This window comes from Aquisalimonas sp. APHAB1-3, assembly GCF_048323695.1.
Taxonomy (GTDB): domain Bacteria; phylum Pseudomonadota; class Gammaproteobacteria; order Nitrococcales; family Aquisalimonadaceae; genus Aquisalimonas.
In genome coordinates this window covers 112496-223944 of the sequence record NZ_JBLWFT010000004.1, presented here as the reverse complement: position 1 = coordinate 223944, position 111449 = coordinate 112496, and the positions used below count along the sequence as shown (strand labels likewise).

The 111449-nt window shown below is 67.1% G+C and carries 109 protein-coding genes, 2 tRNA genes and 1 riboswitch (2 of these 112 running past the window's edge); of the genes, 42 read left to right on the top strand and 69 right to left on the bottom strand.

Annotated features, from left to right (window positions below; translation table 11 throughout):
• Both ACNSTU_RS09290 and ACNSTU_RS09285 read left to right on the top strand, forming a co-directional pair.
• Positions 1-133: the final stretch of a complex I NDUFA9 subunit family protein gene (locus ACNSTU_RS09290; RefSeq protein ID WP_366213439.1), read on the top strand. The gene continues 827 nt to the left of window position 1, outside the view; 133 of the gene's 960 nt are visible here — the last part of the coding sequence; its start codon lies off the left edge, out of view; the stop codon is at positions 131-133.
• 3 nt (positions 134-136) lie between these two features.
• Positions 137-1354 carry a multifunctional CCA addition/repair protein gene (locus ACNSTU_RS09285; RefSeq protein WP_418212282.1) on the top strand — a complete coding sequence of 406 codons (1218 nt, stop codon included), beginning with the start codon at positions 137-139 and terminating at the stop codon, positions 1352-1354.
• On the opposite strand, the gene ACNSTU_RS09280 is transcribed toward ACNSTU_RS09285, so the two are convergent.
• From ACNSTU_RS09280 to folB, 4 genes are read right to left on the bottom strand one after another with little or no spacing between them, the layout of a single operon-like run.
• Entirely contained in the window at positions 1351-2430 is a 1080-nt protein-coding gene (locus ACNSTU_RS09280; protein ID WP_290631728.1) for an adenylate/guanylate cyclase domain-containing protein, read from the bottom strand. The two genes, ACNSTU_RS09285 and ACNSTU_RS09280, sit on opposite strands and share 4 nt — an antisense overlap.
• 55 nt (positions 2431-2485) lie before the next feature.
• Positions 2486-3700: a class I SAM-dependent methyltransferase gene (locus ACNSTU_RS09275; RefSeq protein ID WP_418212281.1), complete on the bottom strand. Its 1215-nt coding sequence runs from the start codon at positions 3698-3700 to the stop codon at positions 2486-2488.
• A complete protein-coding gene (folK, locus tag ACNSTU_RS09270) occupies positions 3700-4197 on the bottom strand; it encodes a 2-amino-4-hydroxy-6-hydroxymethyldihydropteridine diphosphokinase (protein WP_290631724.1) in 498 nt (165 codons plus the stop codon). The genes ACNSTU_RS09275 and folK overlap by 1 nt, the downstream gene beginning before the upstream one ends.
• A gap of 12 nt (positions 4198-4209) precedes the next feature.
• The gene (gene folB / locus ACNSTU_RS09265) at positions 4210-4575 is read right to left on the bottom strand and encodes a dihydroneopterin aldolase (protein ID WP_290631722.1); all 366 of its coding nucleotides are present in this window, start codon (positions 4573-4575) and stop codon (positions 4210-4212) included.
• Positions 4576-4700: 125 nt separating this feature from the next.
• Between folB and plsY the strand changes: the two genes are divergently transcribed.
• A complete protein-coding gene (gene plsY / locus ACNSTU_RS09260; RefSeq protein ID WP_290631720.1) occupies positions 4701-5294 on the top strand; it encodes a glycerol-3-phosphate 1-O-acyltransferase PlsY in 594 nt (197 codons plus the stop codon).
• Between the two features lie 4 nt (positions 5295-5298).
• Here plsY and tsaD read toward each other — a convergent pair whose 3' ends face one another.
• Positions 5299-6321, bottom strand: a complete 1023-nt coding sequence (gene tsaD / locus ACNSTU_RS09255; protein ID WP_418212280.1) for a tRNA (adenosine(37)-N6)-threonylcarbamoyltransferase complex transferase subunit TsaD — start codon at positions 6319-6321, stop codon at positions 5299-5301.
• 178 nt (positions 6322-6499) lie between these two features.
• Between tsaD and rpsU the strand changes: the two genes are divergently transcribed.
• The 6 genes from rpsU (at position 6500) to ACNSTU_RS09225 (ending at position 11799) form a co-directional block, all read left to right on the top strand.
• The gene (gene rpsU / locus ACNSTU_RS09250; RefSeq protein ID WP_091645667.1) at positions 6500-6715 is read left to right on the top strand and encodes a 30S ribosomal protein S21; all 216 of its coding nucleotides are present in this window, start codon (positions 6500-6502) and stop codon (positions 6713-6715) included.
• A gap of 21 nt (positions 6716-6736) precedes the next feature.
• A complete protein-coding gene (locus tag ACNSTU_RS09245; RefSeq protein ID WP_418212279.1) occupies positions 6737-7192 on the top strand; it encodes a GatB/YqeY domain-containing protein in 456 nt (151 codons plus the stop codon).
• 114 nt (positions 7193-7306) lie between these two features.
• Positions 7307-9064 carry a DNA primase gene (gene dnaG / locus ACNSTU_RS09240; protein ID WP_290632390.1) on the top strand — a complete coding sequence of 586 codons (1758 nt, stop codon included), beginning with the start codon at positions 7307-7309 and terminating at the stop codon, positions 9062-9064.
• A 78-nt stretch (positions 9065-9142) separates the two neighbouring features.
• The gene (gene rpoD, locus ACNSTU_RS09235; RefSeq protein WP_418212278.1) at positions 9143-10966 is read left to right on the top strand and encodes an RNA polymerase sigma factor RpoD; all 1824 of its coding nucleotides are present in this window, start codon (positions 9143-9145) and stop codon (positions 10964-10966) included.
• Between the two features lie 116 nt (positions 10967-11082).
• A tRNA-Ile gene (locus ACNSTU_RS09230) sits at positions 11083-11159 on the top strand.
• Between the two features lie 121 nt (positions 11160-11280).
• Positions 11281-11799, top strand: a complete 519-nt coding sequence (locus ACNSTU_RS09225; protein ID WP_290631881.1) for a hypothetical protein — start codon at positions 11281-11283, stop codon at positions 11797-11799.
• Between the two features lie 74 nt (positions 11800-11873).
• Here the strand turns inward: ACNSTU_RS09225 and ACNSTU_RS09220 are convergent, their stop codons facing one another.
• The 7 genes from ACNSTU_RS09220 to ACNSTU_RS09190 all read right to left on the bottom strand — a co-directional run bounded on the left by ACNSTU_RS09220 (position 11874) and on the right by ACNSTU_RS09190 (position 21657).
• Positions 11874-13469, bottom strand: coding sequence for a phospholipase D family protein (locus tag ACNSTU_RS09220; protein WP_418212277.1), 1596 nt, complete (start codon positions 13467-13469; stop codon positions 11874-11876).
• Between the two features lie 9 nt (positions 13470-13478).
• Complete coding sequence (locus ACNSTU_RS09215; RefSeq protein WP_290631885.1) at positions 13479-14003, bottom strand: acyloxyacyl hydrolase; 525 nt, start codon at positions 14001-14003, stop codon at positions 13479-13481.
• A gap of 20 nt (positions 14004-14023) precedes the next feature.
• Positions 14024-15082, bottom strand: coding sequence for a UDP-3-O-(3-hydroxymyristoyl)glucosamine N-acyltransferase (lpxD, locus tag ACNSTU_RS09210; RefSeq protein WP_418212276.1), 1059 nt, complete (start codon positions 15080-15082; stop codon positions 14024-14026).
• Between the two features lie 145 nt (positions 15083-15227).
• Complete coding sequence (locus tag ACNSTU_RS09205; protein ID WP_418212275.1) at positions 15228-16676, bottom strand: efflux transporter outer membrane subunit; 1449 nt, start codon at positions 16674-16676, stop codon at positions 15228-15230.
• Positions 16669-19803, bottom strand: coding sequence for an efflux RND transporter permease subunit (locus tag ACNSTU_RS09200; protein ID WP_418212274.1), 3135 nt, complete (start codon positions 19801-19803; stop codon positions 16669-16671). The genes ACNSTU_RS09205 and ACNSTU_RS09200 overlap by 8 nt, the downstream gene beginning before the upstream one ends.
• Positions 19803-20963: an efflux RND transporter periplasmic adaptor subunit gene (locus ACNSTU_RS09195; RefSeq protein WP_418212273.1), complete on the bottom strand. Its 1161-nt coding sequence runs from the start codon at positions 20961-20963 to the stop codon at positions 19803-19805. Before ACNSTU_RS09195 ends, ACNSTU_RS09200 begins: the two co-directional genes overlap by 1 nt.
• A 58-nt stretch (positions 20964-21021) precedes the next feature.
• Positions 21022-21657, bottom strand: a complete 636-nt coding sequence (locus ACNSTU_RS09190) for a TetR/AcrR family transcriptional regulator (protein ID WP_290631030.1) — start codon at positions 21655-21657, stop codon at positions 21022-21024.
• 251 nt (positions 21658-21908) lie between these two features.
• Here ACNSTU_RS09190 and ACNSTU_RS09185 point away from each other — a divergent pair, with 251 nt between their 5' ends.
• The 4 genes from ACNSTU_RS09185 (at position 21909) to ACNSTU_RS09170 (ending at position 24418) form a co-directional block, all read left to right on the top strand.
• Positions 21909-22397, top strand: coding sequence for a DUF2721 domain-containing protein (locus ACNSTU_RS09185; RefSeq protein ID WP_290631028.1), 489 nt, complete (start codon positions 21909-21911; stop codon positions 22395-22397).
• Positions 22398-22488: 91 nt separating this feature from the next.
• On the top strand, positions 22489-22944 hold the full coding sequence (locus ACNSTU_RS09180; RefSeq protein WP_290631026.1) for an NfeD family protein: 456 nt from the start codon (positions 22489-22491) through the stop codon (positions 22942-22944).
• 52 nt (positions 22945-22996) lie between these two features.
• Positions 22997-23986 carry an SPFH domain-containing protein gene (locus ACNSTU_RS09175; RefSeq protein WP_290631024.1) on the top strand — a complete coding sequence of 330 codons (990 nt, stop codon included), beginning with the start codon at positions 22997-22999 and terminating at the stop codon, positions 23984-23986.
• A 27-nt stretch (positions 23987-24013) separates the two neighbouring features.
• A complete protein-coding gene (locus ACNSTU_RS09170; RefSeq protein WP_290631038.1) occupies positions 24014-24418 on the top strand; it encodes a PGPGW domain-containing protein in 405 nt (134 codons plus the stop codon).
• 218 nt (positions 24419-24636) lie between these two features.
• Here the strand turns inward: ACNSTU_RS09170 and ACNSTU_RS09165 are convergent, their stop codons facing one another.
• Positions 24637-25584, bottom strand: a complete 948-nt coding sequence (locus tag ACNSTU_RS09165; RefSeq protein ID WP_290631022.1) for a ring-cleaving dioxygenase — start codon at positions 25582-25584, stop codon at positions 24637-24639.
• A gap of 80 nt (positions 25585-25664) precedes the next feature.
• On the opposite strand from ACNSTU_RS09165, the gene ACNSTU_RS09160 reads away from it, so the two are divergent.
• The 9 genes from ACNSTU_RS09160 (at position 25665) to ACNSTU_RS09120 (ending at position 33901) form a co-directional block, all read left to right on the top strand.
• A complete protein-coding gene (locus ACNSTU_RS09160) occupies positions 25665-26234 on the top strand; it encodes a hypothetical protein (RefSeq protein ID WP_290631020.1) in 570 nt (189 codons plus the stop codon).
• 118 nt (positions 26235-26352) lie between these two features.
• A complete protein-coding gene (locus ACNSTU_RS09155) occupies positions 26353-27270 on the top strand; it encodes a diguanylate cyclase domain-containing protein (RefSeq protein ID WP_418212272.1) in 918 nt (305 codons plus the stop codon).
• 26 nt (positions 27271-27296) lie between these two features.
• Positions 27297-28655, top strand: a complete 1359-nt coding sequence (locus ACNSTU_RS09150; RefSeq protein WP_290631016.1) for a TrpB-like pyridoxal phosphate-dependent enzyme — start codon at positions 27297-27299, stop codon at positions 28653-28655.
• A gap of 50 nt (positions 28656-28705) precedes the next feature.
• On the top strand, positions 28706-28945 hold the full coding sequence (locus ACNSTU_RS09145) for a hypothetical protein (protein ID WP_290637517.1): 240 nt from the start codon (positions 28706-28708) through the stop codon (positions 28943-28945).
• 123 nt (positions 28946-29068) lie between these two features.
• Positions 29069-30274, top strand: a complete 1206-nt coding sequence (locus ACNSTU_RS09140) for a Na/Pi cotransporter family protein (protein WP_290631013.1) — start codon at positions 29069-29071, stop codon at positions 30272-30274.
• Positions 30275-30293: 19 nt separating this feature from the next.
• The gene (locus ACNSTU_RS09135; RefSeq protein ID WP_091645707.1) at positions 30294-30962 is read left to right on the top strand and encodes a phosphate signaling complex PhoU family protein; all 669 of its coding nucleotides are present in this window, start codon (positions 30294-30296) and stop codon (positions 30960-30962) included.
• Between the two features lie 217 nt (positions 30963-31179).
• Positions 31180-32280 carry a ferrochelatase gene (gene hemH, locus ACNSTU_RS09130; RefSeq protein WP_290637518.1) on the top strand — a complete coding sequence of 367 codons (1101 nt, stop codon included), beginning with the start codon at positions 31180-31182 and terminating at the stop codon, positions 32278-32280.
• Positions 32280-32780 (top strand): hypothetical protein, encoded by a 501-nt coding sequence (locus ACNSTU_RS09125; RefSeq protein ID WP_290631006.1) that lies wholly within the window; start codon positions 32280-32282, stop codon positions 32778-32780. Before hemH ends, ACNSTU_RS09125 begins: the two co-directional genes overlap by 1 nt.
• Positions 32777-33901 (top strand): sensor domain-containing diguanylate cyclase, encoded by a 1125-nt coding sequence (locus ACNSTU_RS09120; protein WP_290631005.1) that lies wholly within the window; start codon positions 32777-32779, stop codon positions 33899-33901. The genes ACNSTU_RS09125 and ACNSTU_RS09120 overlap by 4 nt, the downstream gene beginning before the upstream one ends.
• On the opposite strand, the gene ACNSTU_RS09115 is transcribed toward ACNSTU_RS09120, so the two are convergent.
• From ACNSTU_RS09115 to ACNSTU_RS09090, 6 genes are read right to left on the bottom strand one after another with little or no spacing between them, the layout of a single operon-like run.
• Entirely contained in the window at positions 33888-34076 is a 189-nt protein-coding gene (locus ACNSTU_RS09115; protein WP_290631003.1) for a hypothetical protein, read from the bottom strand. The genes ACNSTU_RS09120 and ACNSTU_RS09115 overlap by 14 nt on opposite strands.
• A complete protein-coding gene (locus tag ACNSTU_RS09110) occupies positions 34076-35089 on the bottom strand; it encodes an ABC transporter ATP-binding protein (RefSeq protein ID WP_290631001.1) in 1014 nt (337 codons plus the stop codon). The genes ACNSTU_RS09115 and ACNSTU_RS09110 overlap by 1 nt, the downstream gene beginning before the upstream one ends.
• Positions 35086-36072 carry an ABC transporter ATP-binding protein gene (locus ACNSTU_RS09105; protein ID WP_290630999.1) on the bottom strand — a complete coding sequence of 329 codons (987 nt, stop codon included), beginning with the start codon at positions 36070-36072 and terminating at the stop codon, positions 35086-35088. The genes ACNSTU_RS09110 and ACNSTU_RS09105 overlap by 4 nt, the downstream gene beginning before the upstream one ends.
• A gap of 2 nt (positions 36073-36074) precedes the next feature.
• Positions 36075-37406 carry an ABC transporter permease gene (locus tag ACNSTU_RS09100; protein WP_290630997.1) on the bottom strand — a complete coding sequence of 444 codons (1332 nt, stop codon included), beginning with the start codon at positions 37404-37406 and terminating at the stop codon, positions 36075-36077.
• Positions 37403-38515 carry an ABC transporter permease gene (locus tag ACNSTU_RS09095; protein WP_290631036.1) on the bottom strand — a complete coding sequence of 371 codons (1113 nt, stop codon included), beginning with the start codon at positions 38513-38515 and terminating at the stop codon, positions 37403-37405. The genes ACNSTU_RS09100 and ACNSTU_RS09095 overlap by 4 nt, the downstream gene beginning before the upstream one ends.
• A 5-nt stretch (positions 38516-38520) precedes the next feature.
• A complete protein-coding gene (locus tag ACNSTU_RS09090) occupies positions 38521-41046 on the bottom strand; it encodes an ABC transporter substrate-binding protein (protein ID WP_290630995.1) in 2526 nt (841 codons plus the stop codon).
• Between the two features lie 142 nt (positions 41047-41188).
• On the opposite strand from ACNSTU_RS09090, the gene ACNSTU_RS09085 reads away from it, so the two are divergent.
• Complete coding sequence (locus ACNSTU_RS09085; protein ID WP_290630993.1) at positions 41189-41638, top strand: Fur family transcriptional regulator; 450 nt, start codon at positions 41189-41191, stop codon at positions 41636-41638.
• A gap of 93 nt (positions 41639-41731) precedes the next feature.
• Positions 41732-42175: a ferric iron uptake transcriptional regulator gene (gene fur, locus ACNSTU_RS09080; RefSeq protein ID WP_290630991.1), complete on the top strand. Its 444-nt coding sequence runs from the start codon at positions 41732-41734 to the stop codon at positions 42173-42175.
• A gap of 71 nt (positions 42176-42246) precedes the next feature.
• Here fur and ACNSTU_RS09075 read toward each other — a convergent pair whose 3' ends face one another.
• Positions 42247-43506: a M20/M25/M40 family metallo-hydrolase gene (locus ACNSTU_RS09075; RefSeq protein WP_290630989.1), complete on the bottom strand. Its 1260-nt coding sequence runs from the start codon at positions 43504-43506 to the stop codon at positions 42247-42249.
• A 121-nt stretch (positions 43507-43627) separates the two neighbouring features.
• Here ACNSTU_RS09075 and ACNSTU_RS09070 point away from each other — a divergent pair, with 121 nt between their 5' ends.
• Entirely contained in the window at positions 43628-44533 is a 906-nt protein-coding gene (locus ACNSTU_RS09070; RefSeq protein WP_290637522.1) for a DMT family transporter, read from the top strand.
• Positions 44534-44608: 75 nt separating this feature from the next.
• Positions 44609-45976, top strand: a complete 1368-nt coding sequence (locus tag ACNSTU_RS09065) for an ethylbenzene dehydrogenase-related protein (RefSeq protein ID WP_290637524.1) — start codon at positions 44609-44611, stop codon at positions 45974-45976.
• Positions 45977-45991: 15 nt separating this feature from the next.
• On the opposite strand, the gene ACNSTU_RS09060 is transcribed toward ACNSTU_RS09065, so the two are convergent.
• The 5 genes from ACNSTU_RS09060 to ACNSTU_RS09040 form a co-directional block, all read right to left on the bottom strand.
• Positions 45992-47518 (bottom strand): flavin-containing monooxygenase, encoded by a 1527-nt coding sequence (locus tag ACNSTU_RS09060; protein ID WP_290637526.1) that lies wholly within the window; start codon positions 47516-47518, stop codon positions 45992-45994.
• Between the two features lie 114 nt (positions 47519-47632).
• A complete protein-coding gene (locus tag ACNSTU_RS09055; protein WP_290630981.1) occupies positions 47633-48400 on the bottom strand; it encodes an NAD kinase in 768 nt (255 codons plus the stop codon).
• An 81-nt stretch (positions 48401-48481) separates the two neighbouring features.
• A complete protein-coding gene (locus ACNSTU_RS09050) occupies positions 48482-49846 on the bottom strand; it encodes an MFS transporter (protein WP_290630979.1) in 1365 nt (454 codons plus the stop codon).
• A 33-nt stretch (positions 49847-49879) separates the two neighbouring features.
• Positions 49880-50935, bottom strand: a complete 1056-nt coding sequence (locus ACNSTU_RS09045) for a metal-dependent hydrolase (protein ID WP_290631034.1) — start codon at positions 50933-50935, stop codon at positions 49880-49882.
• 51 nt (positions 50936-50986) lie between these two features.
• Positions 50987-51643, bottom strand: coding sequence for a TetR/AcrR family transcriptional regulator (locus tag ACNSTU_RS09040; protein WP_290636063.1), 657 nt, complete (start codon positions 51641-51643; stop codon positions 50987-50989).
• A gap of 181 nt (positions 51644-51824) precedes the next feature.
• Between ACNSTU_RS09040 and ACNSTU_RS09035 the strand changes: the two genes are divergently transcribed.
• Complete coding sequence (locus ACNSTU_RS09035) at positions 51825-52355, top strand: YqiA/YcfP family alpha/beta fold hydrolase (RefSeq protein ID WP_290636065.1); 531 nt, start codon at positions 51825-51827, stop codon at positions 52353-52355.
• Here the strand turns inward: ACNSTU_RS09035 and ACNSTU_RS09030 are convergent.
• Positions 52342-53637, bottom strand: coding sequence for a peptidoglycan -binding protein (locus ACNSTU_RS09030; RefSeq protein WP_290636067.1), 1296 nt, complete (start codon positions 53635-53637; stop codon positions 52342-52344). The genes ACNSTU_RS09035 and ACNSTU_RS09030 overlap by 14 nt on opposite strands.
• Before the next feature lie 13 nt (positions 53638-53650).
• A complete protein-coding gene (locus ACNSTU_RS09025) occupies positions 53651-54799 on the bottom strand; it encodes a flagellar motor protein MotA (protein WP_290636069.1) in 1149 nt (382 codons plus the stop codon).
• 302 nt (positions 54800-55101) lie between these two features.
• Between ACNSTU_RS09025 and ACNSTU_RS09020 the strand changes: the two genes are divergently transcribed.
• Both ACNSTU_RS09020 and ACNSTU_RS09015 read left to right on the top strand, forming a co-directional pair.
• Positions 55102-56421: a short-chain fatty acid transporter gene (locus ACNSTU_RS09020; protein ID WP_290636071.1), complete on the top strand. Its 1320-nt coding sequence runs from the start codon at positions 55102-55104 to the stop codon at positions 56419-56421.
• 129 nt (positions 56422-56550) lie between these two features.
• The gene (locus ACNSTU_RS09015) at positions 56551-57546 is read left to right on the top strand and encodes an adenosine deaminase (protein WP_290636073.1); all 996 of its coding nucleotides are present in this window, start codon (positions 56551-56553) and stop codon (positions 57544-57546) included.
• Between the two features lie 184 nt (positions 57547-57730).
• Here the strand turns inward: ACNSTU_RS09015 and ACNSTU_RS09010 are convergent, their stop codons facing one another.
• Together ACNSTU_RS09010 and glnK are read right to left on the bottom strand one after the other, a co-directional pair.
• Positions 57731-58957 carry an ammonium transporter gene (locus tag ACNSTU_RS09010; RefSeq protein WP_290636075.1) on the bottom strand — a complete coding sequence of 409 codons (1227 nt, stop codon included), beginning with the start codon at positions 58955-58957 and terminating at the stop codon, positions 57731-57733.
• A 33-nt stretch (positions 58958-58990) separates the two neighbouring features.
• Positions 58991-59329 (bottom strand): P-II family nitrogen regulator, encoded by a 339-nt coding sequence (gene glnK, locus ACNSTU_RS09005; RefSeq protein WP_091645749.1) that lies wholly within the window; start codon positions 59327-59329, stop codon positions 58991-58993.
• A 285-nt stretch (positions 59330-59614) separates the two neighbouring features.
• Between glnK and ubiK the strand changes: the two genes are divergently transcribed.
• Both ubiK and ACNSTU_RS08995 read left to right on the top strand, forming a co-directional pair.
• The gene (gene ubiK / locus ACNSTU_RS09000) at positions 59615-59884 is read left to right on the top strand and encodes a ubiquinone biosynthesis accessory factor UbiK (protein ID WP_290636078.1); all 270 of its coding nucleotides are present in this window, start codon (positions 59615-59617) and stop codon (positions 59882-59884) included.
• A 46-nt stretch (positions 59885-59930) separates the two neighbouring features.
• Positions 59931-61454 (top strand): YifB family Mg chelatase-like AAA ATPase, encoded by a 1524-nt coding sequence (locus tag ACNSTU_RS08995; protein ID WP_290636080.1) that lies wholly within the window; start codon positions 59931-59933, stop codon positions 61452-61454.
• A gap of 27 nt (positions 61455-61481) precedes the next feature.
• Here ACNSTU_RS08995 and urtE read toward each other — a convergent pair whose 3' ends face one another.
• The 15 genes from urtE to ACNSTU_RS08920 form a co-directional block, all read right to left on the bottom strand.
• Positions 61482-62171, bottom strand: a complete 690-nt coding sequence (gene urtE / locus ACNSTU_RS08990; protein WP_290636082.1) for an urea ABC transporter ATP-binding subunit UrtE — start codon at positions 62169-62171, stop codon at positions 61482-61484.
• A gap of 159 nt (positions 62172-62330) precedes the next feature.
• The gene (gene urtD, locus ACNSTU_RS08985) at positions 62331-63182 is read right to left on the bottom strand and encodes an urea ABC transporter ATP-binding protein UrtD (protein ID WP_290636084.1); all 852 of its coding nucleotides are present in this window, start codon (positions 63180-63182) and stop codon (positions 62331-62333) included.
• Positions 63179-64282 carry an urea ABC transporter permease subunit UrtC gene (urtC, locus tag ACNSTU_RS08980; RefSeq protein WP_290636086.1) on the bottom strand — a complete coding sequence of 368 codons (1104 nt, stop codon included), beginning with the start codon at positions 64280-64282 and terminating at the stop codon, positions 63179-63181. The genes urtD and urtC overlap by 4 nt, the downstream gene beginning before the upstream one ends.
• Positions 64283-64293: 11 nt before the next feature.
• Complete coding sequence (gene urtB / locus ACNSTU_RS08975) at positions 64294-66033, bottom strand: urea ABC transporter permease subunit UrtB (RefSeq protein WP_290636088.1); 1740 nt, start codon at positions 66031-66033, stop codon at positions 64294-64296.
• Positions 66034-66173: 140 nt separating this feature from the next.
• Positions 66174-67493, bottom strand: coding sequence for an urea ABC transporter substrate-binding protein (gene urtA / locus ACNSTU_RS08970; protein ID WP_290636090.1), 1320 nt, complete (start codon positions 67491-67493; stop codon positions 66174-66176).
• A 372-nt stretch (positions 67494-67865) separates the two neighbouring features.
• Entirely contained in the window at positions 67866-68495 is a 630-nt protein-coding gene (gene ureG / locus ACNSTU_RS08965) for an urease accessory protein UreG (RefSeq protein WP_290636092.1), read from the bottom strand.
• Between the two features lie 158 nt (positions 68496-68653).
• Entirely contained in the window at positions 68654-69340 is a 687-nt protein-coding gene (locus ACNSTU_RS08960) for an urease accessory protein UreF (RefSeq protein WP_290637623.1), read from the bottom strand.
• Positions 69324-69785 carry an urease accessory protein UreE gene (ureE, locus tag ACNSTU_RS08955; protein ID WP_290636096.1) on the bottom strand — a complete coding sequence of 154 codons (462 nt, stop codon included), beginning with the start codon at positions 69783-69785 and terminating at the stop codon, positions 69324-69326. The genes ACNSTU_RS08960 and ureE overlap by 17 nt, the downstream gene beginning before the upstream one ends.
• Before the next feature lie 10 nt (positions 69786-69795).
• The gene (gene ureC, locus ACNSTU_RS08950) at positions 69796-71502 is read right to left on the bottom strand and encodes an urease subunit alpha (RefSeq protein WP_290636098.1); all 1707 of its coding nucleotides are present in this window, start codon (positions 71500-71502) and stop codon (positions 69796-69798) included.
• Positions 71499-71819, bottom strand: coding sequence for an urease subunit beta (locus tag ACNSTU_RS08945; RefSeq protein ID WP_418212271.1), 321 nt, complete (start codon positions 71817-71819; stop codon positions 71499-71501). Before ACNSTU_RS08945 ends, ureC begins: the two co-directional genes overlap by 4 nt.
• Positions 71820-71830: 11 nt before the next feature.
• Positions 71831-72133, bottom strand: coding sequence for an urease subunit gamma (gene ureA, locus ACNSTU_RS08940; protein ID WP_290636102.1), 303 nt, complete (start codon positions 72131-72133; stop codon positions 71831-71833).
• 21 nt (positions 72134-72154) lie between these two features.
• Positions 72155-72970, bottom strand: coding sequence for an urease accessory protein UreD (locus ACNSTU_RS08935; protein WP_290636104.1), 816 nt, complete (start codon positions 72968-72970; stop codon positions 72155-72157).
• A gap of 48 nt (positions 72971-73018) precedes the next feature.
• A complete protein-coding gene (locus ACNSTU_RS08930) occupies positions 73019-73594 on the bottom strand; it encodes a HupE/UreJ family protein (protein WP_418212270.1) in 576 nt (191 codons plus the stop codon).
• A 265-nt stretch (positions 73595-73859) separates the two neighbouring features.
• Positions 73860-74534 carry a TorF family putative porin gene (locus ACNSTU_RS08925; protein ID WP_418212269.1) on the bottom strand — a complete coding sequence of 225 codons (675 nt, stop codon included), beginning with the start codon at positions 74532-74534 and terminating at the stop codon, positions 73860-73862.
• A gap of 254 nt (positions 74535-74788) precedes the next feature.
• A complete protein-coding gene (locus tag ACNSTU_RS08920; RefSeq protein WP_290634974.1) occupies positions 74789-75313 on the bottom strand; it encodes a c-type cytochrome in 525 nt (174 codons plus the stop codon).
• Between the two features lie 152 nt (positions 75314-75465).
• On the opposite strand from ACNSTU_RS08920, the gene ACNSTU_RS08915 reads away from it, so the two are divergent.
• From ACNSTU_RS08915 to ACNSTU_RS08905, 3 genes are all read left to right on the top strand, one after another.
• A tRNA-Arg gene (locus ACNSTU_RS08915) sits at positions 75466-75542 on the top strand.
• Positions 75543-75871: 329 nt separating this feature from the next.
• Complete coding sequence (locus tag ACNSTU_RS08910) at positions 75872-76519, top strand: response regulator transcription factor (RefSeq protein WP_290634976.1); 648 nt, start codon at positions 75872-75874, stop codon at positions 76517-76519.
• A gap of 2 nt (positions 76520-76521) precedes the next feature.
• A complete protein-coding gene (locus ACNSTU_RS08905; RefSeq protein ID WP_290634978.1) occupies positions 76522-77928 on the top strand; it encodes an ATP-binding protein in 1407 nt (468 codons plus the stop codon).
• Here the strand turns inward: ACNSTU_RS08905 and ACNSTU_RS08900 are convergent.
• Complete coding sequence (locus ACNSTU_RS08900; protein ID WP_290634980.1) at positions 77865-79991, bottom strand: TonB-dependent receptor family protein; 2127 nt, start codon at positions 79989-79991, stop codon at positions 77865-77867. The genes ACNSTU_RS08905 and ACNSTU_RS08900 overlap by 64 nt on opposite strands.
• Before the next feature lie 156 nt (positions 79992-80147).
• On the opposite strand from ACNSTU_RS08900, the gene ACNSTU_RS08895 reads away from it, so the two are divergent.
• Positions 80148-81842 carry an acyl-CoA dehydrogenase family protein gene (locus ACNSTU_RS08895; protein WP_290634982.1) on the top strand — a complete coding sequence of 565 codons (1695 nt, stop codon included), beginning with the start codon at positions 80148-80150 and terminating at the stop codon, positions 81840-81842.
• 65 nt (positions 81843-81907) lie between these two features.
• Positions 81908-82714 (top strand): thioesterase family protein, encoded by an 807-nt coding sequence (locus tag ACNSTU_RS08890; RefSeq protein WP_290634984.1) that lies wholly within the window; start codon positions 81908-81910, stop codon positions 82712-82714.
• Between the two features lie 6 nt (positions 82715-82720).
• On the opposite strand, the gene ACNSTU_RS08885 is transcribed toward ACNSTU_RS08890, so the two are convergent.
• The 7 genes from ACNSTU_RS08885 to ACNSTU_RS08855 all read right to left on the bottom strand — a co-directional run bounded on the left by ACNSTU_RS08885 (position 82721) and on the right by ACNSTU_RS08855 (position 89209).
• On the bottom strand, positions 82721-83719 hold the full coding sequence (locus ACNSTU_RS08885) for a 2-hydroxyacid dehydrogenase (RefSeq protein ID WP_290634986.1): 999 nt from the start codon (positions 83717-83719) through the stop codon (positions 82721-82723).
• A gap of 22 nt (positions 83720-83741) precedes the next feature.
• Positions 83742-85196 carry a diguanylate cyclase gene (locus ACNSTU_RS08880; RefSeq protein WP_418212268.1) on the bottom strand — a complete coding sequence of 485 codons (1455 nt, stop codon included), beginning with the start codon at positions 85194-85196 and terminating at the stop codon, positions 83742-83744.
• A gap of 106 nt (positions 85197-85302) precedes the next feature.
• Complete coding sequence (locus tag ACNSTU_RS08875; RefSeq protein ID WP_290634990.1) at positions 85303-85767, bottom strand: c-type cytochrome; 465 nt, start codon at positions 85765-85767, stop codon at positions 85303-85305.
• A complete protein-coding gene (locus ACNSTU_RS08870) occupies positions 85768-86301 on the bottom strand; it encodes a DUF84 family protein (RefSeq protein WP_290634992.1) in 534 nt (177 codons plus the stop codon).
• A gap of 109 nt (positions 86302-86410) precedes the next feature.
• Positions 86411-87085, bottom strand: a complete 675-nt coding sequence (locus ACNSTU_RS08865; RefSeq protein ID WP_418212267.1) for a hypothetical protein — start codon at positions 87083-87085, stop codon at positions 86411-86413.
• A 304-nt stretch (positions 87086-87389) separates the two neighbouring features.
• Positions 87390-88421, bottom strand: a complete 1032-nt coding sequence (locus ACNSTU_RS08860) for a CobW family GTP-binding protein (RefSeq protein WP_290634996.1) — start codon at positions 88419-88421, stop codon at positions 87390-87392.
• Positions 88422-88498: 77 nt separating this feature from the next.
• Positions 88499-89209, bottom strand: a complete 711-nt coding sequence (locus tag ACNSTU_RS08855; protein ID WP_418212300.1) for a DUF3581 family protein — start codon at positions 89207-89209, stop codon at positions 88499-88501.
• 188 nt (positions 89210-89397) lie between these two features.
• Here ACNSTU_RS08855 and ACNSTU_RS08850 point away from each other — a divergent pair, with 188 nt between their 5' ends.
• Positions 89398-90762, top strand: coding sequence for a malonyl-CoA decarboxylase domain-containing protein (locus ACNSTU_RS08850; protein WP_290634998.1), 1365 nt, complete (start codon positions 89398-89400; stop codon positions 90760-90762).
• Between the two features lie 17 nt (positions 90763-90779).
• Here ACNSTU_RS08850 and moaA read toward each other — a convergent pair whose 3' ends face one another.
• From moaA to cbiE, 4 genes are all read right to left on the bottom strand, one after another.
• Positions 90780-91808 carry a GTP 3',8-cyclase MoaA gene (gene moaA / locus ACNSTU_RS08845; protein ID WP_290635000.1) on the bottom strand — a complete coding sequence of 343 codons (1029 nt, stop codon included), beginning with the start codon at positions 91806-91808 and terminating at the stop codon, positions 90780-90782.
• 182 nt (positions 91809-91990) lie between these two features.
• A complete protein-coding gene (gene cobM / locus ACNSTU_RS08840) occupies positions 91991-92749 on the bottom strand; it encodes a precorrin-4 C(11)-methyltransferase (protein WP_290635002.1) in 759 nt (252 codons plus the stop codon).
• On the bottom strand, positions 92746-93204 hold the full coding sequence (locus ACNSTU_RS08835; RefSeq protein ID WP_290635004.1) for a cobalamin biosynthesis protein: 459 nt from the start codon (positions 93202-93204) through the stop codon (positions 92746-92748). The genes cobM and ACNSTU_RS08835 overlap by 4 nt, the downstream gene beginning before the upstream one ends.
• Positions 93156-94379, bottom strand: coding sequence for a precorrin-6y C5,15-methyltransferase (decarboxylating) subunit CbiE (gene cbiE / locus ACNSTU_RS08830; RefSeq protein ID WP_290635006.1), 1224 nt, complete (start codon positions 94377-94379; stop codon positions 93156-93158). The genes ACNSTU_RS08835 and cbiE overlap by 49 nt, the downstream gene beginning before the upstream one ends.
• 146 nt (positions 94380-94525) lie before the next feature.
• Between cbiE and ACNSTU_RS08825 the strand changes: the two genes are divergently transcribed.
• Positions 94526-95269 (top strand): cobalt-precorrin-6A reductase, encoded by a 744-nt coding sequence (locus ACNSTU_RS08825; RefSeq protein ID WP_290635008.1) that lies wholly within the window; start codon positions 94526-94528, stop codon positions 95267-95269.
• Positions 95270-95367: 98 nt separating this feature from the next.
• On the opposite strand, the gene cobJ is transcribed toward ACNSTU_RS08825, so the two are convergent.
• From cobJ to ACNSTU_RS08790, 7 genes are read right to left on the bottom strand one after another with little or no spacing between them, the layout of a single operon-like run.
• Entirely contained in the window at positions 95368-96135 is a 768-nt protein-coding gene (cobJ, locus tag ACNSTU_RS08820; protein ID WP_290635009.1) for a precorrin-3B C(17)-methyltransferase, read from the bottom strand.
• The gene (locus ACNSTU_RS08815; RefSeq protein WP_418212266.1) at positions 96132-96878 is read right to left on the bottom strand and encodes a precorrin-2 C(20)-methyltransferase; all 747 of its coding nucleotides are present in this window, start codon (positions 96876-96878) and stop codon (positions 96132-96134) included. The genes cobJ and ACNSTU_RS08815 overlap by 4 nt, the downstream gene beginning before the upstream one ends.
• 4 nt (positions 96879-96882) lie before the next feature.
• Positions 96883-97524 (bottom strand): precorrin-8X methylmutase, encoded by a 642-nt coding sequence (locus tag ACNSTU_RS08810; protein WP_290635013.1) that lies wholly within the window; start codon positions 97522-97524, stop codon positions 96883-96885.
• Positions 97517-98908, bottom strand: a complete 1392-nt coding sequence (cobG, locus tag ACNSTU_RS08805; protein WP_290635015.1) for a precorrin-3B synthase — start codon at positions 98906-98908, stop codon at positions 97517-97519. Before cobG ends, ACNSTU_RS08810 begins: the two co-directional genes overlap by 8 nt.
• Entirely contained in the window at positions 98905-99678 is a 774-nt protein-coding gene (locus ACNSTU_RS08800; RefSeq protein WP_290635017.1) for an ABC transporter permease, read from the bottom strand. Before ACNSTU_RS08800 ends, cobG begins: the two co-directional genes overlap by 4 nt.
• The gene (locus ACNSTU_RS08795) at positions 99675-100607 is read right to left on the bottom strand and encodes an ABC transporter ATP-binding protein (RefSeq protein ID WP_290635019.1); all 933 of its coding nucleotides are present in this window, start codon (positions 100605-100607) and stop codon (positions 99675-99677) included. The genes ACNSTU_RS08800 and ACNSTU_RS08795 overlap by 4 nt, the downstream gene beginning before the upstream one ends.
• Positions 100604-101707 (bottom strand): cobalt-precorrin-5B (C(1))-methyltransferase, encoded by a 1104-nt coding sequence (locus tag ACNSTU_RS08790; RefSeq protein ID WP_290635024.1) that lies wholly within the window; start codon positions 101705-101707, stop codon positions 100604-100606. The genes ACNSTU_RS08795 and ACNSTU_RS08790 overlap by 4 nt, the downstream gene beginning before the upstream one ends.
• A gap of 145 nt (positions 101708-101852) precedes the next feature.
• A riboswitch (cobalamin riboswitch) is annotated at positions 101853-102075 on the bottom strand.
• A 102-nt stretch (positions 102076-102177) separates the two neighbouring features.
• Here ACNSTU_RS08790 and ubiG point away from each other — a divergent pair.
• Positions 102178-102942, top strand: coding sequence for a bifunctional 2-polyprenyl-6-hydroxyphenol methylase/3-demethylubiquinol 3-O-methyltransferase UbiG (ubiG, locus tag ACNSTU_RS08785; protein WP_290636698.1), 765 nt, complete (start codon positions 102178-102180; stop codon positions 102940-102942).
• Positions 102939-103709, top strand: a complete 771-nt coding sequence (locus tag ACNSTU_RS08780) for an SDR family oxidoreductase (RefSeq protein WP_290636697.1) — start codon at positions 102939-102941, stop codon at positions 103707-103709. The genes ubiG and ACNSTU_RS08780 overlap by 4 nt, the downstream gene beginning before the upstream one ends.
• Before the next feature lies 1 nt (position 103710).
• Here ACNSTU_RS08780 and ACNSTU_RS08775 read toward each other — a convergent pair whose 3' ends face one another.
• On the bottom strand, positions 103711-104001 hold the full coding sequence (locus ACNSTU_RS08775; protein WP_290636696.1) for a hypothetical protein: 291 nt from the start codon (positions 103999-104001) through the stop codon (positions 103711-103713).
• Between the two features lie 127 nt (positions 104002-104128).
• Here ACNSTU_RS08775 and ACNSTU_RS08770 point away from each other — a divergent pair, with 127 nt between their 5' ends.
• A complete protein-coding gene (locus tag ACNSTU_RS08770; RefSeq protein ID WP_418212265.1) occupies positions 104129-105370 on the top strand; it encodes an MFS transporter in 1242 nt (413 codons plus the stop codon).
• Here ACNSTU_RS08770 and ACNSTU_RS08765 read toward each other — a convergent pair whose 3' ends face one another.
• The 5 genes from ACNSTU_RS08765 to ACNSTU_RS08745 all read right to left on the bottom strand — a co-directional run bounded on the left by ACNSTU_RS08765 (position 105371) and on the right by ACNSTU_RS08745 (position 110318).
• Entirely contained in the window at positions 105371-106096 is a 726-nt protein-coding gene (locus ACNSTU_RS08765) for a sulfite exporter TauE/SafE family protein (protein WP_290634448.1), read from the bottom strand. It lies immediately after the preceding gene.
• Positions 106097-106201: 105 nt separating this feature from the next.
• On the bottom strand, positions 106202-106981 hold the full coding sequence (gene pcaD, locus ACNSTU_RS08760) for a 3-oxoadipate enol-lactonase (RefSeq protein WP_290634450.1): 780 nt from the start codon (positions 106979-106981) through the stop codon (positions 106202-106204).
• A 140-nt stretch (positions 106982-107121) separates the two neighbouring features.
• Positions 107122-107973 carry a crotonase/enoyl-CoA hydratase family protein gene (locus ACNSTU_RS08755; RefSeq protein WP_290634452.1) on the bottom strand — a complete coding sequence of 284 codons (852 nt, stop codon included), beginning with the start codon at positions 107971-107973 and terminating at the stop codon, positions 107122-107124.
• Between the two features lie 22 nt (positions 107974-107995).
• Positions 107996-109138: an acyl-CoA dehydrogenase family protein gene (locus ACNSTU_RS08750; RefSeq protein WP_290634454.1), complete on the bottom strand. Its 1143-nt coding sequence runs from the start codon at positions 109136-109138 to the stop codon at positions 107996-107998.
• A gap of 1 nt (position 109139) precedes the next feature.
• Positions 109140-110318: an acyl-CoA dehydrogenase family protein gene (locus ACNSTU_RS08745; RefSeq protein WP_290636695.1), complete on the bottom strand. Its 1179-nt coding sequence runs from the start codon at positions 110316-110318 to the stop codon at positions 109140-109142.
• A 245-nt stretch (positions 110319-110563) separates the two neighbouring features.
• Here ACNSTU_RS08745 and ACNSTU_RS08740 point away from each other — a divergent pair, with 245 nt between their 5' ends.
• A protein-coding gene (locus ACNSTU_RS08740) for a 3-(methylthio)propionyl-CoA ligase (RefSeq protein ID WP_418212264.1) crosses the window boundary here: on the top strand, positions 110564-111449 show its 5' portion. Its footprint extends 749 nt past the window's final position; the window shows 886 of its 1635 coding nt (coding positions 1-886); the start codon lies at positions 110564-110566; the stop codon falls past the right edge of the window.

The window sequence follows — 111449 nt, the reverse complement described above, 5'->3', positions numbered from 1 at the left end:
CGTCTGCGGCGTGAACAATCTGCCGGAACTGGGTATCAAGCCCACGGCCATTGACGCCGTCGTGCCCTCCTACCTGGCCAACAAGACCGAGCGGGCGCGGTACAACCAGTTCCGCCAGGCCGCCGGGCGCTGAATCGTGGCAGTGGATCCCTGCACCGCCGGCCTGGAGGTGTACCTGGTCGGCGGCGCCGTGCGGGACGCCCTGCTCGGCCGCGCCGTGGTCGAGTGCGACTGGGTGGTGGTGGGCGCGACGCCCGAGGTCATGGAGTCCCGCGGCTTCCGCCCCGTGGGCAAGGACTTCCCCGTGTTCCTGCACCCGGAAACCCACGAGGAATATGCGCTCGCCCGCACCGAGCGCAAGACCGGTCGCGGCTACCACGGCTTCAGCTTCCACGCGGCACCCGACGTGACCCTGGAAGACGATCTGGTGCGCCGGGATCTCACCGTGAACGCCATGGCCCAGCGCCCGGACGGCACACTGGTGGACCCGTTCAGCGGCCATGCCGACCTGGAGGCGCGGCTCCTCCGCCATGTCTCCGACGCGTTCCAGGAGGACCCGGTGCGCATCCTGCGCCTGGCCCGGTTCACGGCGCGTTACGCACCGCTCGGCTTTCGCCCCGCGGACGAGACCAAGTACCTGTGCCAGCGCATGGTGGCCGACGGCGAAGTGGATCATCTCGTCCCGGAGCGGGTGTGGCAGGAGCTGGACAAGACACTCACCGAACCGTGCCCATCGGCGTTTTTCCGTGTGCTCCGCGACTGCGGCGCACTGGCGCGACTAATTCCGGAGCTGGACGGCGCCTTCACGCGGGAAATCACCACCGTGGCCGGCCACAGGGTGAACGCCGGGGACCACGCCCTGGCGGCGGTGGATACCGCGGCCAAAGTGGACGGCGCGGACGGCCCGGTGAAACTGGCCCTGGTCCTCGGGGCGCTCGATCGCGACGACCTGGCCCCGGGGCACGCCCGCTCCGCGTGTCAGCGGCTGCGCACGCCCAACGCTTACCGGGCACTGACACTCACCTACGCGGCGCACCGGAACACGGCTCACGCCGCAGACGCACTGGGCGCCGAGGGCATGCTGCAGTTGCTGGAAGCGTGCGATGCGTTCCGGCGGCCGGAGCGGTTCAGCGCCTTTCTGCTGGCAGTGTCCGTGGATGCGGTCACCGCCGGGACCGCGGACACCGTGACGGACTACCCGCCGACACGCCGCCTGCAGGCCTGCCTCGACGCCACGCGGGACATCAGCGGCGGACGCTTCGCCAAAGCGGGTCTGAAGGGACCGGCCATTGCCGAAGCGGTGCAAAAGGAGCGGCTCCGCGCCATCGAGCGGCTGCCCCGCCCCGGAGATTAGCCCTCGACAGTGCCACTGCCCTCGCGCTGCGCCTCGCCCGCACTCTTGCCTTCCAGGCGATACAGGGTGATCGCCTCTTTCAGGCCGCGCACATTCGCCTCACGCGGCTCCACGCAGGCAAATTCATCGGTCTCCCGCAGCACGCTGCGTACGGCCTCGGAGACGACGATATCGCCGGGGCTGGCCCAGCCGCACAGACGCGCGGCCAGGTTCACTGTGTTGCCGATTACCGTGTAATCCAGGTGCTCGCCGGAGCCGATATTGCCGGCCACCACGGGGCCCTCGTGGATGCCGATACCGAGCGGAATCTCGAACTCGCCGCCCTGCATGGCGGCGTTGGCCTCGATCATGTCCAACGCACAGGCACAGGCGTCGTGGGCCATGGCGTCACCGTCGAACACGGCCATGATGCCGTCACCGCCGAACTTGTCCACATAGCCGCCGTGGGCGTAGACCGCCTCCACCTGGCTCCCCAGGTGCTGGCTGACGGAGGCGAACAACCGCGCCGGCGGGATTGTCTGGGCCAGCGCCGTGAAGCCACGAATGTCGGAGAAGAGGATGCAGACGTGCTGGGACTGCGGGGGCGGAAAACCGTCTTCCGGTCCGGCGTTCTGGACGATCTGGCGCAGTCGCGGGGAGACGTATCGGGCGAGGTTCGCGCGCACGCGCTCAAGCTCCTGGGCGTAATCCGCCTTCTCCAGGAGGTTCACCAGGCGCGCGCGAACCACCACCGGCTCCAGCGGCCGACGCAGGAGGTCATCACAGCCGGCGGCGAACGCCTTCTGCCATGTGGCGCGGTCGTTGGCCTCGGCGGTGAGCAGAATCGGCGACAGGTAATAGCCGGGCTCGTCACGGAGCTGGCGGCAGAGGGCGATACCCTCCGCACCGAAGCTTTCGGCATCCAGCACGAAGGCGTCAAAGGATTCTCGCCGTGCCAGTTCCAGCGCCTCGTCCGGATCCCGGGCCTGATCGAGGACAAACCCGGACGGCTCCAGGATTTCCCTGGTCGTCGGCCCGGAGTCCCCATGGTCTCCTTCCAGGACCAGTACCCGCCGTTGGGTCGCCGCTCCCACCATGATTTACGCCCTCGGCTATTCCCGGTCGGGGATTATCGCCGCTAAACGACAATCGCTAAAGCTGTTCCAGATGATTGTAGAGCGAAAACCCGGAAATCCCGGTGAATTCGCTTGTGGCCGCTGCCAGCACTCGGAACCGTTCACCCATGGCCCCGGGCAGCATCAGAGTCTTGGCCTGTTGCGCCAGTCGGGCCTGCTCGACGGGGTCGTCGCCCCTCCGGGCCTGCAGCAGTTCCGTCACCCCCGCCCCCATCAGGAAGTGCGCCTGGGTGGTGTACCCGAGGATACGCAGTCCGGCGGCGTGAGCCCCCTCGGCCACCGCCGTGAAATCCACGAACGCAGTCACGTCCTGCAACCCCGGTACAACCAGTGGATCCCAGTGTGCGCGATGTCGGTAGTAGCACACCAGCGTTCCCTGATGACGGTCTGCCCGATAATACTCGCTCCGCGGGTAGCCGTAATCAACGAGCAGCAACAGCCCCCGGCGCAGGGAATCGGCAAGGCTCGCCACGAATGCGGGCAGCTGCAGACACAGCTCCGAACAGTACCCGTCCGGTAGCGGCGCGCCCAGCTCCGCCTCAATGGCCGTGACCGCGTCAACCACCGCTGGCCGGGCCGGCTGCACGTGCCACCCGAAACCGCCGTCGTGCGTGGTGACTGCCAGCTCCTCGACGCTGTCGCCACGGCGCTGGAACCGCACCACGGGCAGTGCATCCAGTACTTCATTGCCCAGGATCACGCCGTCGATGGGCGTCTCGGGCAGAGTATCCAGCCAGTGCACCCGATCAAGCAGATGCGGCACTGCGCCGGCGATCCGCTCGTGCTGACGCTGGCGCAGGCTGGCGCTGCGCTCGAGCAGGCAGTACCGCACCGGGAGACAGCCCTGGCGATCCAGCTCGGTGAGGATGTCGGCCGCCAGCGAGCCTTCTCCGGGCCCCAGCTCGAGAATGGTGTCACCGTCCACGGCCGCAAGGGCTTCCGCGCACTGCCCCGCCAGCGTCCAGGCGAACAGCGGCGAGACGAGCGGCGCGGTGATGAAGTCGCCGGCGGCGCCGAACTTCTCCTGGCCCGCACTGTAATAACCGAGGCCGGGCTCGTAGAGCACGCTCTCCATCCAGGCATCAAAGAGTAGCGGACCGCCGTCCTCGATACGGGCACGGAGCCGTTTGGTCAGCGCCTGACTGAGCTTGAGGGCATCGGGGTCCGGAGCCGGCCAGTCCGTCGGCAGCCCGGTCTGCGGATCCATGGGCGTGGGGCGCTCTTCGTGCATCAGGCGCTCACTTCATCCAGCGCCACCGGGTGCAGCGGCTGATCGCTGGCGTCGAACGCCGCCCAGAGATCGGCATAGGTCTGCCCGAGCTCCGGATGCAACTCGTCGCCGGCAATGTCCGCCAGCGGACGCAGCACAAAGGCGTAACGCGTGATTTCGTTGCGCGGCAGCACCAGCCGGCCCGCCCGGACGCACTGGTCGCCATAGGTCAGGGCATCGAGATCCAGGGTCCGCGCGGCATAGCGTTCCGGGCCGCGGACCCGGCCATTGGCGTCCTCGATCCGACGCAGGGCATCGGCCACGGCCTCCGGCGACTCGCTGGTATCCAGCCCGACAACCAGGTTCAGGAAGTCGTCACCATCAAAGCCCACGGCAGCACTGGCGTAGACCGGCGAGATCACCATCTCGCCGAACGCCCCGCGCAGATCCTGCAACGCCTGTCGGACGTGGCGGGCGGGTTCGATATTGGAGCCGATACTCACATACACACGTACCATTGCATCCATTCCTCAGGCGCCCCCCGGCCACTCTCCACGCTCGATCGCCACCCCCACGGCACGCGCCCCGGGAACGGCTCCCGGCTTGGTGACGCGCAGCCGCAACCACGGCACGCCGAATTCGTCGCGCAGCATCATTGCGACATCCTCGGCCAGGGTCTCGACCAGGGCGTGTTCCATCTCGCGCACGTGCTGCGTGAGCTGCCGGGTAACGGCATCGTAGTCCAGGGCATCGCTGACATCGTCGGATTCCGCCGCCATGGCGGTATCCGCGGCGAGCTCCAGGTCGAGCACCAGCGTCTGCCGGACCCGGCGCTCCCAGTCGCGCACACCAATGACGGTGTCGATCCGGAGTTCATTGATGAAAACAATATCCATGCCGCTCCCCCTGGCGTCGGAACCGGCGATGATAGCGCCCCGGCCGGTGCGCGGGCCAGCCGCAGCGGATCAACGGCCTGATTCCGCGCTTGACCCACCACCGGCAAACCCATTCAATACCCGCCATGATCATCGATGTCGTGCTCATTGCCGCCGCCTATCTGTTCGGCTCCATCTCCGCGGCCATTCTCACCTGCCGCGCCATGGGGCTGCCGGACCCGCGCGGCGAGGGCTCCGGCAATCCGGGAGCAACCAACGTGCTGCGGGTGGGGAATCGCCTTGCCGCGGGCATTACGCTGGCGGGGGATTTCGTGAAGGGCACCATCCCCGTGCTCATCGGCGTGATTGCCGGGGTAGAGCCGGTCACCCTAGCGCTGATCGGTCTCGCGGCGTTTCTCGGGCATCTGTACCCGGTGTTCTTCCGTTTTGAAGGAGGCAAGGGCGTTGCCACCGGCCTCGGTGTGCTGCTGGGCTGGTCGTGGCCGGCGTTGCTGCTCACGGTCATCACGTGGCTGGCGGTCGGGGCGCTGTTCCGCTATTCCTCGCTGGCAGCACTGGTATCGTTCCTGCTGGCCCCGTTCTACCTGGCGTACTTCGACCAGCCGCAGACCGTGATGCTCGGCATGCTCGGCATCACCCTGCTCACCTACTGGCGGCACCGAGGGAATCTGCAGTCGCTGCTGAACGGCACCGAGAAGAAAATCGGCGAGAAGGACTGAACCGTCAGGCCCCGCCGGGTTCGACCAGGGCCTCCAGCGGCCAGCGCGCCGTGACGTTGAAACCACTGGTGGCGCGATCACCCCCCGCCAGCCTCAGGTAGCCCGTATACGCGATCATCGCGCCGTTGTCCGTGCACAGCGCCAGGCGTGGGTAGTGCACCGTGGCCCCTTCCGCAGCCGCCATGGCATCGAAACGCGCCCGCAGGGTGCGGTTCGCACTGACGCCACCGGCCACCACCAGCCGCCCGGTCCCGGACTGCCGCAGCGCACGGCGGCACTTGATGGCGAGCGTGTCCGCCACCGCATCCTGAAAGCCCCGGGCGATATCGGCGCGCGCCCGGGAATCGTCCCCGGCTTCCATGACCAGGTTGCGGGTGAACGTCTTGAGGCCGCTGAAGCTGAAATCCAGCCCCGGCCGGTCGGTCATGGGTCGCGGGAACCGGTACCGGTCCGGCTCGCCATCGCGGGCGAGTTGCTCGAGCTGCGGGCCACCCGGGTAGGGCAGACCCAGGAGTTTCGCCGTCTTGTCGAATGCCTCACCGGCAGCATCGTCCAGGGATTCACCGAGCAGGCGGTAACGGCCCACCCCGGCCACCTGCACCAGCATGGTGTGCCCACCGGAAACCAGCAGGGCCACAAACGGGAAGGCCGGGGGGTCGTCCTCCAGCAGCGGCGCCAGCAGATGGGCTTCCATGTGATGTACGCCGATGGCCGGCAACTGCCGCGCCCACGCCAGGCTGCGCCCCACGGCGGCCCCCACTAGCAGGGCACCCACCAGCCCGGGGCCGCGGGTGTAGGCGACACCGTCCAGGGCGTCTGCGGTGAGGCCGCTCTCGGCCAGCACCTGCTCCACCAGCGGCAACACCCGGCGCACGTGATCCCGCGATGCCAGTTCCGGCACCACGCCGCCGTACGTGGCGTGCAAATCCACCTGACTGTGGACCGCGTGCGCGCGCAGGCCCGCGTCTCCGTCATAGACGGCAACACCGGTCTCATCGCAGGAGGTCTCGATTCCCAGAACGCGCATCAGTCGCAACCCGTCAGCCAGTACGTGGCGCAGTCTACTACCGCAGCCACGGCGCCCGCGAGGGCCAACGCAACCCGTGGTTGTCTTGGCGGCAACAGCCGGATAGAATACCGCGCCCGCTGTGGAAACGATTGTTCCACTTGGATAAAGCATTCAATGAAGGAAGGTGAGTAGCTGCATGCCGATCGTCAAGGTACGGGAAAACGAGCATTTCGAGGTCGCCCTGCGCCGCTTCAAGCGCTCCTGCGAGAAAGCCGGCATCCTCTCCGAGGTGCGCCGCCGGGAGCACTACGAGAAGCCGACGCAGGTGCGTAAGCGCAAGCAGGCTGCCGCCGTCAAGCGCCACGCCAAGAAGCTTCAGCGCGAGCAGGTGCGCCGCGAGCGCATGTATTAAACGCCTGCCTGGACAAAGAGCATGAGCGATAGCGCCCTGAAGGACCGCATCCAGACTGCGGTGAAAGAGGCCATGCGATCGGGAGACCGATCCCGGCTTGGTGTATTGCGCCTGATCACCGCTGCCATGAAGCAGCACGAGGTGGATCAGCGCACCGACCTGACCGATGACGACGTGACCGCGCTGCTGAGCAAGATGGTCAAGCAGCGCCACGAGTCCATCGAGCAGTATCGCGCCGCCAACCGGGACGACCTCGCCAAGAAGGAGGAGTACGAACTCACCGTACTCCAGGAGTTCCTGCCCCAGCCGCTGACCGATGACGAGGTCGGTGAGCTGATCGATCAGGCCATCGCCGAGTCGGGCGCGGAGTCGATCCGCGACATGGGCAAGGTGATGGGGCTGCTGAAACCGCGCCTTCAGGGCCGTGCCGACATGGGCAAGGCCAGCGCGCAGCTCAAGGCACGCCTGAACGGTTGACCGCTCCGGCCGCCCGTCGGGCGACCATGCCTCCCGCGCAGCCGACCCGGTTTCTGACCGGTCTCTGCCGCGGGCATTCCACCGTCATCGAAGCCGACAGCAGGAGCGCCCGCAATGGCCGGGATTCCGGATCAGTTCATCGATGACCTTCTCGCTCGAGTGGACATCGTCGAGCTGATCAGCTCACGCCTGGCCATGAAGAAGGCCGGGGCGAACTACCACGCCCTGTGCCCGTTCCACTCCGAGAAGACCCCGTCCTTCACCGTCAGCCCCACCAAACAGTTCTACCACTGCTTCGGCTGCGGTGCCCACGGCACGGCCATCCGCTTCCTCATGGAATACGACCGGATGAGCTTCCCCGAAGCGGTGGAAACGCTGGCTCGACAGGTGGGCATGGAGCTGCCCCGGGAAGCGCGGACCGCACCCAACCCCGAAGCAACGCCGTTATACGATCTGCTGGACCGGGCCGCCCAGGCCTATCGCAACTGGCTGCGCCGCCATGCGGACAAGGACCGCGCCGTGGAGTACCTCCGTCGCCGCGGCCTGAGCGGCGACGTGGCCGCGCGCTACGGCATCGGCTTTGCACCCGCGGGATGGGACAACCTCCTGCGGGAGCTGGGCAACGAGAGGGAGCTGGTGCGCGCCGGGCTGGCAATCCGCAAAGAGGAAACCGGCAGTGTCTACGATCGGTTCCGCGACCGCATCATGTTCCCGATCCGCGACCGCCGCGGTCGCACGGTGGGCTTTGGCGGCCGCGTCCTGGATCACGGCGAACCCAAGTACCTGAACTCGCCGGAGACGCCGGTTTTCCACAAGGGGCGCGAGCTCTACGGGCTGCACGAGTGCCTCCAGGCGCAGCGCTACCCGGATCACATGCTGGTGGTCGAGGGCTACATGGACGTGGTGGCGCTGGCCCAGCAGGGGCTGCCCAACGCGGTGGCAACCCTGGGCACGGCGACCACCACGGATCAGGTGGAACGGCTGTTCCGCACCACCCGCAACGTGGTGTTCTGTTTCGACGGCGATGAAGCCGGACGCCAGGCGGCGTGGCGTGCTCTGGAGAACACCCTGCCGGCCATGCGGGACGACCGTCAGGCCCGCTTCCTGTTCCTGCCCGAAGGCGAGGACCCCGACTCCCTGGTGCGCCAGCTCGGCGCCGACGGGTTCCGCGCCCAGGTGGAGGATGCGCTGTCCTTGTCACAGTTCCTGCTCAAGGAGCTGGGCCGGGATGCCGATGTACAGACCGTGGATGGGCGTGCACGACTTCTGGAGCGCGCGGCCGCCACGGTTCGGCGCGTTCCGCCCGGCGTCTTCCGCGACCTGCTGATCGACGAAGTGGCCCGGCACGCCCGTGTGGACCGCACCCACATGGAGCGGGCGGTGGCCGGGGACGGCGCAACGCAACCGGCCGCGGAGAGCCGTCGGCCGGCGCGCAGCGCGCAGCCCCAGCGGCGCACATCCATACGCGTGGCCGTAGCGCTATTGCTGCAGCATCCGGAGCTCGCCGCCCGGGGCGGTGAGCCGGAACGGTTCCGCGACCTGCAACAGCCGGGGGCGGCCCTGTTGGGCCAACTCCTTGAATTACTGCAGGAGCAACCGCATCTTACAGCAGGAGCCATACTCGAACGGTTCCGCGATCACGCCCACGAGGAGGCGCTGGCGAAGCTGGCCGCCTGGGACCATCTGGTGCCCGAGGACGGGGTCGAAGCGGAGTTCAGGGGCGCGATGGCGCGCCTCGACGCATTGCTGGACGAGCAACGCCTGCAATACTTGAATCAACAGGCTGAAAGCGGGCGCATGACGGAGGACGAGCAGGCCGAGTGGCTTGATCTCCTGAGACGACGCAAGGGAACAACACTTGACACGGACTGACAAATAGCCAAATGGCAGCTATAATGGCCGGTTCATTTTACGACGGGCCTTACGCCAACCATCCAGGTAGCGAGTGGTATGACCCAGGATCAGCAGTCACAGATTAAACAATTGATCGCCAAAGGCAAAGACCAGGGCTTCCTGACCTATGCCGAAGTGAACGATCACCTCCCCGATGACATCGTCGATCCGGAACAGATCGAGGACATCATCGGCATGATCAACGACATGGGCATTACCGTCCATGAGGTTGCACCCGATTCCGACGAACTACTGCTGAACGATTCCGCGGTCACGACGGACGACGAAGAGGCCGCCGAAGAGGCTGCGGCCGCGCTCGCCGCCGTGGATGCCGAATTCGGCCGCACCACCGACCCGGTGCGCATGTACATGCGCGAAATGGGAACAGTTGAGCTTCTCACCCGCGAAGGCGAGATCAAGCTCGCCAAGCGCATTGAGGAAGGACTCGATCAGGTCGTCAGCGCCCTGGCCGCGTATCCCGAATCGGCCCGTTTCCTGCTCAAGGGCTTCGAGCGTGTCGAGGCCGAGGAGCAGCGTCTCAGTGACATCGTCGCCAACTTCCGCGACGGCGACGAGCCGCAGGAAGCGTCCAGCACCGAGACCACGCTGGAAGACACCAACACGGAGTCCGACGACGACGCTGACGACAACAGCACCGCCGACACCGGTCCCGATCCGGAGGTGGCGCGGGAGCTGTTCAACCGCATCCAGGAGCTCTACGACGAGACCCAGGAGGTGCTGGCCCAGGGCGACGTGGACAGCGCCAAACTGCAGCGTCAGCGCGAGGAAATGGCAGAGCTGTTCCTGCGCATCAAGTTCCCGCCACGCATTCTGGAGGCCATGGTGGACCAGCTCCGCAAGGCCGTGGAGCGTATCCGCCGCCAGGAGCGCGCGGTCATGGAGAACTGCGTGCGCAAGGCCGGCATGCAGCGCAAAGTCTTCCTGAAGTCGTTCCCCGGCCGCGAGACCGACGACCAGTGGCTCGACGAGGTCAAGGCGCGGGACGACGTGGACGGCGACCGCCTCGGGGAGGTGCAGGAGCAGGTCCGCTACGCGCAGGAACAGATGCGCGAGCTGCAGAACCTCTCCGGCCTGGACGTGGGCGAGATCAAGGAGATCAACCGCCGCATGTCCATCGGCGAGGCCAAGGCCCGTCGCGCCAAGAAGGAAATGGTCGAGGCCAACCTGCGCCTGGTGATCTCCATCGCCAAGAAGTACACCAACCGCGGCCTGCAGTTCCTGGACCTCATCCAGGAGGGCAACATCGGCCTGATGAAGGCGGTGGACAAATTCGAGTACCGGCGCGGCTACAAGTTCTCCACCTACGCCACCTGGTGGATCCGGCAGGCGATCACACGCTCCATTGCGGACCAGGCGCGCACCATCCGCATCCCGGTGCACATGATCGAGACCATCAACAAGTTGAACCGCATCTCCCGGCAGATGCTCCAGGAGATGGGCCGCGAGGCCACCCCGGAAGAGCTGGCCGAGCGCATGGAGATGCCCGAGGACAAGGTCCGCAAGGTGCTCAAGATCGCCAAGGAGCCGATCTCCATGGAGACGCCCATCGGCGACGACGAGGACAGCCACCTGGGCGACTTCATTGAGGACATCGGCGTCATGTCGCCGGTGGACTCTGCCACTCGCGAGGGCCTCAAGGAGGCCGTGCGCGGTGTGCTCGGCGGCCTGACGCCTCGCGAGGCCAAGGTGCTGCGCATGCGCTTCGGGATCGACATGAACACCGACCACACCCTCGAGGAAGTGGGCAAGCAATTCGACGTGACCCGCGAGCGCATCCGCCAGATCGAAGCCAAGGCCCTGCGCAAGCTGCGTCATCCGACCCGCTCGGAATCCCTGCGCAGCTTCCTGGACGAGCAGTAACCGTCCACCGGGCTGACGCCCGACGGGGGCCGCGCTATACTGCCGCCCTGCGGTTTTCCGCAGGGCGGTTTTTTGTGCCACAGCGCGGCACCACCGCACCGACCCGCTGCACCAAAGGGCCTGTAGCTCAGTTGGTTAGAGCAGGGGACTCATAATCCCTTGGTCGCTGGTTCGAGTCCAGCCGGGCCCACCACTCCCCCTCCCGCACCCGCATGTCGTCGCGCGGCAACGACTGCCACTGGCGGGACTCCTGTGTTTTCCTGTCGCCGCGCCTCCACGAAGGGGCTCATCAGGACAAGAAAAAGGAGTCTGCCATGCGTAAGACAATCACCGCGCTCACACTCTCGTCCGCCCTGATCGCCGCCGGTGCGGCGCAGGCCCAGACGCCTGGCCAGGGCAACTTCCACCTGTCGATCACCGACCTGTTCAGCGGGCCGCTGTCGTCGGCGAACCCGGGGGTTCAGGGAGGAATCGGCGCCCCGAGCGGCCCTACCTACAACTTCGGCTACTTCGTTACAGACGACATCATGCCGTACGGCTCGCTGATCGTCTCCAGCGGCGACGACACCAACCTGCTGCTGCGCGGCGGTTCGCGGTTCTACATGATCCCGGGCGACACCGGCAGCCTGCGCACCTTCATCGACGGCGAGCTCACCTACTGGTCCAACGGCAACGACGCGCTGGGCCTGGGCTCCCACTTCGGGCTTGAGTACTTCGTCTCCAGCAACTTCAGCGTCTCCGGCCGCGTGGGCGCCGAGTTCGTCAGCCCGGACGAGGGCGACAGCAGCATCACCATCGGCTCTGCGGGCGCCAGCGCCAACTTCTACTTCTGAGCCACAGCCATGCCGACGTCCGGCGGACCACCCATCCGCCGGGCGCCTTTCCCATGGTCGGATCGCCGGTGGCCCTACAGCTGCGACTCGATGGGCAGAAGCCGCGCCGCACCGGCTCCGAAACGCCGCCAGAACCCGGCTTTCGGGTCGCGGGTATAGCGTGTGCCGTCGCCGTCCAGCCACTGGACCCGGCCGCCGTCATCCAGCGTTACCCGGTACGCCAGCGCCGGTTCCACGGACGCGTCGTAGAGCTGCCTCAGTTCGCGGACCAGCGTCGGGTCGGCCACGAAAACCCCCATTTCGGTGTTGATGTTCGCTGAGCGGGGGTCGAGGTTGAACGAGCCGATGAAGACCTCCTCACCGTCCAGCAACTGGGCCTTGCTGTGCAGACTGGCCCGTGACGACCCGAGACCGAGCCCGCTGCCGTATTCCGACTGCACGCTGGACCAGGCGCTGGGGCGCAGTTCGTGCAAAGTGACACCCCCTTCCAGCAGGGCCTGGCGCCGCCGCGCATAGCCGCTGTGGGCAAAGGCTACGTCCGTGGCAGCCAGGGAGTTGGTGAGCACGCTCACATCGACGCCACGATCCACCAGGTCCACCAGCAGCGCCGTGCCCTCGGCTCCGGGGACGAAGTAGGGCGAGATCAGCACCAGCTCGCGCTCCAGCCCGGCGTATCGCGCCAGCAGTACCTCAATGACTCCGGGCTCAAGCGTGTCTTCGCCCAGCCCCTTGGCGGCATCGTCCACGACCAGCTCGGCGTCGCTCGTCCAGGTGTAGCCGTCCTCATCCTGCAGCGCCCGCAGGCGCTCGCCCCGTTCGCCCTGGGCGAGGCCGAGCAGAGGGTGGTCCTCTCGGTGAGTATCCATCCAGTCGTCGAGAAGCGTGCGGTGCGCCTCCAGCACCGCCGCCTCCTTCTCCACCCGCCGGATCTGCTGCACCGGGATGGCCGCCGGAGAGTTCCAGTAGCACACAAAGGCGTGATCCGCCTCCAGGGCGAGACGCCCTGCCATGGCCACGTCCAGGTCCGAGAAGTTGTAGGTCTCGCCAGCATCGAAGTATTCGTCACCGATGTTACGGCCACCGATGATGGCCAGTTGGCCGTCGGCAATCCACGCCTTGTTGTGCATGCGGTGGTTGAGATGACTGCCGCGGAAGACGAACTCCACGCCCGCACGGAGAACGCCCCAGCGAGACCGAAAGGGGTTGAAGACACGGACGGAGACGTTGGGGTGGCTGTCGAGAATGGCAAGGGAGCGGTCATCGCCACGGACGTCCATGTCATCCAGCAGCATGGAGACGTCAACGCCCCGGTCGGCTGCAGCCAGAAGCTCTGCAATCAGGGCACGGCCGGCGGCATCGTCCTGCCAGATGTAGTACTGGACATGCAGGCGTTCCTCCGCCGCACGGGCGGCGCTGAGACGCCATTCGTACGCCTCGCCGCCGAAGGCGAGCAGACGGAATCCGGTGGCACCCTCACGCGCTTCCGGCACTGAATCCAGCCACGCTCCCAGGGACGCCGAGTCCGCCGCGGGTTCCGGCGACATCCTCGGAGTTTCCGGCTCCTGGCGGATGGGCGCGCACGCCGCCAGCAGCAGCGCTGCCAGCGCCACCAGCACACCGGTGCCGCGACGCCCGCGCTCTGACCCCTGCTCCGGAACACCCCGCGCCATGTGGCAGCTCTAGAAACCGACCCGTACTTCCAGCGCCTGGATGTCGTAGCCGTCGTTGGGTGAGTAGAGCCCGGCGTTGGATGTGTGCTGGATGCGGTAACCGACGCTGACCTGATCTGCGACCCGCAGCCGGACGGCGGCGTGGGAGGTGAACTGCCAGTTCCCGCCGAACTCGCGCCCGCCCAGACGGCGCTCCGAGATGTAGGTCGGCCCGGTGCCGACACCGATACTCAAGGGCTGAGTCGGATGGGTGAGCCAGCCACCGACGCCGACGCCGCTGCTGTACATGGAATCGCCACTGACGCTGACCCGCGCTGCATTGAACTCGGTGTAACCGGCCACGTGCCAGCGGCTGCGGTCCCCGAACCGCGGCGCCAGCGCCGCCGGGCGCCAGTAGATCTCCTGGTAGTTGTAGTCTTGGCCGCCAGTGCCCGCCCCGGCGCGCACGCCGATCTCGCCGGCGGACCACGCGGAGCCGGGCACGAGCAACAGCAGAGCGGCAAGGGCCGCGCCCGCCACTGGGAGGGCCGGCATGGGGGGTCTGAATGGATGCATCAATCGTCCCTGTCAGAGTTGGTGGCGACCGCCCCGCCCTGGACTGTCTCCAGTCGTTTGACGCGGCGGAACAGATCGTCCAGCTGAGTGAAGCGCACCGTGTTGCGCCGCCACTGCCGCACCGGCTGCGCCGGTAGCGGCGAGGCGTAGGCGCCGGACTCGCGGATGGGCCCGGTCACGCCGGTCATGCCCATGAGCGTCACGCCGTCGGCGATGTCGATATGACCGGTGATGGCCGTCGAGCCGCCGATCATGCAGTCGCGGCCGATGGTGGTGCTGCCGGCCACCACCGTGTTGCCGGCGATGATGGTGCGCTCGCCGATACGCACGTTGTGGGCGATGTGCACCTGATTATCCAGCTTAACCCCATCGGCGATTACGGTGTCGTCGATTGCACCGCGGTCGATGGTGACATTGGCCCCCAGATCCACATCGTCGCCGATGATGACCCGGCCGAGCTGGGGCACCTTGTGCCACCCTTCCGCACCCGGGCCGCGCGCGAACCCGAAGCCGTCGGAGCCGACCACCACCCCCGGATGCAGCACGGCACGACGACCGAGTATACAGCGCTCGCCCACAGTGACCCGGCCGAGCAGACGACTGCCGTCGCCGATGTGCGCACCGGCACCCACGTGGCAGCCCGGCCCCACCACGACGCCACGGCCGAGGGAGGCGCCAGTGTCGACCACGGTGTGCGGGCCAACGGACACGCCCTGACCCAGCGCCGCGTCCTCTGCCACCACCGCGGTGGGGTGAACGCCGGCGTCCGGCACCGGCCGCGGATGCAGCCGCTCGGCGATACGCGCGTAAGCGAGGTAGGGGTCGGCGACCACCAGCGCCGTGGTGGGGCAGGCATCCAGATGCTCGCGGCGCAGTAGCACGGCGCCGGCATCGGTGCGCCGGAGATGGTCCAGGTAGCGCGGCGCACCGCAGAAGCCGATGGCGTGCCCATCCGCGCCCGCCAGGGTTGCGACCCGGTGGATCGGCGTGCTGCCATCGCCAACCACTTCGGCGGCAACCAGTGCTGCCAGCTCGTTGACGGTAACCCGCTGATTCATGGGGTACTCCTGGACCATGTCCGTTGACGATGCCGCCGACGAAGCCCTGCTACCGACCACACCGGTCCTCGAGCGGGGCCCTGGCCCCGCATCGCCTTGAAGATAGCTCACGTCGACGCTCCCGGCCGGATCAGGCCGTCGGTGCTCACCGGCCATCCACCTCCTGGGCGTCGAGCACATGGGCGGCGCTGCCGTCCCAGCCACCACCCATGGCCTTGAACAGGGTCGCAGTGGCGCTCAGACGGTCACGGATGGCTTCCACCTCGGTGAGCTCGGCATCCAGCAGGGCCCGCTCGGCGTCGAGCAGCTCGAACAGGCCGGTCAGCCCTTCCTGGTACTGCAGCTCGGCCATGTCGCGGGTGTCCTCGATGGCGTCGAGCTGGCGGTTCACAGCACTGATGCGGTTGCTGCTGGTGTCGTAGACGATCAGGGCGTCGCGCACCTCCCGGAAGGCGGTGGTCACGGTGATGTTGTACCGGATCTCCGCCTGCTCCCGCAGGGACTCCGCCGTGTCCACCTGCGCGCGACCGCGCCCGAAGTCGTACAGCGGCCCTCCCACGGAAGCACCGAGCCCCCAGGTTTCGGCGGGGCCGGTGAACAGATCGCCGGTGGCCGTGGCGGCAGTGCCAATCAGGGCCGACAGGCTTACCCGTGGCAGCCGGTTCGCCTCGGCCACGCCGATCTCGGCGGTGGACGCCATCAGCCCCGCCTCCGCGGCACGGATGTCCGGGCGACGGCGCAGGATGTCGGCAGGGGTATCTTCGGGCATGGCGTCCGGCAGCTCCAGCTCGCGCAGACGGCCGTCGCCGAAGTCCAGCTCCCCGAGCAGTTCGCCCGGCTCCGCTCCCACCAGCACGGCGAGCGCACTCTCCAGGGTCATCACCTGTTCCCGCAGCGGTGGCAGGCTGGCGCGGGTGGTCTCCAGCTCCGAGCGGGCCTGGCGTACGGCCAGAGCGTCGGCACTGCCCTCCTCGTAGCGGGCCTCCTCGATGTCCAGGGAGCGCTGCCGGGAACGCGCCGTCTCCTCGGTCAGGGCGAGCTGCTCCTGGGCGGCCCGCAGATTGATGTAGGTCGTGACCACGTCGGTGGCCACGTTCAGGCGCACCGCGTCGCGACTGAACGCCGACTCCAGCAGCATGCCCTCGGCGGCGTCCCGCTGACTGGCGAGCCGACCCCAGAGGTCGAGCTCGTAGCCGAGCATGCCCGATACCGAGAACAGATTGCCGGTGCCGGCCGCGCCCGGCAGCGGCATGGTGGTCTCGGGCTGGCGTTCCCGCGAGGCTTCCGCCTGGGCATCCACCGTCGGCATGCGCTCGGCGTCGGCCAGGCCGAGGCGGGCATGGGCCTCAATCACTCGCTCGGCCTGCAGGCGCACGTCCAGGTTGTCGTCAAGGGCGCGCTCCACCAGGGCATCCAGCGTCGGGTCGTCGAAGTGCGTCCACCACGCCTGCCAGTCGGCATCCTCTGCGGTATCGAACAGCTCGTGCTCCGGCCATTCATCGGGCAGATCGACCTCCGTCTGCTCGTACTCGGGGCCCACCGCGCATCCCGCGATCAGGACGATGGCCGCGGCCAGGCTCAGTAGCTTACGCATGGGCTTCCTCCTTGCGACGCTCGCGCCGTTCCTTCTGCCGTGTGGCCAGATCCTCCAGCAGTTTGTAGAACAGCGGCACGAACAGCAGCGCCAGGCTGCTGGCTGCGATCATGCCGCCCACCACCACGGTGCCGATCTCCTGGCGGCTCACGGCCCCGGCGCCAGTGGCGAACACCAGCGGCAACGTGCCGATGATGAAGGTCAACGCCGTCATCATGATGGCGCGGAAGCGCTGCCGGGCGGCGGCCAGCGCCGCGTCCAGCGACGACATCCCCTGGCTGCGGTTCTGCGCCGCGAACTCGACGATGAGAATGGCGTTCTTGGCCGCGAGCCCGATCAGCACCAGAAGACCCACCTGGAAGTAGATGTCGTTGGGGAAGCCCCGCAGGACGGAGGCCAGCGCCGCGCCGAAGACGGCAAAGGGCACGGCTGTGGCGACGGCGATGGGGAGCGTGAGCCGCTCGTACTGCGCGACCAGAATCAGGAACACCATCACCAGACCGAGAGCGAAGGCGATGCCACCCGCCGCCTCGGCCGCCTCCAGCTGATAGGCTTCGCCGGTCCACCCGAGCGTCGCGTTGGCCGCGAGCATCTCCCGCTCCAGTTCCTGCAGGGTCGCCAGCGCGTCACCGGTGGTGTAGCCGGGCGCCGGATCGGCCATGATCTTCGCGGCCGGATAGATGTTGAAGCGGTCGATGATGTCCGTGCCACGGGTCCGCTCCATGGTCACCAGCGAACTCACCGGCAGCAGGTCGCCGCTGTCGCTGCGCACGAACACCCGGCGCAGATCGTCCGGGTGGCTGCGGTACTCGCTCTGGGCCTGCATGTTCACCTGCCAGTTGCGGCCTTGCAGGGTGAAGTCGTTCACGTAGTCGGCCCCGAACGTGCTCTGCAGGGCGCCGAACACCGCGTCGATGGGCACGCCGGCCGCCCGCGCCTTCTCCCGGTCGACGTCTGCGTGGTAGCGAGGAATGTCCGTGTCCAGAGTGACATTGGCATTGGTCACCTCCGGACGCTCGTTGGCAGCGGCCACCAGCGCATCGGCCATGGCCCGGATCTCCTCCGGAGACTCGCCGCCCCGCGCCTGGAGGTAGCCCTCGACACCCCCCGTAAGCGACAACCCCTGGATAGGCGGCGGCACAAAGGCCATGATGTTGCCCTCTTCCATCTGCGCACCCATGCCCATGAAGCGGCTGGCAAGGCTCTGGGCATCCTGGCCCTCGCCGGTGCGCTCGCTCCAGTCCGAGAGGGTCACGAAGGCAGCACCGGCGTTGGGCCGCAGCGAGCCGGCAAGGATGTCCCAGCCCGCGAAGCTCACCACCTCGTCCACCTCGTCCATGGCAACGAGCTGGTCGGTGAACGCATCCCGGAAGGCCTCAGTACGGCCCATGGCCGAGGCCGGCGGCAGGGACGGAGCGGCCAGCACGAAGCCCTGGTCCTCCTGGGGCACCAGGCCGTCGGCCATCTGGCTGAGCAGATAGACCGAGCCGCCCACCACCGCCAGGAACACCGCCACGCCCGCCACGGCGTGGCGCAGGAAAAAGTGCACCACCCGGACGAAGCCGTTGGTCAGGCGATCGAAACCGGCGTTGAACCAGCGCAGGGGCGCCACCGGCTCCTTCAGCGGCTTCTCCAGAAGAATCGCGCACATGGCCGGCGTGAGCGTCAGGGCAACGATCGCCGAGATCACCACGGATACGGCAATGGTAATGGCGAACTGCTGGTAGAGTTCGCCGCTCAGCCCGCCCAGGAAGGCCACCGGCGCAAACACGGCCACCAGCACCAGAGTGGAGGCCACCACCGCGCCGGAGACCTGTTTCATGGTCTCGACCGACGCCTCGTAGGCCGACAGGGCCTTCTCCTTGATGAGCCGCTCGACGTTCTCCATGACAATGATGGCGTTATCCACTACCACGCCGATGGCGAGGATGAGCCCGAACAGGGTGAGCAGGTTCACCGAGAAGCCCAGCGCCTGCATGCCGGCAAAGGTGCCGATCAGTGACACCGGGATCGCCGTGAGCGGGATCAGGGTGCTGCGTAGGTGCTGCAGGAACAGGAATGTCACCGCCACCACGAGCAGCAGGGCCAGCCCCAGGGTGATCAGCACTTCCTGGATCGAGGACTCGATGAAATCCGTGGTGTCATAGGGGATCCGGTACTCCAGGCCTTCCGGGAACCGCCCCTCCACCTCTTCAAGCACGCTGCGTACGCGCTCCGCCGTCTCCATGGCGTTGGCCCCGGGCTCCAGGTAGACACCGATGGGGACCGTGGGCTGGCTGTTGTAGGTGGCGGAGAAGGCGTAGCGCTGGGCACCCAGCTCCACGTCGGCGACCTGCCCCAGGCGCAGGGTCTGGCCATCGGCGCCGCTGCGCAGGATGACGTTCTCGAAGTCCTCGGGGTCGCTGAGCCGGCCCGGCGTGCTCACGCTGAAGGTGAACGCCTGCTCTTCGCCCGCGGGCTGATCACCCAGGCGTCCCGCCGCAAACTGGGCGTTCTGCTCACGCAGCGGCGCCGCGATATCCGCGGGTGTCAGGTCGTACTGGGCCATGCGCTCGGGCTCGAGCCACACGCGCATGGAGTAGTCCTGGGCGCCGAACAGCGACGCATCGCCGACGCCGGGCAGCCGCACCAGCTCGTCGATGACATTGAGCAGGGCGTAGTTGCTGATGGCCACGTCGTCCATGCTGCCGTCTTCGGAGAACAGCGCCAGCACCTGCAGGATGTCGGTGGAGCGGGCCTCCACCTGCACGCCCTGTTGCTGGACCTCCTGGGGCAGCCGCGCCATGGCGCGCTGAACGCGGTTGTTGACGTTGATGGCCGCCTGGTCCGAGTCGGTCCCCATCTCGAACGACACCGTAATACGCACGCTGCCGGCGTCGTTGCTGCTGGACTCCATGAAGATCATGTTGTCGACGCCGTTGATCTCCTGCTCCAGCGGCGCCGCCACCGCATCAGCGATGACTTCGGCGCTGGCGCCCGGGAACTGGGCATCCACCACGATCTCCGGCGGCGCCACGTCCGGGTACTGCTCCACGGCGAGCGTGGCCAGTGCCGCACCGCCCATGATGAGGATGATGATGGAGATCACCGAGGCGAACAGTGGCCGGTCGATGAAGAAACGGAACATCAGGTGTCCTCCTCATCGGAGACGTCCACCGGAGCCCCGTCGGCCACGGACGCGTGGCCGTTGATGATGACCCGGTCGCCATCGTCGAGGCCATCGACAACCACCTGATCGCCATCGACCACCGGCCCCAGTTTCACGCGGCGCACGCTGGCGTGGCCGTCGCCGTCGACCACGTAGAGCTGTGGCCCGTCGGCGCTCTCGCTGATCACGGTCTCCGGGACGCGGTAGACGTCCTCCAGGGTGTCGAGGACCACCGTAATGCGCACGAACTGCCCCGGCACGATGGCGCGCTCGGGATTGTCGAACACCGCGCGGGCGGACACCGAGCCGGTCCCGTGGTCGATGGTGCTGGCGGTGAAATCGATCTCCCCGGTGCGCTCGTAGTCGCTGCCGTCCGGCAGGCGCAGGGAGGCTTCGTGCCGGAAGTCATGGTCCTGACCGTCAGCAGCACGGGCCCGGCGCGCCGTGCGCTGAACCGCGGCGTCGTCCTCCGGGAGGGCGAAGCGCACGTGGACCGGGTCGTGCTGGACGATGGTGGTCAGCAGCGTGCCCGGATCCAGCAGACTGCCCTCGGGATACGCCTCCAGGCTGGTGACGCCGGAGACCGGTGCCTCCACCGTGGAGTAATCCAGCTGCAGCCGCGCCTGGGTGACCAGGGCCTCCGCCACCGACACCGCCGCCCGCGCCAGGGTCACCGCCGACCTCGCCGAGTCGCGCTCGCGCTCGCTGATGGCGTCGCGCTCGAAGAGCCGCTCGATCCGGCGCCACTCGCGTTCGGCCTCCTCCAGATCGGCCCGCGCCGATTCCCGCTGGGCCTCCGCCTCCTCCAGTCGCGCCTGGAATGGCTTCGGGTCGATGCGAAACAGGGCGCCACCCTGCTCCACCATCTGCCCTTCCTCGTAAAGACGCTCCTCAAGGACGCCCTCGACCCGCGCGCGCACTTCCACCTGGCGCGCCCCGTGGGCCCGACCGGCGTAATCCTGCTCCACATCCACGGACGTGGCCGAGACCGCCGCCACGGTGACCGGCGGAGGTGGCTCATCGGGCTGGCCGGATTCCTCCGCATCTCCGGAGCAGGCAGCCAGCAGCAAGGCGGCGAAAACGGAAGCGGTTGCGGCGACAATGCGTCGCCTCTGTTCTGGCAGTCGGAAGGTGGCCATCACCGGCGTCTCCAGTTGAGATCGTTTTGACTGTCGTGTCGGTACAAGCCTGCCGGGGTCAGTCAGTGCGCTGCCCCGGCACAAGCATGCCGTTAAAGATGATGTCGAGAATCATGTCCGCCCGCTCGGCGAGAGGGTCCGTAGCCCCCGCGAGGCAGTGAGCGATGACAGTGCCGTACATGGCGTCGGAGAAGACCCGCCCGGCCTCCGCGGAGTCGATCGACCGCATGCGCCCCTGCGCCTTGAGCTGATCCAGCAGCACGTCCCAGTCCGGCCGGTCGCGCTCCCAGTGCACGAAGTACACCGGTTTGCCCCGATCCCGGAATTCGGCACGCTCCTGGATGAACAGCTCGATGACCTCCGGGTGGTCATCGAAGAACTGCAGGTAGGCGCGGGTGGCGACACGGATCTTCTCCAGCGGGTCGTGCATGCCTTCTATCGCGCTAGTCGCACGAGTGCTGATGGTTTCGACAGCGCGCTCGACACAGGCAAGGAAAAGCTCGTCCTTGGATGCGAACAGGCGGTATATGGTGCCCTTACCCACGCCGATGGCGTCGGCGATATCCTGAACGTCCGTGCACCGATACCCGTGTTCGGCAAAGTGGGGGCCGGCGGCACCGAGGATCTGCTCGCGCCGTTCGTCGGCGGAGAGTCGAGTGCGCTTCTTCGTGTCCTGCTGATTGTTCGGTGCCATGAATGGAGTGCCCTGTTCCCTCCAGCGCGAAGCGGAAAGCTATGACCTCGAGTGTGCTTGGGGTCAAGCCGCCGGAAGTGTGTTTCGACCCATTGCGGACGGACGCGTCAGTCCGCATATTGGCGGCCAACCGCATGGGGGGTCAACCCAGGCAACGTCGCTGCCGGGAAGACCTTGCACATGGGCGCTACGCTCCCTGAGCGCCAAGGAACACTTGCATCCCGGCTGGCGGGCGCCCCATTCTCTTCGCCATGATTCCGCTCGCCGCCATCGAGGACGCACTCCCCGCCATGGACCTGACACTGGCCACCCCGGCCCTGCTGTTCCCGGCCATTTCACTGCTGCTGCTGGCCTACACCAACCGGTTTCTGGCCCTGGCGGCACTGATCCGCGACCTGCAGTCGCGCTACCAGGACACCCACGAGGAAACCGTCTACCGGCAGATCGAGAACCTGCAGCGGCGGGTGATCCTGATCCGCAACATGCAGGTGCTGGGTGTTTCAAGCCTGTTCATCTGCGTGCTGTGCATGCTGCTGCTGATGGCGGGCTGGAGCGTGATTGCCACGGCGCTATTCGTGGTCAGCCTGCTGCTGATGATGCTCTCCCTGGCGCTATCCATGCGCGAGATCCAGATTTCCGTGGAGGCGCTCAACATCCAGCTCGGCGACATCGCCCATGACCGCTCGGGCGCCCGACCGCAGCCGCAGGATGACAACGACACACCACCGCCCGCACCCTGATGGCCGCCAGCCCGGACGAGTTCGGGTACACTGCGGGCCGGACGGTTGGCATGACCGGGCACGCTCGCCCGCCGCGACACGGAACACGTACATGATTGTTGATCCCTGGGTCATCTGGATACTCGTTGCTGCCGCCCTGTTGCTTGTGGACCTGCTCATCGTGGGCGGCACCGACGGGCTGCGTCTGACCTTCACGGTGATGGCCGTGGCGGGCGCCGTCGCCGCCTGGGTCGTGCCGGACAGCGTGCCGGCACAGTTCGGCGTGGCCGCAGTCACCGGGGTACTCGCGCTGCCGCTGCTGCTGTGGCTGTTCCGCCGGTCGACCCGGGGCGAGGCGGGCGCGGGCCATGACGACCCGCGGGTGCAGGAGCGCGTGTTGTCGGTGGAGATGCGCGACAGCACCGCCGGAGTCGTGTTTCTCGGCGACTTCTTCCCGGCGCGGCGGGCCGACGGGGGTCATCTGCACCCGGGCGACCGTGTGCGCATCCGCCGTTTCGAAGGCATCACCGCCGTGGTCGAGCCGGAACACCCCGACCCGCAACACTAATCTGCCGGCGTTGTCTGACGCCGGGCCAGTTCAAACGAAGAGGCTGATTGTCATGGATATCCCGGTTTCCGGAATCATTGCGCTGATCGCGCTCGCCCTGGTGGTGGTGCTCCTGGTCCAGGGGCTGGTCATGGTGCACCAGCGCCGCACCATGGTCATCGAGCGTCTGGGCAAGTTCCACCGAGTGCTGGAGCCGGGCCTGCGGTTCATCATTCCGTTCATTGATCAGCCCCGCGCCATCAGCATCCTGCGCTTCAAGGGGGACGAGCCGTTCGTGACCCAGGAGCGGCTCATCGACATGCGCGAGATCGTGCTGGATTTCCCGGCACAGTCGGTGATCACCAAGGACAACGTCAACACCCAGGTGGACGGCGTGCTGTACTACCAGATCCTGGATCCGCAGGCATCGGTGTACGGCACCGAGAACCTGGTGCTGGCCATCCAGACCCTGGCGCAGACCTCCCTGCGCTCGGAGATCGGCACCATGGAGCTGGACAAGATCTTCGAGTCCCGCCAGGACATCAACGACCGCCTGCGGGCCACCATGGACGAAGCCGGCGACAAATGGGGTGTCAAGGTGAACCGGGTGGAGATCCGCGACATCTCGGTGCCCAACGAGATCCGCGAGGCCATGAACCAGCAGATGGTTGCCGAGCGGAACCGGCGCGCCAAGGTGCGCGAAGCCGAAGGGTACAGGGAGTCGGAGATCCTCCAGGCTGAGGGCGACAAGCAGGCCGCCATCCTGCAGGCCCAGGGCGAGCGCGACGCCGCCATCGCCAACGCGGAAGGAGACAAGCAGGCGGCGGTGCTGGTGGCCGAAGGTGAGGCGGAGGCCATCCGCAAGATCGTCGACTCCATGGGCGGCCAGGCCAGCGCTCAACAGGCGGTGCAGTATCTAGTGGCGCAGAAGTACATCGAGATGCTGCCGGACATGGCGAAGAACGGCGACCGCGTGTTCATTCCTGCGGAAACCAGCTCGCTGATGGGCTCGGTGGGCGGCATTCAGGAGCTGCTGCGCTCGGTTCCGGGCGCTGGACGCTAGCGGCCGCCAGGGAGGCCTGCACAGGTGATGGACTGGCTGTTCGGCAATCCGGTGCTGATGTGGTGGATGGCCGCCGGCTCGCTGATGATGCTGGTGGCCGGGCTGGTACTGGTTCCCGTGATCGTCGTGCGGTTGCCGCGCCGGTACTTCGCCCACCGACGAAGGCGTGAGCGCATGCTGGCACCGCGGCATCCGCTGGTCCGCTACAGCGTACTGCTCATCAAGAACGTGGTCGGGGCGGTTTTGGTGGTTGCCGGCCTGTTGATGCTGGTGCTGCCAGGCCAGGGGGTGCTGACGATCCTGGTCGGGCTAAGCCTGCTCAACTTCCCCGGGAAGTACCGGCTGGAGCGGTGGATCGTCAGCCGGCCGGCGGTGTTCCAGTCCATGAACTGGTTGCGCCGCCGTTACGGGCGCAGGCCGCTGGTGCTGTAAGTCGGTTTGGTGGACCTGAAGGTCCACCCTACGCCTGAGGCGACGGCCGGGGAGAACCGATCCCGGGTGCGGTGGACCTGAAGGTCCACCCTACGCGGGCTCGCGGCTACACGGTTCCCATGGCACCCGCAGGGTGAACCTTCACGTCTCGTAGGGTGGACCTTCAGGTCCACCAGCCAAAGACTCGGCCTTCCGGTACCCAGCCGCGGTCGATCTGCCTAGAGCTTTGTATCCAGCGGCTTGAGCCGGCGCTCGATCGACTCCCTTTGCGGTTCCAGGAACGGCGGCAGGGCCAGGCTCTCGCCCATGGCTTCCTTCGGCTCATCAGTGGCGAACCCGGGGCCATCGGAGGCCAGCTCGAACAGGATACCGTTGGGCTCCCGGAAATACAGGCTGCGGAAATAGTACCGATCCACCGGCCCGCTGTTGGGCAGCCGGATGGCCGCCAGATGCTGCGCCCAGTCGTCGTAGTCGGCATCATCCACCCGGAACGCGACATGGTGAACACCACCGGCGCCGGGCTGTGCCTGGGGCCGGTCCGGCTCCACCGCCACGTGCAGCTCCGCCCCCGCGCCCCCGGGCCCCATACTGTAGACCAACACGTTCGCCCCGTCGTGTTCGTAGGAGCGAGCGTGGGTCATGCCCATGACCTGAGTGAGGAGCGCGTCGGTGGGCTCGTGGTGGCGGATGCTGATGGTGATCGGCCCGAGGCCCCGGATCTGGTGTTCCATGGGCACGGGGCTGCGCTCCCACGGGTGTGCCTCGCCGGCACCACCGTCATCCACCAGCGCCAGGCGCTGCCCTTCGTGATCCTCGAAATCCAGCGTCAGCCGGCCGTCACGCTCGGCGACCGGCCCGTGGGTCACGCCAAGTGATTGGAACCGATCCTGCCACCACCGCAACGTCTCTTCTCCCGCAACCCGGAAGGCGGTGCGCACGATACTCTGACTGCCCCGCTGCTCCGGCGGTGCCGGAAAATCGAAGAAGGTGATGTCGGTACCGGGCGAGCCTTCGGCGTCGGCATAGAACAGATGATAGGCCTCGGTCTGGTCCTGGTTCACGGTCTTTTTCACGAGCCGCAGCCCCAGGGTACGGGTGTAGAAAGCATAGTTCCCGGGCGCGTCGGCGCTCACGGCGGTGAGGTGATGAATGCCCTTGAGCTGCATGGTGAACGAACCTCCAGAACCATTGCGTTACGCGGCGTGTCATACTCTGCACAAGTCTGGTAAAGGATACCATGAGCCCCATGACAGATCGCCGCGACCACCCTGCCGCCACCATGGAGCAGGCGTGCTCCACGCCCGCCATCCCGGCGCGGGAGCGGGCGCTGCTCCAGGCGTTTGGCTCGCGCACCGGCATACACCGGTTGCTGCCACGGCTCAGCCCGCTCCTGCTGGCTCTCACCATTGGCATCTGGCTGCTGGCGCCACCGAACGCCATCCACACGGTCACGCCCTGGGTGGGAGCCGCCGCGCTGATCGGCGCCGGTGTCTATCTGGCACGGATTGTTCTGGTGACCGGCCGGGTGACGCTGGATCAGGCCATCCGCAACGCGGCGCTGACACCAGCCACGGTGATCCGCATCCGGCGGGGCGTTCTCCAGGCCATGGCCATGGCGGGCGGCACGATTGCCCTCGGTGTCGCCTTTCTCGTGACAAGCCTGCACCTGCTGCAGGGCGGCGCACCTGCCAGCTACGCCGCACTCCTGTGGGGCCTGTGCCTGGGCGGCTTTCTGCTGTCTCTATTCATCGGCGAACTGGTCATGCGCCTGGCCGACACCATCGAGATCCGGGACAAGGCACCCGACAGGCAGTAACCGGTATTCTCGGCCACACTGAACGTACGTACAATTCACACCGACCCGCGTGGCGCGTACGTTGACCCGAAGGAGGCCAGGGGCGCGCCCGAACACAACAACGACAGAGGGGCGCTGCATGGGCGATCAGGTACAGCCCAAATTTCCTTCCGGCGTGGCGGAACGGATTCTGGACCATACCTCGGAAGCCGTGCTGGTGGCCGATGCGAACCGCGAGATCTGCTGGGTGAATCAGGCCTTCACGGAGATCACCGGCTACGCCTTCGACGAGGTCCACGGCCGGCAGCCAACGATGTTCCGCAGTGGCCACCACGACGACGCCTTCTACCAGGCCATCTACGACAGGCTGATGACCACAGGCTCCTGGTGTGGCGAGATCTGGCGGCGTCGCAAGGATGGCGAGGTTTTCCCGGCGCTGCTCACGGTCACGCGGGTACTCGGCGCGACGCCCGACGATACGTTCTTCGTGGATTTCTTCACCGATATGGCCGCCTACAAGCGCCACGAGCGCCGGGTCGAGTTCCTGGTGCACCACGACGTGCTCACGGAACTGCCGAATCGCTTCCTGCTCATGGACCGCCTGGCCGGGGCGCTGGCGCGCACGCGACGCCGGGGAAGCGCCCTTGCGGTGCTGTTCATCGACATCGACAATTTCAAGAGCCTGAACGATCGCCACGGTCACGCCGTGGGTGACGCCATGCTGCGTGCCGCTGCCAACCGGTTCCTGCGGTGTGTGCGCGAGGGGGATACCGTGTGCCGGCTGGGGGGCGACGAGTTCGTGATCCTGCTGGAAGATCTGGCCTCACCTCAGGACGCGGCCATCATCGGCGAGTCCATTCGCGCCGCGTTCCACGGACCCGTTCGCCACAATGGCATGGAACTGGAGATGACGATCAGCATCGGAATCAGTCATTATCCGGGTGACGACATAGAGGCAGACGCGTTGATCGACCGAGCGGATGCGTCCATGTACCGCGCCAAACGCGCGGGCAGGAACCGGGTCGACCCGCTCCTCGCGCGACAATACAACCGATAGCAACCCAGCAGAGGGCCGCAAGCGCCATGACGGACACGGTGAAATACCTGCTCGACGAAACGCATATCCCCCGCCATTGGTACAACATCAACGCGGACCTGCCCGAGCCCATGGCGCCGGTCCTGCACCCGGCCACCCACGAGCCGGTCACGGCCGATGACCTGCTGCCGCTGTTCCCGCGCGGGGTGATCGAGCAAGAGATGAGCACCGAGCGCGAGATCGACATCCCGGAGCCGGTCCGCGCCGCCTACCGGCAGTGGCGACCGGCCCCGCTGTACCGGGCACGCCGCCTGGAGCAGGCCCTGGGCACGCCGGCGCGCATCTACTACAAGTACGAAGGGGTCAGCCCCACGGGCAGTCACAAGCCCAACACGGCGGTGGCCCAGGCGTTCTACAACCACCAGGAAGGCGTGAAACGCATCACCACGGAGACCGGGGCCGGTCAGTGGGGCTCGTCCCTGGCGCTGGCGGGCGCCATGTTCGGCCTGGAGATCGCCGTCTACATGGTCAAGGTGAGCTTTCAGCAGAAACCATACCGGCGAGCATTCATGGAAAGCTTCGGGGCCGAGTGCATCGCCAGCCCCAGCGACACCACCCAAGCCGGCCGGGCGATTCTCGCCGAGCACCCGGACAGCACCGGCAGCCTGGGCATCGCCATCAGCGAGGCGGTGGAGATGGCCGTGCAGCGCGATGACACGCGCTACGCCCTGGGCAGCGTGCTCAACCACGTCCTCCTGCACCAGACCGTCACCGGCATCGAGGCGCGGGAGCAAATGGCCATGGCCGACGACGAGCCCGACATGGTCATCGGCTGCACCGGCGGTGGCAGCAACTTTGCCGGACTGGTGTTCCCGTTCCTGGGCGATCAGCTGCGCGGCGGCAAGTCGATGGAGTTCATCGCGGTGGAGCCGGCCGCCTGCCCGACCCTCACGAAGGGCCGCTTCGCCTACGATTTCGGCGACACGGCACACCTCACGCCTCTGACCAAGATGCACACCCTGGGCTCCGGCTTCGTGCCCTCCGGCTTCCACGCCGGCGGGCTGCGCTACCACGGCATGGCGCCGCAGATCAGCCACCTGGCCGACCTCGGCCTGATCAAGCCGCGGGCCTACGAACAGCTGGAGTGCTTCGCCGCCGGCCTGGAGTTCGCCCGTGCGGAAGGCATCATCCCCGCCCCGGAAGCCAACCACGCTGTCAAGGCGGCGCTGGACGAGGCGCGCAAGTGCCGGGAGACGGGCGAGAGCAAGGCGATCCTGTTCAACCTGTGCGGCCACGGCAACTTCGACATGCAGGCGTACACCGACTATCTCGCCGGCAAGCTGCACGACCAGGAGTATGCCGAATCCGAGGCGGCCATGGCCCTGGCCGGCCTACCATCCGTTTGAACCACGCCACGGCACCCTGCACCGGTTGCATGCGCCGACGGAGGTATTGAATGTCTGAACTTCTGTTGATCGGTGCGGCGATCGGTGTCGTGGCGCTGGTGGTGTGGCTGCGGCGCCGCCGTGGCGCTGTCGACCCCGGGAACGACCGGCTCACCCGCGCCTGCTCCGGCGACCAGGCCCAGGCGCAGCGGCTGGAGGATCTGGAGCACTCCCAATCACCGGAGCCGCTGAGCCGGCAAGAGGCGCGAGCGCGCGCCCTGGAGCGGCTCATTGACGACCGGTCCACGTAACGGGGAAGGCCGCCCGTCATCAAACGGTCATGTAACAGAAACGTAACATTCATCTACTTGTAACCTACCCGCCTTTCGGGCACGCTTCCCCCGGCTCAAGAACAAGGGTTGCCTCGATTACTCATGTCCCAACCCCAACTGCCCCAGTCGTCTGACTCGGCGCTGGCGCGCGCCCAGACGTCTCCGGAAGTGCCGGCCTGGATGCGTGGTCTCTACGCCGGGCTGTTCCTCTACCTGTTCCTCTCGGCCCTCAATGTCATGAGCGGCGGGCTGGGCATGTTCGGGGAGGAAAGCGACTGGATGCAGCGGGTATTCGCCTACGGCGAGAACCCGTTCATCGCGCTCATGGGCGCCGTGCTGGTCACGGTGCTGGTGCAGAGCTCGTCGTTCACCACTGCGCTGATCGTGACCCTGGTGGCCGCCGGCGACATGCCGCTGGGCACCGCAGTGTTCGCCATCATGGGCGCAAACATCGGCACGGCCGTCACGGGCGTCATCGTCTCGCTGGCGAATATCCGCATCCGCCGCAACTTCCGCCGCTCGTTCACCGCCGCGCTGCTGCACGATCTCTTCAACCTGCTCACGGTCGCCATCCTGTTTCCGCTGGAGTGGATCTCCGGCGCCATGCACGAGCAGGGACGCGGGCTGCTCACGCGGCTGGCGAACTGGCTCAGCGACCTGATCGGCCTGGAGGAAGTGGCCAACCCGAACAGCCCGGTGAAGGTCGTCACCCGGCCGATGGTGGAGCTGTTCGAATGGCTGACGGGGCTCGCCACGCCGACGGTCATGGCCCACGGCCTGTTCATGGCGGCCATGGGCCTGCTGCTGATGTTCGTCTCGCTGGTGTTCATGGTGCAGAACCTGCGCGGCGCCCTGCTGCGACGCATGGACGGGCTGTTCCGCACCTACTTCTTCCGCAACGACATCCGCTCCTACCTGGTGGGCGTGTTCTCAACGGTGATGGTGCAGTCGAGCACCATCACCACCAGCCTGATGGTACCGCTGGCAGGGGCCGGCGTGGTGCCGATGCGGCGGGTGTTCCCGTTCATGATCGGGGCCAACCTGGGCACCACGGTGACCAGTATTCTCGCCGCCACGGCCAATCCGGTGTCCGCCGCGATGACCGTGGCGCTGTTCCACGTGTGCTTCAATCTGATCGGCACCGCCATCTGGTACCCGCTACGCAGCATCCCGGTCATGCTGGCCACCTGGTATGGCCGGCTGGCGGCAAACGCAACCCGTTATGCGTTTGCGTTCCTGTTCTTGATATTCTTGATATTGCCGGTGGCAGGGATTGTCCTCACCGAGCTACTCATCATCCATGGATAATGCCCCGCGGGGTTACTGAATGTTTCGACAGCTTTATTCGGCACTGACCGCCGACAACACACTGGATCAGGCCTTCTCGGAACTTACCGAGATGCTGGACCACGCATCGTGGATGTTCATCCGCGCCAACAACGTGCTGCACAACTCCGTGCCGGCGCGGGATGTGCGCGACAGCATCTACGCCCGCGACCGCGCCATCAACGAACTGGAGCGCTCGATCCGGCGCAAGGTGCTGCGCCATCTCACGGTCAACCCCGGCTATGACGTGGCCGTCAGCTTGGCGCTCATGAGCGTCGCCAAGGATGCCGAGCGCATCGGCGACTACTGCAAGAACGTCTTTGAAGTCGGGCAGTTCTATACCCAGGGCTTCCATGTGCCCAAGTATCAGGAGCCGCTGGATCACGTCGCCGAAGAGACGGTGGAGATGTTCCGCATGGTCTCCGACGCCTGCCGCAAGTCCGATGAAGCCAAGGCGGAAGCCGCGCTCAGCAAGGTCCGCGACATCCGGCATCAGTGCGACAAGGTGATCCAGGAACTGTTCGCCGACGAGAACGAAATCGAATTCCACGAAGCCGTGGCCTACTCCCTGCTCGCGCGCCACTACAAGCGCGTCGCCGCGCATCTGGCCAACATCGCCACCGCCGTCCTGGGGCAGGTGGAGGATCTGGATTTCTACACGGAAGACTGACCCGTTCATCGCGGCCATGGCGGTGTGATAAACGCCGCCATGGCCGACGATTGATGCGGCCCATCGGATTTGCCTGGCGCATAAGTTCTGTATAACTTATCGTGCGCGTAGACGGCATTCCGCGGACCGACCCCCGGGCCATGGATGCCGCGCACCCCGTTACCAAAACTCGCCCGTATTCGGCGCCACCGCCGGATCAGTCACTACGGAGACGTCCATGCGCTATACCGCCAAAAAGGGGTTCCGCCACGATGATACGCCGCGTCTCGGCGTGCTGATCGCCAACCTCGGAACACCGGATGCCCCGACCACGCCCGCGTTGCGCAAGTACCTCGCGCAGTTCCTCGCGGACCCGCGAGTCATCGAACTACCACGCATCCTCTGGCGCGCCATCCTGCACGGTATCGTCCTGCGGACACGGCCAAAGAAGTCGGCCGCGGCCTACCGTGAAGTCTGGAGTGATGACGGCTCGCCGCTGCTGGTAACGGGGCAGGCGCAGACCCGCGGCATCGGGGAACGACTGGCGGAGCGGCTCGAAGGCCCGGTTGCGGTGGAGCTGGCCATGCGCTACGGCAGCCCGTCCATGGCCGAAGGTCTGCAGAAGCTCCGGGACCAGGGCGCGGAGCGGCTGGTGATCCTGCCCATGTACCCGCAGTACTCTGGGAGCACCACCGCATCCACGTTTGATGCGCTCGCCGACGAACTCAAGCAGTGGCGGTGGATTCCGGAACTGCGCTTTATCGGTCAGTACCACGACGACGAACGCTACATCCAGTGCCTGGCCAACAGCATCCGCGAGCATTGGCAGGCGCACGGGCGTGGCGAGAAACTGCTGTTCTCCTTCCACGGCACGCCCAAGCGCTATCTGCTGAACGGTGATCCCTACCACTGCCAGTGCCTGAAGACGGCGCGGCTGGTTGCCGAGGAACTGGAACTCACCCATGACGACTGGATCGTCTCGTTCCAGTCACGTTTCGGCAACGAGGAGTGGCTGAAGCCGTATACCGACGAGACGGTCACCGAGTTCGCCCGCGCCGGCATGAAGACGCTGGACGTTATCTGCCCCGGGTTCTCTGCGGACTGCCTGGAGACCCTGGAGGAGATCGAAGGGGAGAACGCCGAGTATTTCGAGGAAAACGGCGGCGAGTCGTTACGCTACATCCGCTGCCTCAACGACCGCTCCGATCACCTGGACATGCTGACGGACCTGCTGATGGAGCACGTACAGGGATGGCCGGAGGCAGGGGGCCCGCCCCGCGGTCTGCGCGACCAGCAGGCCACCCGCGACCGCGCCCTGGCCCTGGGAGCAGAGGACTGATGCCGCGCCGGATCGGCGGCAGCTTTCTCGCCATGCTCCTGCCGGCCTTCGGGGTGGCAGGAGCGATGGAACCGAGCGCCGAGCCCCCGACGGACGACGACACCCCCGTACTGACCCTTGTCCAGGGTGGCGAACGCGAAACCCTGTCACTGGCGGACATTGAATCCGTTGGCCTGTACGAGGCGGACATCACCCACTTCGAGGGGCTGGAAGGCGTATTCACCGGGGTTAAACTGCAGGAGTTCGTGGAAGCGCATGCGCTGGACGACGCGCGTCGCATGCGGTTCATCGCCGCAGACGACTACACCATCTTCCTGGAGCCGCAGGAGGTGGCGGATCGCGGATTCCTGCTGATTACCCGCTTCCAGGGGGAGCCCGTGCCCAGGGACATGCTCGGGCCGTTGATGCTGATCGTACCGGACGAGGAAGAGGCAGTCCTCGCTGGAGAAACGGCCATGACCGACTGGATGTGGGCCATCATCGAGATCCGCGCGCGATGAACCCGCGCCGCCGGCTGCGCTATGCGCTGACGGCAGCGTTCGCGCTGCTGGTGACGACGCTGGGGACGGCCTCGTGGCTGTTCATCGACAGCGCCGGCCGTTACATCGGCGCGGACTACACCGCCTTCGCCAGCAACCTGGTCCGCGGTCAGCACGAAACCAGCATGCTGCGCTACCACACCGAGGCACTGCTCGCTCACCCTCGCCCGGAGCACCGGGAACAGCTCCTGACCACACTGGCCGTCATTCGCAGCCGCGAACACACCACCCGCCACGGCCTGGAACAGCGCGAGCTGGATCCGGCCGACTACGGCCCGGTCATCGCCGAGTTCGACGACGTCAACGCGCGCCTGCCGCGTCTGGAGGCATTGGTGGAGCTCGCCGTTGGCCATCCCGAGGTGCACGAGGAACTGGACATGCTCGCCATGGAGGTGGAGGACACCCTGGCGTTCATCTACAGCCAGTTGCACCAGATCAACCACGCCGCCGCGGCGGAGCAGCGGCGACTGACCCACTGGCTGTCCGTTGCCGTTGTGGCGCTGGGCGTTGTGGTCCTGACCATCATCGGCGTTCTGCTGTGGACCATCGACAAGGTCGTCGGCCAGAAGGCAGCGCTGGAACAGCTGACCGTCACCGATTCGCTGACCGGCCTGCCCAACCGGCGCGCCATGGTGCAGCGCATGGAACAGACGCTGTCCCTGGCCCTACGCAACAGGCGACCGGTCAGCCTGGCCCTGATCGATGCAGACCACTTCAAGGCCATCAACGATCAGGATGGCCATCCCGTGGGCGACGCCGTTCTGCGCACCCTGGCTCAGCACCTGGGCCGGCAGGTGCGGCGGACCGATCTGCTGGCGCGTATCGGCGGCGAGGAGTTCGGGCTGCTGATGCCCGAGACGGACGAATGCGGCGCACAGGAGCTGTGCGAGCGGCTGCGCCGCTCGGTGGAGAGTCTGCCGTTGCCAGTGGTCCGGTCTGGCCCCACCCTCACCGTCAGTATCGGCGTCACGACCGGTCACCCGGACAAGGGGATCAACTTCAACACTCTGTACTTCAAGGCGGATCAGGCGCTCTATGCCGCCAAGCACGCAGGCCGCAACCGCGTCATCAGCCAGCCCTGAGGAGCCGCAGAATGCCGCCCAGGGCGATGAAGACACCTGCGAACAGCGCGGCGTAGGCCAGCAGCGAACGCATCAGGCCGACCTCCAGGGCGCCGGCGACCATGGCCAGAAGCACCGCCAGTGCCGCCAGCGCGATCAGCGCCCCCGCCACCAGCCACGCGGCCGCGCGCCACACTACCGGTGCAGCCAGCAGGCGGACTGGTGCCCCGGGCGCGGCTCGAACACGGGCGGGTCATCCACGTCGCAGGTGCCGGCCATGGCCTGCGGGCAACGAGGGTGAAAGCGGCACCCCGGCGGCGGGTGCAGCAGGCTCGGCGGCTCACCCAGAGGCACCTCGCGCTGGTGCTGCGCATTGGCCGCATCCACATCGGCAATGGCCGCAAGCAGGGCCTGGGTATAGGGGTGCTGCGGGTGATCCAGCAACTCGCTGACCGGCGCCTGTTCCACCACGCGCCCCGCATACATGACGAAGATCCGGTCTGCATAGTGGCGCACGGTGGAGAGATCGTGGGTGATGAAGGCGAGGGTCAGCTCCCTCTCCGTCTGAATCCGGCGCAACAGGTTGAGAATCTCCACCCGCACCGAGGCGTCGAGCATGGACACCGGCTCGTCGGCGATGATCATGGACGGCTCCAGAACCAGCGCCCGGGCGATCACCACGCGCTGCTGCTGGCCACCGCTAAGCATGTGCGGAAACTTCTCCAGCACGGCTTCGGCCGGCCCAAGGCGCACCTCATCCAGCACCTGCCGGATCCGCCGTTCCTGCTCCTGGCGATCGGTGACGCCGTGAATACGCAACGGCTCGGCGAGGATGCGGCGGACATCCATGAACGGCGGCAATGCGCCGTAGGGATCCTGCTGCACATAGCCGACACTGGCGCGGTACCACTGCATGTCCTTGCCCGCGAGCTCACTCAGGTGGTGGCCGTCAAAGACCACGTCGCCGCTGGTGGGCCGGTACAGCCCCAACAGGGTGCGCGCCAGGGAGCTCTTGCCGCAGCCGGACTCACCCACGAACGCGACCGACTCGCCGCGAGCAAGATCAAAGCTGACGCCATCCACGGCGCGCACGGAGCCGACCCGCAGAAACCCCCACTGCCGCAGCTCGAACCACGTGTGGAGATCCCGCACCGACAGCAACGGCGTGGACTGCGCCGGGGCGGCGGCCGTATCGGGCATGGCACTCATGAGTCACCTCCACCTGTGGCATCGGGGGCGTGCAGCCAGCAGCGCACATGCCTGCGGGCGGAGACCCGGAACGGTTCCGGCTCACGGTCACACCGCTGGAAACGCGACGGGCACCGGTCCGCGAACCGGCAGCCTTCCGGAACGCCGATGAGATCCGGCGGCTGCCCGGGGATATGTGCCGGCTCGTCTTCCTGGCGCAGCCGCGGCACGCTGGCCATGAGCATCTGCGAGTAGGGGTGCGCGGGCTGGTGGAAGAAGTCGCCGGCATCGGCCACTTCCACGACCTGGCCGGCATACATCAGGGCAACGCGGTCGGCGATCTCGCTGGAGGTGGCCACGTCGTGCGTGATCAGCATGAAACTGGTGCCCTGCTCCTGCTTGATGCGCTTGAGCACGTTCATGATGCTGGCCTGGGTCAGCACGTCCAGGGCCGATGTAGGCTCGTCGAGGATCACCAGCTCGGGCTCGGTGACGAGCGCCATGGCGAGCACGACGCGCTGACGCATGCCGCCGGAGAGCTCGAACGGGTAGCGCTGCAGGAAATCGGTGGACACGCCCACCAGCTCAAAGGTCTTTGCCACCCGCTCCAGTGACCGCTGCCGCGACCACCCCAGGTGCACGCGCAACGGCTCCGCCACCTGCTCGCCCACCCGCACCACGGGGTTGAGGGCGTTCATGGCCGCCTGCATGACCATGGCAATGCGGGTCCACTGGACGTCGCGGCGGAACGCCTCCTGGCCCAGGTTCATGATATCCGTCTCGCCCAGCATGATGCGGCCGGAGAAGCGGTGCACGTTGCGCGGCAGCACGCGCAGCAGCGCCTTCGCCAGGGAGCTCTTGCCGCAGCCCGACTCCCCCAGCACCACCAGCGCCTCGTTGGCACGGATGTCAAAGCTCACGCCATCCACCGCCCGGGCGATGCCGCGGCGGGTCTGGTAGTGCAGCTGCAGGTTCTCCACGCTGAGCAGGGTCTTCTCCACCATGGTTACTGCGTCCTCAGCCGGGGATTGAACACCCGGTCCAGCGCGAAGCCGAGCATGGCAAAGCCGAGACCGGTGAGCATGAGCAGCAGCGCCGGCGATACCACCCAGTAATAGAAACCGTTGTACAGCGCGCTCTGCACCTGGGCGTCGTTGAGTACCTTGCCCCAGGTGGGCAGCACCGGGTCGCCCAGGCCCAGCACCGCAAGCGAGGCCTCCAGGAAGACGTAGGTGGGGATCAGCGTGACAAAGGTCGGGATCAGCACCGGCAGTATGCGCGGGATCATGTAGCGCATGATGATGCGCGTGTTGCTCGCCCCGTACGCCCGCGCCGCCTCGATGTAGGGCGCCTGCCGGATGGGCAGCAGCATGGCGCGGTACATCTTGATACCCGCGCTGAAGATGCCCAGCGCAATCACCACGCCGAGCATCAGCCAGATACTGGTGGAGTAGAGGGTGCCGACCATGACCAGTATCGGCAGCAGCGGCAGTATGATGTTCACCTCCGTGAGCCGCTGGATGGTGGCGTCCACCAACCCGCCGAACCACACCCCTGCCGCGGCGATCACCAGCGTGGTGACGGTGGTCCCCACCGCCGCCAGCAACCCGAACGCCAGCGCCACGGGCGTCCCCCAGAGCAGTGCCACCATGAGATCGCGGCGCTGGTGGTCGGTGCCGGCGATACCGTGCACACGCCCGTAGACCGCCAGCTCGGCGCTCAGCGTCGGGTCGTCGCCAAACAGCATGGCATCCACCACCAGCTCGTACCGGCCGGCCACGGGCTCCGGATTGTCGCCCGGGTCAGCTCCCGCGAACAGGCCGATGTGCGGCGGCTGACCCAGACGCCCCTCCAGGGACCGGTTCTGGGAGATCGACACGCGGTCGTCCCTGGCAATGCGCTGGGTGCCGAGCGGGATGGTGTCGCCGTCGGGGGTCCGCCAGCTCAGGCGCACGAACCCCTGCCGCTCCGTCCCGCGGGACTGCAGGAACAGGTTGATTTCGCTGGGAAAGTCGTCGTAGGTGAAATCAAACCCAAGAGGGATGCGCAGCTGCCGACCGCCGTCAAACGTCCGCTCCTCCACAGTGGCGTCGTCACTACTGACGGTAATGGTCTCGGGCTTGTTGCCGCCCAGCAGGCGATCCGCCCACACGGGCCCGGCGTTGACCGGATGCATCTGCCACTGTTCACCACCCCGCCACTGCTCCAGGGCCTGGGAGTAGGGAATAACGATGACGGTATAGACAGACAGCCCGATCAGGAACGCGATCAACGCCATGCCGCCGATGGCGGACGGGTACTGCCGCAGCTCGCGCAGGCCGCTCAACCAGCGATTCATCGGTTGTCCCCCTCGATGCCCACCCGCACACGCGGATCGAGAATGGCGTAGAGGATATCCAGCAGGAACACCGTCAGCGCCAGCAGGTAGGCGAAGATCACCACGGAGCCGATGATCACCGGCGTGTCCCGGTAGCCGATGGCCTGGAACAGCAGCGTGCCGAGGCCAGGCCAGTTGAACACCTGCTCCAGGATGATGGCACCGCTCCACAACCCGATCAGCATGAGTGCGAAGCTCGTGACGATGGGGGACAGCGTCGGCCGCAGGATGTAGCGCCGCTCGATCAGCGACGACGGCAACCCTTTGGCCCGCGCCATCTCCACGTAATCCTCGCTGGAGTGGATGAGGAAGAATGTCCGCCACGAGTAGATGGAGATGAAGATCGACGAGATGAACATGGCGGCCACCGGCAGCACCATGTGGCGCATGACACTGGCGGCGTAGGCCCAGCTGTCCTCCGGCGGTGGAATGTCCACCATGCCGCCGGCGGGCAGCACCGGCACCAGGAAGGCGAAGATCAGGATCAGAAAGATGCCGTAGAACCACCCGGGCGCCGCGGAACTGGGTGCCAGCGCGATCACCGACCGATCCGCGGGACTGCCGTAGCGTCGCGACAGCCACAACGCGGCCCACACGGAGACGAAGAACACCAGCAGGTTGGCGGTGCCGAACAGCAGCAGCGTCGCCGGCAAACGCTCGACAATGATCTGATACACCTCCCGGGAGCCGCTGTCGCTGTGCATCTCCTCGGCGCGGCCCAGATCCAGCTGCATGCCCTGGGCGAGGTAGTCGATGCTGCGGACCATGAACGGTTCGTCCAGGCGCCGCCGCTCCACCTCCAGCTGCACCTGCCGCTCGATGAGCTCGTTGCGCTCCTCCGAAGGCATATCGAAGAACGCCGGGTCGGCGCGCACCTGTTCGGAGACGGTGGCGCGGATCTGGAGCATGCGCAGATCGTCCACCTGCCCGCCCATGTTGGCGATCAGGATGGTGAGGTACACCCCCACCAGCACCGTGAGGATGAGGGCGATGAGCCGCTTGCCGGTAAAGGTGGCGATGCGGCGCAGATCCCGTAACCAGCCGGTGCGGGCCGGCGTTGCGGCAGGCAGCGCACTCACAGGTCGTCCTCCAGCAGTTGCGTGCCCGCCGGCACCGTGGCGAAGGCGTGGGAGGCGAACGCCGGCAGGGCGACGTCCCGGGAGGTGATGGCCACCTCAAGGCTGTTGGCACCAAAGCCGAGACCGGCGAGCTCCTCGCGGCCGAGATCAATCCGCCACTCGCCGTCGTCACCACGCTCGGCCTCGCCGCGGTGTCGCAGCTGACCGTCGCCGTCGAACAGCAGATACTGAACCTGCTCGATCGCCTCCGCCTCGTACGGCTCGCCATCGTAGGTGATGTGCACCGGGAAACGCACACTGTCGTCGTCCGGCGTGACCGTCATCGGACCATCCATGGCCACCTCGGGGATGCGTGGCCGGGTGAAGCGCAACCACTTGTCGGCGCGGTCCGGAAAATCCTCGTACCGGCGCAGCACCACGGTGCGCTCCACCGGATACACCGCATGCAGATAGAAGGGACCGTCGCCGACCCAGAAGTGGTTGCGCTCGGCGTACCAGTCGGCCAGGGCGGCGTAGCGCGCCTCCGGCTCGCCCTCACGCAAGTGCTCGGAGAGGACGTTCGCGTACGGCACGAAACCGACCTCGCTGGCGGTATCCAGGCCTCGGCGCAAGACATTGAGACTCGGCCCGGCGATCAGGCTCATCCAGTCCACTTCCATGCGGTCCGCCTTGTTGGAGGAAAACGCCAGCTCGCCGCTGCGCTCCGCCAGAATACCCAGCGCCAGCGTATGCCATGGCTGGGCGGACGGCGTGCGCTGGGCGACGATGGTTTCAGCATCCGGGAAGATCTGGTCGCTGTAGATCTCGATCTCCAGCGGATCCGTACCGACGATGCGCCAGCCGCGGAAGTGGCGCTGGAACACCTCGAATGACGGCATGTGACTGGGGTCGAACAGGCTGCTGGCCTCATCGGCACGGGCAAAGTTGAGAACCCAGGGCAGCACCACATCGGCCATGGACACCTGGGTGCCATCGTGCCAGCGGCGCTCCAGGTAGTCGTCCTCGTAGACCACCCGCGTACGGGTGCGCGCGGTGACGCCGTCCTCGTGCTTCTCGCCCACGGTAATGAACCGGCTGGTCTCGCCGTCCCAGTCGATCAGGGTGTCCTCCGGCACGCGGATTTCATCGGCGAAATCGACGCGTAGCCAGTCATGGGTGCGCTCCACCGGCACACCTTCCTGCACGGTGACCTCCGCGAACTGGATGCGCTGGGGCCAGTACAGACCGGTGAACGGATCGGGCAGCACGGCGGCATCACTGAGCGCACGGCTGATCATGGTGTCGAACAGCCAGTTACTGCCGGCCACCGGGTTCCAGGGCTCGGTCAGCAGACTCGGTGCGGCGAACACCACACGGCCGCCGATGCGGTCACGGAAGCGCAGGGTGTAAGGCCACAGCCGCGACCCGGCGATGCCCCCGGCCAGGTCAGCGGCCAGTTCGACGTTCTCGGCACGCGGAATGGCGTTGATCTGATCCACCAGCCAGATGCGCGCGGAATCATGCATGGCGAGTTCCATGCCCCGGGCCATCAGCTCACGTCGCTCCTCACTGGAGCCGTAGTCCCGGCGTTGCAGGCGATCCGCGATCTCGTCCAGTTCCGGGTCGGGATCGTACGCCTGCCACAGCGGCTCCGGGCGCCCGCGCGGGGTGTAATAAAAGCTGAGGTTGTCGGAGACGTCCCGGTTGATCACGGTGGACACCCAGCTGCCGGTGTAGGCGTGCCAGCGACCCGAGGCCGGATCACCACCGATCCAGATCCGCGACGCCTCCTCGGCCGTGCGGTACTGGCGCTCGACCCGGAATCCTTCGTCCTCCAGCAGGTTGGCCACGTAGTCACCCACCTGCTTGCGGGCGTCCTCGGAGCGGATCAGGACGTTCAGCCGCACCGGACGGCCGTCGTACATCCAGCGGCCGCGCTCCAGCGTCGCGCCCAGGGCTTCCATCTCTTCGCGGATCACCGTGCGCGCACGCTCGGGGTCGTAGCCGTATTCCAGCTCCAGCGCGCGGGCCGTATCGGCAAGGCGGGCGTAATCAGGGAACGCCGTGTTCACGGGCAGGGTGCGCGGGACGGCAAGGCCGCCGTAGATCTCCTCGGCGATGTGCCGACGGTTGACCAGCCAGTTCATGGCTTCGCGTATCTCACGCACCGCAAACGGGTTGAGCTCGCCGTTGTCCAGCTCCGGGCCGGCCGGATTGAGGGTGAGCTCGCCGGAGGTGCCGTAGGCTTCTTCGTAATCGGTGCGCGACGAATCGCGCAGCCGGTTGAACACGGTGTTGTTGGTGACCCCCTGGGCGAATACGTGGTGGGAGCCGCCTTCGATCAGGCCGGCAACCTTGCCCACGTCGGACTCCTGGGTGAACACCACTTCATCCACCAGGGCGCCGCGACGGTCACCGGGGTGCGCATCTTCCTCGTCGGGTGCGTCTCCGACCCCCTGGTCGGAGGGCGAATCACCGCCGAAACGGAACGCGAGAATGACGACAAACAGGCCGGCAGCAAGAACAAGCAGCAGTTTTCGCATGAACAACGTCTATCCGTAACGGTCGGTGGTCGGGGCCCGTTCGCCAATTCCGCCAACAGGCTGCCACATTCCTCGCGCCGGGCACACCATCACCCACAGGGGAATTGCGCAACAGGCGGAGGACGATGGTATTCTTGTGCACATGAGCAACCGAAGCCACCATTTTCCGCTGGCACACGAGCAGGTGAAACCGATGCTCGAGCGGTTCGGCATTCAGCCGACCCAGCAGCGCATCGACATAGCCCATCTGCTGTTCCAGCGCCCGCAGCACCTATCCGCCGATCAGGTGCTGGCGCAGGTGAACGCGGCCTACGGTCACGTCTCCAAGGCAACGGTCTACAACACGCTGGGCCTGTTCGTCCGACACGGGCTGATCAACGAAGTGCTGATCGAGCCGGACCGGACGCTCTACGACTCCAACACGGCGGATCATCACCACGTCTACAACATGGACACCGGTGAGCTGTCCGATATCCCCGCGGGCCGCCTGGCGATCCAGGGTGATCTCGGGCTGCCGGAGGGCACGGAAATCGAGGGCATGGAGGTGGTGGTCCGTGTGCGCAGCCGCGCCGCTCACTCGGCCGACCGCTGACCGCCGCTACCCCCTCGTCAACAACGCCAAGATGGTCTAGACTGAGTCTAAGTCGCATTTCTGAAGCGGCAGGTTTCAGCCGGAGTCTGAATCATGGAATATCCCCAACTGAAAAAAGCGGGCCTGAAGACGACGCTGCCCCGGGTCAAAGTGCTGGAGCTGCTGCAATCCCTGCAGGAACAGGATGGCCAGCACCACCTGACTGCCGAGGAGGTGTATCGACGCCTGTCCGATTCGGGCTCCGATTTCAGCCTGGCCACGGTCTACCGCGTGCTGTCGCATTTCGAGAGCGCCGGCATCGTCCTGCGGCACCACTTCGAGGGCGGGCAGGCACGCTTCGAGCTGGCCGATGGCGGCCACCACGACCACATCGTGTGCGTGAACTGCGGCAAGGTGGAAGAGTTCGTGGACGACGTCATCGAGAACCGCCAGAAGAGCATCGCCCAGCAGCGGCAGTTCGACCTCCGGGAGTACAGCCTGGTGCTGTACGCGAACTGCCTGCGCGAGTGCGACCGGCAGGACGAAACCGCCGACTGAGACGGCTCGACGCCCCCCCTTGCCCTGACGGCCGGTTGACCGGCCGCCAGGTCGCAGCACTGGCCTGCGTTCTACTTTCCTTTCTTCTTCTTGCCGTCCGGCTTTTCCGACCCCTGGTGCACGAGCGCGCCCGCCTGATCCAGGCGCGGGTGATTCTCGCGGAAGGCCTTGTGCGCATCAGGCAGGGCGTCCAGGGACTCCACGGTGCGGTGAATCACGTGGACCGCCGCCAGCAGGTCGCCGGTGTGGCCGGTCTCCGAGATGGTGTGCATGTTGCGGATCGGGAAGCCGATGGACGTGGCGGCGCAGTCCACGCTCGCCAGTACGCCTGCCATGCCGTCGGTACCGGTATCGGCGCCACAGACGTCCCGCTGCAGCGGGATCTTGTGGGCGTTGGCCGCGGACTCCACAACGCGGTTGAGCTGTTCGCTGGCAATGGCACCCACCGCCAGGGTGAAGCCCTTACCCATCTCCAGCGGTTGCATCCGCCGGTCACCGATGCCGGGCGCAGCCACGTAGTCGTGGTTCACGTCCACGCCGATGATGGCATCGGGCTCGAGCTCACCCGCGAACACGCGGCTGCCGAGACGGCCGATCTCCTCGTAGGTGGCCATGGCAAACATCACCCGGACGTTGCTCGTGCCGCCGGCTTCCGCGACCAGACGCGCCACTTCGGCCGTCACGAAGCAGCCAAGGCCGTTGTCCAGATAGGCGCCGTAGAAGGTGTCGGGGCTGAAGCCCTTGCGGATGGGGCGGTTGAGGATGATGGAGTCGCCCGGCCGCACGCCCAGGTTCTCCACCTGCTGCTTCTTGTTCTCGCCGTGGATCTGCAACTCGACATACAGCTGCTCTTTCTTGATCCCCTTCTCGCCGGTGCGCAGGGCGTTCTCGGCGAAATGGATGGCGCCGAGCGCCTCGACGGTGCCGCCCTCGATCACGCGGTAGCTGCCGGGCTGCTTCGGGTCTTCGCTGAACAGCTTCACCTCGTGGCCGACCAGCGTCATGGGGAGAAAAGAGTCACTGTTGATCCAGATCTTGCCGTCATCACCGATGGAGCGCACCTGCATGCGGATCTTGTCGGCGTGGCCGATGATCATGATGCTGAACAGGTCGTCACGGCCCGGATGGGTATCCAGCACGACGCCAGCGTGCCCCTTGAACTGGTGCACGTGCCAGTCCTTCGGCGCAAAGCTCTCGAAGTAGGGCTTGAGCACGCCGAACGTCATGGCGCCTTCCAGGCCGACAGGGCTGGGAGCAGCGAGAATGTCCCGCATCAGGTTAAACTGCCGCTCGGGCATGGGCTGGGTCCAGGGCTGCTTCGCTTCGGTCATGGTTCTCTCTCTTCCGGTTTCGGTTCGCGGTGACTCAGTCTGACAGATTCTACAAGAGCAGGGCGGCCCGACGCGCTCGTCCCGCACTTGCTTTACAACGGCACAAGGCTCCGGGCACGCAATGACAACGCTGCAACGACAGGAACTCCTGGCTTACGGCGCGCTGGTCGCCGCGGTCCTGTTCTGGGCCGGCAACGCCGTGGTCGGCCGCGGTGTCGTCGGCGAGATCCCGCCCATCGCGCTGTCATTCTGGCGCTGGGTGCTGGCGCTGATCATCCTGTTGCCGTTCGCCTGGCCGCATCTGCGGGCATCGGCGCCGGTCATTCGCCGACACCTGGGGCTGCTGACACTGCTAGGAGTTCTCAGCGCCGGCCTGTTCAACACTCTGCTGTACGCGGCGGCCGTCACGACCACCGCCGTGAACATCACGCTGATCAACGCCACCATGCCGGTGGTCATCGCCCTGGCCGCCTGGGCAACGGCGACGGAGCGGCTCACCGCCCGCCAGGGGCTGGGGCTGTGCATCGCGCTGCCGGGTGTGCTGGTCATCATCAGCCAGGGCGACCTGGACCGGCTCACCGGGCTCGGCTTCGCTCCCGGCGACCTGCTGATGACCGTGGCCATCACCAGCTGGGCCATCTACTCGGTACTGCTGCGTCGCCACCCCCTGGAGCTGCGGCCGACGGTTCTGCTCACGGCGTTGGTGGCGCTGGCCCTGCCGTTCATCTTCGCGCTGTACATGGTCGAGCTGGCGCGGGGGCACACGTTCACTGTGACCACCAGCCAGATCCCGGCGTTCCTGTACGTCGCCACGCTGCCATCCATTCTGTCCTATCTTGGCTGGAATCACGGCGTGCGGGTGATCGGCCCGGGGCGTGCCGGCATGTTCATGTATCTCATGCCGCTGTTCGCTGCCGCGCTGGCACTGCCACTGCTCGGTGAGCAGCTCGAGGGCTACCACGCCGCCGGCGCCCTGCTCATCCTGATCGGCCTCTACCTGGCTACCTGGGGCGCCAGAAAGGCGTAACCACACGCCGGTTTGCCATCGGGACAACGCGTTATAGGATGAGTCCAGACGTTCCACCACACAGGGAGCTTCCCGATGCCCGGCGTACGGCCCGTTACCACCATCATGCTGCTCGCGTTCCTGCCCGTCATCGCCCTCGCTAACGGAGCACAACTGGATGACCGGGACCGCAACATCCACATTCCCGGCGACGATGACCTGTTCGATCAGTTACGTGTTTCTGCGGCGTACGACGACTCGCACATCCAGATTCACTACGAGTACGTCACGGACAATCCCAGCTGGTACCACCAGTACTGGGTGTACGAGGACGGCGACTGGGTGCGCTACGGCTCCGGCTCCCCGGGTCCCGATGAGCACGGGTTGTATGAAGACCGCATCTCCATGATGCTCGACGACGGCACCGTGGACGACTTCGCGCGTATCGGCGGCTGGATGACCGTACACCAGGGCATGCGCACGCTCACCAGCGAGGCGGACAGCGACGAGGTGGAGGATCACCCCAAGCTGGGCGAGGACATGGGGCGCAGCGACGTGCGCAAGTATCTGGCACTGTCACGGGACACCGACGACGAGCGCGAGGCGGCCTGGCAGGACGTGCGCGACGACGACGAGCTGGAGCAGCTGCGGCGCGACGGCAAGTTCCTGGATTTGTGGCAATGGCGCGCGCATCGCAGCAACCCCATGGGGTACGCCGACAACGGCTACGTGCTGCACTACCGGATGTCGTCCGAGGGCCGCAGCATGTTCACGGACAACTGGGACGAGGACGCCGGGCAGCCGCGTTACATGTTCGACCCGGACCAGGTGGGCAGCCGCTCCCTGGACTGGGACGCGCTGATCGACCGCGAATACGGCCAGGATGATCCGTACTACATCTACGAGGGCAATGCGGTCAATTTCGACCCGGATCACGACTGGCAGGAAGGCGACGTCATCCCGCAGCGCTTCCTTCGTCCGCCCCACGGCAGCCGCGGTGCCATCCAGGCCGCGGGGCGGTACACCGATGGTGCCTGGCGCGTCACGCTGATCCGCACCCTGGAGGCACCGGACCCGATGGACAGCAAGACCCTGGAGGACGGTGGCACGTACAACGTGGCCTTCGCCGTGCACTCCGGCGGCGTCGGCGCCCGCTGGCACCGCGTCTCCCTGCCCCAGACCCTCGGGCTGGGCCATGACGACGCTGACATTGTCGCGGTGCGCGCGGACGGTGACTTCAGCGACGTGGAACTGGAGTGGACCGAGCTGACGCTGATCTACCCCGGTCAGGTGACCTGGCAATGGCTGCATGGCGACCACCCCGGCAGCGAACCCCTGGCCACCGGCAACCTGGGCGTCCGGGACTTCCACGATATCGAGCAGCTGCAGACGTTCATCATTGGCCATGAGACGCGCTTGGCCGAGGAGGAGGACGACGACGAGCAGGACAGCGACGACGACTGAACGGTGACGACGCCGTCAGTGACTGCGGGCCCGCCGCCGGGCTCGCTGCGCCGCCATGATCACCGGACGCTGATGCGCTGTCGGCATCCAGTGGTAAGCCGGCAGATCGAAACGTCGGGTCTGCCAGCGAAAGCGCCAGGTGAAGTCGGGCCACAGGGTCACGTTGCGGCCACTCACCGGGTGCAGATACCAGCTCCGGCAGCCACCGGTATTCCAGACCGTGCCGGACAGCCGCTGCTGCACCCGGCGGTTGAACGCATCCTGCCTCTCCGGCCGCACCTCGACGCTGGCGATGCCGTGCCGGTCCATCTGCCGGACCGCGTCCAAAACGTAACGGATCTGCGACTCGATCATGTACACCACCGAACTGTGGCCGAGGCCGGTGTTCGGCCCCATGAGCAGAAACAGGTTGGGAAACCCGGCCACGGTGGTGCCCTTGTAGGCCTCGGGGCCACTGCGCCATTCACGCCCGAGATCGCGCCCGTCACGGCCGGTGATCATGCCCTCGGGAACCGGATCGGCGGCGCTGAAGCCGGTGCCGAAGATCAGCGTGTCCACCGGGCGTTCCTTGCCGTTGGCGTCCACCACGCCATGCTCGCGGATCTCGCGCACCCCGGAGGTGATCAGCTCGACGTTATCCGCGCACACGGCCGGGTAATAATCGTCGGCAATCAGCACCCGCTTGCAGCCGAAGGTGTAGTCCGGGGTGAGCTTTCGGCGCAGGTCCGCGTCGGCGACTTGCCGGCGAAGATGGGCCAGGGCCTGTCGCCGCGGCAACGCCATCAGGCGCGGGGCGATGGCAAAGGGCAGGACCCGGCCTTCCAGCAGGGTGTAGATCCCGGCTCGCACGCCGCGCTGGATCGCAGGGACGGCCCGGTAAAGCCGCTGCTGCCACGGCCGCACCGGCCGGTCGGGTTTGGGCACGATCCACGGGGGCGTGCGCTGGTAGAGATCCAGCCGTTCCACGTGCGGCTGGATCTGCGGCACGAACTGAATGGCGGAGGCGCCGGTCCCGATCACGGCCACCCGCTTTCCTGCGAGCGTGTGGTCGTGATCCCACTGCTGGGAGTGGAACGCGTGACCGCGGAAGCGCTCGATTCCGGGAATATCCGGGTACGCCGGGCGCGACAGCCCGCCCATGCCGGAGACGACGATGTCGCCGGTCCAGGTCACCCCGTTGCTGTCGGTCAACGTCCAGTAGCGGTTGCTGTCATCCCACTGCAGTTGCTCGACGGCGGTCTCCAGGCGCACGTGAGGGCGCACGCCGTAGCTGTCCGCACAGCCCTGGAGGTAGTCGCGGATCTCGGGCTGGGTGGCGTAGCGCCGGGACCACTCCGGATTGAGCGCGAAGGAGAACGAGTACAGGTGCGACTGCACGTCGCAGGCGCAGCCCGGGTAGTGATTCACCCACCACGTGCCGCCAATGCCGCTTTCCTTCTCGAAGATGACGAAGTCGTGCTCGCCGTAGGCCTTGAGCTGGATCGCCATACCCAGGCCGGCAAACCCCGAACCGATGATCAGCACCCGGTGGTGGCCGCTCATGCGCGCTCCCGACGCCCGTGAAAACCTGACCGGGCTGCGCCCAGTATAGTCGGTCACCGCGCGCCGCAAAAAGAGCCCTTTCCTGTTTTCAGGCAACCACGGCCGCCCCGGAAATTACGGCAGGAACTGCTCCTTGACGATGCGCTCCTCCAGATTGTGCTCCGGGTCGAACCACAGCGTCAGCGCCCGCTCCGGGTCCTCGCGGATGCTCACGTAACGCACGTCGCGCACCTCCGTGAAGTCCGCCACCGCGCTCACCGGGCGTTTCGGCGTTTCCAGGATCTCGAACTCCACGTGGGCGCTGTTGAGCAGCACGGCGCCACGCCAGCGACGGGGACGGAACGCAACAATGGAAGTCAGAGCGAGAATCCCGGCCTTGAGCGGCAGGATGGGCCCGTCGGCGGAGAGGTTGTAGGCCGTGCTGCCGGCCGGCGTGGCCACCAGCACCCCGTCGCAGATGAGCTCCTCCAGACGCACCACGCCATCGACCTTGATGCGCACGCGCGCCGTCTGCCGCGTCTCGCGCAGCAGCGACACCTCGTTGATGGCGCTCGCCTCGCGCCAGTTGCCGCCGGCGGTCCGGGCGCGCATGTGCAGCGGCTTGATGGTCACGGGCTGGGCGTTGGCGAGGCGCTCGTACAGCCCTTCGCTCTGCAGGCGGTTCATGAGAAAGCCGACACTGCCGCAGTTCATGCCGAACACCGGCTTGCCGAGGGTCATGTACTTGTGGAGGGTGCGCAGCATGAGGCCGTCGCCCCCGAGGGCCACCAGCACGTCCGCCTCCTCCGGCGGCACCGTGTCATACTGCGCCAGAAGCGCCGCCTCCGCCTCGCGGGCGTTCTCCGAGGTGCCTGCAATGATTGCGAGACGGGGTCTGTTCATGCCGCTCCCGATGGTTTCCTGTACAAATGCGCCGATTGCGCTTTCTACTCTAACCGATGCGCCCGGCGCCTGCGCAGTGGCTCAGCCCTCACCCTCATCCCAGCGCGCCGCCGCCCGCTGGCCGCGCGCCTGGTTCACCGGCACGCAGATCGCGATGGCCACGAGGAAAAGGAACGCACACAGCAGAATGGACCCCTGCAGTCCCACAACGGACTGCAGCAGACCGAGCGCGACGATGCCGAACATGCCCGCGAGCTTGTTCGCCAGACCCCAGAACCCGAAGAATTCGGCGGCCTTGTCCTCCGGCGAGAAAAGCCCGACCAGGGTGCGGCTGGCCGACTGACTGGATCCGAGACTCACGCCCGCGAGGCAGCCCACCACCAGGAACAGGTGCTGCGCCTCCCAGTCCACGGCGAAGGTGTCGTTGATGAACTCGGTCACCTCCGGCGTCCCCCAGATGGCGAGGATGGCGAGGACCCACAACGTCAGCGTGCCGATGTAGGTCCGCTTGGCACCGAGACGGTCCTGCAGGAAGCCGAAGCCCAGCGCGCCGATGGCCGCGGTGATCTGGACGATGATGAACATGATGTTGCGGATGTGCTCATCCCAGCCGATCACCTGCGCCCCGTAGATAAAGGCGAAGGTGATGATGATGTAGATCCCGCCCATGGAGAACAGCAGCGACGTGAGAAAAGTCGCCAGGTCGCGGAACCGGGCGATGTCCCGGACGGTATCCCGAATTCGCCCGAACCCGAGGCTGACGTAGCTCGCGCCCACGGGCAGCGGCCGTGCGACACCCCGCTCACGCAGAAACGCGAACGTGGGAATGGCCGCCAGCAGGAAGAAGCCGGCGGCGAACGGGCCCACCCAGCGAATGCGATCGAAGTTCTCCGCCGTGGCGTCGCCGAGGAACGCCAGCGTGAACGCGGCGGCGAACAGGCCACCGATATAGCCCAGCGCCCAGCCGAAACCGGAGATCTTGCCCAGGTCCCGCGAAGGCCCGAGGTCGGGCAGGAACGCGGCGATGAAGTTCTCGCCGATGGAGTAGGCGAAGTTGGAGGCGATGATCAGGACCAGCCCCAGGAGGATGTCCCCCGGCTCAACGAACACCAGCAGCCCGGTGGCAACCACAGTGGCGATGTAGCTGACGAACAGAAAACGCTTCTTGCTGGCGGAGTAGTCCATGACCGCGCCACACACGGGCCCGGTGACCACCACCATGAAGTAGCTCAACGCCAGCGCCAGACTCCAGAGCAGATTGCCCAGGCGGTAATCGTCGCCGCGGTCGCCCACAATCACGGTGGTGAAGAGGTCACCGAAGACCACGGTGATGATGAGCAGAGTGAACGCCTGGTTGGCGAAGTCGAACATCGCCCAGCCGAAGATCTCGCGCTTGGGCGCGCGCGCCTTCTCCTGCGTAGTTGCTTCGCCCTCGGCGACACTCATACCTGCCTCCTGCATCGGTTCACGAGGTGCGCCTCACTCGAGCGGGCGCCGCCCGCCGTTGTCGAGCATACGATACAGCGCCCAGCCGCCGTCTGCCGATCCGCGGCACATGCCGTAACGAAACGGCGAATCCATGCCCTCCAGCCGGAAGCGCAGGTCCTCGAACACGACACACTGATCGCCATTGCGCTGATCCACCTGCCGCAGCGCCGGATAGCTCGCGAACCAGTGGAAGAAAGCCATCTCGTCCTGGGCCCACACGTCCCGTGCCAGCGGCTCCACCGACGCGTCACCGAAGTGCGCGAACCGCTCCCACTCGGCCTCGGCCACCGGCGGATAGGATGCCCAGAGCCGGCGCAGCAAACCGGCGTCGTCCCCGGGGTCGGCGGGCGCCGTGTCGCGGCGCAGATTCACCCGCGCCATGTCGTAGACATCGCCGTGGTCCACCACGAGCTTCCAGTTGAACGCCGACCACGGCTGGGGGTAGGCCTCGGCGGTGTACTGCGAATACCCCTGCGCCCGGGCCCAGCCATCCGCCACGCCCACCGCGGTGCGGTACTGGGTGTACTGAAACAGAACCAGCGCCGTCACCGCGGCCAACCCTAGCGCAGCGCCGACACGCGGGCGCCAGTAGAGACTCGCCACCAGACCGGCCAGCAGTACCCCGCTGAACCACGGGTCGATGATGAAGGTGGTGTTGAAGCCGGGCGCCCAGTTGCTGAATGGGGCCAGGATCTGGGTGCCGTAACTGGTAATGAGGTCACCCAGGATGTGAACGAAGAGCGCCAGCAGGATGACGCCGTAATAGGCGCGCCACGTGTACCGGCGCCCCAGCGCCACAGCACACAGGGCCGCCAGCAGCCACGCCCACAGCGGCATCAGCAGCAGCGAGTGAGTAATGCCCCGGTGGTTCTCCAGGTAGCTGACGTGGCCGAAAAGCGTGAAGACGATGTCGATATCGGGCGCGGCACCGGCAAGCAGGCCGATCCACGTGCGCTCGCGCAGTGACAGCTGATCCGGCCGGGCCTGGCGGGGTGCCGTGGCACGACCGGCCAGCGCCCCGCTCAACGCGTGGGTAAGAGTATCCAGAATCGTCTCCTCGCTGTCGCGTCAGCCCAGTGAGCCCAGTGAGCCGGGCACTCAGGCTTGGGTCTCCGCGGCGCCGGTGCGCTCGTTGTCCGCGACCTGCGCGCCGGGCAACGCGCGCACATGGGGCGCGTGATGATAACCGGGAACCCAGCGCGCCATCCACGCGGCACCGTGCAGCAGGCGGGACAGCCGGGCGCGGGTTGCGCTTGCACCGTCGCTGGCGTCGGTCAGCCAGCCGCTGAAGGTGGTAATGAAGATGCTGGTCAGAACAGTTTCTTCCAATCCGCGGTGCATGCCCGCCGCATCCCGGCGGGCGGCCTCGCGCAACCATTGCACCGTGCGGCTGATGCGCAGCACGGCGGGAATCTGCACATGCAGATGGCCCGGCTCCAGCTTGCCCTTGATCATCTCGCGCGTCACCCGGCGATGGGGTGACAGCACGTCCAGCCACGCCATGATCAGATAGTGCAGGCGCTCACTGGAGGGCAGCGCCTGCACCCCGGGCTGCGAGGCCGCCGCCACCATCGCCGCATCGGCCCGGTCGAACCAGGCATCCGCCACCTCTTCCTTTTCGCGGAAATGTGCCTGAATGGCCGCAAGGTCGGTACCGAGATGGTCCGCCACGTCGTACAGACGCACCGCCTCCCAACTGCTCTGCTCGGCCACCGCAAGGGCCGCATCCACAATGGCATCTCTGCTTACCGGCATGACGTTCCTCCCTGTCGGACGGTGTCCGCATGGCTGAAGGATCTCTCCGCGCCCCGGGGCGCCTGTCCGGTGTTGACTCCGGGCGGCGCCGGCCTGTTCCCGGGCGGTTTCGCCAACCTTCTCAGAGGAGGCGCTATCCTCATGATAGGGTGATCGCCGGCCCGGACGCGAGGACAGAACCATGACCACCACGGTGTGTTTCGCCCACGGCAAGGAGAGCGGCCCCTGGGGCCGCAAGATCTCGGCACTGGCGGATGTCGCCCGCCGGCGGGGGCTGGCGGTGATGAGCCCGGACTACCAATTCACCATGGACCCGGACGAACGGGTGGGTCATCTGCTGGAACAATCGCTGCCAGGGGGCGATCAACTGGTTCTCGTCGGCTCGAGCATGGGCGGCTACGTCTCCGCCGTGGCGAGCGGCAGCCTGCAACCACGCGGGCTGTTCCTGCTGGCGCCGGCCGTGGACATCCCCGGCTACACCGGCGACACCACGCCGAGAGCGGGCCTCACGGAGGTGGTCCACGGGTGGCACGACACCATCATCCCGCCGCAGATCGTGGTGGGCTGGGCGCAGCGGCATGCCGTGCGGCTGCACCTGGTGGACAGCGAACATACGCTCACGGACCACATCGAGTGGCTGTGCAGGGCCTTCGATACGTTTCTCACCGAAACGGGGGCAGGCGATACGGCGCCACGCCTCAACGCTGGGTGAGGCGGATCTCGATACGGCGATTGCGCCGCAGGGATTCCGGGTCCGTGCCCTCTGCAACCGGGTGATATTCACCGAAACCGGCGGCCGCCAGGCGCTCGGGCGGCACGCCCCGGTCGATGAGGTAATCCACGATCGCCTGCGCCCGGGCCGACGAGAGCTGCCAGTTGGACGGGAACTGCTGCGTGGCGATGGGCCGCTGGTCGGTATGGCCCTCCACCTGGAGCACCCAAGGAATCCCCTCGGGGATGTTGTCCTGCAGCTCGATCATCGTGTCGGCGACATTGTCGAGCTGGTCACGGCCTTCGTCACCGAGTTCGGCCGACGCCGTCGCGAAGAACAGCTCCGACTGGAACAGGAAACGATCTCCTTCGATGCGGATGTCCTCGCGATCCCCGAGCACCTCGCGGAGGCGGCCGAAGAACTCGGAGCGGTAACGGCTGAGCTCCTGGACCTGTTCGATGAGCGCCAGATTCAGCCTGCGGCCGAGGTCCTGGATTTCTTCCTCCTGCTCCGCCACGGTCTCCTCGGAGAGCGCCAGGGCCTGGGAGACCCGCTGCAGCTGCTCCCGCAGCGCTTCCACCTGGCGGTTGAGCCGGTCGATGCGGGACTGCTGCGCCGTGGTCAACTGCGCCTCCTGCTCCAGCGCCCGCTGCTGCTCTTCCACGAGAGCCTGGAGGTCCTGTACGCGGATCTCTTCACGCTCCAGTTCGCGCTGGGCGAGATGCGTGCGTTCTTCGGCCTCGGCCAGCTCCGCCTCCAGGGCCCGGGTGCGGTCGCGGGCGACCGCGGCCTCCTCTTCGGTCTCTTCCTGCCGGGTGGCCAGCTCCCCCACTTCCTCTTCGAGTTCGTCGCGCAGGGTCCGCAGGGCCATGAGATCCTGCTGCAGGCTGGCGATCTCCGCGGCCTGGCGCTCCCGGGTTTCCGCATCCGCTGCCATGGTGGCCTCGGCGTCGGCCAGCTCGTCCTCAAGGCCCGCCACGCGCGTCTGCGCATCGCCGAGGGCCTCACGCAGCGCCTCACGCTCGGCGATGGATACCACCAGGTCCGCCTCCAGCTCCTCGCGGAGCTCGCGCTCCATGGCCAGCTCGTCGCCCAGGTCGGCAATCTCCGCCTCCAGGCGCGCCAGTGCTGCCTCGCGGCCGGCCAGGGTGTCGGTGAGGTAGTACTGGGCCACCATGAACAGGCTGAGGACGAACACGAACAACAGCAGCAGCGTGGCCAGGACGTCCACGTAGCCGGGCCAGATATTCACACCGTTGCGATTGCGCCGCTCGGGAAACACGTCTGTCGCTCGCCTACCGCTCGCCGTGGTCGTTACCCGTGGATCGCGCCACGGTCCGGGTCAATAGCCGGATCTCGTCACGCAGCTCCGCGGCCAGGTCGGTTCGCTCGGTCTGCATCTCCTCCACCAGACGGTGCAGGGTATGGTCCAGGGAGCGCAGACGCTCCTCCATACCCTCGGAATCATCGGAACGCTCGCCCAGGCTCTCCGCGAGACGCTGCAACACAGGCTGCAGTTCCATCTGTCCCCGGGCCTGGCTGAGCATGCGCTTGTGCTCGCTGCGGATCTGCTCGGCCAGCTCGCCGACCTGCTCGGTTATGGTGGCCACACTCTCCTCGGCGCTGCGGCGCTCTTCCTCACGCCGCGCGACCAGGCGCTGCAGCCGGTCGAGGCTTTCCGCCGTCTGCTCCAGCAGGGCCTGGATATAGGACGGCACGCTGTGCTCGGTATCGACGTTAGCCAGGGCGCCGGAGCTGAACCGCGTGAGACCGGAGAGCTGCTCCTCGAGATCGTTGTAGAACCGATTCTGGGCGTGGCCGGCCTGCAGGTCGACGAAACCGAGCACCAGGGCGCCGGCAAGGCCGAACAGGGACGAACTGAATGCCGTGCCCATGCCGGCCAGGGGCTCCTCGAGCCCGGTGCGAAGCTGCTCGAACAGTTCGGTGGCGTCACCGCCACCCACGCTCAACCCGCTGATCACACGGCCAATGCCACCAAGAGTATCCAGCAGCCCCCAGAACGTGCCGAGCAGCCCGAGGAAGATCAACAGTCCGATAAAGTAGCGGGAGAGATCCCGGGCCTCGTCCAGTCGCGAACGGATGCCGTCGAGAATGGCACGCATGCTCATGGTGGATAGCTGCACGCGCTCGCCGCGCTCCTGCAACATCCGCCCCAGCGACCCGAGCATGCCGCGTCTGGGCGGTGGCGGCAGCTGTTCCGCCCCGCGCTGCCAGGCCCGCAGCCACCCGGCATCCGGCCCCAGTACCACCACCTGGCGGACGTTGATGATGATGCCCACCAGGAGCACGGCAACGATCATGCCGTTGAACACCGGGTTGGCCAGGAATGCGTCCGCCAGGGGCACGTGAAGCAAGCCGGCGACGGCCGCCACGGCCAGAAGAAAGACCACGATCCAGATCAGCACACGGCCTGGTTGTCTCACGCCAGCCTCCCACTTGTGCCCCAGACAAACTGTCGTTATTCGAAGCGTTCGGCGGCGCCCCTGCCCGCCGCATGGCCCTACCATACAACGAAATGCCAGTTTCGCATTCCATCCTAGACCATTCGTTGTGATGTAACGCCGGGGACGGTACCGGAAACTCCCCATGAAACCGGGCCGGGGGCGCCTGTCCGCAACGGTGGACGCCGACCACGGGTTGCGTCTATGGTCGACGTGCCGCTGGCGCGAGCGGTCCTATAACAATTACATCTAACAATCACATCAACCCAATCGGGGGAGTATCCATGTTCAAAGGCCTAACCAACGCATCCGTGCGTCTCGTTGAGCGCTATCTGCCCGATCCCTTCGTCATTGTCCTGCTGCTGAGCCTGGTGGTGTTCGCCCTGGGCATGGGCATCGAACGGCAGAGCCCTGTCGCCATGGTCGAGTTCTGGGGCAGTGGCTTCTGGGACCTGCTGACCTTCGGCATGCAGATGGTGCTGGTCCTGGTCACGGGCTTCGTGCTCGCCAGCACGCCCTTCTTCAAGAAGATTCTCGCATCGCTGGCGCAGATGGCGAAGACACCAGGGCAGGCCATCGTCCTGGTGACGGTGGTCTCCATCTTCGCCGCCTGGATCAACTGGGGCTTCGGCCTCGTCATCGGGGCGCTGTTCGCCCGGCAGCTGGCGCAGGCCGTGCCTCGGGTGGACTACCGGCTGCTGGTTGCCAGCGCCTACAGCGGCTTCATTGTCTGGCACGGCGGGCTGGCCAGTTCCATCGGCCTGGTGATTGCCACCGACGGCCATTTCATGGAGGACAAGATCGGCATCATCTCCACCAGCGAAACCATTTTCGCCGGGTTCAACCTGATCCTGGTTCTGCTGATGCTGATCGTCATCCCGCTGGTCAACCGCCTGATGATGGGTCGCCCGGAGGACGCCGTCACCGTCGACCCGGACAAGCTGGCAGAGGAGGAGAAGTCGCCGGAGCTGAAATGGGAACGCCCGGCGGACAAGGTTGAGAACAGCGTCACCCTGTCCCAGGCGACCGGTGTCATGGGGCTGGTCTTCCTGGGGTACTACTTCCTGGTGCAGAGCGGCAGCCTCAACCTGAACATCGTCAACTTCACGTTCCTGTTCCTCGGCATCATGCTGCACGGCCGGCCGCGGCACTTCCTGAACTCCATGCAGGAAGCCATCAAGGGGGCGGGCGGCATCGTCATCCAGTTCCCGTTCTACGCCGGCATCATGGGCATGATGATCGAATCCGGACTGGCGGCGACCTTCTCGCAGTGGTTCGTGGCCATTTCCAATGAAACCACCTACCCATTGTTCGCTTTCCTGAGCGCCGGCATCGTCAACATATTCGTGCCATCCGGCGGCGGCCAGTGGGCCGTGCAGGCGGACATCATGCTTGAAGCGGGTGCCGCCCTCGGGGTCGACCACGCCCGCACCGCCATGGCCGTGGCCTGGGGTGACGCCTGGACCAACCTGATCCAGCCGTTCTGGGCCCTGCCCGCCCTGGCCATCGCCGGCCTCAAGGCGAAGGACATCATGGGCTTCTGCCTGATCAACCTGCTGGTGACCGGTGTCATCATCGGTCTGGGTCTGATGTTCCTGCCGTAAAGGGTCTGCGTGCCGCCGGGGTGCTTCCCCGGCGGCACGCCCCTACATCAATTGCCGCACCGCCCCGGTCTCTCCATCAGGCCAACCCCTGTTAGACTTGTATACAAATACGTCAAACAGGAGAGCACCGTGCGCGATTTCATCCAGGCACTGCCGAAAGTGGAGCTGCACGTCCATCTGGAGGGCACACTGGAGCCAGAACTGATGTTCCAGCTGGCCGAGCGCAACGGCGTAGCGCTGCCCTACCCGGACGTGGCAAGCGTCCGTGCCGCCTACGAGTTCGACGATCTGCAGTCGTTTCTCAACCTCTACTACAACGGCGCCTGCGTGCTGCTGGAAGAGCAGGACTTCTACGACCTCACGCGCGCCTACCTTGACCGGATCGCCGCGGAGAACGTTGTACACACCGAGATGTTCTTCGACCCGCAGACCCACACCGAACGGGGTGTGCCCTTCGATGCGGTCATCGGCGGCATCCTGCGCGCCTGCCGGGACGCCGAGGCTGCCCACGGCATGAGCACGGGGCTCATCCTGTGCTTCCTGCGCGATCTGTCCGAAGCGTCGGCGTTCGAGACGCTGGAGGCGGCCATGCACTGGCGCGAGCAGATCGTCGCCATTGGCCTCGACTCCGCCGAAACCGGCCACCCGCCGGAGAAGTTCGCCCGGGTCTTCGAGGAAGTGCACAGCCGCGGCTTCCATGTGGTGGCGCACGCTGGCGAGGAAGGACCGCCGGACTACATCCGCCAGGCCCTGGATATTCTGCGCGTGGAGCGCGTCGACCACGGCGTGCAATGCACCGGCGACCCGGAACTGGTGGAGCGGCTGGCCGACAGCGGCATCTGCCTGACCGTGTGCCCGCTGGCCAACGTCAAGCTGCGGGTATTCGATACCATCGACGACCACAACCTTCCGCGGCTGCTGGAGGCGGGCCTCAACGTCACCGTGAACTCGGACGATCCCGCCTACTTCGGCGGCTACATGACCGCCAACATGACCGCCGTGGCCGAAGCCTTTGACCTGAGCCGGGACACCCTGTGCGGATTCACCCGCAACGCCATCGACGCGGCGTTCATCGGCGATGATCGACGGCGGGAGCTGCACGGCATACTGGATCGGGCAGCGTGAGGCGCTGGCTAGCGGATCCTCGGCCATGGTGGACCTGAAGGTCCACCCTACAGCGGCACCGGACCGCCAACGATGCTCCCGTAGGGTGGACCTTCAGGTCCACCGAGGCCGGGCGAATTCCTTCCCGTAAACGAAAAACGGGCGCCCGATGGGCGCCCGTTCTGTGTTGCAACTGTGTTGTCGCTTACTTCTGGCCGGTGGAGACGAACTCCGGATAGGCCTCCATGCCGCACTCGAGCATGTCCAGACCGTTCTCCTCGTCTTCCTCGCTGGCACGGATGCCCATGGTGAACTTGAGCGCGAGCCAGACCGCGGCACTGGCGATGAACACGAAGCCGAAGATGGCGATCAGGCCGATCAGCTGCGTGCCCAGGTTCGCCTCCGGCACCGACAGGAGCACTGCCAGCACACCCCAGATCCCGCAGGTACCGTGCACGGAGATGGCACCGACCGGGTCATCGATCTTGAGCTTGTCCAGGCCGATGATGGAGAACACCACGATCACGCCGCCGATCGCCCCGATGAGCACGGCCAGCAGCGGGGCCGGCGAATCCGGCGCGGCAGTGATGGACACCAGGCCGCCCAGGGCGCCGTTGAGCACCATTGTGAGATCGGCCTTGCCAAACAGGATCTTGGAAGTGATCAGAGCGGCCACGACACCGGCTGCCGCGGCGAAGTTGGTGTTCATGAACACCGTGGCCACGGCGTTCGCAGAGCCTTCGGACGCAACCGCCAGCTCCGAACCACCATTGAAGCCGAACCAGCCCATCCACAGGATGAACGTGCCCAGCGTCGCCAGCGGCAGATTGCCACCCGGGATCGCGCGGATCTTGCCGTCCTTGGTGTACTTGCCTTTGCGGGCCCCGAGGATCAGCACACCCGCCAGCGCCGCCGTGGCGCCCGCCATGTGGACGATGGCGGAACCGGCGTAGTCGGTGTAGCCGAGCTGATCCAGCCAGCCACCGCCCCAGGTCCACAGACCCTGAATCGGATAGATGAAACCGGTCATGACCACGGCAAACAGCAGGAAGGCCCCGAGTTTCATCCGCTCGGCCACGGCCCCGGAGACGATGGACATGGCGGTCGCCACGAACACCACCTGGAAGAAGAAGTCAGAGTAGTACGAGAAGCCGTCTTCGGTGGTGTGCGGCTCACTGCCGGGCAGGAAGAAGCTCAGCGACGGGAACACGCCGCCCCCGCTCTCGTACATGAGATTCCAGCCCACCAGCAGGTACATCATCACCGCCACGGAGTAGAGCGTGATGTTCTTGGTGAGAATCTCCACGGTGTTCTTGGAGCGCACCAGGCCCGCTTCGAGCATCGAGAAGCCGGCCGCCATCCACATCACAAGCACGCCCGAGAGCAGAAAGTAGAAGGTATCCAGCGCATACGCGAGTTCAGTAACTTCCATCGTTATTATCCTCTTGGTTGCACGGGCCGCCGGTTAAAGCGCGTCCTTGTCGGTCTCACCGGTACGGATTCGGATCGCCTTCTCCAGTTCGAAGACGAAGATCTTGCCGTCGCCGATCTTCCCGGTGTTCGCGGCCTTGGAGATGGCCTCGATGGTGCGATCGGTGAGATCGTCCTGAACCGCCGCCTCGATCTTCACCTTGGGGAGAAAATCGACGACGTACTCGGCGCCGCGATACAGCTCCGTGTGCCCTTTCTGCCGCCCGAAGCCCTTCACTTCGGTGACGGTAATGCCCTGCACGCCGATCTCGGACAGTGCTTCGCGCACGTCGTCCAGCTTGAACGGCTTGATGATTGCGGTAACGAGTTTCATTCCCGGCTACTCCCTGAAAACCGGTCCGGATTCTCCGGACCCTGGTACGGTTTCCCCCGCGCAGGCGGGGCTCCCTGCGGACAGGCTTCATAAACCGGCCGCCCGCATCGGACTCGACAGGGCTTGAGCATTTCCCGTGCCACTTGTTGTTTATGCCGGTAATTCATGTTGTTATTGGCTCCAGAACGCTGATTCCGGCGGCACCGCACCAACGGCACGCCCCGATTCGGTGCATTTCGCACTGAATCGGGGCGCACACAGACCAGTGATCATCAGGAGTGCACGATGCTCGACCCGAAATCGCTCGATGAGATGGCGCGCAAATTCGCGGCCAACCTGCCTCCCGGCCTGCGGGAGTTCCAGCAGGAGATGGAGCGGAACTTCCGGACCACCATGCAGAGCACCTTCAATCGCCTGGATCTGGTCACGCGGGAGGAGTTCGACGCCCAGTCCAAGGTGCTCGCCCGCACGCGCGCCCAGCTGGAAGCGCTGGAAGAACGTGTCGCGGCGCTGGAAGGGCGCACCGGCGGCGAAGACCAGGCCGGAGAGAGCTGAACCCAACGCCGCGCCCTGACGCGCGGCACGCCCAGGGACGGGACACATGACACTTGCAGTGGTATACGGCCGCGCGGGCCTTGGCGTGGATGCACCGCTGGTGGATATCGAAGTCCACCTCGCCAACGGCCTGCCGTCGGTCTCCATCGTCGGGCTGCCCGAGACCGCGGTGAAGGAAAGCCGCGACCGGGTTCGCAGCGCCATTCTCAACAGCGGGTTCGAGTTCCCGACCCGGCGCATCACCATCAACCTGGCACCAGCGGACCTCCCCAAGGAGGGTGGTCGCTTCGACCTGCCCATTGCCATCGGCATTCTCGCCGCATCCGGACAGATCCCCCGGGACCGGCTGGCACACTGGGAGTTCGCCGGCGAGCTGGCGCTGACGGGCACCCTCCGGCCCGTGCGCGGGTGCCTGCCCGTTGCGGTGCAGGCCCGGCGGGCGGGGCGCGCGCTGGCGGTCCCCGCCGACAACGCGCCGGAGGCGGCACTGGTCCACCCCGAGGCCAGCTATGGGGCCGCGCACCTGCTGGACATCACCGGACACATTGCGGGCACGGCTCTACTCGAGCCGGCCCGGGCCGAGGTGCCGGCGGTCACCGCCGATGCACCACCGGACCTGGCCGACGTCCGCGGGCAGTGCGGTGCCCGGCGCGCGCTGGAGATCGCCGCCGCCGGCGGTCACTCCATCCTGTTGAGCGGCCCTCCGGGCACGGGCAAGAGCATGCTCGCCGCGCGCATGCCGGGGATACTGCCGCCCATGACCGATGACGAGTGCCTGGAAACCGCGGCCGTGCTCTCGCTCACACGCTCGGGCTTTGCCCCGGCGGACTGGGGCCGACGCCCGTTCCGCTCGCCCCACCACTCCGCCTCCCATACCGCGCTGGCGGGCGGCGGCTCCCGCCCGCGTCCGGGTGAGATCTCGATGGCTCACAACGGCGTGCTGTTTCTGGATGAACTGCCGGAGTTCGGGCGTCACGCGCTGGAGGTGCTACGGGAGCCGCTGGAGAACGGCCGCGTCAGCATTTCCCGGGCCGCCGCCCAGGTGGAATACCCCGCCCGCTTCCAGCTGGTCACGGCCATGAACCCCTGCCCCTGCGGCTACCTGGGCGATCCGGTGCACGCCTGCCAATGCACACCGGATCAGGTGGCGCGCTACCGCGGCCGCATCTCCGGGCCGCTGCTGGACCGCATCGACATGCAGATCAGCGTGCCACGGCTGCGTCCGGCCGAGCTGCAGCAGGCGGAACCGGGGGAGGCGTCAGCCGCCGTGCGGGAGCGGGTCTGTGCGGCGCGGGCGTTCCGGGTCGCGGAGAGCGGTGCCGCCAGCGCCGCGCTGGGGCCCGACACCATCGACGCGGCCTGCGCCATCGGCAAGACCGAAGCACAATTCCTCACCAATGCCATGGAGCGGCTCGGGCTGTCGGCACGGGCGTACCACCGGTTGCTGCGCGTCGCCCGCACCATCGCCGACCTGGCGGGCGCCGAGCGTGTCACCGTGCAGCATCTAGGCGAAGCGCTGGGCTATCGACGCCTGACCGCGGACGATGAGCCTTCCCGCATTCGCGCGTGAGCCGGCCAGCGTCGTGGCCCGCGGAGACTAGACGGTGAGGTGTTCCTGGATCAGGTCGTCGCCCAGCTCGTCCATCTCTCCCGACGCCACCACGCTGCCGTTGTTCATGATGTCGAACCGGTCGGCCGTGGCACGGGCGAATGGGAGCTTCTGCTCCACCAGCAGGATGGTAATGCCCCGCTCCCGGTTCAACAGCCGGATCACGTCGCTGATCTCCTTGACGATGTTCGGCTGGATGCCCTCGATCGGCTCGTCCAGAAGCAGTATTTCCGGCTGCAGCACCAACGCCCGGCCGATGGCCAGCTGTTGCTGCTGACCACCTGACAGGTCACCGCCGCGGCGACGGGCCATGTCCTTGAGGACGGGAAACAGATCGTAGATGTCGTCAGGGATGGCCCTGGAGCGCTTGCTTGCCAGGGGCACCCGCAGGTTCTCCTCCACCGTGAGCTGCGGGAAGATCTCGCGCCCCTGGGGCACGTACCCAAGGCCGAGCCGGGCGCGCTCATACGGCTTCCTGCCACTGATGTCCTCGCCATGGAACAGCACCCGGCCGCCCGTGATGGGCACCAGCCCCATGATGCACTTCAGCAGCGTCGTCTTGCCCATGCCGTTGCGGCCCATGAGGCAGTTGGCGCGGCCGGCCTGCACGTCGAGACTGATATCCCGCAGGATATGACTGCCGCCGTAGTACTGGTTCAGGCCTTCGATGCGGAGCATCTCGGTTCTCCCGTCTTGTGTCTTCCCGTGGGAACGTCGCGGCTTGCGCCGCTCCTGCGGGTGGTCTGTCTGGCTCTATCGCGGCTCGCGCCGCTCCTACAGCATCACGGCGCCGTCTGTAGGAGCGGTGCAAGCCGCGACCAGGGCAGGCATGTCCGTCTATTCCTCTTCCCCGAGGTACACCTCGCGCACCCGCGGGGCGTTCTGCACCTGATCCATGCTGCCCTCGGCGAGAACGCTGCCCTGGTGCAGCACGGTGACCTGGCGGGCAATGGAGCGCACGAAATCCATGTCGTGCTCCACCACCACCACGGAATGCTTGCCAGCCAGGCTGGTGAGCAGCTCGGCGGTGGCTTCTGTCTCCTGACCGGACATGCCGGCCACGGGCTCGTCCACCAGCAGCAGGCGCGGGTTCTGCATCAGCAGCGATCCGATCTCCAGCCACTGCTTCTGGCCGTGGGAGAGCAGCCCTGCCTCGGTATCCCGCCGTGCGGTCAGCCCGATCAGCTCCAGGATCTCGCCGATGCGGTCGTGCTGCTCGCCGCTGAGTCGCCAGGTGAGGCTGGTTACAAGGCCGCGGTCGGCGTGCATGGCCAGCTCCAGGTTCTCGAACACGGTGTGGTTCTCGTACACGGTCGGTTTCTGGAACTTCCGGCCGATGCCGCGCTGGGCGACCTCGTGCTCCTTCAGGCGCAGCAGGTCCATGTTGCTGCCGAACCAGGCGGAGCCCTCGTCCGGCCGGGTCTTGCCGGTGATCACGTCCATCAGCGTGGTCTTGCCGGCGCCGTTGGGACCGATGATGCAGCGCAGTTCGCCGTCGCCGATGTAGAGCGTGAGGTCGTCCAGGGCCCTGAAGCCGTCGAACGACTTGGTGATGCCTTCAAGGTAGAGGGCCACGCCGTGGCTCATGTCCACGGTATCGTTCCGCGCCGACCGGTTGACCAGGTCGAAGACCTGGTCGCGCCGCATCAGTTCGCGGAAATCGTCCAGTGACCGACTCAGGGCGTTCATGCCTCACCTCCCCTGCGCCGGCGCAGCATGCCGAGAACCCCGACCACCCCCTTGGGCAGGAACAGGGTGACACCGATGAACATGGCGCCGAGGATGTACAGCCACAGATCCGGGTAGGCGCTGGTGGCCCAGGTCTTGACCACGTTGACGATGCCGGCACCGACGATGGCGCCCACCAGCGTGCCGCGACCGCCCAGAGCGACCCAGATGGCCATCTCGATGGACGCCGGCGGAGCCATCTCCGAGGGGTTGATCACCCCGGTCTGCGGCACGTACAGCGCACCGGCCACCCCGCACAGCACCGCCGAGACCACCCACACGAACAGCTTGTAACGCAGTGGGTCGTAGCCGGTGAAGCGCAGCCGGGTCTCGGCATCGCGAATGGCCGTCATCACGCGGCCGAGCTTCGAGGTGACGATCCAGCGGCACAGCAGGTAGGCGGTGATCAGCGTGGCAGCACTCACCCAGAACAACGCCAGGCGTGACCCGGGCGTACCCAGCTCGAAGCCCAGCAGGGTATCGAAATTGGTCAGGCCCGTGTCGCCACCGAAGCCCGTCTCCGTGCGGAAGAACAGGTGCATGCCGCCGAACGTGAGCGCCTGGGTAATGATGGCGAAGTACACACCACGCACCCGCGAGCGGAAGGCGAGAAAGCCGAAGATGAAAGCCAGAATGCCGGGCACCAGCCCGATCATCACCAGGGTGAACAGGAACGAGTCGAACCCCGCCCAGTACCAGGGCCAGTCGCTGTAATCCAGCCACTGCAGGAAGTTGGGCAGGCGCCCGTCATCGTAGGCGACACGGGTGAGGTGCGCGCCCATGACGTAGCCGCCCATGGCGAAGAACACCCCGTGGCCGAGCGAGAGAATCCCCGTGTAACCCCAGATCAGGTCCAGCGCCAGGGCCACCAGCGCCAGACACAGGAAGCGGCCGGCCAAGGTGACCATCCAGCCCGGCATGTGCAGGGGATGGTCCGGCGGCACCACCAGGTTCAGCACCGGCACCACCACCAGTGCCAGCACGGCGAGGGCTACCAGGATCAACCAGGCCGTACGCGTGTGCAGTCGGCCGACGCGGGACAGCGCAGTTTGCGGCTGCATGATCGGTCTCCTTAATCGTCAGCAGACCGCCCCTTGAGGGCAAAAATGCCCTGGGGACGCCACTGGATGAACAGAATGATGGCCGCGAACACGAGGATGGTTGCCAGAACCGCCCCCGTTGCGGGCTCAAGGAACTTGGTGGTCACGCCAATGCCAAGCGCACTGAATACCGGCCCGAGGAGGTTGCCGACGCCGCCCAGCACCACGACCATGAACGAGTCGACGATGTAGTTCTGACCCATCTCCGGGCCGACGTTGACGATCTGTGACAGCGCCACACCGCCGAGGCCGGCCACGCCGGCGCCCACGGCGAAGGTCCACATGTCCACGCGCTTGGCGGGCACGCCCAGGGCGGCCGCCATGTCCCGGTTCTGCATCACGGCGCGCACCTCCAGTCCGAGGCGGGTGCGGTTCATGAGGAACCACACCAGGGCCACCACGAAGATCGCGAACAGGATCACGCCCACGCGGCTGGTGGAGAGGGTCACGCCCTGCATGATCTGCACACTGCCGGAGAACCAGGGCGGGCTGGCTACGGCCACGTTCTGCGCACCGAACATCCAGCGCACGCTCTGGATCAGGATGAGGCTGATGCCCCAAGTGGCCAGCAGCGTCTCCAGCGGCCGGTTGTAGAGGAACCGGATCACGCCACGCTCCATGAGAATGCCCACGCCCGCCGTGACCACGAATGCCAGGGGCACGGCAGCGATGAGGTAGTACTGGAACCACTGGGGCGCGAACAGCGCGAACAGGCTCTGGGTCATGAAGGTGGTGTAGGCGCCCACCATGAGCAGCTCGCCGTGGGCCATGTTGATGACGCCCATGAGCCCGAACACGATGGCAAGGCCCATGGCGGCGAGCAGGAGCACGCTGCCCATGGACATGCCGTAGACGAAATCCGAGGCGAAGCCGGCGAACCGGGCACGACGGTCGATCGCCTCCACGCCGGCGGCCGCAGCCTCACGGATCTCGGCAACGGGCTCCAGGTAGTTGCCGTCGTCGTCCATGCGGGTCAGCGCCTCCAGGTCGGAGCGCAGCCGGTTGGCCCGCACCTCGGCGATGATCTGCACCGCTTCCAGCCGGCGCGCGTCGTCGTCGCTGTCGAGATCGAGCTGGGCCAGGGCGATGTTCAGCAGGCGATCGGTCTCGGCGGCGGTCTCGCGCTCCAGTGCCTCGGTAATTGCGTCGCGCATCTCGGGCCGGGGGCGTTCCGCCAGCTCATCGGCTGCGGCAAGGCGGGCCTGCGGATCGTCGGAGAAGATCTGCAGGGCGCCGATGGTGGGCCGCAGGGTGCGCCGCACCACGTTGGTCAGCCGCGGCTGGGCGAGGTCGCCCGAACTGAGATCGGCTCGCTCACGGCCGGTGGTCGCCTCGCGGAGCGAGCCGTCCTGTGGATTCTCGATGATCAGGGTGCCGTCCTCGGTGTAGTACAGGCGGCGATCCTGCAGGGCGAACAGGGTTGGCAGGGCATCGGCATCCTGCAGCCCGGCGATGTCCTCCATGGCCGCCTGCAGCTCCCGCCGGTCCGCCGTGGCCAGGCGGCTGAGCACCTCGGCGGTCCCGGGCGCCAGATCCCGCTCCTCGACGGCAGCCAGCTGGTCTTCAATGGCCTCGTCGTCGTCCTGATCGAGCTCCTCCACGCGCTCCTCCGCCTGATCCAGGGCGGTGTCCGCCATGGCCCCGGATCCGGGCAACGCCAGCAGGATCAGAAGCAGCAGTGACCAGCGGTGCGTCCACGCGGTCTTGCACATGACACGATCTCCTCGGAGCCGCCCGGTGAACGGCTGGTGTCCGTGTTCTGGTGTTTGGGGGTCGCGGGGACGACCGCCCCGCGGATGTTCGCGGTGACGCGCACGCTCCCTGTGCGCGCCCGCGGTTCTTGCTGAGTCCGTCAGAACCCGAGGTCGTAGGTGGGTTCCTCGCAGTCGCCACAGACCCACGGGTACCGCCAGTTGGCAGTGCGGTTCTCGTTGCCCTCGACGTACTCGCTCCAGGGCTCGGCGCGGACCACGTCATCGGTCTCCCAGACCGGGAAGAACTGACCGTCGGGCTCGATCTCGCCGATGATGACCGGCTTGTGCAGGTGGTGGTTCTCCTCGTCCATGCACACCTCGAAACCGGACGGGGAATCCACGCACTGGCCGTAGACGGCCTGGCGCACGGCGTCCACATCGGTAGTGCCGGCCTGCAGCACGGCCTGGGCCCACATACGGATACCCATGTGGGTGGCTTCCATGGGGTCGTTGGTAACCCGGTCGGAACCGCCCGAGAGGTCGTTCTCCTCCACGTACTCGAACCAGCGCTCCGTGAACTGCTCGTTCTCCGGCGTATCGATGGACATGAAGTAGTTCCAGGCCGCGAGGTGGCCGGCCAGGAGGTCCGTGTCCATGCCGCGCAGCTCCTCCTCGCCCACGGACGTGGCCAGCACCGGCACGTCGATGGGGTCGATGCCCTGGTTGGCCAGCTCCTGGTAGAACGCCACGTTGGCGTCGCCGTTGACGGTGTTGATCACGGCGGTGGGGCCGCCGTCGGCGAAGCTGCCGATGTCGTCGACAATGGTCTGGAAGTCATCGTGGCCGAAGGGCGTGTAGACCTCCTCGATGTCCTCGTCGCCGATGCCGTGGGCATTCAGGTAGGCCCGCACGATGCGGTTCGTGGTGCGCGGGAAGACGTAGTCCGTGCCCAGCAGGTAGAAGCGCTCCGCACCGCCACCCTCTTCGCTCATGAGGTACTCCACGGCGGGCAGCGTCTGCTGGTTCGGCGCCGCGCCCGTGTAGAAGATATTGCGGGAGGACTCCTCGCCCTCGTACTGCACCGGGTAGAACATCAGGCCGTTGAGCTCTTCCAGCACCGGCAGCACCGCCTCGCGGGAGACGGACGTCCAGGAGCCGAAGATCACGTCCACTTCCTCGCGCTCGATCATCTCGCGCGCCTGTTCGGCATAGGTGGGCCAGTCGGAGCCCGGGTCCATCACCACCGGCTCCAACTCGCGACCCAGCAGGCCGCCCTGCTCGTTGATGTCCTCGATGGTCATGAGCGCCACGTCGCGCAGGGACGTCTCGCTGATGGCCATGGTGCCGGAGAGGGAGTGGAGAATCCCCACCTTGATGGGGTCGTCCGCCTGGGCGTTGCCCGCTGCCAGCAGCCCCAGCGCCAGGGCGCTGCCTGCAGTGGCTCGAACGAGCGCCGTTTTCGGTTGTTCTGAATGCATCGGTTGCCTCCGTGGTCCTGTTGATCGGCCCGGCATGCACCGGGCCGGGGCAGTGACTCCGCGGTACCGGGCCGCCGGGCCCGGCACTGCATCCATACGGAGCAAGCCGCATGCCAGGGTTAAAGAAACCGCAAAAACAACACGTTTCGCACTCGCCTCAAGAATATTGCACCGCCATGACGCCTGGATTCGCACCGCGGAAACGCATACGCACAATGACAGTGCGTCGGCTGCGCTGGTCGGGGGACGTGTGAGGCGCAGAGCGAGCGTAGGCAGGCGTAGGGCGGACCTTCAGGTCCGCCACGGGTGATTATCAGCCTTTCAAACAGGAAAGCCGACGGGAACAGGTGGACCTGAAGGTCCACCCTACGGTTAAGCAATGTCGCGGCTGCGCAGCATGCCTTCGCGGACGATGAAATCGACGACCTCGTCGAGGCCCTGACCGGTCTTGAGATTGGTGAACAGGAACGGGCGTTCGCCGCGCATGCGCTTGCTGTCCCGATCCATGACTTCGAGCGAGGCGCCGACGCCCTCGGCCAGGTCGATCTTGTTGATCACCAGCAGGTCCGAGCGGGTCACGCCGGGGCCGCCCTTGCGCGGGATCTTGTCGCCGGCGCAGACGTCGATGACGTAGATGGTGAGGTCCGACAGCTCCGGGCTGAAGGTGGCCGAGAGGTTGTCCCCGCCGCTCTCCACGAACACCACGTCCAGCCCCGGGAAGCGGGCGTTGAGGTCCGCCACGGCGGAGAGGTTCATGGACGCGTCCTCGCGGATGGCGGTGTGCGGACAACCGCCGGTCTCCACGCCCATGATGCGCTCGGCCTCCAGAGCGTTACGGCGGGTGAGGAACTCGGCGTCTTCACGGGTGTAGATGTCGTTGGTGACCACGGCAATGTTGTAGTGGTCACGCATGGCGTGGCACAGGGATTCCAGCAGCGCGGTCTTGCCGGAGCCCACGGGCCCGCCGATGCCGACGCGCAGGGCCTGTTCGGTTGTGGACATGGTGTCTTCCTCCTGATGTTGCCGTTGGGCGTCCGCTGTGGCCGTAGGAGCACCGTAGGGTGGACCTTCAGGTCCACCAATTGGGCTTCGACAGACCACCGCAGGGTGAGTGCCGGAGCATGGTGGACCTGAAGGTCCACCCTACGGTGCTGCTGCGCCTAGCTTCGGAACAGCCGGGAATACTGCGTTTCATGCAGGCTGCTGGCGATGGCCACGCCCGGGGCGGTACCGCCGATGGCGTCATCATCCAGTTGCAGGCCCGCGGCCGCGGCGGCGCCGATGGGCTCCGCCAGCTCCAGCAGCAGCTTCTGCCCGGCCGTCTGCCCCAGGGGCACCAGCTTGATGGCGGCGGCCACCTGGTTCTCGCACCAGGCCCACAGGTACGCTTCGGCGCCTTCGGCCAGCGGAATCTCCCAGCGCGCCAGCGCCAGGGCGTACAATGCGGCCCAGCTCGCCTCGGGCTCGGCCGTCCACGGCTGCGCCTCGGGCATGTCCAGCTCTGCCAGCAGTCGCGCCAGGGCCCGACCCAGGTGGTGGTCCTCCGCCACCAGTTCCCGGGTTTCGCGGCTGGCGCGCAGCCAGCGGCTGTAGCGGGTCACGGCGGCGGTGTCGTTGCGGCGCCAGGCCGCGTGCAGGCGCGCCAGCAGCGGGATGTCCACCCGCCCCAGGGTGTGCCGGAGCTGCCCCTGGAGCCAGTCGGCGACCGCATCCGCATCGCCGACCCAGCCTGCCTCGATGGCATACTCAAGCCCCCCCGAGTAGCTGTAGGCGCCCACGGGCAACGTCGGGCTCATGAGCTGCCACAGGCGCCGGCGGGCCAGACCGGTGTCAGTGGTGGTGGTCATGGTCGTGCCCATGCCCGTGGCCGTGGCCACCGCCGTAGGCGCCCGCCTCCGGCTCGAAGGGGGCTTGCTCCGCTATCGGCTCGACGCCGAGACCACGCACCATGTCATCCAGTACGTGGTCATGGCGGTAGCGGCAAAGACCGTGGCCGATCTGCAGCGGCACGTGGCGATTGCCCAGGTGGTAGCACACGCGGGCGAGCAGCGTGGCATCACCACAGCGCACGGTGGAGACCGTTTCATCGGCCGCCTCAACCCGCACCACGCGGCCGTCGACGGCGCGCAGGCAGTCGCCGTCGCGCAGGATGTGGCCACGCTCCAGGAACACCCCCACCTCCGTGCCGTCGCTCAACGCAGCCCGGAAACGGCTCTTCTGGCGGGTATCAAAGGGCAACCGCAGCACACCGTCCTCCGGTGCCGCGCCCACTCGCTCGGTCAGTTGCAGCATGGCTTGCTCCTCAGAACAGGAAGTACCGCTGCGCCATGGGCAGCTCGGCCATGGGCTCGCAGGTAAGCAGTTCGCCGTCGGCGCGCACCTCGTAGGTCTCCGGGTCCACCTCCATGTGCGGCTGCCAGTTGTTCAGCACCAGATCCTGCTTCTGCACGCTGCGGCAGCCCTGCACGGCCACCAGCCGCCGCTGCAGCCCCAGCCGCTCGCCGATGCCCGCGTTCAATGCCGCCTGCGAGACGAAACTCACGGACGTGCCGGTCATGGCGCGGCCGTGGCTGCCGAACATGGGCCGGTAGTGCACCGGCTGCGGCGTGGGGATGGAGGCGTTGGGGTCGCCCATGGGGGCGCTGGCGATGAACCCGCCCTTGAGAATGAGTGCCGGCTTGACGCCGAAGAAGGCCGGATCCCAGAGCACGATGTCCGCCAGCTTGCCCGGCTCCAGCGAGCCCACCTCGTGGGCGATGCCGTGGGCGAGCGCCGGGTTGATGGTGTACTTGGCGATGTAGCGCCGGGCACGGTAATTGTCATCGCCGGCACTGTCCTGTTTCAGGGCGCCGCGCTGGACCTTCATCTTGTGCGCCGTCTGCCAGGTGCGGATGACCACCTCGCCAACCCGGCCCATGGCCTGGGAATCCGAAGAGATCACCGAGAACGCACCAAGATCGTGCAGGATGTCCTCGGCGGCAATGGTCTCGCGCCGGATGCGGCTCTCGGCGAAGGCCACGTCCTCGGGGATGCGCGGGTCCAGGTGGTGACACACCATGAGCATGTCCAGGTGCTCGTCGATGGTGTTGGTGGTGAACGGCCGCGTCGGGTTGGTGCTCGACGGCAGCACGTTGGCCAGGCCGCACACCTTGATGATATCCGGGGCGTGGCCGCCACCGGCGCCCTCGGTGTGGTAGGTGTGGATGGTGCGGTCCTTGAATGCCGCCACCGTGTCCTCCACGAAGCCGGACTCGTTCAGGGTGTCGGTGTGGATGCACACCTGCACGTCATGGTGATCCGCCACCGACAGCGCGCAGTCGATGGACGCCGGGGTGGTGCCCCAGTCCTCGTGCAGCTTGAGCCCCAGGGCACCCGCCTCGATCTGCTCGTTGAGCGCCTCCGGCAGACTGCCGTTGCCCTTGCCGAGAAAGCCCAGGTTCATGGGGAATGCCTCGGCGGCCTCCAGCATGCGGTGGATGTTCCACGGCCCGGGCGTGCAGGTGGTGGCATTGGTACCGGTGGCCGGCCCGGTGCCGCCGCCGATCATGGTGGTCACGCCCGAGGTAAGCGCCTCCTCGATCTGCTGCGGGCAGACGAAGTGGATGTGGGCATCGATCCCGCCGGCAGTGACGATCTTGCCCTCGGCGGCGATCACCTCCGTGCCGGGGCCGATGACGATGTCCACGTCCGGCTGGGTGTCCGGGTTGCCGGCCTTGCCGATGGCTTGGATGCGGCCGGCCTTGATGCCGATGTCCGCCTTGACCACGCCCCAGTGGTCGAGAATAAGCGCGTTGGTGATCACGGTATCCACCACGTCACGGCTGGTGCGCTGACTCTGGCCCATGCCGTCGCGGATGACCTTGCCGCCGCCGAACTTCACCTCGTCGCCGTAGACGGTGTGGTCGCGCTCCACGCGAATCAGCAGCTCGGTGTCGCCCAGGCGCACGCGGTCGCCCGTGGTGGGGCCGAACATGTCCGCGTAGGCGGTGCGGGAGATGGTATTGCTCATGCCGTGCCCTCCTTCAGCGGCCCCATGACGCGGCCCTGAAAGCCGTAAACGGTGCCGTCGCCGGCGTAGCGCACCAGCTGCACCGTGCGCTCCTGGCCGGGCTCGAAACGCACCGCCGTGCCGGCGGGGATGTCCAGCCGGAAGCCCCGCGCGGCGCCTCGGTCGAAGGTGAGCGCATTGTTCACCTCGAAGAAGTGGTAGTGCGAGCCCACCTGCACCGGCCGGTCGCCGGTGTTGGTGACCGCCACCGTGACGGTCTCACGGCCGTCGTTCAGGACGATGCCGCCATCGGCGGGCAGAATCTCTCCGGGAATCATGGCGCGCCTCCTCAGCGGATGGGTTCGTGGACGGTGACCAGCTTCACCCCGTCCGGAAACGTGGCCTCCACCTGCACCTCGGGGATCATCTCGGCGACGCCGTCCATGACGTCATCGCGGGTGAGCACCTCGCCGCCCAGGCTCATGAGCTCGGCGACCGTCCGGCCCTCGCGTGCGCCCTCCATGATGGCCGCGGAGATCATGGCCTTCGCCTCCGGGTAGTTCAGCTTCAGGCCCTTGGCCTGGCGCCGCTCCGCCACCAGTGCGGCGGTGAACAGCAGCAGCTTGTCTTTCTCGCGGGGTGTAAGCTCCATGAGACGCCTCCAGAGTGTTGTTCAGGTCTTCCAGATGCGAGGGGTGCTCGGTGTACGGCCCAGAACGGGCTCCCGCACCACCTGCCACGCATCTTCGAGTACGGCCCGCGCGGCCTCGGCCCCGTTGGCAAGGCCGCGTAGCAACAGCAGGTCGCCGATGCGTGATACGCCAAGGCGCACGGGATGGCGCTCCAGCCGGGCGCGAAGGGTCTCCTCGAGACCTTCCGCAGCTGGCGTCATCACCAGCGAAATCACCGTGGTATAACCATCCAGCCCCCACGGCCGGGTCAGCAGGGGGTCGCCGGAGGCCAGATTCAGCCGCTCGTGCAGTAACACCTGTCCGTCCCGTTCGATCAGCAGCTCCTGAGCGCAGCGCGCCGCATCGAAGTGGTCGCCACTGCCTGGACGGCCCAGACAGAGGATGTCCCAGGCACACAACCGGGCTGCGCCCGAGAGCTGGAACCGATTTGTCAGCGCGGTATCGGAGCGACCATGGAGAATCGTCTCCATGGGCAGGAACTCCAGAGACGCATCGTCCTCGACCCGGAACACCTGCTCCTGATGGGCCACCGGACCCGCCGTACGGTAGAACTTGGCCGCGGCGGGCGTGGTGAGGAGGACGTGAGCGCTCGGGGCCACATCCGCGTCCAGCCGCAGCCGGTCACCGCCGACCACGCCACCGGGCGGATGGATCAGGTAGGCGTGGCAGACGGCACCTTCCGGATGGAAAGTTCGCTGCACCAGCAGAGGGCCCTCGTGGCGGCGACGCGCAAGCACGGTGCGATCGCCTCTCGGTGCAAACCGCAGCTCCAACCGGCCCAGCCAGCTGCCGTCCATGGCGCCCTCTGCCTCAACGGGGATCGCTGTGGGCAGTGCTACCACGGTTCAGACCACGATCAGCAGATAAACGCCGGATGCCACCAGGACGCCGCCGCCCACGCGCTCCATCGGTCGCATCTGACGCATGCGCGCGGCAGCGGCAGCAAGCCCGGCACCCGCCGTCAACAGCAGGGCCGACGCGAGGGTGAACCCCGAGGCAAACAGGGCAGCCGAGAGACCGGCCGCCATCTCTGCACCGTGTGCATGCCCGTGAAACAACGCGAACAGACCGGCAATGGCGGCGGCCGCGGCCATGGGAACCCGCCGGGCACCGAAGATGAGCGCGCCCGTAATCAACAGCGAGCCGATGATGCCGAACTCAACCAGTGGCTGGGCGCCTTGCCCAGCGCCCACGGCAAAGCCCAGGACAACCGCCCCCAGAAACGCGCCGATCACGCCCAGGGTTCCGCGCAGGGTGTGCTGGCGGGCCGCCCAGAAGCCGATCCCGGCCATGGCCAGTAGATGATCCAGGCCGAGCAGCGGATGCACGAACCCGGCGCCGAAGCCGCCATGCCCGTGGCCGGGGTGCGCCAGCGCGAGGGCGGGAACAAGCAGGAACAGGGACCCCAACAGATATCGCATCAAACAACCTCCACGCAGGGTTCGGGTGAGCCGGGAATGTTCGAGCGCCCCGGCACGAAACGTCTGCGCGAAGCTGGAGCAGAACCTGTGCCAGAACAAAAAAGTTAATGATATCCGCCGGATGGAGCACAGGAAGGGCGGAAGGGCGATCCAGATATGCACAACGACGGTGCAAACAGATCGGTTCACGCACGAAAACGGGGCGGGCATCGCGCCCGCCCCGGAAGGGCTCCGCAGAGCCCCATGGGAGTTGTTCTGTCTTCCCCTAGAAGTCAGTGGCGACGGTGAACGCCCAGCGGTCACGGTTGCCCGAGATGTCGTTGTCGCCGTACATCACACTGAAATCGAGGCCTGCGTACTCGACGCCGGCGCCGATGTGCCAATAGGCGAAATCATCATCGCTGTCGTCGGCGTCCACATAGCCCACGTCGGTGAACACGTAGGTGTCGCGCGGCAGTGCATAGGCGAGATTGAGCTCATAGTAGATGTAGTCGCCGTCGTCCGCCTCGTAGACGACGTAGAAGTCCGCGGCGAGGTCACCGACCCCCGTGTTAACGCCCGCATAGAGCTCCGTGAATTCCGCGGCGCCGCCGGCGGCAGGATAGAAGTAGTGAATCACCCCGACATCAATACCGACTTCATCAGTAAGATCGGTGGCAAAGCCGCCGTAGACATCCATCTCGATGTAGGCATCATCGCCCTCACCGAACTGGACGCTCGAGTTCCAGTTGCCCAGATACAGCCCAGACGCGTGTTCCAGGTCGAAGCCACCCTGGATTGCCGGGCGCCCTCCCGTCTCGCTGGCCCCCTGGAAAATGTAATCCGACGTCACCGCCAGATTGCCGCTCCACGCGAAGCCAGCGCCAAGGTCATTGGCGACGGCACCGCCGGAAGTGACGAGAAGGCCGCCGGTGGCCAGCGCAGTTAGGGTCTTTTTCATTGGTATCGCCTCTGTTGCGGTTATCCCTGAATCGTTCCGCCACGTTCCGGTGGCTCAGACCGATCGGGTCACTGCAGAAGCCATGCCACTTACTGGTTACTTTTTCTATTCAAATGCTTAGGCGTTGCGTCCAGGCCCCCGCCGTGGCATCGCGCACCACCGTGCAGCGACGGTCCCTCCGCCGCCCACTTTCCGTGCACAAAAAAGCCGCCCCGGAGGGCGGCTTCTATAATGTTCGGTGCTGCGCGCGCGATTCAGTCGTCGACGGCCACACCGCTCTCTTCGAGCATGTAAACCACGGCGTTGCGCACTTCCTCGTCACTCAGGCTGGAGTCGCCACCACGGGCCGGCATGGCGCCGATGCCGTTGATGGCATTATCAACGAGCTCTTCCAGGCCCTTGTCTTCATACAGGCTGGCCCAGACGCCCTCGTCACCCGTCACCGGTGCATCCATCACGCCGCTGGCGTGGCAGGCCATACAGGCCGATTCATTGACCTCGGAGCCGGACATGGCGACTTCTTCTTCGTCAGCGTCGTCATCGTCTTCGTCCACCGCCGCAACAGGCGCGGACTCGCCGGCTTCCCGCACGGCACCAACCGACTGCAGATTACGCTCCGCACGGTCGCGCTCATGGGCGAGCTGGGCCTGCTGGCGAGATTCATCGAACGTGCTGGCAAATACCGCCAGGATGCCGATGATCACCGCGCTCACGACGAGCAGTGCCATCACGCCGCCGAAGGTTTTCATGAATGCCTTATCGTCTTGCTCGTCGCTCACGCTCCACACTCCATCGAATTACCGCCCGCGCGGTGGGGCCGAAAACCGGGAGAGCAGTATATCGGAAAGACCCGACCCGCAAAACCTCGCCGGCCCCGGACGAGCATGGACGTATGCGGTCATAACCGCTATCCTACGCAGCTCAGATCAAAGCGCCCGTAGCTCAGTTGGATAGAGCGTCGGCCTCCGAAGCCGAAGGTCGCAGGTTCGAATCCTGCCGGGCGCGCCATCTACTCTTGAAGCACCCCCAATCCCCCCGATTGCAACCGAATCTTCACGAGTCGGGATTCGAACCTGCGACATCCAGACCCCTCAGGTTCGACCGGCCGCCGCAGGCGGCCAGTGCCGCGGCGCGCCGCGACGCGGACCCGAAGGGCGAGGCGCCAAAGGCGCCGTCGTAATCCTGCCGGGCGGCCATCTCTATCGGGACTTCACCGAGTCGCAATCCATCCGTGTCCTATACTCCCCTGTGACGAATCCGCGACTTGACGCGGACCTGTGGGTGCAATCCAGGCCAAGTGCGTCCGGACAGCGCCCGGCGATCACGGGGGCCCCGCCGTGCCGTCACTGGTACCCGATCATGCCCGCAGCCTGCTTTTGGTGGACGACCACGCCGTGGTACGTGCCGGCTATCGTCGGCTGCTGGAGCAGTCCGGCGGCCAATGGCAGGTGGAGGAGGCGGAGAGCGGCGAAGCGGCCTGCGTGCGCTGCGCCGAACGGGCGTTCTCGCTGGTGGTGCTGGACCTGGCCCTGCCCGGGCTGAGCGGCCTGGAGACACTGCGCCGCCTCCGCGCCCGCCATCCGGATCAACGGGTTCTGGTCATGAGCATGCACGACCAGCGGGCCTTCGTTGAGCAGGCGCTAAGCGCGGGGGCAACCGGTTATGTGACCAAGGCCAGCGCACCGGAGACGCTGACCACCGCCGTGAGTCGGGCGATGGAAGGGCGCCGGTTCCTGGGCCCGGATCTGCCGCCAGGCATTGGCGGGGACAACGCGCCCTCCGGCCTGGCGGTGCTGTCTCCCCGGGAGTTCGAGATCTTCCGGATGCTTGCCGCCGGCAAGCGCGTGTCGCAGATCGCCGAGACGCTGTCCATCAGCTACAAGACCGCGGCGAACTGCAGCACCCGGATTCGCCGGAAGCTGGCGGTGTCCGGGCCGGCGGATCTCGCCCGGCTGGCAATCCGGGCCGGCGTCATGGAGGTCTGACGATGACGCTGGTCACGCGGCTGCAACTACTGTTCGCCGTGCTCACCCTCGGGTTTCTCGTCGCCGGACTCACGCTGGTCATCCACCACGCCCGCACGGCCGTTCACGCTGAACTGACCTCGGCGGTGGACCTGACCACGGCACTGGTCCGCAGCGCCGTGGCGGACACCAACGGGAACGCCCCGGCCAGCGGCACCGACGACTTGGTGGACCGGCTCGAGACCGTCACACCGCAGCGGCATGTGCGACTTGAAAAGGTCCGTGAAGACGCGCACCGGCCACTGACAGCGGCCGCGCCAGACCGGGGTGCCACGGCTCCGGCCTGGTTCGCGTGGCTGGTGGGATTCGAGGCCGCCGCCCATACACGCACGATTACGCTCAACGACGGCGCCGGAACGGCGCTGCTGATCCGGGCGGAGCCCGGCGACGAGATCGCCGAGGCGTGGCAGGGGGCGCGCGGCCTGCTGGCGCTGCTGGTGGGATTCGGTGCTGTGGCCGCCGTTCTCATTCAGTGGTTGCTGCGGCGTACGCTTGCTCCGCTGCAGCAGCTCAGTGGCGGCCTCGGCGCCCTGGAACGTGGCGATTACACCCGTCGGCTGGCCACGACCGGCACACGGGAGCTGGACCGCCTGGCCGACCAGTTCAACGCCCTGGCTGCGGCACTGGCCCGCACCCGGGAACGGAACCGCCTGCTCAACCGCGCGCTGATGGACGCCCAGGAGCACGAACGGCGGCACCTGGCCCGGGAACTCCACGACGAGATGGGGCAATGCACCAGCGCGCTGCAGGCCGAGGCGGTCGCCATCCGGGATGACCGCGCACCACTGCCGGCACGCATCCGGGACGGGGCCGAGGCAATCCGCAGCACCGCCCATCACATCCACGGACTGGCGCGTAACCTCATGCGCCGCCTGCATCCGGCCGATCTGGACACCCTCGGTCTCGGCCCCGCACTCCGATCTCTGGCCGAGGACTGGCAGGGCCGGCATCTGCAGGTCCGCCTCGACATAGCGGCCCTGCCCCCGCACGCCACCGAGGATACGGCGCGGGACATCCATCTCTACCGGCTGGTGCAGGAGGCCCTGAGCAACGCCAAACGCCATGGGGGCGCGGAGCGGGCGCGGGTTCGGCTGCGCGAGTGCGCCGGGACATTGCAACTGGGCATCGCCGATAACGGTCGTGGTTTTGACGCGACGACGCCCACGGGCGGACTCGGCCTGGCCGGGATGCGCGAACGCGTGCGCAGCCTGGGCGGGCGCATGCGCGTACACAGCCGCCCCGGCGCCGGCACCGTGCTGGTCTTCAGGTTCCCCGGCGCCTGCGTCCCCGCCGCGGTGCCCGACTGTCAGAAACGGGCGGTGACACCTGCCATCACCGTGCGCCCGACGCCGGGCCGCAGCCCGTCCTGAACATCGCTGATGTAGAGCTTGTCAGTGAGGTTGCGTCCCTGAACCCAGAGCGTTGTGTCCACGCCCTGCAGCGCGGTGCGGTAGCTGGCGCGAGCGGACAGAAGCGTGCGGCTCGGCACCCGCCCCGAGTCCGCGTCGATGGTGCGGGTGTTTTCGATGTCGGAGTAGAACGCGCCGAAATGGCTGGCCGTGGCGCTCAGCTCCCAGCCACTGAGGTGGTCCACGCCAAGGGTGAAACTGCCGGCGTGGCGGGGAATCTCCGGGACGCGGTTGCCATCCAGGGGGCCGGTACGGAACTCCGCCTCAGTGTAGTTCCAGGCAAGCTCCGCGAACACGTTGTAGGGGGACGGGATATACGCCGCGGAATCGACACGCCCCTGCACGTCGACACCGTAAACGTTCGAGTCCGCCGAATTGACGAACAGTGCGTCACCGAACGCGTCCACGTCATCGCGGATCAGGGTGTCGCTGATGCGATTGTAAAAGGCGGCAACGTCATAACTCACCCCGCCGAACACGTCGCCACGCATCCCGAGCTGCGCATTGATGCCCGTCTCGGGAGTCAACGGGAAGTCCTCGGAGCGCGCCGGTGCCGGCGCGTAACCGCGGTGGACACCGGCGTAGACTTCCGTGGCATCGAAACCCTGGTAGAGAGCACTGATACCGGGGAGATACAGGGTGTTCCACTCACTCTCCCGGGCGCCTTCGTCCTCGTGTCCGGGTCGGAACCGGGTGTGCGCTTCCTGTCGGTAGGTCTCCACTCGCAGGCCCGGAGTAATGGTCCAGTCGCCCGCGCGCATGCGGTCCTGCACAAAACCGGAGTAGGCCTCGGCCTTGTACGTGATCAGGCGTCCGTCCGCCGGGTAGCCGTCCTCGCCTTCGACGGCGCGCAGACGCCCGCGGTTGCCGGCGTCCAGTTTCTCGCCCTCGAGCCCCACCGGCCGGCGATCATCGAAATCATGCCGCTCGAACCGCAGCCCTCCCTCGAAGGTGTGCGCCACGGCACCGGTCTGCACGCCGGCTAGCGCGGCACGGGTCTCGAGGCCGAACGTCTCGTAACGGCGGTCACGGCCCTGCATGAAGCCACCGTCGTCCAGCGGCTCGCCGCTGGTCCGGAAGCGGGGGCGATCGACATTGGTGTAGAACGCCTTGCTGGAAAAACTCAGACGCTCCGTTGCCTGGAAGTCGTGGCCCAGGTCCACCTTCCAGTAATCCACCGAGATGTTGTTGTCTTCGCGGCCCTCGTTGAGGCGGCGCTTGCCGCGCGGATTCTCGTCGAACTGCTCCGGGCTGAGGTTGTTCTCGTCGTAGCCGTCCGAGCGCTCCCTGAAATGGGTCACCGACGCGCCCAGGTCGTGGCGGTCGTTCACGTCCCAGCGGACACTGCCGAAGAAGTCGTCGTACTGGTGCTCTTCGACGTCGAAGACACCGTCGGCGTTCTTGCCCGTGTACGCGAATACCGTGCCGACATCGCCGTCAGTGCGCCGGTGCATGAGATGGCGCTGAAAGGTGTTGCGGTTGCCTCCTGCCAGTTCGACCGTGGTTTCAGGGATCGGCGTGGGCTGCTTGTTGCGGAAGTTGACGATGCCGTGGTTGTTCAGCGGCCCGTGCACGATCTGGCCCGCACCCTTGAGGACCTCGATGCGCTCCAGCCGCTGCACCGGCGGCGTGTAATGGGCACCGGAATCCAGGTAGTTGCTGGCACTAATCGGCGTTCCATCCTCCAGCAGCAGGGTCTTGCGCGAGCGCCGGGGCGGCGCCCCACGAATCCCGATGCCGGACCGGCGGCCCAGGGCGTCGTCGTCGATGGTGCGCACACCCGAGACGAAGTCCAGCGCGTCGTGGAGGGTCTGCGGGCGATACGCCTCGATGTCGTGATCGCTCAGGACCGCGGCCGCTCCCGGCGTTTCCGTGATGTCGTCCAGCAGCAACGCGTGGACTTCCAGCGCCTGCAGACGCTGGGGCACATCACTCCCGGAATCCGCGGCGACGGTGAACGTGCTCGCCAGCAGCAGGCTGGCACCCCGTGCGCACAGACAAGCCATTCGCGTGGTGGCGGTCATGGTCACCCTCCCGATTTGTCGTTGTTCTGCTTCCGAGTATTGGCGCTGGCCGCCCGGTGTGACATGGGAAGTTTTCCCGGGCTACACTGAAAACAGTGTTACGAGAATAGGCGATGCACGATTCGAGCGCACGGCAGCGCATTGCGAGGTGGCCACATGAGCAGTCAGCCCACGGATATCCCGTCCGCCGCTCCTGACATCCCGGACCACCGCACCCACGCGGTGCTCAACCAGCCGGGCGACCTGGTGAACTACAATGCTTACACCGGCGATCAGGCGCTGGTGGAGGCGGTGCGTGCCTACGGCGGCAACTGGGCGCGCGACCGGCTCGACCGCGCCGGTGCACTGGTGGGGTCGGAGCACGTCCAGCAACTGGCCCGCTCGGCCAACCGCTACGAGCCGGAGCTGCATACCCACGACCGCTTCGGTAACCGGACCGACACCATCGAGTTCCACCCCGCCTACCACGAGCTCATGGAGCTGATCTTCTCCTGCGAGACCCACTCCCTGGCGTGGACCCACCCGCAGCCCGGCGCGCACGTGGCGCGGGCCGCCCTGAGCTACCTGTGGAACCAGGGCGAGAACGGCATCTGCTGCCCCATGGGCATGACCTTCGCTTCGGTGGCGGCCCTGCGGCACGACCCGGCCCTGGCCGCCGAATGGGAGCCGCTGATCATGCGCCCGGGCTACGACGCCCGACCCATTCATGCGCGGGAGAAGTCGGCCATCACCGTGGGCATGGCCATGACCGAGAAGCAGGGCGGCTCGGACCTACGGCAGACCCAGACCACGGCGCGCCCGCTGGGAGCGGCACGGGGTTCCGGCGCGGAATACCTGATTACCGGGCACAAGTGGTTTTTCTCCGTGCCCATGAGCGACCTCTTTCTCACGCTGGCCCAGACCGAGGGCGGCGTCTCCTGCTTTCTGGTGCCGGGCTGGCTCCCGGACGGCCGCCGCAACAACCTCCGCATCCAGCGACTCAAGGACAAGTGTGGTAATCGCTCCAACGCGTCGTCCGAGGTGGAGTTCCAGGATCTTTACGGGGTCATGGTGGGCGAGGAAGGCCGCGGCATCCGTAACAGCATCGAGATGGCACACCTGACCCGGCTCGACTTCGCCGTGGGCTCGTCGGGGCTGATGCGCCAGGCGCTGAGCCAGGCTTTGCACCACGCCGGCAACCGCACCAGCTTTGGCAAGCCGATCATCGAGCAGCCAATCATGGCCAACGTCGCCGCCGACCTGGCGGTGGAATCGGAGGCGTTTCTGTGGCTGAGCATGCGCCTCGCCAGCACGCTGGATCATCAGGACAATGACGAACACGAACGCCTGCTGTCCCGAATCGCCACGCCCATGGCCAAGTACTGGGCCTGCAAGCAGGCACCGGCGTTCGTGGTGGAGGCGCTGGAATGCCACGGTGGTAACGGCTTCATCGAGAATCACCTGATGGCGCGGCTGTACCGGGAGGCCCCGCTGAACGGCATCTGGGAGGGCGTGGGCAACGTCATCTGTCTGGATGTGGTGCGCGCCATTGAGCGCGAACCGGAGTGCGTGGATGCTGCGATGGCGGAAATCCGCCTCGGCACGGGCGACGACCGAATCCTGTCTGACCGCGCCGACGAGTTGGAAGACCGCCTGCGGCGGCTGCCCGACCACCCGGGGGAGGCGCGCCGCACGGTGGAGCTGCTGGCCTACGTGTTGCAGGCCAGCCTGCTGCGCCGGCACGCGCCCGAAGCGGTGGCCGACGCCTTCATCACCAGCCGGCTGGGCGGCGACTGGGGGCGCGGCTTTGGCACACTGCCCGAACACGCCGACACCGGGACAATCATCCGTCGGGCGACACTGCGGACGTGATCGTGTCGCCATCGCCTTCGTTCATGCGATCATCATCCGCTTTCAGCCACTGAAGGAATCCGTTCATGAACGAAGGCGTGTTCCGCCGTGACGGCGAGGCGTTCATCCCCTCGGACCAGAGCCGCGGGCCCTGGAACCCCGACTTTCTGCACGGCGGGCCGGTGGTCGGGCTGATGGCTCACACCCTGCAGGAGGCGGCGGCCCGGCCCGATCTGCGGCTGGCGCGCCTGACCGTGGATCTGCTGCGCCCGGTGCCCAAACAGCCCCTGACCGTGGAAACGCAGGTGGTCCGCCCGGGCAAGCGGCTGCAGATTCTGGAGGGGCGGCTGCTGGCGGACGGCAACGAGGTCACGCGGGCATCGGCGCTGTTCCTGGAGACCGGTTCGCCATCGGTTCCGGAGCACGGCCGGTTCCCACCGACCGGCCTGACACCCCCTCAGGAGGACAACCCGCGCAGCCTTGCCGAGGCGGCGGGCTGGGGCACGCGCTACAGCCCCGTGGGCTTTCACACGACCGCACAGGCGGTGGTGCTGAAGGGCACCCGGGGGAACGGCCATGGACAGGTCTGGATGCGACTGCCCCTGCCGCTGATTGCCGGTGAAACCACCGACCCGCTGGTGACCGCCGCCACCCTGTGCGATTTCGGCAACGGGGTCGGCCAGCTCCACCTGGGCGAGAACCAGGGCAGCATCAATGCCGACGTGACGCTCTACCTTCATCGCGCGCCCAGGGGCGAGTGGCTGGGCCTGGAAGCCACCGGTCGTATGCAGGACAACGGCATGGGCCTGGTGGAGACGACGCTGTTCGACGGCGATGGCCCCGTGGGCCGGGTGCTGCAGGCGACCATCGCCATGGGCACGGCCGGCAGCTGACAGCCGCTAGACCTGCGCCGTGATCTCGTTGTCGCACGCCTCGCCACGGTTCACGGCGTCCAGGTTGCTGAGGGTCACCTCGGCGATCTGCGTCATGGCCTCACCGGTGAAAAACCCCTGGTGGCCGGTGATCAGCACGTTGGGGAAGGTCAGCAGGCGCGAGAGAACATCATCGGCGAGGATCTCGTCGGAGAGGTCGCGGAAGAACACGTCGCCCTCCTGCTCGTAGACATCCAGCGCCAGATGCCCGACCTTGCCGGACTTCAGCGCGGTCACCACGGCCCGCGTGTCGATCAGGCCACCCCGGCTGGTATTGACGATCATGACGCCATCTTTCATCTTCGCGAGGCTATCGGCGTTGATCAGGTGGTGATTATCCTTGGTCAGCGGGCAGTGCAGGCTGATCAGATGCGCGGTAGCGTACAGGGTGTCCAGGTCCACGTACTCGCCGCCCAGTTCCTTGAACGCCGGATTCTCGAAGACGTCGTAGCCGAGAATGCGCACGCCGAACCCGGACATCACCTTCGCCGTGGCGACGCCGATGCGACCGGTGCCGATCAAGCCGACGGTGCGGCCGTGGAGGTTGAAACCGAGCAGCCCGTTGAGGTTGAAGTTGCTCTCCCGCACACGGGCGTAGGCGCGGTGGGTGTTGCGGTTGAGGGTGAGAATCAGCGCCATGGTGTGCTCGGCCACGGCTTCCGGGGAGTAGGCCGGCACCCGCACCACCTGCAGCCCAAGCCGCTTGGCCTCCTGCAGATCCACGTTGTTGAACCCGGCGCAGCGCATGGCCACGGTGTGCACGCCCTGGCGCTGCAGCTCCTGCAGACAGGCGGCATCCAGGGTGTCATTGACGAAGGCGCAAACGGCATCATCATCGCTGGCCAGCCGCGCAGTGTCAGCATCCAGGGAGGACTCGGAGAACTCCAGATCGAAGCCGAAGGCGGCGTTCGACCGCTCGAAGAACTCACGATCGTACCTCTGGGCACTGAAGAACCGGATACGCATCGCTCCCCCTCCTGTGATCACGTCAGCCCGGCGGCAGTTCGGATGCGCGCCTGATGCAGTTTCTCCCGTCGCCCTTGGCGGCGTAGAGGGCTCGGTCAGCCTGGTTCGCCAGGGCACCGCCGGAGAGCCCGGGCCGCATCTCCGCCACACCAAGGCTGGCGGTGACGTACCCGGCACAGGCCACCTCATGGCGCGTCACGGCATCGGCGATGCGCCCGGCCACGGCGGCAGCGGCCCGTTCGTCCGTGCGGGGCAGCAGCACCATGAACTCCTCGCCACCCCACCGACCGGCATGTTGCTCCGGCTCGAGGACGCTGGCGATGCGCCAGCTCAGCTCCTGCAGCACTTCATCGCCGATGGCGTGCCCGAACCGGTCATTGACCGTCTTGAAGTGATCAACGTCCAGCAGCACCACCGAAAACGGCTCCCTGGCATCACGGTAGCCCAGTTCCATCTCCCGGAGTAACTGCTGCAGTTTGGCACGGTTGTACAAACCGGTAAGCGCATCATGAGAGGCCCGGTACTCCAGCTCCTGCTGCAGGGCCCGCTGGCGCGTGATGTCGAGGATGGTGCCGATCACCCGCTCGACGCGGCCGGAATCATCACGCAGCACCCGGCCCAGTTCGCGCACCCAGACGGGCTCGCCACCGTCGCGCACGACGCGGTATTCGACCTCGTACTGACCATCATCCCCGCACTCCGCGACCAGCCTCTGCAGCCGTTCACGATCCCGCGGATGGATGATTTCCCGGTACTGCTCAATGGTTGGCGCGCCGTCGGCCGGGTCACAACTGAAGATGTCATAGGTCACCCGTGACCACCACAGCTCCCCCTGTCCCGGATCATTATCCTCCGGACGCGCAATCCAGTGCCCCAGGCGCGCGATGCGCTGCGCCTCTTCCAGCCACTCCTTACTCAGCGCCAGTTCCTCCTGGGCTTCGCGCAGCGCCGTGATCTCCACGAATACCCCCAGATTCCAGGAACCGATGGAGGTGGCATGGGCCTGGAAGACGCGCATGGCGCCATCGCCGCAGCGGATACGCACCTCCATGGGCTCGATCCGGTCGCGATCCCGCGCCGCCCGGGCCATGCGGGCCTTCCAGGCACTGGCGATGGCCTGACGGTAGGCGGGGTCGGGGTACGCCAGAGGCCACCAGTAACGCACGTCCGGAATATCCGACTCGCTGTAGCCGATGCGCTCCCGGAACTCCCGGTTGAGGAACACGATCCGCTCGAGGTCGCCGGTACCTTCGGTGATGACCATGGGCACGGGCGAGGCATCGATCAGGTCGGAGAGTGCTGCGGGTGAACTGGCCAGCTCACCCGATTCGAAGCCCCGGGCTGCGAACAGGTCATCGAGGCCGCGGGCCGTGGGCAGCACCTCCAGCCAGACGGCCTTGGTCGCCAGGTCGGCGCCGGCCACCATCGCCTGCTGTGCCGGAGTCAGCGCACCAAAGCGGCGCTCCAGCACAAGCACCAGAAGCGCGGTGCTGTCGCTGTCTATCTGCTCGCTGATAAAGCCACCCTGCCCGTCGCCCGCGCCCGTCCGGGTGCGGACGCCGCTGTTCTTGTGTGGAATGCTCCTACTCTACACCGGGGTTACCACGTTGAGTATCCGCCCCGGCGTCATGCCCCGACTCACCGCGTTCGTCGTAGTCGAGCCAGGCGTCGTAGACCGCGTCGCTCCAGTGGGACTGAAACCAGGCGATGGCGGCGTCGATCTCGTCATCGTCCAGGCGATCACCGAACCCCGGCATGCGATTGAAGCCATCGCGGATGAACATCCGCAGTTCATCCTTCGGATGATGCCAGGCGTGGGCCGTGCCGTTCAGGGGCGGCGGCGGAAAGTAACCATCGTCGTCCCGCTGCCGCCAGTTCTCCGCACCCTGCGCCCGGTCACCATGACAGACAGCACATTCCGCCTCGAACACGGCCTCACCAATCCGGACCTGCTCCTCGGTATACCACCGGTCGTCGGCGGGGTCCGAGCAACCGGCGACGATCGCTGCGCCGAGCAGCAGCGCGGTTGTCGAGCGGCGCGCCAGCATCTATGACACCCGGGATTCGCCGAGGTAGCGCCACTGCCCGAACAGCAGGCGGACAATATGCCCGAGCAGATCGGCGCGCGAGACTTCACCCTCGGTGAGAATGCCGATGGCCCCTTCGCGATGCCGCACCCCCTCACGGCCGGACCAGGAATCCACCACATCACCGAGCTCACCCCCCTTGCGCAGGGACTGCGCCAGCTCCCGCGGCAGGGGGATACGGGCGCCACTGGCAACCAGCAGGTGTCCGCGCGAGGTGGCCAGAGCGCCCCAGTTGCACAGCCACATGTCACCGGCGTGATCCACCAGCCCGCCTTCCAGGCCGATCCCGAGCTCGACACCCGGCTGGCGCACCAGCCAATGGGCCCGGTTCACGGCGCCGGTGCGGGTCTCATCATCGCTGCGCGGCTGGTCGGCCACGCCCGACGGCGCGCTTCTGGCCACCACGGTGAACCCCTGATCGGGGGTGAAAACGGCCTGAACGGCATCGAGCTTGGCGGGGTTGGTCGATCCGAGATAGAGGGTGCGGTATGACATTGCTGGGAACGGTCTCACCTGTCAGTTAGCCGGCGGAGAAAAACACGGGGCAGCCCCACCCTTATAACGCAAAAGGCGGCCCGGACGTAACGCCGCGGGAGGCCGTCCATCAATGCACCAGAATGAACCAGGCACCCATGCCAACCAGGATGGCAGCGGTGAGATAGGACAAGTGCGGCAGATACTGCTCCACCAGCTGCCGGTGCCGCTGGTAACCGAGCACAAGTAGCAGCGTGGGCACCAGAATCGCGACGATCACCGCCAGAGAGTACACCGCCATCAGCGTGAGGCAGTGGGCCGTGCCGGCACAGATGGCGAGGATCTGGACCGGTTCCTCGTGGGCAAGGCCGAGCAGTATGGCGACGATCGCGAGGTGCCCCAGGCCACGCTGATCCGGGTCGCCCAGCCGCGCCTGGGCCGAGGCCTGCAGGCGCGCCAGGGGGCCGTGGCCGTGATGGGCATGACCATGATGGTTGTGGCCGTGCCCCTGCCGGGCCTGCAGGTACTGCCAGATGCCAAGCAGCACCAGCATGCAGCCGGCCGCGACCGATAGCCAGCGCGCCTCATGGAGATCGTAGGCCCCGGCCAGCAGCAGAAAGATCACGACCAGGGCGATACTGCTCAGCAGGTGCCCGACCCCGATGATCAGCGCCGCCACCGCCCCCGCGACGTAGCGGCGTTTCCGACGCAGGGCATACGTAGCGGCGATGGGCCAGCCGTGGTCCGGGAGCACGCCGTGGATCAGCCCGATACCGATAACGGCCGCGATCAGCCCAAGGGTCATTGCCTCACCTGTGCATCTCCAGTGCCCGATTGCGCCGGACGCCCGGGCGGCTTCCGGGAGAGTAGCATGGGCAATGCCCCCTCACGGGTGCACATCGGCCTCGTCGATGGGCTTGCCCTGGGCCTGTGCCACTTCCTCCAGAACGCGGCCGCTGGCGTTCCTCCCGCGCAGGGCGTTCGACAACCAGACCGTCGCCGCCAGGCTCAGGGCGGAACCGGGGGCGCAGGATGGAGCGATGGTGTTGATCGGGCATCAGGACATCCTTGTCCCGGGTCGCATCGTGACGTGGGGGCAGTCCAGCGCATCACGGGCGGCTGATGGCGTACTTCCAGAGGCCGTCCAGTGACGCCACGGGCAGGGCCTCGCCGATGCACACGATGGCCGTATCACTGACGCCGCCGGGCCAGGCGGACAGGCGGCCGACCGGGTGGCGCAGGGCGCGGACCGCGTGGACCACCGCCGGGCGCTCCGGCTCGTCGGTGACGCGCACAATACCCTTCAGCCGCAGCAGGCGACGGCCGTGGAGCTCGCAGACGGTATCCAGGAATGCGTCGAGGTCTCGCAGCGGTATCGCACCATCGTGGTGCAGAACGTGGCTGAAGATCCGGCCGTGGGCACTGTCATCGCCATCGGCGGGCGCGGGCGACGGTGAGCGGGCATCGTCCAGCGGCTGAAAAGCGCCGAGCTGCAGCCACTTGCGGAGATGGCGCCCATCTCCGGTTGCCGGGCCCGTCTCCAGCAACGCGGTCGGATCAACGGCGCCATGCCGGGCCCGGATGACCGGCGCCCCCGCGCCGGCGTGCCGCAGCTGCTGCTCCAGCGCGTCCACATCACTGTCGTCGGCCAGGTCCGTCTTGGTGAGCACGATGCGATCGGCCATCGCCGCCTGGCGCACGGCTTCCGGGTGCTCCCGCAGCGTCGTGCCTCCATGGACGGCGTCTACCATGGTGACAATGCCGTCGAGCCGGGCCTCCATGGCGAGCATCGGGTCCTGCATGAGGATCTGCGCCACCGGCGCCGGGTCCGCCAGCCCCGTGGTCTCCACGAGAACGCGGCGGAAACGGGGAATCTCACCCGCCGCGGCACGCTGAAACAGGCGCCGCAGAGTTCCCACCAGATCGCCGCGCAGACTGCAGCAGATGCAGCCCTGATCGAGGGTGATGATCTCTTCCTCGCCGCCCTGGATGAGCCAGTGATCCAGCTCGGTCGCACCGAACTCGTTGACGATCACCGCAGAGTCGGCCAGATCGGGGTGCGACAGCAGGTGGTTGAGCAGCGTGGTCTTGCCGGCACCGAGAAAGCCGGTCAGCACGGTCACGGGGGTCAGCGCAGCCACCTGTCCACCTCCAGCGGAAAAGTTACATTATAACAATACTGCGCGATGGTTGCCGGCGCAGGGCCGGACGGCGCCGGTCAGGGGTGGAAGTGGTCACGTCGTGCGGTGTAGTCGTCCACGAAGGGGCCCATACGGGATTCATCCCAGGGCTGCAGACCGCTGATCACCACCTTCTTGGAGCCTTCGCCCACGACCTGGTCACCATCGACCACCTGGAAGCGCAGCCACTCTTCGCCGCGCTTGCCGTTTACACCCAGGCTGGCGGTCTCCAGCACCATGTCGAGGCCCGCCGTGACAGCGCCCTTCAGCTCGAACGCCATGCTGTCGTAGAGCACGAGGGGGCGGTCGGGGTTGAACATCATCTCCCGCTGCCGCATCAGTGGCTCGAGGAATTCCGGGAAGTTGCGCCCCGAGAAGGCCGAGTACCGGCGCACGAACGCCTCCACCACGTCGGCGTTCCGAACCACCGCACCACTGCGCTCCACCTCCAGGTAGACCTTGCCATCCAGGTCCGCAATGGTCAGCGGCCCACCATCCATGGCCTCCGGGAACACCAGCGGCACGTCGTCGCCCACCATGCCGCGAAAGCGGAACGCCATCCGCTCCGACACGCCGTAGTAGCCGAGTACCAGGGCGAACAGCAGATCCCCCGGAACGCAGAACCGTCGCGCATCGGCGTCGTGAATCGGGTTGAAATCGCCGGCGACTTCCTTGGCGAAGCGGCTCGCCTGGTTGGCGGAGATCCGCACCACACCGTCCTGGAGCGCGTGGTAAGCATCGAGAAACATGGTCAAGGCCAACTCCCTGGTCGAGGTGGGGATGAGGGTCAAGCGAGGACGAGCGCACGGCCCCGCCCGGCAATGGCTCGGAAAAATAACCGGCCAATCGGTCAGTCACAACGCCGGAATGCCAAATCCGGGCCGCCTCGATTATAGTCGAGGATCGGATATCACCACCCGGGGCGGAGGATGGCAGAATGAACAGTACGTTTCTGAATGACCTGCTCACCAGTGTAACCCAGCGGTATGCCGGGCGCTTCCGGAGCCGGGCGGATCGCGCCGGGCAGGGCTCCGACGCCCTGCTGGAACAGTGCGACGACCTCCTGGCGAGCGACGGCGAGGTCTCCGGCCTGGGCCGTGCACGCACGGCCCTGACCACCTACGACGCCATGGACGACGCGGGCAAGCTGGCGTTCTTCCGCGGCCTCGCCACACGCTACGCCCCGGCGCCGGAGGCCGTGGCCGCCGCCTACGCCCGCTACACGGACAACCCCGACAGCAGCAATGCCCAGGCGCTCAGCGTGGCCGCGCGCTCGGCGCGCCCCGAACTGCTGCGCCGCCTTAACACGCCTCCCGGCCACACGTTCGGCCTAGTACGCATGCGCGCCGACCTGCAGCGCTACCTGCGCGAGGCGCCGGAGCTGCAGTCCGTGGACACCGATTTCATGGAGCTGTTTCGTTCATGGTTCAACCGCGGCTTTCTGGTGATGCGCCGGATCGACTGGACCACGCCGGCGCACGTGCTTGAGAAGATCATTGCCTACGAAGCGGTGCACGCCATCCACACCTGGGACGACCTGCGGCAGCGCGTCGGCCCGGACAACCGCCGGTGTTTCGGATTCTTCCACCCGGCAACGGGTGATGAGCCACTGATCTTCGTACAGGTGGCGCTCACGCGCGGGATACCGGATCGCGTTCAGCCCCTGCTGAACGGCCCCGCGGCGGAGGACACTGCCGACACACCCGCCGCCGGCGCGGACACGGCGACGTTTTTCAGCATCAGCAACTGTCAGTCAGGGCTGCGCGGCATCTCGTTCGGCAACTTCCTGATCAAGCAGGTGGTCGAAGAGCTGCGCAAGGAGCTGCCCGGGCTGACGCATTTCGTGACGCTGTCGCCGATGCCGGGTTTCGCCGACTGGGTCCGCGCACTGCCACCGGCCTCGCTGGACGGGTTCGACGCCGCGGAGCAGGAAGCCATCACGGCACTGGTCCACGGCGATCCGGCCGCGACCCTCGACGGCAGCGCCCCTGTCCTGCGCAAGCCCCTGATGCAACTGGCCACGCGCTACCTGGTGCTGGAGAAGAACCGGCACGGGCTGCCGCTGAACCCGGTGAGTCGGTTCCACCTGGGCAACGGCGCGGAGGTCCATCGGGTCAACTGGCTGGGGGATGCCTCCGCCAACGGGATTCAACAGAGTTTCGGCATGATGGTGAACTACCTCTACCGCCTCGATGACATCGAGCGGAATCACGAGGCGTACGCCACGGAAGGCCGGGTTGCCTGCTCGAAGGAGGTGCAGCGGCTGACCCGACAGGCGAAGGCCATGCCGGTGCCCGCCTGAGACGGAACACCAGAGGCTCAGCCGCCCACGTGGGACATCTCCACCTTCCACTGCAGCGCGGTGGCTTCGACGGGTGCGGTGTTGTTGGTGCGCATCTCGGAGTAGCGGTCGCGGCGGTTGCCCCAGATGTCACGGATGATCGCCGCGAGCTGGGCATCGTCCACGGACGGGTCGCGGAGGGGTGTGCGCAGATCGTGCCCCTTACCCGCGAACAGGCAGGTGAAAAGCTGCCCCTGGGAGGCGAGGCGGGCGCGGGTACAGGTGCTGCAGAAGGGCTCGCTCACGGAGGAGATGATACCGATCTCGCCGCCGCCGTCGGCATAGCGATACCGGCTCGCCACTTCGCCGGTGTAGTTCGGGTCCAGCGGCGCGATGGGCCATTCAGCGTTGATGGTGTCACGGATCTGCGCGGCGGTAATGACGTCGTCGAGGCGCCAGCCGTTGCTGTTGCCCACGTCCATGAACTCGATATAGCGCAGGATGTGCGGTGTGTTCCGGAAATGCGCTGCCATGGGCACGATCTGGCCGTCGTTCATGCCTCGCTTGACCACCATGTTGACCTTGATCGGGTTGAGCCCTACCTCCGAGGCCGCCGCAATGCCGTCCAGCACCGGCTGCACCGGATAGTTCACGTCGTTGATGGCCTTGAACACGTCGTCGTCGATGGCATCAAGGCTGACCGTCACCCGGTTCAGGCCGGCGTCCACCAGCGACTGGGCGTGCTGGGGCAGCAGCGTGGCGTTGGTGGTGAGCGTGATGTCGTCGATGCCGTCGATATTCGCCAGCATCTCGATCAGCTCCGGGAGGTCTTTCCGCACCAGCGGCTCGCCGCCGGTGATGCGCAGCTTGCGGACACCCTGTTCGGCGAAGACGCGCGTCAACCGGACGATCTCCTCGAAACTGAGAAGCTCCCTGCGCGCAAGAAAGGGGTAGTCCGAGCCGAAGATCTCCTTCGGCATGCAGTAGACGCAACGGAAATTGCAGCGATCCGTCACCGATATGCGCAGATCCTGCAGTGGGCGTTCGTAGACGTCCTGCGTGGCCATGAAGCCGCCTCCCGACACGGCGCACCGCCGTGCTGAACCGATAAGCCGCGCTCCCTGCACCCTTGAGCCGGCGATCCGTCACCTGTTCGTGTCAGTGTGACACAGACATGTACCGGAAATGAATCAAACATGCACCGCACTGGTGCTTCCCGTATTCGCAGGATAACAGACACCGGGGCCGCTCAGTCCTGACCCCGGTAACGCCGCACGTGCGCCGGGTCGTAGAGCGCGCTGTCGCGGAACAGTCCCGGCCCCAGGGCCGGCCCCACCAGAATCAGGGCGCTGCGGCGCAGGGTCCAGTCCGCCGTGGCCGCGGGCAGCTCGCCCAGGGGCGCCCGCACCACGGTTTCGTCCGGCCACGTTACCCGCAGTGCCACCGCGGCCGGGCAGTCAGCGCCGTAGAAGGGCGTCAGCCGGGTCACCACGTCCTCCAAGGCGTGCAGCGACAGGTGCAGTGCCAGGGTGGCCCCGGTGGCGGCGTAGGCCTCCAGGGTCTCGTTCGGCGGCATGGAGGACGCCCGCCCCTGGGTGCGGGTCAGCACCACGGACTGGGCCACCTCCGGCACGGTCAGTTCTCGCTGCAGCGCCGCGGCGGCAGCACTGAACGCGGGCACGCCGGGCGTGAGCGTGTAGTCGATTCCGGCGGCGTCGAGCCGGCGCAACTGCTCGGCCACGGCGCTGTAGACCGACAGATCCCCGGAGTGCAGCCGCGCCACGTCGAGCCCCCTGGCGTGGGCATCGGTGAACTCCGTCATGATGCCGTCCAGGGTCATGGGTGCGGTGTTGACCAGCCGCGCATCCACTGGCGCATGAGCGAGGATCTCTTCGGGCACCAGCGAGCCGGCATACAGACACACCGGGCAGGCGGCGATGCGGTCGCGCCCGCGCAGGGTGAGCAGGTCCGGGGCGCCGGGGCCGGCGCCGATGAAGTGAACGGTCATGGCGTCTCCGTTATCGGGTTTTCGGCATCAGTCAGCGCCAGAGCGCAGGTGGCCGGGCCGGCCGTACGGCGAGGGACGCACAGCCTTGCCCCTGGGCCGGCGGCGGCCAGCGCCGCCGCTTCAGCCACGGCGGGCAGGCCCACCGCCGCTTCGGCGAGTCGCGAACGGGTGACCGTCGCGGGCTGCCACACCGAGAGCTGGTCCCGAGTGACATAAACCGGCGTCAGCCCGAGATCCCGGGCCACTGGCTCCAACAGCCCGGCGTGTCGCTTGTGCGCCGGCGCCGCCAGGCGACCGGCACCCGCATGGGCGTCCAGCAACCCGGGCACTTCGGCCAGAACGGCCGTCACCACGGCGGCCAGCTCGTTCCCGGTGCAGCGGCTGGCGAACCCGACCCCCAGGGCAATCACGGCCGCACCAGCGTCCAGATGGTCACCGGCCGCAGGGGCCGCCACCCGTGGAATCCGCCCAGGGGCTCGCTGCGGCTCACCGCGAGGCGAGTCAGCTCGCCACCCCAGCGCGCAACCGCATCCGCGAGCACGGCATCTCCCTCCACGGTCACGCTGTTGGCCACCAGACGGCCCCCGGACGGCAGCGCCTCGTGGCAGGCGGTCAGCAGGCCGACCGTGGTCAGGCCGCCGCCCACGAATACCGCATCAGGCCGCGGCAACCCGGCCAGCGCTTCAGGCGCCCGGCCATTGACGCAGGCAAGATCGGGCACACCGCAGGCCCGGGCATTGGCCTGAACGCGCTGCGCACGATCCGGATCCGGCTCGACCGCGACGGCGTGGTTGTGCGCGTCCACCAGCATCCACTCGATGCCGATGGCGCCGGAGCCGGCACCCACATCCCAAAGCGTCTCGCCGCGGCGTGGGGCCAGTTGCGCCAGGGTCACGGCACGCACCTCACGCTTCGTGATCTGGCCGTCGTGCTCGAACAGCGCGTCCGGCCGCCCCGCCGTCGCCGGCAACACCCGCGCATCGGGGGCCGACTCGCAGGCAATGGCGATGGTGTTGAGATCCGCCGTACGCGTCTGGCTCCAGGCCGCCGCCGTGGCCTCGACGCGCTGCTCCACCTCGCCGCCGAGGTGCTCCAGCACGGTCAGCGTGGACGCCCCGAAGCCGTTGGTGCGCAGCAGCTCGGCCAGCGCCGCTGCGGTGGTGCCATCCCAGCTCAGCACCAGCAGGCGCGCACCGGGCTGCAGCCACGGTCGCACCCGGTCCAGGGCACGACCATGTGCGGACAGGCAGCGGGTTATCTGCAGCGGCCAGCCCATGCGTGCCGCCGCGAGGCTGAAGGCGGACGGCACCGGGTGAACCGTCATCTCCGCCGCCGGCACCTCGTGCGCCAGGGTGGCGCCGATGCCGTACCAGAAGGGGTCCCCGGTTGCGAGCACACACACGGGGCGACCGCGACGGTCCCGGATCCACGGCAGGGCATCGCTCAGGGGCGATGGCCAGGCGATGCGCGCCTGCCCCTCACGGGCCGGGACCAGATCCAGATGGCGCTGGCCGCCGAACAGAGAGTCCGCCCCGGACAGCGCTTCCCGGGCGGCCGGCGCTAGACCGTCGACGCCGTCCTCGCCGATGCCGATAATGGTGAGCCAGGGGGTGTGAACTGGGCCAGTCACGACAGCCTCCCCGACACACCACCCAGCCCCGTAGGAGCGGCGCAAGCCGCGACCTGATTGGGGATAATACCTTCGGTCGCGGCTTGTGCCGCTCCTACGGGCCGGTCGAGACGTTTGCAACCCAGGCCCAGCGCGGGAGCACTATAATGCAGGTCCTCATCCTTGCCGGCACCAGCGACGGCAATGCCCTGGCAACGGCGCTGGCCGGGCACCCGGTGATCCGGGCACAGGCATCGCTGGCCGGCCGCACGCGCACACCCGGCAACCTGCCGGTGTCCCACCGCGTCGGCGGATTCGGCGGTGCCGAGGGCCTCGCAACCCACCTGCGCGCTGACGGCATCGATGCGCTGGTGGATGCAACCCACCCCTTCGCCAGTGGCATCACGGCCAACGCCGCCGCGGCCGCGCGGCAGACGGGCATTCCCCTGGCCATCCTGCGACGGCCACCGTGGACGCCCGGCCCGGGCGATCACTGGCTGCCGGTGCCGGATCTCGGCACCGCCGCCGACGCCCTGCAGGACCTCGGTCACCGGGTGCTTGTCACCACCGGCCGGCAGGAACTCGCGGCCTTCGAACGCACGCCGGAGAAACACTACGTCATCCGCACCATCGATCCGCCCGAGCCGCCACCGACTCTGCCCGACGCCGTCTACCTGCAGGCGCGCGGCCCGTTCCGGCTGGCGGACGAGCAGACACTGATGGCCGGGCACGGCATCGACGTGCTGGTGTCCAAGGCAAGCGGCGGCGATGCCACCTGCGCCAAGCTCGGCGCCGCAAGGGCGCTGGGCATCCCGGTGGTGATGGTAGAGCGACCACCGGAGCCCGTCGGCGTGCCGGCATTCACCGACGCCGCAGACGTTGTCCGCTGGCTGGAGGGACTGCGTCGGTAACGGCCCCGCCGGGCCGCGGTTGGTGGACCTGAAGGTCCACCCTACGGGTCCTAACGGCCCCGCCGGATACCACGGGGGGTGCGCTGGGCGGGGTGTCGTCATGTGCGCTCCTCCGGATAGTACCGCGACGTATACACGTAACGCCGGCCGCCGCGGTCGATCACGCGCGTTGTGGACGCTCCCACCAGCACCAGGGTGCGCATGTCCGCATCGGCCGGGTTGACGTCGGCAAGCGTGGTCAGGTGCACGCGCTCGCTCTCGCCCCGACCGACCGCCGTCGCCAGCACCACCGGCGTGTCCGGCGCATGCACCGACCGCAGCACATCCAGCGCGGCGCCCAGCTGCCAGGGTCGTGCCTTCGAGATCGGGTTGTAGAAGGCCATGGCGAAGTCACCCTCCGCTGCGAGGCGGATGCGCCGCTCCACCAGCGACCACGGCTTGAGATTGTCCGACAGGGACAGCACACAGAAGTCGTTGCCCAAGGGCGCGCCAAGCCTGGCCGCGGCCGCCTGCATGGCGGAGACGCCGGGTTCGACGGTGATCTCCACCGCGGACCACCGGCCGTCGCGGTCGGCATCCAGAGCTTCCATCACCGCCGCAGCCATGGCGAACACCCCGGGGTCACCACCCGAGACCACCGCCACCCGGCCGCCTTCACGGGCCAGATCCAGGGCGTGCCGGGCACGGTCCAGCTCCTCGCGGTTGTCGGAGACGTGCCGACGGGCTGCGGCGGTGCCCACCCGGTCCACGTAAGGCCCGTAACCGACCAGGTCCGTCGCGTCCTGCAGCGTGTGCGCCGTCTCCGGAGTGAGCCACTCCGGCCCCGCCGGGCCGACACCCACCACCCGCAACCAGCCCTCACTCATCGCCGCTCCCCCATGCCGGGCACCACGATCATGGAGAAATAGGGCGCCTTGTCCACGCTGGCCTCCGGAAGCCGGCAGCAGTACTCGGCCGCCATGCTGGAGCGCTCCACGTACCAGGCGCGCTGGCACATGCCCAAGCGCTCGAGCACGGCCACGATGCGGTCGAGATTGCTGCCCACCTTCATGATCACCGCGGCATCAACGCTGGAGAGGCGTTCATGGAGCGCATCGTCCGGGAGCGTACCGGGGACCACCGAAAGCACGTCGTCACGCATGGTCAGGGGGGTGGGCAAGAGCGCAGCACTGCTCATGATCGACGGGACGCCCGGGATGATCGTGGAGGGGAAGCGGTCCTTGAGGCGCAGGTAGACGTGCATGAAGGAGCCGTAGAAGAACGGGTCGCCCTCGTTGAGGACGACCACCGAGCGGCCCGCGGCAAGATGCCCGGCCAGCATGTCGGCGGAGGCATCGAAGAACGCCTCGATGCGGTCCCGGTAGGCCTGCGAGGTATGCGGCAACTCCGTGGTCACCGGATAGACCATAGGCTCCTCGCGCTGCTGGTCATGGATGTGGGGGTCGGCGATGTCGCGCGCGTTGCCCCGTTTGCCGCGCTTGCAGAAATAGGCCACCACGTCCGCCGAGGCGATCAGCCGCGCGGCTTTCAGGGTCATGAGCTCCGGGTCACCCGGCCCCGTACCGATGCCGTAGAACCGGCCACCTTCAATACTGTTCAGGGTTGTCATGCGTTCACCACCGATCCGTTGCCAGCGCGTTCACCGCCGCGGCCGCCATGGCACTGCCTCCCCGGCGACCGAACACCGTCAGGTATTCGATATACGGCGCGCGGGCCGCCAGCGCCTCCTTGCTCTCGATCGCGCCGACAAAGCCCACGGGAATGCCAAGCACGGCCGCGGGTCGCGGTGCGCCGGCGTCGAGCATCTCCAGCAGGCGAAACAGCGCCGTCGGCGCATTGCCGATGGCCACCACGGCGCCGTCGAGCTGATCCCACCAAAGCTCCATGGCCGCCGCCGAGCGGGTATTGCCGATGCGCTCGGCCAGCGCCGGCACCCGTTCGTCCCGAAGGGTGCAGACCACCGGATTGTCCGCCGGAAGCCGCGCACGGGTGATACCGTGGGCGACCATCTGGCTGTCGCACAGAATGGGCGCACCGGCATCCAGGGCGTTCCGTGCGGCCGTCGCCACACCGGGCGAGAAGCCCACATCGGCGGCCAGATCGGTCATACCGCAGGCGTGAATCATGCGCACCACCGCCGGCACCACGCGCTCCGGGAATCGCGTCAGGTCGGCCTCGGCCTGAATGATGGCGAACGATTCCCGATAGATGGCCGGGCCGTCCTTGATGTAGTCGTGCTGCACGCTGTCAGGCATGACTGCTCTCCTCCTCCACGCGCCGGACCACATCATTGCGGCCCAGCCGGTTGATCACGTCGTTCAGGGATTCCCGGGGTGTGCGCCGCTCCCCGGCATACACCGCATCCAGCGCCATCAGGCGGCGATGCACGCCCGCCAGTGGCATCGCAGGCCAGTCCGGCATGGCGCCGACGCCGCCTGACAGCGTCAGGGCGTAGCGCTCTCCGTCCGCCACCAGCATGGCGGCCGCCCGCACCGGCGCACCGCAGCCCTTGCCACAGCCGGAGACGTGCAGCCGCTCGCCGGCAGCCAGCAGTGTCGGCATGGCCGCCTCCAGAGCCAGGGCATCGTTCCGGGTCGCGGTGGTACCGGACGCACAGCCTGGCGCGCCGACGCAGGCACCGAGCCCGAGGCGGGCATCGGCCGGTTCGGTGATGGCACCCAATGCAGCCAGGGGCTCCAGCGCGGCGGCGCTGACCCCCGCGAGCAGAACACTGCGCCAGGGCGTCAGCCGCAGCGTGGGTGTGCCGCTTGCCGCCGCGTGCAGCTCCGCCACCACTGCCAGCTGCCGCAGCTGCGCTGCATTGAGCGCACCGAACGGGAACGCTGCGTGTACCCAGACCCCGTGCGGCGCAACTCCCGGTGCCGGAGGCCCCACCGCGGGCACGGGCACCGTGCCGGCGGGCTCGGCCAGCTCAGCCAGCGCATCCTGGAACGGCGCGGCGCCGCGCTCGGCCAGGGCCGCAGCCATCCGCCGCGGCGGGTTGTCGTCCAGCAGTCGCGCCAGCACGCGCCGGGCCGCAACGGCGGCCTGCTCCGGAGCAACCCGTCCCAGCGGCACCGCGTCCGCCGCTCGGCCGCCAATGCTCAGCAGATAGCGCACGCCACCGTGATCACAGGTCACGGCGTCCAGGCGCAGGTCGGCATGGACACCGGCGATCCCCGCCGCGCCACCCCCATCCACGACCACGCCGGTCTTGGCCGGCAGGCGGTGAAGTGCGGTGTCGGCGGCAATGGCATCGGCCACGGCCCGCGCCACCGGCGTGATATCCGCGACGGCATCCGGGTCCAGGTCGGTCGCGGGGGCGGACAGCACGTTGCGTACCGCCTCACGGTCGGGGTCACTGTCGGCGACGCCGGCCGCCACGAGGGCGGTTTGGGCGCCCATCAGGGTTGCGGGGCGCACCCCACGCAGCTGCAGGTTGCCACGGACGGTGAGTTCCAGTGCGCGATTGCCGTGTTCCTCGGCCACCTGCGCCACGGCGCCCACCTGCGCTGGCGTCCAGCCACCGATGGGATGGCGCAGGCGCAGCAGCAGCCCGTCGCCACTGGCCATGGGCGCGGCCACCCCCGGGCATACACCGCGCACGGCGCCGTTATGGTTGGCGCGCGCCCCACTCATGGTTTCACCCGTGTGCCCCGGGCCACCAGCGTCAGGGCCACGGTGCCAACGATGGCGGTGGCCACACCGAGCATGGCAAACGTGGCCCACCAGGGCACCGCACTGGTGCCGAGCAGGCCGTGGCGGAAGCCCTCGATCAGGTAGTACATGGGGTTGGCCAGTGACAGGCTCTGCCACGGCTCGTCCAGGCGGCTGACGGGATAGAACAGCCCGCCCAGGTAGATCAGCGGTGTCAGCACGAAGGTGGTGACCACTGAGGTGTGGTCAAAGGTGCGTGCATAGATGCCGTTGATGAGCCCGGCGAAGGAGAACAGCAGCGCGGCGAGCACCGCCATGCCGGCAATGGCCGCCGGGTGGTGGAACTGCAGCCCGGTCAGTGGCAGCGCCAGCGCGGCCACCAGCAGCCCCACCAGCAGTCCGCGCAGTACGCCGCCGGTGACGAAACCGGCAACGATCAGCCACGGTGGCATGGGCGCCACCAGGACCTCCTCAATGTGACGCTGAAGCTTGGCGCCGAAAACCGCCAGGGTCACGTTGCTGTAGGCGTTGGTGACCACTGCCAGCATCACCAGACCGGGCATCAGGAACTCCGTGTAGCCCACGCCGCCGAAGGTGCCGATCTCCCGCCCCACGAGCTGGCCAAGCACCACGAGAAACAGGGCCGCGTTCACCACCGAAGGCAACAGTGTCTGGATCCAGGTGCGCACAACGCGGCGAAGCTGCTTCACGACCATGCCGCGATAGGCATTCCAGTAGAGCGCCGCTGTCATGCCGGTGCCTCCTGCCGTCCGCGCAGGCGCTCCAGGAACAGCTGCTCCAGCCGATTGCTCTTGTTACGCAGACTGGTCACCTGCACCCCCGCTTCGGTGAGCGACGCGAACAGGGTGTTGAGATGCCGGCCTCTGGGCACGTCCACCTCCAGGGTGCGCGCATCCACGGCGCGGACCGTGACGCCATCGAGACGGAGCGGTTCCGGGCAATCGACGGCCAGATCCAGTACCAGGGTGTCGTGGTCCATCCCCTGCAACAGGGCTCCGGGGCCGCCGCGGGCGATGAGGCGACCGTCGTCGATGAAGGCGAGATCGTCGCAAAGCTGCTCCGCCTCCTCCAGGTAGTGTGTGGTCAGCAGCACCGTGGTGCCGGCGGCGTTCAGCCGCTGCAGCACGGCCCAGAGGTCGTGGCGAGCCGCAACATCCACACCGGCGGTGGGCTCGTCCAGCACCAGCAGCCGCGGCTCGTGCGCCAGGGCACGGGCGATCATGAGCCGCCGCTTGAGGCCGCCGGACAGCCCCCAGGCGGTCTGCCGTGCGCGATCGGCCAGCCCCATCAGGGACAGGACGGCATCGGTGCGCTGCCGTGCGCGGCGCGGCGACAACCCGTAGTAGGCCGCCTGGGTGGCGACGATCTCGGCCACCGGTTCAAAGCTGTTGAAGTTCACCTCCTGGGGGACCAGGCCGATGAGCCGCCGCGCGGCAACCGGCTCCCGTGCCAGATCGTGGCCGAACACGCGCACCGTGCCCTGTTCCAGCCGCACCAGCGAGGTCAGCAGGCCGATCAGCGTGGTCTTGCCGGCCCCGTTGGGGCCGAGCAGGCCAAAGAAACAGCCAGCATCCACCGTGAGATCCACGCCCGCGAGACCGGTGCGACCGCTGGCGTAGTGTTTGGTCAGGCCTTCCAGCGCGATTGCCGGCGCGCTCATGCCGCCACCCCCGTGGTCGCCGTACCCACCAGACGACCGCCCCGATCCACCGCGCAGACGTCCAGCATGACGGCATCGGGCAGCGTGCGCCGGGCCTGATCATAGGCGCGGGCACAGATGCGGTCCGCCAGGGGAATCCCTGCGCTCTGGCACAGGGACAGGGCCTCGATGCTGGTATTGCAGGCGGTCATGCGCATGCGCAGGTGGGTATCGGCGCCCAGAGCGGCCGCTTCGCCGGCGAGGCGGTCAAGGTCGATGGCGCACTTGCGGCTGTGGGTATCGGCGTGGCCGGCGGCGAACTTGCTGAGCTTGCCGAAGCCGCCGGCCAGGGTGACCCGTGGCACCGGATGGCGTTTGATGTACTTGAGCACGCCACCGATCAGGTCGCCCATCTCGATCAGCGCCATGTCACCAAGGCGGTAGCGGGCACGAGCCATGGCCTCGCTGGAGCCACCGGTACAGCAGGCGATGTGGGTGATGCCGTTGGCGCGGGCCACGTCGATGGACTGGTGAATGGAGGCGATATAGGCAGCGCACGAGAACGGTCGCACGATTCCGGTGGTGCCCAGGATCGACAGCCCGCCCTGAATGCCGAGACGTCCGTTCATGGTGCGCTCGGCGATGCGCTCGCCATTGTCGACACCCACGAAGACCGAGAATCCGCCCCGGTAATCGAGGGCGGCGGCACACTCGAGGAGATGATCGGTCATCATGCGCCGGGGCACCGGGTTGATGGCCGGCTCGCCCACCGCGACGGGCAGACCGGAGCGGGTGACAACCCCCACGCCAGCGCCGGCATGGAACGTGAGCCCCGCCTCCCTGCGCGGCTCGGCATGCGCCCACACCCGGGCTCCGTGGGTGGCATCGGGATCATCCCCCCCGTCCTTGATGACCCCCGCCTCCGCGCCATCCCCGGTGCGCCGGAGATCATTCAGGACCAGCTCGACGCGCTTGCCCTTGGGCAGGACGACTGTCTGGCGCTCGCCCACGTGATCCCCCAGCGCCAGACGGGCGGCCGCGGTCGCCGCGGCCGTCGCGCACACCCCGGTGGTGAGACCGGTGCGCAAGGGACCGCCGCCGTCACGGCTTTCCGGGCGCATGGAGGGCGCGCCGGTGGCTGATTGTGGCTGCTGCGTGTCGGTCACGTCTCGCGGTCCCTCGTCAGATGATCGCGCGACGGGTGCAGAGGCTGGGTGGGTACCGATCAGCGGGACAGGTGTTCACCACCCGGTTCCGCCGCACCCCGCGGCACCAGGGAATTCAGGCCGGTCTCCGGGCTGGTGGTGTAGGGTCCTTCCCCGGCGGATCGCCTTCCCGACGCACCCGTGCGGGCGTCGTCAGTGGCCTGTGATCCGGTCGTCACCACTTACCGTTGCGGGGGCAGCGCCGGCCTTGCACGCGACGCGTGCGCACCGGCTTCCCGATTATCCCCAATTGCACGCGGGGCACCTGAAGCTGGCTGTACCTTATGGGACCCCCTTGGGGTGGTCAACCGGAGACAAATGAACTGAATTGATACAGACTCTATGCAACACCTAACCATCATCAATGAGCCTACGGGTAGGATGACATGACCGGGAACGACGCACAGGACCGGACGGTGGATCCGGACGAACTGGCGCGCTATCGCGCGCTGGCGGCGATGTGGTGGCAGTCCGATGGCAAGCTGTGGCCCCTCCATGTGCTGAACACGCTGCGAACCGGCTACATCCGTGACCGGCTGGCGGAGCAGTATGATCGTGACCCGGCCGAGCCGGCACCACTCGCCGGTCTGCGCATGCTCGACATCGGCTGCGGCGGCGGGCTGCTCAGCGAGGCCATGGCCAGGCTCGGGGCCACGGTTCACGGGGTGGACGTGTCCGACAGCAACATCCGGGTCGCCCGCCTGCACGCCCGCGAACAGGGTCTGGACATCACGTACGAGACTGCCACGGCCGAGGCGCTGGCCGGGCGCGGCGCCCGCTACGACGTGGTGCTGAACATGGAGGTGGTAGAGCACGTGGCCGACCTGCCGGCGTTCATGGCCGCCGTGAACCGTCTGGTGGCGCCGGGCGGCCACACCTTCGTGGCCACCATCAACCGCAATGCGATCTCCTTTGTCGTGGCCATCGTGGGCGCGGAGTACATCTTCCGGCTGCTTCCAAAAGGCACGCACCAGTGGTCCCGGTTTCCCACCCCCGCCGAAATCGAGACACTCATGGAACGGGACGGCATCACGACGATTCAGCGTACCGGCGTCAAGGTCAATCCATTGACGCGGCGCATGTGGCTGTCACCCTCGGAGAGCGTCAACTACATGCTGCTGGCCAGGCGCCAAGGAGAGGGGGAGACATGAGTGACGAGCCACAGCCCGTCGCCCTGGTAACGGGAGGGGCCCAGGGCATCGGCCTTGGCGTGTCGCGCAAACTGCTGTCGTCGGGGTGGCGCGTGTCGGTCATCGATCTGGACGGCGAGGCGCTGGCGGCACTGGACGATGAGTGCCGGGACGACCAGCGGCTGTTCACGGTGCAGGCGGACGTCGCCGACGAGGCGGCCGTGGAAAGCGCCGTGGATGCCACGCTGGTGCACTATGGCCAACTCGACGGTCTGGTGAACAACGCCGGTGTCGCCGACCCGCTGAGCGGACCGGTTGAGGCGCTGGCCCTGAAGGACTGGCAGCGCTGGCTGGACGTCAACCTGACCGGCACCTTCCTGTTCAGCAAGCACTGCACGCCGCACCTGGCGGCGCGCCGGGGTGCCATCGTCAACATCGCCTCCACCCGGGCGCTGCAGTCTGAGCCCGACAGCGAGGCCTATGCCGCGAGCAAGGGGGGTGTGCTGGCGCTCACCCACGCGCTGGCGGTGAGCCTGTCCGGACGGGTTCGCGTCAACGCCGTCAGCCCGGGATGGATTGCGGTTGAGGATCACCGCAAGCCGGGCCTGCGCGAACCCTCGACCCTCACGGCAGCCGACCACGCCCAGCACCCCGCCGGTCGCGTGGGCCGCCCGGAGGACGTCGCGAACCTCTGCACCTTCCTGCTATCGAGCGCAGCCGGGTTCATCACCGGCGAGAACATGGTCGTCGACGGCGGCATGACACGGCGGATGCAATACGCGGACTAGTTCACCGGCCCTCGGTCCTGTGCCCCGACTCCGAGGCGTCGGCCTCGGGGCGCGCTTCGATGATGCGCGCCTGGCGGCCGTCCACATCCACATCCAGCCGATAGACGCCGGGCTGCAGCACCTCGGCATCCAGCACGGATTCGGCAACCTCCTGCTCAGCGTCCGGAAGGGGCTCTCCGTCCGCGGTCTCGAAGCGGACATCGTCCGCGGCCATTACCGCCACGGCGAGCGATAACCCCGCTGCTGCCACCACCAATGGGCCCAGGCCGGGCCTCGGTCGACCTGCTCTCATTTCACGCTCCTTCCGGATAAGGCACATCAGGACCTGCCATCAATAGCCCACTGACCGCTCCCGTGTCCGCGCGTTCAGATTTCCTGATATGGTCGGCTCACCAATAACAACGAAGAGGCCGCCTGCCGTGGACACCACTACCCGCCCCAACGCCGTGCTTACCGTACTGTGCGGCGCGTTCACGGGACTGGTCGTGATCGTCTTCGCCCGCCTGGCCTTTGGCGTGCTGCTGCCGCCCATGCGTGCCGACCTGGGGCTCACCTACCAGCAGGCAGGCACGCTCGGCACGGTCACCGCGCTGGGTTACCTGCTGTTCGTGCTCGCTGGCGGCGCCGCCGCCGCTCGCTGGGGGCCGCGCCGGGCCGTGGTGTTCGGCCTGATCACGGTGGGGATCGGTTTTGCGGGGCTCAGCGTTGCCACGGCCTACCCGGCATTGCTCGCACTCAAGGCGCTGCTCGGCTTTGGCACCGCCTTCAGTTTCGCCCCCATGGTCTCACTGCTGGCCGCATGGTATCCGGCGAAGCGCGGCTTCGTCATCGGCTGCATGTCGGCGGGCATCGGCGTTGGGACACTGCTGATCGGCTTTCTGGTGCCCTGGCTGCAGACACTCTTCGGCGACGCCGCCTGGCGGGTGAGCTGGGGGCTGTTCGCGGCGGCGGCCGCCGCCGTGGCCACCCTGGTCATCATCGTGGTGCGGGATCCACCGGGGTCACGCATCGCGGCCGGGGAACGGCCGCCCTCCGCGGAGAAGTGGCTGATCTACCGCCACCCGCGCATGCTCATCGTCGGCAGCGTCTACGGGCTGATCGGACTGACCTACATCGTGCAGGCGGTCTTCATGGTCAGCTTCGTGGTGGAATCGGGCCACCCGGAACGGACCGCCGGCCAGCTGCTCGCGATGATGGGGCTGCTGTCGGTGGCCGCAGGGCCCGCCTGGGGCATGCTCTCGGACCACTGGGGCCGCGGCAACGCGCTGCTGACGGCCATGGTCCTGGTGACCATCGCCACCATGCTGCCGCTCATCGACCAGACCCTGCTCATGTTCTTTCTCCATTACCTGATCATGGGCTGCGCCGTGAACGGCTCGTTCGCCCTGATCCAGGCAAGCAGTACCGATCAGGTGGCGCCCCGGTACATCCCCATCGCCTTCAGCTTCTCGACCCTGGTGTTCGCCGCCGGCCAGTTCGTGGGGCCGGCCATTGCCGGGTGGCTGATCGAGACCACGGGCGATTTCCGCGCCGCGTTCCTGTTCACCACGGCCGGGTTGATCGTGGGTTGCATCCTGACCGCATGGATCCGCCGCTTCCCCCGCGAACTGGCCGTGGGCGGCCCACCGCAGAGCGAGGCATCGACGGCCCGAGACGGCTGATCACAGCGCGCTGATGATGGCGCCAACGGCGGCCGCGGCCGAGACGCCCAGCAGCGCCGGGCGCAGCCAGTCGCGATCGAGCCAGCGCGCAACGCGGCCGGAGCCCAGAAAGCCGAGCGCAATGGCTGGCAGCAGGCTGATCCCCATGACCAGCTCCGCGAGCCCGAAGTGGCCGGCCAGGGCCAGGGCGGTGAGCACGATCAAGCCACCGGGGACGAACACCGCAGACAGCGTGCCGCGCAGCCGCGCACCGGAGAAGTGCTGAAACGCCAGGGCCAGGGGCGGGCCACCTATGGATGTGGTGGTCGCCATCAGCCCGGCAAGCCCCCCGGCCCCGAACAGGTGCGGCGGACGCGGGCTGGCGACCCCGCCGGCCAGGCTCAGGACCACGGCCAGCAGCACCAGCGACCCGAACACCAGCCCCAGCATGTCCTGCGCGATGACACCAAGGACCAGACCGCCAAGGGCGGCGCCGGGTACCTGGCCGACCACCGCCCAGCCGGCGTCGGGGAAATGCACGGCGCGCCAGTCCCGCATGAGTATCAGCACCGGCAGGCACATCCCCGCCACCACCATGGCCCCGGGGATCAGTGCCGGCTGGATCAGATACAGCAGTGGCGCGCCGACCATTCCGAGCCCGAAACCGATTGCGCCCTGCAGCAGCGACCCGGCCAGAATCACGGCGCTGGCCAGCGCCCACTCACCAAGGCTCAGTGGTAACTCCACCCTTGCTCCCTGGATTCAGCCAACGAAGCGCCGGAGTCTACCGGGGTTCGGCCCCGGCGGCGATGCCGCCGGGCGCAACCGGCGGTGCTGGTCATTGCGCGAAGGCTAACGGGCGTCCAGAAACCGGGCGAGGGCGGTGACCATTGCCTCCGGCTGCTCCACCGGTGGCAGATGCGCCGCGGCGGGGATGATCTCCAGCCGGGCGCCGTCAATGCGTTCGGCGATGGCCTCGGAAGCCGCCACCGGCGTACCCGGATCGTCCTCACCGACCACCACCAGCGTCGGCACATCGATGGCCTCCACCTGCGGCTCCAGGTCCATGCTGCCGATCGCCTCGCAGCACCCGGCGTAACCCTCCGGCGGCGTGCGCAGGAACATGTTGCGGATGCCGGCCACGGTGCTGGAGCCGAGGAAAGCGGGGGTGAACCAGCGCTCCATGGCGCCGTTCACCAGGCCGTCCAGCCCGTCGGCCCGCACCTGGGCGGCGCGCTCGGCCCACATGGACGGCTCCGGCATACGCATGGTGGTGTCGCACAGAATCACGCTGTGCAGCCGCTCGCCGTGGCTGCCGGCCAGCTGCTGGCCGATCATGCCGCCGATGGAGAGCCCGCAGAAATGCACCCGGTCTAACCCCAGCCCGTCCATGAGCGCCACGCAGTCCTCCGCCAGTCCGGCAATGGTGTACGGGCCGGCCGGCACAGAGGTCAGCCCGTGGCCGCGCATGTCATAGCGCAGCAGGCGGTAGCGGCCCCGCAGCCGGTCGGCGACGCCATCCCACATGCGGAAGTCGGTGCCCAGGGAGTTTGCGAACATCACCACCGGGGCATCGTCCGGCCCTTCGAGGGTATAGTGGATGACGCCGTTGTCGTGTTCCAGAAACTGCATGATGGGCTCCTGCGCTCAGCGGGTATATCCCGGGACGGGCCGGTTCGGTGGACCTGAAGGTCCACCCTACTAGACTGTGCCCGCAGCCGGGACTTATGGGCGTAGGGTGGACCTTCAGGTCCACCAACCGGAACCCGAACCTACTCCGGATCCTGCAACGGCGGCCGAACCGGCGGGAGGTCGGCGAACTCGCCGGGCCGCTGCTCGGCGTTGGCCTGCATGGCCTCGCGGATCTCGGCGTGCTGGAGCATGCTGGCGTTCCACACACCGATGTAGTCCAGGCTGTCCGCCACTGAGTGGTCCCGGGCGTAGTTGGCCATGCGCTTGGTGCCGTGAATGGCCAGCGGCGGCTTGGTGGCGATCTCCCGGGCGATGCCCATGACACCGTCCAGCAGACTGTCCTGGTCCGGGAAGACGCGGTTGACCAGGCCCACGGCCTGCGCCTCCTCCGAGGGCATGCGCCGGCCGGTGTATGCCAGCTCCCGGGCCACGCCTTCCGGGATCAGCTTGAAGATGCGCGGGAACGTGCCCACGTCGGCGGTCATGCCGATGTTGATCTCGTGGATGGTGATGAAGGCATCCGCCGTGGCGTAGCGCATGTCGCAGGCGGTAATCAGGTCCACGCCGCCGCCGATGCAGCCGCCCTGGATGGCTGCCAGCACCGGCACACGGCACTGCTCCAGGCAGGAGAAGGTGTCCTGCATGGCGCGGACCGTGTGCTGGAATCGCAGGCCCGCCTGCCGGCCCGCCATGGGGTCGTCACCCCCGTCGGCGATGGCCTCGAACGCCTTGATGTCCAGCCCGGCCGTGAAGTGCGGCCCGGTGGACGAGATCACGATCACCCGGGCACGGGCGTTGTGGTCGATATCGCGGATGATCGCCGGTAGTTCGGTCCAGAACGCCGGGATCATGCTGTTGCGTTTTTCCGGGCGGTTGAGCACCAGATGGGCGACGCCGCCCTCGATGGTCACCTCGAAGCACTCGTGGCTCATGTGCCGTCTCCCTTGCAGGACTTCAGTAACCGCGCAGACGCGCGAAACGCCGGGCGTGGTACCGCTGATCGCCGAAGGTCTGCTGAGCCGCGCGGGCGCGCTTGAGGAACAGACCCACGTCGAACTCGTCGGTCATGCCCATGCCGCCATGCATCTGCACGCCCTCGTTGGTGGCGAGCTCCGCCACCTTCGATGCCCGGGCCTTGGCGAGACTGCAGAGCTGATCCGCATGGTCGTCGCCCTCGTCCAGGGCCGACAGCGCCGCGACCACCGCGGATTTCAGCAGTTCGATCTCACTGAACAGGTCCGCCGCCCGGTGCTGCAGCGCCTGGAACGAGCCGATGGCCACGCCGAACTGCTTGCGCTCCTTGAGATACTGCACCGTGCGCTCGAACACCTCCTGGGTGAGACCGAGCAGCTCCGCGGCCAGATGCGCGTTGCCGATATCCAGCAACTGTTCCAGGACCGGCAGCCCCTCATCGACCCGCCCGAGCACCGCGTCCGCCGGCACTTCCGCATCATTGAAGCGCACCTCGGCGGCATTGCGGGCGTCCACCATGATCGTGCGCTCCACCTCGACGCCCGCCGTGTCCGGATTCACGAGGAACAGGGTCACGCCATCGGTGGCGCGCGCATCACCGGACGTGCGCGCGGCCACAATCAGCCGGTCCGCAACGTGGCCGTCGAGCACGAACGTCTTGCAGCCGTTCAGGGTGTAACCGCTGCCATTGTGTTCGGCGCGGGTGCGGATGCACTCGGGATCATGCCGGCCGGACTCGTCCACGGCCAGGGCCAGCAGCAGCTCGCCCTGGCCCACCGCCGGCAGGAGATCCGCCTGTTGCGCCTCGGACCCGGCCAGGGTGAGGGCGGAGACACCCAGCACGGCCGAACTCAGCAGGGGTGACAGTGCCAGCGTCCGCCCGCTCTCTTCCATGATCTGCCCCATGCCCACGTGGCCGAAGGCGAAACCGCCGTGGGCCTCGGGTATCAGCGTGCCCGCAAAGCCCTGTTCAACCATGGCGGCCCAGACATCGCGGGAGAACCCGGTGGCATCGCGCGTATCCCGCAGGCGACGGAATTCGGCAATCGGCGCCCGCTCCTGCAGGAATCCGCGCGCCGCGTCCTTGAGCATCTGTTGTTCTTCATTGAGTACCAGCGTCGCCATGTCAGCCAAGCTCCAGGATGTTCTTTGCGATCACGTTGAGCTGGATCTCCGACGTGCCGCCCTCGATGGAATTGCCCTTGGACCGCAGCCAGTGCCGCGGCATGGACCCGTCAAAGCCGCCCTTGCCTTCCCAGTACAGGGCGTCGGTGCCGTTCAGCGCCATCAGCAGCTCCTGCCGGCGCTTGTTCAGCTCGGTGCCGTAGTACTTGAGCATGGCGGACGCCGCACCAACGCCCTGGCCGGCCTTGGCCTGGGCGCTCACCCGTTCGGCGGTTAGCTCGAAGGCACGGGCGTCGAGATCCCACTGGGCCACCTCGGCGCGCAGCATGTCGTCGGCCAGCCGGCCGTTGTCCAGGCCGATGGCGTCCACGGCCTGCTCGGCCAGCGTCTTGCTGCCGGCGGCCGTGCGGCCGAAGCCACCGATCATCTCGCGCTCGTGGGTGAGCAGGTACTTGGCGATGGTCCAGCCCTGGTCCACCTCGCCGACCACCTGATCTTTCTCCACGCGGACGTTGTCCAGGAACGTCTCGCAGAACGGCGAGCTGCCGGAGATGAGGGTGATCGGCCGGGTGCTCACGCCCGGAGTTTCCATGTCGAACAGCACCAGGCTGATGCCCGCCTGCTTCTTGGCATCCGGGTTGGTGCGCACCAGGCAGAACATCCAGTCCGCCTTGTCGGCGTAGGAGGTCCAGATCTTCTGGCCGTTGACGATGAAGTGATCGCCCTTGTCCTCCGCCTTCGTCTGCAAGCCGGCCAGGTCGGAACCGGCGCCGGGCTCGCTGTACCCCTGGCACCAGCGGATCTCGCCACGGACGATGGGCGGCAGGTGCTGGCGTTTCAGCGCCTCGGAGCCGAACTTCAGAATGGCCGGGCCGATCATCCACACCCCGAAGCTGTTCAACGGCGAACGCGCCTGAATCCGCGCCATCTCCTGACGCAGGATCTTGTGCTCGTCCTTGTTCAGCCCGCCACCGCCGTACTCCGTCGGCCAGTCCGGGGCGGTCCAGCCGCGCGCGGCCATGCGCTCCAGCCACAGGCGCTGGTCCTCGCTCTGGAACGTCCACTTGCGCCCGCCCCAGCAGGCGTCATCATCGCTCTGCATAGGGGTGCGCATGCTCTCGGGACAGTTCGCGTCCAGCCACTCCCGCGTCTCGCGGCGGAAGGTCTCAAGATCCGTCATGCCGATGTTCTCCTTCATTGGTCCACGCCGGAGCATGCCACGGCGAGACCGGTTCGCGAACCCCCTCACCGACAAGACACTTTCGCGGATTCGGTCAATACTTCCATTGACACTGCATTAACGCGTCCGGGGAGTTATCGGACCGGCCAAGATGTCAGACTGCTCGGGCAAAGGCGTCATACCTGCGCAGGACGAGGCGCAGTGCGTGACAGAACAACGATCCGTCAGCAACGGAGGAGGAAACAATGCGCGGACTCATGATGGACCGCCCGCTTCTCATCTCGCAGATCATCGAATACGCGGCCAGCAACTTCCCGGACCAGGAAGTGGTCTCCCGCACGGTGGAGGGGGAGCTGCACCGCTACACCTACCGGGACGCTGCCCGGCGCAGCCGCCAGCTGGCCCACGCCCTGCAGAAGCTCGGCGTGCAGAAGACCGACCGCGTCGCCACGGTGGCCTGGAACACCTACCGCCACCTGGAGATCTACTACGCTACGTCGGGCATCGGTGCCATCTGCCACACCATCAACCCGCGGCTTCCCGCCGACCAGTTCACCTACATCGTCAACCACGCCGAGGACCAGTACCTGTTCGTGGACCTGACGTTCGTCCCGCTGCTGGAGAAGCTGCAGGACCACCTCAAGGGACTCAAGGGCGTGGTCATCATGACCGACCGTGCGCACATGCCCGAGACCGGCATGAGCAACGTGCACTGCTACGAGGACCTGATCGCCGATGAGCCCACCGAGTTCCAGTGGCCGGAGTTCGACGAGAATACCGCCTCGTCCCTGTGTTACACGTCCGGTACCACGGGCAACCCCAAGGGCGTGCTCTACTCGCACCGCTCCACCGTGCTGCACTCGTTCTTCGTGCTCTCGGTGCCGGGCCTCACCATGGACGAAGAGAGCGCCATGCTGCCAGTGGTCCCCATGTTCCACGTCAACGCGTGGGGCGTGCCGTACTTCGGCCCCATGGTCGGTGCCAAGCTGGTGTTCCCGGGGCCGCGCCTGGACGGCGAGAGCCTGGCGGAGCTGATGAACAGCGAGGGTGTCACCGACGCCTGGGGCGTGCCCACGGTCTGGCTCGGCCTGCTCAAGCACATGCGCGACGCCGGCGAGCGCTTCAAGAGCC

What these genes read in the sequence shown, in the direction of transcription:
- glnK (WP_091645749.1), bottom strand. Translation starts at nt 59,329, where the DNA reads ATGAAACTCGTTACCGCAATCATCAAGCCGTTCAAGCTGGACGACGTG.
- pcaD (WP_290634450.1), bottom strand. Translation starts at nt 106,981, where the DNA reads ATGCAGTTTCTGGAACACGACAACGGCGTCATCCACTATACCCTCGAA.
- ubiG (WP_290636698.1), top strand. Translation starts at nt 102,178, where the DNA reads ATGACCGGGAACGACGCACAGGACCGGACGGTGGATCCGGACGAACTG.
- ureE (WP_290636096.1), bottom strand. Translation starts at nt 69,785, where the DNA reads ATGCTGCAACTGACCGAGCGAGTGGGCGCGGCACCGGAGGACGGTGTG.
- ACNSTU_RS09195 (WP_418212273.1), bottom strand. Translation starts at nt 20,963, where the DNA reads ATGGCCACCTTCCGACTGCCAGAACAGAGGCGACGCATTGTCGCCGCA.
- ACNSTU_RS08815 (WP_418212266.1), bottom strand. Translation starts at nt 96,878, where the DNA reads ATGACAACCCTGAACAGTATTGAAGGTGGCCGGTTCTACGGCATCGGT.
- ACNSTU_RS09280 (WP_290631728.1), bottom strand. Translation starts at nt 2,430, where the DNA reads ATGGTGGGAGCGGCGACCCAACGGCGGGTACTGGTCCTGGAAGGAGAC.
- ACNSTU_RS08905 (WP_290634978.1), top strand. Translation starts at nt 76,522, where the DNA reads ATGACGCTGGTCACGCGGCTGCAACTACTGTTCGCCGTGCTCACCCTC.
- ACNSTU_RS09190 (WP_290631030.1), bottom strand. Translation starts at nt 21,657, where the DNA reads ATGGCACCGAACAATCAGCAGGACACGAAGAAGCGCACTCGACTCTCC.
- ACNSTU_RS08810 (WP_290635013.1), bottom strand. Translation starts at nt 97,524, where the DNA reads ATGCCTGACAGCGTGCAGCACGACTACATCAAGGACGGCCCGGCCATC.
- ACNSTU_RS08945 (WP_418212271.1), bottom strand. Translation starts at nt 71,819, where the DNA reads ATGATTCCCGGAGAGATTCTGCCCGCCGATGGCGGCATCGTCCTGAAC.
- ACNSTU_RS09065 (WP_290637524.1), top strand. Translation starts at nt 44,609, where the DNA reads ATGCCCGGCGTACGGCCCGTTACCACCATCATGCTGCTCGCGTTCCTG.
- cobJ (WP_290635009.1), bottom strand. Translation starts at nt 96,135, where the DNA reads ATGAGTGAGGGCTGGTTGCGGGTGGTGGGTGTCGGCCCGGCGGGGCCG.
- folB (WP_290631722.1), bottom strand. Translation starts at nt 4,575, where the DNA reads ATGGATATTGTTTTCATCAATGAACTCCGGATCGACACCGTCATTGGT.
- ACNSTU_RS08900 (WP_290634980.1), bottom strand. Translation starts at nt 79,991, where the DNA reads ATGACCGCCACCACGCGAATGGCTTGTCTGTGCGCACGGGGTGCCAGC.
- ACNSTU_RS08825 (WP_290635008.1), top strand. Translation starts at nt 94,526, where the DNA reads ATGCAGGTCCTCATCCTTGCCGGCACCAGCGACGGCAATGCCCTGGCA.
- ACNSTU_RS08960 (WP_290637623.1), bottom strand. Translation starts at nt 69,340, where the DNA reads ATGACCACCACCACTGACACCGGTCTGGCCCGCCGGCGCCTGTGGCAG.
- ACNSTU_RS09125 (WP_290631006.1), top strand. Translation starts at nt 32,280, where the DNA reads ATGCCGCGCCGGATCGGCGGCAGCTTTCTCGCCATGCTCCTGCCGGCC.
- ACNSTU_RS09245 (WP_418212279.1), top strand. Translation starts at nt 6,737, where the DNA reads ATGAGCGATAGCGCCCTGAAGGACCGCATCCAGACTGCGGTGAAAGAG.
- ACNSTU_RS09150 (WP_290631016.1), top strand. Translation starts at nt 27,297, where the DNA reads ATGACGGACACGGTGAAATACCTGCTCGACGAAACGCATATCCCCCGC.
- ACNSTU_RS09160 (WP_290631020.1), top strand. Translation starts at nt 25,665, where the DNA reads ATGACAGATCGCCGCGACCACCCTGCCGCCACCATGGAGCAGGCGTGC.
- ACNSTU_RS08995 (WP_290636080.1), top strand. Translation starts at nt 59,931, where the DNA reads ATGACACTTGCAGTGGTATACGGCCGCGCGGGCCTTGGCGTGGATGCA.
- ACNSTU_RS08855 (WP_418212300.1), bottom strand. Translation starts at nt 89,209, where the DNA reads ATGTTTCTCGATGCTTACCACGCGCTCCAGGACGGTGTGGTGCGGATC.
- ACNSTU_RS08870 (WP_290634992.1), bottom strand. Translation starts at nt 86,301, where the DNA reads ATGTCATACCGCACCCTCTATCTCGGATCGACCAACCCCGCCAAGCTC.
- ACNSTU_RS09050 (WP_290630979.1), bottom strand. Translation starts at nt 49,846, where the DNA reads ATGAGTGTCGCCGAGGGCGAAGCAACTACGCAGGAGAAGGCGCGCGCG.
- cobG (WP_290635015.1), bottom strand. Translation starts at nt 98,908, where the DNA reads ATGAGTGGGGCGCGCGCCAACCATAACGGCGCCGTGCGCGGTGTATGC.
- ACNSTU_RS08890 (WP_290634984.1), top strand. Translation starts at nt 81,908, where the DNA reads ATGAACGAAGGCGTGTTCCGCCGTGACGGCGAGGCGTTCATCCCCTCG.
- ACNSTU_RS09225 (WP_290631881.1), top strand. Translation starts at nt 11,281, where the DNA reads ATGCGTAAGACAATCACCGCGCTCACACTCTCGTCCGCCCTGATCGCC.
- ACNSTU_RS08865 (WP_418212267.1), bottom strand. Translation starts at nt 87,085, where the DNA reads ATGACCCTTGGGCTGATCGCGGCCGTTATCGGTATCGGGCTGATCCAC.
- lpxD (WP_418212276.1), bottom strand. Translation starts at nt 15,082, where the DNA reads ATGAATCAGCGGGTTACCGTCAACGAGCTGGCAGCACTGGTTGCCGCC.
- ACNSTU_RS09070 (WP_290637522.1), top strand. Translation starts at nt 43,628, where the DNA reads ATGACAACGCTGCAACGACAGGAACTCCTGGCTTACGGCGCGCTGGTC.
- ACNSTU_RS08800 (WP_290635017.1), bottom strand. Translation starts at nt 99,678, where the DNA reads ATGACAGCGGCGCTCTACTGGAATGCCTATCGCGGCATGGTCGTGAAG.
- urtC (WP_290636086.1), bottom strand. Translation starts at nt 64,282, where the DNA reads ATGCAGCCGCAAACTGCGCTGTCCCGCGTCGGCCGACTGCACACGCGT.
- ACNSTU_RS09090 (WP_290630995.1), bottom strand. Translation starts at nt 41,046, where the DNA reads ATGCGAAAACTGCTGCTTGTTCTTGCTGCCGGCCTGTTTGTCGTCATT.
- ACNSTU_RS09135 (WP_091645707.1), top strand. Translation starts at nt 30,294, where the DNA reads ATGTTTCGACAGCTTTATTCGGCACTGACCGCCGACAACACACTGGAT.
- ACNSTU_RS08935 (WP_290636104.1), bottom strand. Translation starts at nt 72,970, where the DNA reads ATGGACGGCAGCTGGCTGGGCCGGTTGGAGCTGCGGTTTGCACCGAGA.
- ACNSTU_RS08750 (WP_290634454.1), bottom strand. Translation starts at nt 109,138, where the DNA reads ATGGCGACGCTGGTACTCAATGAAGAACAACAGATGCTCAAGGACGCG.
- ACNSTU_RS09010 (WP_290636075.1), bottom strand. Translation starts at nt 58,957, where the DNA reads ATGGAAGTTACTGAACTCGCGTATGCGCTGGATACCTTCTACTTTCTG.
- ACNSTU_RS09060 (WP_290637526.1), bottom strand. Translation starts at nt 47,518, where the DNA reads ATGAGCGGCCACCACCGGGTGCTGATCATCGGTTCGGGGTTTGCCGGC.
- plsY (WP_290631720.1), top strand. Translation starts at nt 4,701, where the DNA reads ATGATCATCGATGTCGTGCTCATTGCCGCCGCCTATCTGTTCGGCTCC.
- rpsU (WP_091645667.1), top strand. Translation starts at nt 6,500, where the DNA reads ATGCCGATCGTCAAGGTACGGGAAAACGAGCATTTCGAGGTCGCCCTG.
- ACNSTU_RS09170 (WP_290631038.1), top strand. Translation starts at nt 24,014, where the DNA reads ATGGACTGGCTGTTCGGCAATCCGGTGCTGATGTGGTGGATGGCCGCC.
- ACNSTU_RS09100 (WP_290630997.1), bottom strand. Translation starts at nt 37,406, where the DNA reads ATGAATCGCTGGTTGAGCGGCCTGCGCGAGCTGCGGCAGTACCCGTCC.
- ACNSTU_RS08795 (WP_290635019.1), bottom strand. Translation starts at nt 100,607, where the DNA reads ATGAGCGCGCCGGCAATCGCGCTGGAAGGCCTGACCAAACACTACGCC.
- ACNSTU_RS09055 (WP_290630981.1), bottom strand. Translation starts at nt 48,400, where the DNA reads ATGAACAGACCCCGTCTCGCAATCATTGCAGGCACCTCGGAGAACGCC.
- ACNSTU_RS09140 (WP_290631013.1), top strand. Translation starts at nt 29,069, where the DNA reads ATGTCCCAACCCCAACTGCCCCAGTCGTCTGACTCGGCGCTGGCGCGC.
- ACNSTU_RS08875 (WP_290634990.1), bottom strand. Translation starts at nt 85,767, where the DNA reads ATGCTGGCGCGCCGCTCGACAACCGCGCTGCTGCTCGGCGCAGCGATC.
- ureG (WP_290636092.1), bottom strand. Translation starts at nt 68,495, where the DNA reads ATGTCCACAACCGAACAGGCCCTGCGCGTCGGCATCGGCGGGCCCGTG.
- ACNSTU_RS09200 (WP_418212274.1), bottom strand. Translation starts at nt 19,803, where the DNA reads ATGTTCCGTTTCTTCATCGACCGGCCACTGTTCGCCTCGGTGATCTCC.
- ubiK (WP_290636078.1), top strand. Translation starts at nt 59,615, where the DNA reads ATGCTCGACCCGAAATCGCTCGATGAGATGGCGCGCAAATTCGCGGCC.
- ACNSTU_RS08895 (WP_290634982.1), top strand. Translation starts at nt 80,148, where the DNA reads ATGAGCAGTCAGCCCACGGATATCCCGTCCGCCGCTCCTGACATCCCG.
- ACNSTU_RS09085 (WP_290630993.1), top strand. Translation starts at nt 41,189, where the DNA reads ATGAGCAACCGAAGCCACCATTTTCCGCTGGCACACGAGCAGGTGAAA.
- ACNSTU_RS08930 (WP_418212270.1), bottom strand. Translation starts at nt 73,594, where the DNA reads ATGCGATATCTGTTGGGGTCCCTGTTCCTGCTTGTTCCCGCCCTCGCG.
- ACNSTU_RS09145 (WP_290637517.1), top strand. Translation starts at nt 28,706, where the DNA reads ATGTCTGAACTTCTGTTGATCGGTGCGGCGATCGGTGTCGTGGCGCTG.
- dnaG (WP_290632390.1), top strand. Translation starts at nt 7,307, where the DNA reads ATGGCCGGGATTCCGGATCAGTTCATCGATGACCTTCTCGCTCGAGTG.
- ACNSTU_RS09040 (WP_290636063.1), bottom strand. Translation starts at nt 51,643, where the DNA reads ATGCCGGTAAGCAGAGATGCCATTGTGGATGCGGCCCTTGCGGTGGCC.
- ACNSTU_RS09155 (WP_418212272.1), top strand. Translation starts at nt 26,353, where the DNA reads ATGGGCGATCAGGTACAGCCCAAATTTCCTTCCGGCGTGGCGGAACGG.
- ureA (WP_290636102.1), bottom strand. Translation starts at nt 72,133, where the DNA reads ATGGAGCTTACACCCCGCGAGAAAGACAAGCTGCTGCTGTTCACCGCC.
- ACNSTU_RS09185 (WP_290631028.1), top strand. Translation starts at nt 21,909, where the DNA reads ATGATTCCGCTCGCCGCCATCGAGGACGCACTCCCCGCCATGGACCTG.
- ACNSTU_RS09275 (WP_418212281.1), bottom strand. Translation starts at nt 3,700, where the DNA reads ATGCACGAAGAGCGCCCCACGCCCATGGATCCGCAGACCGGGCTGCCG.
- ACNSTU_RS09075 (WP_290630989.1), bottom strand. Translation starts at nt 43,506, where the DNA reads ATGACCGAAGCGAAGCAGCCCTGGACCCAGCCCATGCCCGAGCGGCAG.
- ACNSTU_RS09175 (WP_290631024.1), top strand. Translation starts at nt 22,997, where the DNA reads ATGGATATCCCGGTTTCCGGAATCATTGCGCTGATCGCGCTCGCCCTG.
- ACNSTU_RS08850 (WP_290634998.1), top strand. Translation starts at nt 89,398, where the DNA reads ATGAACAGTACGTTTCTGAATGACCTGCTCACCAGTGTAACCCAGCGG.
- ACNSTU_RS09205 (WP_418212275.1), bottom strand. Translation starts at nt 16,676, where the DNA reads ATGCGTAAGCTACTGAGCCTGGCCGCGGCCATCGTCCTGATCGCGGGA.
- ACNSTU_RS08775 (WP_290636696.1), bottom strand. Translation starts at nt 104,001, where the DNA reads ATGAGAGCAGGTCGACCGAGGCCCGGCCTGGGCCCATTGGTGGTGGCA.
- ACNSTU_RS09035 (WP_290636065.1), top strand. Translation starts at nt 51,825, where the DNA reads ATGACCACCACGGTGTGTTTCGCCCACGGCAAGGAGAGCGGCCCCTGG.
- cobM (WP_290635002.1), bottom strand. Translation starts at nt 92,749, where the DNA reads ATGACCGTTCACTTCATCGGCGCCGGCCCCGGCGCCCCGGACCTGCTC.
- urtE (WP_290636082.1), bottom strand. Translation starts at nt 62,171, where the DNA reads ATGCTCCGCATCGAAGGCCTGAACCAGTACTACGGCGGCAGTCATATC.
- ACNSTU_RS09110 (WP_290631001.1), bottom strand. Translation starts at nt 35,089, where the DNA reads ATGAGTGCCATGCCCGATACGGCCGCCGCCCCGGCGCAGTCCACGCCG.
- ACNSTU_RS08780 (WP_290636697.1), top strand. Translation starts at nt 102,939, where the DNA reads ATGAGTGACGAGCCACAGCCCGTCGCCCTGGTAACGGGAGGGGCCCAG.
- ACNSTU_RS09020 (WP_290636071.1), top strand. Translation starts at nt 55,102, where the DNA reads ATGTTCAAAGGCCTAACCAACGCATCCGTGCGTCTCGTTGAGCGCTAT.
- ACNSTU_RS09105 (WP_290630999.1), bottom strand. Translation starts at nt 36,072, where the DNA reads ATGGTGGAGAAGACCCTGCTCAGCGTGGAGAACCTGCAGCTGCACTAC.
- fur (WP_290630991.1), top strand. Translation starts at nt 41,732, where the DNA reads ATGGAATATCCCCAACTGAAAAAAGCGGGCCTGAAGACGACGCTGCCC.
- ureC (WP_290636098.1), bottom strand. Translation starts at nt 71,502, where the DNA reads ATGAGCAATACCATCTCCCGCACCGCCTACGCGGACATGTTCGGCCCC.
- ACNSTU_RS08925 (WP_418212269.1), bottom strand. Translation starts at nt 74,534, where the DNA reads ATGAAAAAGACCCTAACTGCGCTGGCCACCGGCGGCCTTCTCGTCACT.
- ACNSTU_RS09220 (WP_418212277.1), bottom strand. Translation starts at nt 13,469, where the DNA reads ATGGCGCGGGGTGTTCCGGAGCAGGGGTCAGAGCGCGGGCGTCGCGGC.
- ACNSTU_RS08745 (WP_290636695.1), bottom strand. Translation starts at nt 110,318, where the DNA reads ATGACGGATCTTGAGACCTTCCGCCGCGAGACGCGGGAGTGGCTGGAC.
- ACNSTU_RS08755 (WP_290634452.1), bottom strand. Translation starts at nt 107,973, where the DNA reads ATGAGCCACGAGTGCTTCGAGGTGACCATCGAGGGCGGCGTCGCCCAT.
- rpoD (WP_418212278.1), top strand. Translation starts at nt 9,143, where the DNA reads ATGACCCAGGATCAGCAGTCACAGATTAAACAATTGATCGCCAAAGGC.
- ACNSTU_RS09120 (WP_290631005.1), top strand. Translation starts at nt 32,777, where the DNA reads ATGAACCCGCGCCGCCGGCTGCGCTATGCGCTGACGGCAGCGTTCGCG.
- ACNSTU_RS08790 (WP_290635024.1), bottom strand. Translation starts at nt 101,707, where the DNA reads ATGCGCCCGGAAAGCCGTGACGGCGGCGGTCCCTTGCGCACCGGTCTC.
- ACNSTU_RS09180 (WP_290631026.1), top strand. Translation starts at nt 22,489, where the DNA reads ATGATTGTTGATCCCTGGGTCATCTGGATACTCGTTGCTGCCGCCCTG.
- urtB (WP_290636088.1), bottom strand. Translation starts at nt 66,033, where the DNA reads ATGTGCAAGACCGCGTGGACGCACCGCTGGTCACTGCTGCTTCTGATC.
- folK (WP_290631724.1), bottom strand. Translation starts at nt 4,197, where the DNA reads ATGGTACGTGTGTATGTGAGTATCGGCTCCAATATCGAACCCGCCCGC.
- tsaD (WP_418212280.1), bottom strand. Translation starts at nt 6,321, where the DNA reads ATGCGCGTTCTGGGAATCGAGACCTCCTGCGATGAGACCGGTGTTGCC.
- urtA (WP_290636090.1), bottom strand. Translation starts at nt 67,493, where the DNA reads ATGCATTCAGAACAACCGAAAACGGCGCTCGTTCGAGCCACTGCAGGC.
- ACNSTU_RS08885 (WP_290634986.1), bottom strand. Translation starts at nt 83,719, where the DNA reads ATGCGTATCCGGTTCTTCAGTGCCCAGAGGTACGATCGTGAGTTCTTC.
- moaA (WP_290635000.1), bottom strand. Translation starts at nt 91,808, where the DNA reads ATGGCCACGCAGGACGTCTACGAACGCCCACTGCAGGATCTGCGCATA.
- urtD (WP_290636084.1), bottom strand. Translation starts at nt 63,182, where the DNA reads ATGAACGCCCTGAGTCGGTCACTGGACGATTTCCGCGAACTGATGCGG.
- ACNSTU_RS09165 (WP_290631022.1), bottom strand. Translation starts at nt 25,584, where the DNA reads ATGCAGCTCAAGGGCATTCATCACCTCACCGCCGTGAGCGCCGACGCG.
- hemH (WP_290637518.1), top strand. Translation starts at nt 31,180, where the DNA reads ATGCGCTATACCGCCAAAAAGGGGTTCCGCCACGATGATACGCCGCGT.
- ACNSTU_RS09215 (WP_290631885.1), bottom strand. Translation starts at nt 14,003, where the DNA reads ATGCCGGCCCTCCCAGTGGCGGGCGCGGCCCTTGCCGCTCTGCTGTTG.